The organism is Actinomyces acetigenes (assembly GCF_031296635.1).
Lineage (GTDB): Bacteria > Actinomycetota > Actinomycetes > Actinomycetales > Actinomycetaceae > Actinomyces > Actinomyces acetigenes.
Genome location: NZ_JASPFC010000001.1, coordinates 55,883 through 171,225, shown reverse-complemented (window position 1 = coordinate 171,225; position 115,343 = coordinate 55,883). Strand labels below are relative to the sequence as shown.

General features: G+C 68.1%; 100 protein-coding genes and 4 pseudogenes (2 of these 104 running past the window's edge). 51 read left to right on the top strand and 53 right to left on the bottom strand.

Annotation, left to right across the window (positions count from 1 at the left end; translation table 11 throughout):
- Positions 1-132, top strand: partial view of a Fic family protein gene (locus RIV14_RS00810; RefSeq protein ID WP_075371629.1) — the 3' portion only. 837 nt of this gene lie to the left of the window's left edge; only the last 132 of its 969 coding nucleotides appear in the window; the start codon falls outside the window, past its left edge; it ends in the stop codon at positions 130-132.
- 48 nt (positions 133-180) lie between these two features.
- Here the strand turns inward: RIV14_RS00810 and RIV14_RS00805 are convergent, their stop codons facing one another.
- From RIV14_RS00805 to RIV14_RS00790, 4 genes and pseudogenes are all read right to left on the bottom strand, one after another.
- The gene (locus RIV14_RS00805) at positions 181-633 is read right to left on the bottom strand and encodes a zinc ribbon domain-containing protein (RefSeq protein WP_075371667.1); all 453 of its coding nucleotides are present in this window, start codon (positions 631-633) and stop codon (positions 181-183) included.
- Positions 634-854: 221 nt separating this feature from the next.
- Complete coding sequence (locus tag RIV14_RS00800) at positions 855-2,171, bottom strand: ATP-binding protein (RefSeq protein ID WP_256698947.1); 1,317 nt, start codon at positions 2,169-2,171, stop codon at positions 855-857.
- A 173-nt stretch (positions 2,172-2,344) separates the two neighbouring features.
- Positions 2,345-3,176, bottom strand: a pseudogene (locus tag RIV14_RS00795) (IS5 family transposase).
- Positions 3,177-3,450: 274 nt separating this feature from the next.
- A pseudogene (locus RIV14_RS00790) lies at positions 3,451-3,669 on the bottom strand (response regulator transcription factor); the annotation flags it as partial.
- A gap of 20 nt (positions 3,670-3,689) precedes the next feature.
- Here RIV14_RS00790 and RIV14_RS00785 point away from each other — a divergent pair.
- The 7 genes from RIV14_RS00785 to RIV14_RS00755 all read left to right on the top strand — a co-directional run bounded on the left by RIV14_RS00785 (position 3,690) and on the right by RIV14_RS00755 (position 8,176).
- Positions 3,690-3,965 (top strand): alpha/beta hydrolase family protein, encoded by a 276-nt coding sequence (locus RIV14_RS00785; RefSeq protein ID WP_178387813.1) that lies wholly within the window; start codon positions 3,690-3,692, stop codon positions 3,963-3,965.
- Between the two features lie 183 nt (positions 3,966-4,148).
- Positions 4,149-5,009: an alpha/beta hydrolase gene (locus RIV14_RS00780; RefSeq protein WP_178387812.1), complete on the top strand. Its 861-nt coding sequence runs from the start codon at positions 4,149-4,151 to the stop codon at positions 5,007-5,009.
- Between the two features lie 122 nt (positions 5,010-5,131).
- Positions 5,132-5,827, top strand: a complete 696-nt coding sequence (locus RIV14_RS00775; protein ID WP_256698971.1) for an NAD(P)H-binding protein — start codon at positions 5,132-5,134, stop codon at positions 5,825-5,827.
- Between the two features lie 55 nt (positions 5,828-5,882).
- A complete protein-coding gene (locus RIV14_RS00770; RefSeq protein ID WP_178387811.1) occupies positions 5,883-6,578 on the top strand; it encodes a flavodoxin in 696 nt (231 codons plus the stop codon).
- Positions 6,579-6,808: 230 nt separating this feature from the next.
- Positions 6,809-7,504, top strand: a complete 696-nt coding sequence (locus RIV14_RS00765) for a prolyl oligopeptidase family serine peptidase (RefSeq protein ID WP_218638379.1) — start codon at positions 6,809-6,811, stop codon at positions 7,502-7,504.
- A 175-nt stretch (positions 7,505-7,679) separates the two neighbouring features.
- Positions 7,680-7,940 (top strand): ribbon-helix-helix protein, CopG family, encoded by a 261-nt coding sequence (locus tag RIV14_RS00760; RefSeq protein ID WP_256694872.1) that lies wholly within the window; start codon positions 7,680-7,682, stop codon positions 7,938-7,940.
- Positions 7,937-8,176 carry a hypothetical protein gene (locus tag RIV14_RS00755; protein WP_075371664.1) on the top strand — a complete coding sequence of 80 codons (240 nt, stop codon included), beginning with the start codon at positions 7,937-7,939 and terminating at the stop codon, positions 8,174-8,176. Before RIV14_RS00760 ends, RIV14_RS00755 begins: the two co-directional genes overlap by 4 nt.
- A 123-nt stretch (positions 8,177-8,299) precedes the next feature.
- Here the strand turns inward: RIV14_RS00755 and RIV14_RS00750 are convergent, their stop codons facing one another.
- Positions 8,300-8,980: a response regulator transcription factor gene (locus RIV14_RS00750; protein WP_075371623.1), complete on the bottom strand. Its 681-nt coding sequence runs from the start codon at positions 8,978-8,980 to the stop codon at positions 8,300-8,302.
- Positions 8,977-10,113, bottom strand: coding sequence for a sensor histidine kinase (locus RIV14_RS00745; protein WP_075371622.1), 1,137 nt, complete (start codon positions 10,111-10,113; stop codon positions 8,977-8,979). The genes RIV14_RS00750 and RIV14_RS00745 overlap by 4 nt, the downstream gene beginning before the upstream one ends.
- Before the next feature lie 203 nt (positions 10,114-10,316).
- Between RIV14_RS00745 and RIV14_RS00740 the strand changes: the two genes are divergently transcribed.
- From RIV14_RS00740 to RIV14_RS00730, 3 genes are read left to right on the top strand one after another with little or no spacing between them, the layout of a single operon-like run.
- Positions 10,317-11,300, top strand: coding sequence for an ABC transporter ATP-binding protein (locus RIV14_RS00740; protein WP_075371621.1), 984 nt, complete (start codon positions 10,317-10,319; stop codon positions 11,298-11,300).
- Position 11,301: 1 nt separating this feature from the next.
- Positions 11,302-12,444: an ABC transporter permease gene (locus RIV14_RS00735; RefSeq protein ID WP_075371620.1), complete on the top strand. Its 1,143-nt coding sequence runs from the start codon at positions 11,302-11,304 to the stop codon at positions 12,442-12,444.
- Positions 12,431-13,615, top strand: coding sequence for an ABC transporter permease (locus RIV14_RS00730; RefSeq protein WP_256698940.1), 1,185 nt, complete (start codon positions 12,431-12,433; stop codon positions 13,613-13,615). Before RIV14_RS00735 ends, RIV14_RS00730 begins: the two co-directional genes overlap by 14 nt.
- 93 nt (positions 13,616-13,708) lie before the next feature.
- Here the strand turns inward: RIV14_RS00730 and RIV14_RS00725 are convergent, their stop codons facing one another.
- The 3 genes from RIV14_RS00725 to guaA form a co-directional block, all read right to left on the bottom strand.
- The gene (locus RIV14_RS00725; RefSeq protein ID WP_075371618.1) at positions 13,709-14,575 is read right to left on the bottom strand and encodes a hypothetical protein; all 867 of its coding nucleotides are present in this window, start codon (positions 14,573-14,575) and stop codon (positions 13,709-13,711) included.
- 716 nt (positions 14,576-15,291) lie between these two features.
- Complete coding sequence (locus RIV14_RS00720) at positions 15,292-15,705, bottom strand: SHOCT domain-containing protein (RefSeq protein ID WP_256698974.1); 414 nt, start codon at positions 15,703-15,705, stop codon at positions 15,292-15,294.
- A 1,141-nt stretch (positions 15,706-16,846) separates the two neighbouring features.
- Positions 16,847-18,433, bottom strand: a complete 1,587-nt coding sequence (gene guaA / locus RIV14_RS00715) for a glutamine-hydrolyzing GMP synthase (RefSeq protein WP_075371616.1) — start codon at positions 18,431-18,433, stop codon at positions 16,847-16,849.
- 446 nt (positions 18,434-18,879) lie between these two features.
- Here guaA and RIV14_RS00710 point away from each other — a divergent pair, with 446 nt between their 5' ends.
- The 3 genes from RIV14_RS00710 (at position 18,880) to RIV14_RS00700 (ending at position 21,173) form a co-directional block, all read left to right on the top strand.
- Positions 18,880-19,149: a hypothetical protein gene (locus tag RIV14_RS00710; RefSeq protein ID WP_070661265.1), complete on the top strand. Its 270-nt coding sequence runs from the start codon at positions 18,880-18,882 to the stop codon at positions 19,147-19,149.
- A gap of 364 nt (positions 19,150-19,513) precedes the next feature.
- The gene (locus RIV14_RS00705) at positions 19,514-20,320 is read left to right on the top strand and encodes a protein-ADP-ribose hydrolase (RefSeq protein ID WP_256698936.1); all 807 of its coding nucleotides are present in this window, start codon (positions 19,514-19,516) and stop codon (positions 20,318-20,320) included.
- The gene (locus tag RIV14_RS00700; RefSeq protein WP_081381774.1) at positions 20,262-21,173 is read left to right on the top strand and encodes an SIR2 family NAD-dependent protein deacylase; all 912 of its coding nucleotides are present in this window, start codon (positions 20,262-20,264) and stop codon (positions 21,171-21,173) included. The genes RIV14_RS00705 and RIV14_RS00700 overlap by 59 nt, the downstream gene beginning before the upstream one ends.
- Positions 21,174-21,183: 10 nt before the next feature.
- On the opposite strand, the gene RIV14_RS00695 is transcribed toward RIV14_RS00700, so the two are convergent.
- From RIV14_RS00695 to RIV14_RS00665, 7 genes are all read right to left on the bottom strand, one after another.
- Positions 21,184-21,582, bottom strand: coding sequence for a nuclear transport factor 2 family protein (locus tag RIV14_RS00695; RefSeq protein ID WP_075371614.1), 399 nt, complete (start codon positions 21,580-21,582; stop codon positions 21,184-21,186).
- A gap of 336 nt (positions 21,583-21,918) precedes the next feature.
- Positions 21,919-23,085: a zinc-binding dehydrogenase gene (locus tag RIV14_RS00690; RefSeq protein ID WP_070661268.1), complete on the bottom strand. Its 1,167-nt coding sequence runs from the start codon at positions 23,083-23,085 to the stop codon at positions 21,919-21,921.
- A 156-nt stretch (positions 23,086-23,241) separates the two neighbouring features.
- Positions 23,242-24,519 (bottom strand): MFS transporter, encoded by a 1,278-nt coding sequence (locus tag RIV14_RS00685; protein ID WP_075371613.1) that lies wholly within the window; start codon positions 24,517-24,519, stop codon positions 23,242-23,244.
- 181 nt (positions 24,520-24,700) lie between these two features.
- Positions 24,701-26,317: an MFS transporter gene (locus RIV14_RS00680; protein WP_075371612.1), complete on the bottom strand. Its 1,617-nt coding sequence runs from the start codon at positions 26,315-26,317 to the stop codon at positions 24,701-24,703.
- 159 nt (positions 26,318-26,476) lie between these two features.
- Positions 26,477-27,346: a sugar phosphate isomerase/epimerase family protein gene (locus tag RIV14_RS00675; protein ID WP_075371611.1), complete on the bottom strand. Its 870-nt coding sequence runs from the start codon at positions 27,344-27,346 to the stop codon at positions 26,477-26,479.
- A 296-nt stretch (positions 27,347-27,642) separates the two neighbouring features.
- Positions 27,643-28,653, bottom strand: a complete 1,011-nt coding sequence (locus tag RIV14_RS00670; RefSeq protein WP_075371610.1) for a Gfo/Idh/MocA family protein — start codon at positions 28,651-28,653, stop codon at positions 27,643-27,645.
- A 61-nt stretch (positions 28,654-28,714) separates the two neighbouring features.
- Positions 28,715-29,644: a sugar phosphate isomerase/epimerase family protein gene (locus tag RIV14_RS00665; RefSeq protein WP_075371609.1), complete on the bottom strand. Its 930-nt coding sequence runs from the start codon at positions 29,642-29,644 to the stop codon at positions 28,715-28,717.
- Positions 29,645-30,378: 734 nt separating this feature from the next.
- Between RIV14_RS00665 and RIV14_RS00660 the strand changes: the two genes are divergently transcribed.
- A complete protein-coding gene (locus RIV14_RS00660) occupies positions 30,379-30,972 on the top strand; it encodes a hypothetical protein (protein ID WP_256698931.1) in 594 nt (197 codons plus the stop codon).
- A 121-nt stretch (positions 30,973-31,093) separates the two neighbouring features.
- Here the strand turns inward: RIV14_RS00660 and RIV14_RS00655 are convergent, their stop codons facing one another.
- From RIV14_RS00655 to iolC, 5 genes are all read right to left on the bottom strand, one after another.
- Positions 31,094-32,587: a CoA-acylating methylmalonate-semialdehyde dehydrogenase gene (locus RIV14_RS00655; protein WP_075371607.1), complete on the bottom strand. Its 1,494-nt coding sequence runs from the start codon at positions 32,585-32,587 to the stop codon at positions 31,094-31,096.
- A 359-nt stretch (positions 32,588-32,946) separates the two neighbouring features.
- On the bottom strand, positions 32,947-34,854 hold the full coding sequence (iolD, locus tag RIV14_RS00650) for a 3D-(3,5/4)-trihydroxycyclohexane-1,2-dione acylhydrolase (decyclizing) (protein WP_075371606.1): 1,908 nt from the start codon (positions 34,852-34,854) through the stop codon (positions 32,947-32,949).
- 53 nt (positions 34,855-34,907) lie between these two features.
- Positions 34,908-35,822: a 5-deoxy-glucuronate isomerase gene (gene iolB / locus RIV14_RS00645; RefSeq protein ID WP_075371605.1), complete on the bottom strand. Its 915-nt coding sequence runs from the start codon at positions 35,820-35,822 to the stop codon at positions 34,908-34,910.
- Between the two features lie 125 nt (positions 35,823-35,947).
- Positions 35,948-36,862, bottom strand: a complete 915-nt coding sequence (locus RIV14_RS00640; protein ID WP_075371604.1) for a Cgl0159 family (beta/alpha)8-fold protein — start codon at positions 36,860-36,862, stop codon at positions 35,948-35,950.
- A 10-nt stretch (positions 36,863-36,872) separates the two neighbouring features.
- On the bottom strand, positions 36,873-37,910 hold the full coding sequence (iolC, locus tag RIV14_RS00635) for a 5-dehydro-2-deoxygluconokinase (protein WP_075371603.1): 1,038 nt from the start codon (positions 37,908-37,910) through the stop codon (positions 36,873-36,875).
- Between the two features lie 252 nt (positions 37,911-38,162).
- Here iolC and RIV14_RS00630 point away from each other — a divergent pair, with 252 nt between their 5' ends.
- From RIV14_RS00630 to iolG, 3 genes are all read left to right on the top strand, one after another.
- The gene (locus RIV14_RS00630) at positions 38,163-38,915 is read left to right on the top strand and encodes a GntR family transcriptional regulator (RefSeq protein WP_075371662.1); all 753 of its coding nucleotides are present in this window, start codon (positions 38,163-38,165) and stop codon (positions 38,913-38,915) included.
- 152 nt (positions 38,916-39,067) lie between these two features.
- Complete coding sequence (locus RIV14_RS00625) at positions 39,068-40,144, top strand: transaldolase family protein (protein WP_075371602.1); 1,077 nt, start codon at positions 39,068-39,070, stop codon at positions 40,142-40,144.
- A gap of 189 nt (positions 40,145-40,333) precedes the next feature.
- The gene (iolG, locus tag RIV14_RS00620; RefSeq protein ID WP_075371601.1) at positions 40,334-41,323 is read left to right on the top strand and encodes an inositol 2-dehydrogenase; all 990 of its coding nucleotides are present in this window, start codon (positions 40,334-40,336) and stop codon (positions 41,321-41,323) included.
- A 784-nt stretch (positions 41,324-42,107) separates the two neighbouring features.
- Here iolG and RIV14_RS00615 read toward each other — a convergent pair.
- Together RIV14_RS00615 and RIV14_RS00610 are read right to left on the bottom strand one after the other, a co-directional pair.
- Positions 42,108-43,070 carry an aldose 1-epimerase family protein gene (locus tag RIV14_RS00615; protein ID WP_075371600.1) on the bottom strand — a complete coding sequence of 321 codons (963 nt, stop codon included), beginning with the start codon at positions 43,068-43,070 and terminating at the stop codon, positions 42,108-42,110.
- Positions 43,071-43,150: 80 nt separating this feature from the next.
- Entirely contained in the window at positions 43,151-44,230 is a 1,080-nt protein-coding gene (locus RIV14_RS00610) for a LacI family DNA-binding transcriptional regulator (protein ID WP_075371599.1), read from the bottom strand.
- Positions 44,231-44,507: 277 nt separating this feature from the next.
- Here RIV14_RS00610 and RIV14_RS00605 point away from each other — a divergent pair, with 277 nt between their 5' ends.
- From RIV14_RS00605 to iolE, 3 genes are all read left to right on the top strand, one after another.
- Positions 44,508-45,704 carry a Gfo/Idh/MocA family protein gene (locus tag RIV14_RS00605; RefSeq protein ID WP_075371598.1) on the top strand — a complete coding sequence of 399 codons (1,197 nt, stop codon included), beginning with the start codon at positions 44,508-44,510 and terminating at the stop codon, positions 45,702-45,704.
- A 95-nt stretch (positions 45,705-45,799) separates the two neighbouring features.
- The gene (locus tag RIV14_RS00600) at positions 45,800-47,455 is read left to right on the top strand and encodes an MFS transporter (protein WP_075371597.1); all 1,656 of its coding nucleotides are present in this window, start codon (positions 45,800-45,802) and stop codon (positions 47,453-47,455) included.
- A 243-nt stretch (positions 47,456-47,698) separates the two neighbouring features.
- Positions 47,699-48,625, top strand: a complete 927-nt coding sequence (iolE, locus tag RIV14_RS00595; protein ID WP_075371596.1) for a myo-inosose-2 dehydratase — start codon at positions 47,699-47,701, stop codon at positions 48,623-48,625.
- Between the two features lie 175 nt (positions 48,626-48,800).
- Here iolE and RIV14_RS00590 read toward each other — a convergent pair whose 3' ends face one another.
- On the bottom strand, positions 48,801-49,586 hold the full coding sequence (locus RIV14_RS00590; RefSeq protein WP_143224170.1) for a hypothetical protein: 786 nt from the start codon (positions 49,584-49,586) through the stop codon (positions 48,801-48,803).
- A gap of 269 nt (positions 49,587-49,855) precedes the next feature.
- Here RIV14_RS00590 and RIV14_RS00585 point away from each other — a divergent pair.
- The 12 genes and pseudogenes from RIV14_RS00585 to RIV14_RS00530 form a co-directional block, all read left to right on the top strand.
- Positions 49,856-49,999 (top strand): annotated as a pseudogene (locus RIV14_RS00585) (IS5/IS1182 family transposase); the annotation flags it as partial.
- 92 nt (positions 50,000-50,091) lie between these two features.
- Positions 50,092-50,349, top strand: a pseudogene (locus RIV14_RS00580) (sugar phosphate isomerase/epimerase); the annotation flags it as partial.
- A gap of 133 nt (positions 50,350-50,482) precedes the next feature.
- Positions 50,483-51,256 (top strand): sulfite exporter TauE/SafE family protein, encoded by a 774-nt coding sequence (locus RIV14_RS00575; RefSeq protein WP_075371595.1) that lies wholly within the window; start codon positions 50,483-50,485, stop codon positions 51,254-51,256.
- A gap of 167 nt (positions 51,257-51,423) precedes the next feature.
- A complete protein-coding gene (locus RIV14_RS00570; protein WP_075371594.1) occupies positions 51,424-51,825 on the top strand; it encodes a hypothetical protein in 402 nt (133 codons plus the stop codon).
- 21 nt (positions 51,826-51,846) lie between these two features.
- Positions 51,847-52,890: a PepSY-associated TM helix domain-containing protein gene (locus RIV14_RS00565; protein ID WP_075371593.1), complete on the top strand. Its 1,044-nt coding sequence runs from the start codon at positions 51,847-51,849 to the stop codon at positions 52,888-52,890.
- 164 nt (positions 52,891-53,054) lie between these two features.
- Positions 53,055-55,109 (top strand): phosphate acetyltransferase, encoded by a 2,055-nt coding sequence (gene pta / locus RIV14_RS00560; RefSeq protein ID WP_075371592.1) that lies wholly within the window; start codon positions 53,055-53,057, stop codon positions 55,107-55,109.
- A gap of 117 nt (positions 55,110-55,226) precedes the next feature.
- Positions 55,227-56,411, top strand: a complete 1,185-nt coding sequence (locus tag RIV14_RS00555; protein WP_075371591.1) for an acetate/propionate family kinase — start codon at positions 55,227-55,229, stop codon at positions 56,409-56,411.
- Positions 56,412-56,837: 426 nt separating this feature from the next.
- On the top strand, positions 56,838-57,914 hold the full coding sequence (locus RIV14_RS00550; RefSeq protein WP_256698969.1) for an ABC transporter ATP-binding protein: 1,077 nt from the start codon (positions 56,838-56,840) through the stop codon (positions 57,912-57,914).
- Positions 57,911-58,834 (top strand): ABC transporter permease, encoded by a 924-nt coding sequence (locus tag RIV14_RS00545; protein WP_075371590.1) that lies wholly within the window; start codon positions 57,911-57,913, stop codon positions 58,832-58,834. Before RIV14_RS00550 ends, RIV14_RS00545 begins: the two co-directional genes overlap by 4 nt.
- Positions 58,831-59,721: an ABC transporter permease gene (locus tag RIV14_RS00540; protein WP_075371589.1), complete on the top strand. Its 891-nt coding sequence runs from the start codon at positions 58,831-58,833 to the stop codon at positions 59,719-59,721. The genes RIV14_RS00545 and RIV14_RS00540 overlap by 4 nt, the downstream gene beginning before the upstream one ends.
- The gene (locus RIV14_RS00535) at positions 59,718-61,043 is read left to right on the top strand and encodes a sensor histidine kinase (protein ID WP_075371588.1); all 1,326 of its coding nucleotides are present in this window, start codon (positions 59,718-59,720) and stop codon (positions 61,041-61,043) included. Before RIV14_RS00540 ends, RIV14_RS00535 begins: the two co-directional genes overlap by 4 nt.
- On the top strand, positions 61,040-61,789 hold the full coding sequence (locus tag RIV14_RS00530) for a response regulator transcription factor (RefSeq protein ID WP_178387808.1): 750 nt from the start codon (positions 61,040-61,042) through the stop codon (positions 61,787-61,789). The genes RIV14_RS00535 and RIV14_RS00530 overlap by 4 nt, the downstream gene beginning before the upstream one ends.
- Before the next feature lie 18 nt (positions 61,790-61,807).
- Here the strand turns inward: RIV14_RS00530 and RIV14_RS00525 are convergent, their stop codons facing one another.
- Together RIV14_RS00525 and RIV14_RS00520 are read right to left on the bottom strand one after the other, a co-directional pair.
- Complete coding sequence (locus RIV14_RS00525) at positions 61,808-62,290, bottom strand: GtrA family protein (protein ID WP_075371587.1); 483 nt, start codon at positions 62,288-62,290, stop codon at positions 61,808-61,810.
- A 110-nt stretch (positions 62,291-62,400) separates the two neighbouring features.
- Positions 62,401-62,967, bottom strand: coding sequence for a ribonuclease H family protein (locus RIV14_RS00520; RefSeq protein WP_070661542.1), 567 nt, complete (start codon positions 62,965-62,967; stop codon positions 62,401-62,403).
- Positions 62,968-63,103: 136 nt separating this feature from the next.
- Here RIV14_RS00520 and RIV14_RS00515 point away from each other — a divergent pair, with 136 nt between their 5' ends.
- The 3 genes from RIV14_RS00515 (at position 63,104) to RIV14_RS00505 (ending at position 65,975) form a co-directional block, all read left to right on the top strand.
- Positions 63,104-64,846, top strand: coding sequence for a sodium:solute symporter family protein (locus RIV14_RS00515; RefSeq protein WP_075371586.1), 1,743 nt, complete (start codon positions 63,104-63,106; stop codon positions 64,844-64,846).
- Positions 64,847-64,876: 30 nt separating this feature from the next.
- Positions 64,877-65,107 carry a hypothetical protein gene (locus tag RIV14_RS00510; protein ID WP_070661339.1) on the top strand — a complete coding sequence of 77 codons (231 nt, stop codon included), beginning with the start codon at positions 64,877-64,879 and terminating at the stop codon, positions 65,105-65,107.
- Positions 65,108-65,285: 178 nt separating this feature from the next.
- Entirely contained in the window at positions 65,286-65,975 is a 690-nt protein-coding gene (locus RIV14_RS00505) for a DUF6891 domain-containing protein (RefSeq protein WP_075371585.1), read from the top strand.
- Between the two features lie 159 nt (positions 65,976-66,134).
- On the opposite strand, the gene RIV14_RS00500 is transcribed toward RIV14_RS00505, so the two are convergent.
- A complete protein-coding gene (locus RIV14_RS00500) occupies positions 66,135-66,401 on the bottom strand; it encodes an HPr family phosphocarrier protein (protein ID WP_075371584.1) in 267 nt (88 codons plus the stop codon).
- 165 nt (positions 66,402-66,566) lie between these two features.
- Positions 66,567-67,691: a GuaB3 family IMP dehydrogenase-related protein gene (locus tag RIV14_RS00495; RefSeq protein ID WP_070661344.1), complete on the bottom strand. Its 1,125-nt coding sequence runs from the start codon at positions 67,689-67,691 to the stop codon at positions 66,567-66,569.
- A 378-nt stretch (positions 67,692-68,069) separates the two neighbouring features.
- On the opposite strand from RIV14_RS00495, the gene RIV14_RS00490 reads away from it, so the two are divergent.
- Positions 68,070-68,852: an exonuclease domain-containing protein gene (locus tag RIV14_RS00490; protein WP_075371583.1), complete on the top strand. Its 783-nt coding sequence runs from the start codon at positions 68,070-68,072 to the stop codon at positions 68,850-68,852.
- Positions 68,853-69,047: 195 nt separating this feature from the next.
- On the opposite strand, the gene guaB is transcribed toward RIV14_RS00490, so the two are convergent.
- Entirely contained in the window at positions 69,048-70,610 is a 1,563-nt protein-coding gene (gene guaB, locus RIV14_RS00485; RefSeq protein WP_178387807.1) for an IMP dehydrogenase, read from the bottom strand.
- Between the two features lie 425 nt (positions 70,611-71,035).
- On the opposite strand from guaB, the gene RIV14_RS00480 reads away from it, so the two are divergent.
- Positions 71,036-71,338 (top strand): WhiB family transcriptional regulator, encoded by a 303-nt coding sequence (locus tag RIV14_RS00480; RefSeq protein WP_075371582.1) that lies wholly within the window; start codon positions 71,036-71,038, stop codon positions 71,336-71,338.
- A 185-nt stretch (positions 71,339-71,523) separates the two neighbouring features.
- Here the strand turns inward: RIV14_RS00480 and groES are convergent, their stop codons facing one another.
- On the bottom strand, positions 71,524-71,820 hold the full coding sequence (groES, locus tag RIV14_RS00475; protein ID WP_070661353.1) for a co-chaperone GroES: 297 nt from the start codon (positions 71,818-71,820) through the stop codon (positions 71,524-71,526).
- A gap of 250 nt (positions 71,821-72,070) precedes the next feature.
- The gene (locus RIV14_RS00470) at positions 72,071-72,730 is read right to left on the bottom strand and encodes a SanA/YdcF family protein (RefSeq protein ID WP_141759088.1); all 660 of its coding nucleotides are present in this window, start codon (positions 72,728-72,730) and stop codon (positions 72,071-72,073) included.
- Positions 72,731-73,044: 314 nt separating this feature from the next.
- On the opposite strand from RIV14_RS00470, the gene RIV14_RS00465 reads away from it, so the two are divergent.
- Both RIV14_RS00465 and RIV14_RS00460 read left to right on the top strand, forming a co-directional pair.
- Entirely contained in the window at positions 73,045-74,313 is a 1,269-nt protein-coding gene (locus RIV14_RS00465) for a class I SAM-dependent methyltransferase (protein WP_075371581.1), read from the top strand.
- Positions 74,314-74,393: 80 nt separating this feature from the next.
- Positions 74,394-75,626, top strand: coding sequence for a glutamate--cysteine ligase (locus tag RIV14_RS00460; protein ID WP_178387806.1), 1,233 nt, complete (start codon positions 74,394-74,396; stop codon positions 75,624-75,626).
- Between the two features lie 237 nt (positions 75,627-75,863).
- Here the strand turns inward: RIV14_RS00460 and RIV14_RS00455 are convergent, their stop codons facing one another.
- The 3 genes from RIV14_RS00455 to RIV14_RS00445 all read right to left on the bottom strand — a co-directional run bounded on the left by RIV14_RS00455 (position 75,864) and on the right by RIV14_RS00445 (position 81,425).
- A complete protein-coding gene (locus tag RIV14_RS00455) occupies positions 75,864-76,007 on the bottom strand; it encodes a hypothetical protein (protein ID WP_178387805.1) in 144 nt (47 codons plus the stop codon).
- A 1,128-nt stretch (positions 76,008-77,135) separates the two neighbouring features.
- Positions 77,136-77,450, bottom strand: a complete 315-nt coding sequence (locus RIV14_RS00450) for a hypothetical protein (protein WP_143224168.1) — start codon at positions 77,448-77,450, stop codon at positions 77,136-77,138.
- Between the two features lie 129 nt (positions 77,451-77,579).
- Complete coding sequence (locus RIV14_RS00445; RefSeq protein WP_075371579.1) at positions 77,580-81,425, bottom strand: ABC transporter ATP-binding protein; 3,846 nt, start codon at positions 81,423-81,425, stop codon at positions 77,580-77,582.
- A gap of 120 nt (positions 81,426-81,545) precedes the next feature.
- Between RIV14_RS00445 and RIV14_RS00440 the strand changes: the two genes are divergently transcribed.
- Positions 81,546-82,274: a TetR/AcrR family transcriptional regulator gene (locus RIV14_RS00440; protein WP_075371578.1), complete on the top strand. Its 729-nt coding sequence runs from the start codon at positions 81,546-81,548 to the stop codon at positions 82,272-82,274.
- Between the two features lie 50 nt (positions 82,275-82,324).
- Here the strand turns inward: RIV14_RS00440 and tsaD are convergent, their stop codons facing one another.
- Entirely contained in the window at positions 82,325-83,371 is a 1,047-nt protein-coding gene (gene tsaD, locus RIV14_RS00435; RefSeq protein ID WP_075371577.1) for a tRNA (adenosine(37)-N6)-threonylcarbamoyltransferase complex transferase subunit TsaD, read from the bottom strand.
- Between the two features lie 163 nt (positions 83,372-83,534).
- Here tsaD and RIV14_RS00430 point away from each other — a divergent pair, with 163 nt between their 5' ends.
- The 3 genes from RIV14_RS00430 (at position 83,535) to RIV14_RS00420 (ending at position 86,068) form a co-directional block, all read left to right on the top strand.
- On the top strand, positions 83,535-84,152 hold the full coding sequence (locus RIV14_RS00430) for a DNA-3-methyladenine glycosylase I (protein ID WP_075371576.1): 618 nt from the start codon (positions 83,535-83,537) through the stop codon (positions 84,150-84,152).
- A 90-nt stretch (positions 84,153-84,242) separates the two neighbouring features.
- Positions 84,243-84,929, top strand: a complete 687-nt coding sequence (locus RIV14_RS00425; RefSeq protein ID WP_075371575.1) for an HAD family hydrolase — start codon at positions 84,243-84,245, stop codon at positions 84,927-84,929.
- A 197-nt stretch (positions 84,930-85,126) separates the two neighbouring features.
- Positions 85,127-86,068: a hypothetical protein gene (locus tag RIV14_RS00420; protein WP_075371574.1), complete on the top strand. Its 942-nt coding sequence runs from the start codon at positions 85,127-85,129 to the stop codon at positions 86,066-86,068.
- Between the two features lie 96 nt (positions 86,069-86,164).
- On the opposite strand, the gene RIV14_RS00415 is transcribed toward RIV14_RS00420, so the two are convergent.
- From RIV14_RS00415 to RIV14_RS00375, 9 genes are all read right to left on the bottom strand, one after another.
- Complete coding sequence (locus RIV14_RS00415) at positions 86,165-86,935, bottom strand: succinate dehydrogenase/fumarate reductase iron-sulfur subunit (RefSeq protein ID WP_075371573.1); 771 nt, start codon at positions 86,933-86,935, stop codon at positions 86,165-86,167.
- Positions 86,932-88,932, bottom strand: coding sequence for a fumarate reductase/succinate dehydrogenase flavoprotein subunit (locus tag RIV14_RS00410; protein WP_070661373.1), 2,001 nt, complete (start codon positions 88,930-88,932; stop codon positions 86,932-86,934). Before RIV14_RS00410 ends, RIV14_RS00415 begins: the two co-directional genes overlap by 4 nt.
- Positions 88,933-88,944: 12 nt before the next feature.
- The gene (locus tag RIV14_RS00405; RefSeq protein ID WP_178387817.1) at positions 88,945-89,697 is read right to left on the bottom strand and encodes a succinate dehydrogenase cytochrome b subunit; all 753 of its coding nucleotides are present in this window, start codon (positions 89,695-89,697) and stop codon (positions 88,945-88,947) included.
- 386 nt (positions 89,698-90,083) lie between these two features.
- Positions 90,084-90,674, bottom strand: coding sequence for a GNAT family N-acetyltransferase (locus tag RIV14_RS00400; protein ID WP_075371571.1), 591 nt, complete (start codon positions 90,672-90,674; stop codon positions 90,084-90,086).
- Between the two features lie 25 nt (positions 90,675-90,699).
- Positions 90,700-91,458 carry a tRNA (adenosine(37)-N6)-threonylcarbamoyltransferase complex dimerization subunit type 1 TsaB gene (tsaB, locus tag RIV14_RS00395; protein ID WP_075371570.1) on the bottom strand — a complete coding sequence of 253 codons (759 nt, stop codon included), beginning with the start codon at positions 91,456-91,458 and terminating at the stop codon, positions 90,700-90,702.
- 9 nt (positions 91,459-91,467) lie between these two features.
- On the bottom strand, positions 91,468-92,517 hold the full coding sequence (locus RIV14_RS00390) for a hypothetical protein (protein ID WP_075371569.1): 1,050 nt from the start codon (positions 92,515-92,517) through the stop codon (positions 91,468-91,470).
- Entirely contained in the window at positions 92,514-93,152 is a 639-nt protein-coding gene (tsaE, locus tag RIV14_RS00385; protein ID WP_075371568.1) for a tRNA (adenosine(37)-N6)-threonylcarbamoyltransferase complex ATPase subunit type 1 TsaE, read from the bottom strand. The genes RIV14_RS00390 and tsaE overlap by 4 nt, the downstream gene beginning before the upstream one ends.
- A gap of 80 nt (positions 93,153-93,232) precedes the next feature.
- Positions 93,233-94,573 (bottom strand): alanine racemase, encoded by a 1,341-nt coding sequence (alr, locus tag RIV14_RS00380; RefSeq protein WP_075371657.1) that lies wholly within the window; start codon positions 94,571-94,573, stop codon positions 93,233-93,235.
- Between the two features lie 97 nt (positions 94,574-94,670).
- Positions 94,671-96,581, bottom strand: coding sequence for a bifunctional ADP-dependent NAD(P)H-hydrate dehydratase/NAD(P)H-hydrate epimerase (locus RIV14_RS00375; protein WP_075371567.1), 1,911 nt, complete (start codon positions 96,579-96,581; stop codon positions 94,671-94,673).
- Positions 96,582-96,779: 198 nt separating this feature from the next.
- On the opposite strand from RIV14_RS00375, the gene RIV14_RS00370 reads away from it, so the two are divergent.
- Positions 96,780-97,259, top strand: coding sequence for a holo-ACP synthase (locus tag RIV14_RS00370; RefSeq protein WP_075371566.1), 480 nt, complete (start codon positions 96,780-96,782; stop codon positions 97,257-97,259).
- Between the two features lie 69 nt (positions 97,260-97,328).
- Here the strand turns inward: RIV14_RS00370 and glmS are convergent, their stop codons facing one another.
- Positions 97,329-99,233 (bottom strand): glutamine--fructose-6-phosphate transaminase (isomerizing), encoded by a 1,905-nt coding sequence (gene glmS / locus RIV14_RS00365; protein ID WP_075371565.1) that lies wholly within the window; start codon positions 99,231-99,233, stop codon positions 97,329-97,331.
- Between the two features lie 162 nt (positions 99,234-99,395).
- Here glmS and coaA point away from each other — a divergent pair, with 162 nt between their 5' ends.
- Positions 99,396-100,379: a type I pantothenate kinase gene (coaA, locus tag RIV14_RS00360; RefSeq protein ID WP_075371564.1), complete on the top strand. Its 984-nt coding sequence runs from the start codon at positions 99,396-99,398 to the stop codon at positions 100,377-100,379.
- Positions 100,380-100,909: 530 nt separating this feature from the next.
- On the opposite strand, the gene RIV14_RS00355 is transcribed toward coaA, so the two are convergent.
- Positions 100,910-102,022 carry an alpha/beta fold hydrolase gene (locus RIV14_RS00355; RefSeq protein ID WP_075371656.1) on the bottom strand — a complete coding sequence of 371 codons (1,113 nt, stop codon included), beginning with the start codon at positions 102,020-102,022 and terminating at the stop codon, positions 100,910-100,912.
- Complete coding sequence (locus tag RIV14_RS00350) at positions 102,003-102,443, bottom strand: helix-turn-helix domain-containing protein (protein WP_075371563.1); 441 nt, start codon at positions 102,441-102,443, stop codon at positions 102,003-102,005. Before RIV14_RS00350 ends, RIV14_RS00355 begins: the two co-directional genes overlap by 20 nt.
- A gap of 310 nt (positions 102,444-102,753) precedes the next feature.
- On the opposite strand from RIV14_RS00350, the gene RIV14_RS00345 reads away from it, so the two are divergent.
- From RIV14_RS00345 to RIV14_RS00335, 3 genes are read left to right on the top strand one after another with little or no spacing between them, the layout of a single operon-like run.
- A complete protein-coding gene (locus tag RIV14_RS00345) occupies positions 102,754-103,761 on the top strand; it encodes a ketopantoate reductase family protein (protein WP_075371562.1) in 1,008 nt (335 codons plus the stop codon).
- Between the two features lie 58 nt (positions 103,762-103,819).
- On the top strand, positions 103,820-104,860 hold the full coding sequence (locus RIV14_RS00340; RefSeq protein WP_075371561.1) for an ATP-binding cassette domain-containing protein: 1,041 nt from the start codon (positions 103,820-103,822) through the stop codon (positions 104,858-104,860).
- Positions 104,857-105,690, top strand: a complete 834-nt coding sequence (locus RIV14_RS00335) for an ABC transporter permease (protein WP_075371560.1) — start codon at positions 104,857-104,859, stop codon at positions 105,688-105,690. Before RIV14_RS00340 ends, RIV14_RS00335 begins: the two co-directional genes overlap by 4 nt.
- Positions 105,691-105,706: 16 nt before the next feature.
- Here the strand turns inward: RIV14_RS00335 and RIV14_RS00330 are convergent, their stop codons facing one another.
- The 6 genes from RIV14_RS00330 to truA form a co-directional block, all read right to left on the bottom strand.
- Positions 105,707-108,886, bottom strand: a complete 3,180-nt coding sequence (locus RIV14_RS00330; protein ID WP_428978854.1) for an ATP-binding protein — start codon at positions 108,884-108,886, stop codon at positions 105,707-105,709.
- A 124-nt stretch (positions 108,887-109,010) separates the two neighbouring features.
- A complete protein-coding gene (locus tag RIV14_RS00325) occupies positions 109,011-109,472 on the bottom strand; it encodes a hypothetical protein (protein WP_075371558.1) in 462 nt (153 codons plus the stop codon).
- Between the two features lie 299 nt (positions 109,473-109,771).
- Positions 109,772-111,133, bottom strand: coding sequence for a phosphoglucosamine mutase (glmM, locus tag RIV14_RS00320; RefSeq protein WP_075371557.1), 1,362 nt, complete (start codon positions 111,131-111,133; stop codon positions 109,772-109,774).
- Positions 111,134-111,447: 314 nt separating this feature from the next.
- Entirely contained in the window at positions 111,448-111,942 is a 495-nt protein-coding gene (gene rpsI / locus RIV14_RS00315; protein ID WP_003789348.1) for a 30S ribosomal protein S9, read from the bottom strand.
- 43 nt (positions 111,943-111,985) lie between these two features.
- Entirely contained in the window at positions 111,986-112,429 is a 444-nt protein-coding gene (gene rplM / locus RIV14_RS00310; RefSeq protein ID WP_003789346.1) for a 50S ribosomal protein L13, read from the bottom strand.
- A gap of 258 nt (positions 112,430-112,687) precedes the next feature.
- Positions 112,688-113,575, bottom strand: a complete 888-nt coding sequence (gene truA, locus RIV14_RS00305; protein WP_081379435.1) for a tRNA pseudouridine(38-40) synthase TruA — start codon at positions 113,573-113,575, stop codon at positions 112,688-112,690.
- Positions 113,576-113,624: 49 nt separating this feature from the next.
- On the opposite strand from truA, the gene RIV14_RS00300 reads away from it, so the two are divergent.
- Both RIV14_RS00300 and RIV14_RS00295 read left to right on the top strand, forming a co-directional pair.
- Positions 113,625-114,380 (top strand): ROK family protein, encoded by a 756-nt coding sequence (locus tag RIV14_RS00300; RefSeq protein ID WP_075371555.1) that lies wholly within the window; start codon positions 113,625-113,627, stop codon positions 114,378-114,380.
- Between the two features lie 187 nt (positions 114,381-114,567).
- Positions 114,568-115,343 carry the 5' portion of a Re/Si-specific NAD(P)(+) transhydrogenase subunit alpha gene (locus RIV14_RS00295; RefSeq protein WP_075371554.1) on the top strand. The gene runs 775 nt beyond the window's last position, so the window shows 776 of its 1,551 coding nt (coding positions 1-776); its start codon is at positions 114,568-114,570; its stop codon lies off the right edge, out of view.

Sequence of the window (115,343 nt, the reverse complement as noted above, 5' to 3'; positions counted from 1 at the left end):
GGCCATTTAGAGTGCGCGCGCAGAACAGCGGAACGTATTGTCTCCGACCTGCGCCGCTCGGGGCGTCTGAGAAGAGAGGGGAGCGCTCGAGCAGGAACATGGCGCGTCATAGAAGAAGGTGACTCTGCTTAGCTTCCGGTCGACAGGGTCACCTGGAGCGCCGCAGTCTCGTCCGCCTCGTCACCGGGGAGCCCACCGCTTGAGAGTCGGTAGGACGACAGCCAGGTAAGAGATGGCCTCGTCCCGAGAGACACCGACCCCCTCGGCCATATAGGGGGCGGCGTGCTCGATGAAGGCATCGAGCGATTCCTCTCCAGTGAAGGCCCCGTCCGGATAGCACCAGGTGCAGTACTCCTCCGACTTCGTACCGTCGGACTCGGCACCGTAGTCCGCCTCTTTGCCCAAGGGGAGAGCGCAGCTCTGGCAGCACGGCTCCGGGGGCATCTCCAGAAGCCGTGTGACTGGAACGTCAAGCGCGCCGGCGAGGAGCTTGCACATATCGACACCCGGAGTCGTCACCCCGGTCTCCCACCTCGAGACGGCTTGGCGGGTAACAAGGACCTTGCCCGCCAGGTCACTCTGAGTCATCCCCTGAGCCTCCCGGGCTGCGCTAATGACCTCTCCGATACTCATGCTGGTCCCTTTCTCTTCCGCAGCCCTCTGCATGGCTACGCTCATCAGGTAACCACAGCCCCGCTCCGATGTCGAGAAACAGGTTGTTGCACCGAGAACACCGGCCTTCCGGGCCACACCGACAAAACGGCGGCTAGGAATATCTTCGTCCCTAACGACGCAGCGATCATCAGTAGTCGTAAAACGTGATCGGACACCGATCCCTATTCGAGCTTCAGAACTCAAGGCCGCAAAGCCTTCAAGGGGAAAGTCACGGCGCCGTCGGGAAGCGTCATCGTGGGACCGTCCGCAGTAACAACAGCCCTGAACTGTGGGAGAGGCGTCCGCGCCGTGTCAATATCTCCCACGAACGCCGCCAACGAGGACTGAGCCGCAGGAATCTGCCTCTGTCCTAGCTTGACCTCGAAGGCGGCCCACCGTCCGTCATCGAGCTCGACAACAACGTCCGCCTCTCTGCCCGACTTGTCCCGGAAATGATAGATGCGACCACCCAGTGCCTCAGCGAAGACCCTCAGGTGCTGCACGACCAGCGACTCGAACCAGAACCCGGCAGTCTCCAGGTCCTGCATCAAACGCCCCGGCGAGGTCGCGGTCACTGCCGCAGCCAGCGCGGGATCAGCGAAGTGCAGTTTCGACGACGTCCGCACCGCATAGCGAGACCTCAAATGAGGAGCCCAGGCCGGCTGCTCCTCGACGACGAACAGGCGCTTGAGGGCATTCACGTAAGCGATCGCCGTCTCTGCAGACAACGATTGTCCGGAGACATCCTTCGCGATGGTGGCGAAAGAGGTTTCCGTCGAAATATGCCGGGCGAGAGACCGTATGAGGGCACGCATCCTCAAGGGGTCCCGGCGCGGCTCGCCATCGAGACGGCCGATGTCAATACTGATGATGTCATCGATATAGTCCCGCAGATGACGTTGCGCCTGAGAAGTCGTCAGATCAAGGTCCCCGGGCCACCCTCCGTGGACCAGCTCGTCAAGGACCTCGGCCACGCTCGTTCCCGAGACCAGCACAGGTTCGGGAGCCTGACCATCGAACAGTCCTGCAAGTGAGACACTTCCATCGCCGAGACCGCGCTCGAACAGGGTCATCGGACGCATACGGATTCGCGATACCCGATGTGCGCCCGAGTGGCGGGCAGCATCCTCAACCGGGACGGAGGATCCGGTCAGGAGGAACTGACCCGGACGCTGACGCGAGTCAATCTCTCGACGCACCAGATTCCACAGGGAGGGCTCGATCTGCCACTCATCGATAAGACGCGGAACCTCCCCGGCCAGAATCAGGGACGGGTCGACCTCCAGGGCCGCGCGCAGCTGCGGCAGCCCTGAGTCGAGGGCCACCTCGGAGGAGGCGTGCCGGCGGCCGGTCATGGTCTTGCCACAGGCCCGCACTCCTTCGAGGAGGACACCTCCCGAGTAGCCGAGCGAGTCCTGGACGACGTGGTCGACAACCCGCGGCAGATAGCCGTGCTGACCCACCAGTTCTTCAGCCTCTCTTGCGGGATCCGGTCCCGATCCGGATGTTGGCGCCATTCTAATCCCTCATGTGGCGTCTATCCAGCCCGGCATGTGGCGCCGTTTCGATCCGGCATGTGGCGTTTATTGACCAGGCGAACATATACTGGCACACTCGCCGGAGACACGTCGTCGACGGCGAGGAACTCATCCAGGTCAAGACCGCGCTTCTTAGAGGTCGCGTCAGTAGGTTAGGGCTTGTGGGTGGGGCGTTGGTCCCAGCGGTGGGTGGTCCAGGCGTGGTGGATGAGGTTCCTGATGGTGATGATGGTGTTGGCCAGGGCGATGAACGCCTCGATCACCCGGGTGCGTACCTCGGTGCACACCTGGAGCCTGCGGAAACCTCGGGTATGCCAGGAGTTGGTGCGCTCGATCACCCAGCGCCGGCCGGCCTGCAACGGGGTGCCTCTGGGGGAGATTCGGGCCTGGCAGCCCAGTACCTCGAGCAGCTCACGGGTCTTGCGGCTGTCGTAGCCGGCATCCAGGTGCACGGTGATGTGTTCGGGCAGGTCGAAGCCGAACCTGCCCAGACACTCCAGTGTCGGTGCCAGCAAAGGCGAGTCATGACGGTTGGCCGGGGCTACCTGCACCCCGACGGGGATGCCGTGGCCCTCGACCATGACTGAGCGCTTGGTGCCCTGCTTGCCCCGGTCCACCGGTGAGGGAGGCGGCCTGGCCCCCGCAGGGGGCCTTGACGATGCAGCCGTCGACGCACAGGTCCTCCAGCCCCAGACCGACGATCTTGTCATAGGCGTCCAGCGCTGCCTGCTCCAGGGTGGTGAACACTCCCGCGGCGATCCACTCGTCGCGTCTGCGTCGGATAGTGGCTGCCGAGCAGGTGGAGTCGGCGACCTTCTCGTAGGCCGCCCCCAGCACCAGGACCTGGATGAGCTTGTCGAACACGATCCGGTCAGGGATGCGCGGCCGGTGGCACCCCAGTGGGTGAGTATCGACGCGAACCGGTAGCAACGCGGAGAACTGGACCCACAAGGGCTCCATCACCGATGATGGCACAGCGGGCACAAGGAGACACCCCCAGGAACAGAAGCAAGTACAGACAACTCACTTCTTACCGGGACCTTGTGCCCGCACCCCGCTCCCACACCGCACCTACTGACGCGACCTCTTAGCCCGCTTGAGGTCCGTTTTGCACTTGTTCGAGATGACGATCTGGAGCATCACAGGCCCAGGCCGTTGCACAGGTCAGCCACGCTCCGGCAACGCTTGGCCGTTCCTGCGGTGATCGCCGCATCGGCCTCCTCGTCAGCCCGTTGCGCCTCGGCGGTCATGCCCCGGATCACCCGGCCTGTGAGCAGCGGTAGTACATGACTGCGACCTGGGTGCGGTTGCGCAGGCCGAGCTTGGCCAGGATCGCGCTGATGTGGTTGCGCACCGTGCCCTCGCTCATGAACAGCCGCGCCGCGGCCTCGGCGTTGTCCAGTCCCTCGGCCACGGCCTCGACCACCTCGTACTCGCGGTCGGTCAAGGCCGCGAAGGCCGTACTCCGCAGGTCCTGACGCCCCCGGCGCCGTCGTCATGCAGTACACGGGGCACTCCGATCTCTCCGGGACGGAACCGGCGACCTACGCCTGCGTCGGCAAGGCCGACGGGATCACCTCCTGGCGCACCATGCAGGCACGTACCGATGCCATCGCCGCTGCGGGGACGCCGTCAGAGCTCCACGCCTATGACGGGCTCCCCCACGGCTTCGGGCTCGGTATCGGGACCGTCGCCGAGGGCTGGATCGAGGGTGCCGCCGCCTTCTGGCAGAGGCAGATCGATGCGACCGGCTCATCCACTACCGGGGCATGACCAGCCCAGGACGTAGCAGACGGAGGATCTAAGGAAATGACAACGATGACCAGACGCGTGTTCACGGGTCTCGGCGCTCTCGCCGCCGTACAGGCCGTGGCTAGCTGTTCCGGATCGCGGGCCGGCTCCAGCGGCACTGGAAATAGGAACGCTGCAGCCTCCGAGGTCCGTGACCTGGTGAGGATGAGTCCACCCAGCTTCGACGGTGTCGACCTCGGTCACGTCAGCCCAGACCCGTCCGAGGTCGAAGGAACAGTCGCAACGGCGACGATGGATCCCTCACGCCGCCAGTGCCTGTTCCTGTGGGAGGAGGGCAAAGTGCCCGCGACCACGACGCCCAACGGCAGCGGCTACGCCCCTGTCGGCTTCCGCCCCACGGTCACGAGCGTGCCCACCGCAGCGAGTACCGCTGTCAAAGGAGCCGTACTCCTATGCGCCGGTGGGGCCTTCGCCCTGCGCGGGGACAACTCGGACTGCTACCCGACGGCGCGGCGGCTGTCCGCGCTCGGCTACCACTGCTTCGTCGTCGACTACCGCGTGCGGCCGTACACGCAGGCCGAGGCCTGCTGCGACCTGGCCCGGGCGATCCGGTTCGTGCGCGCGCACACGGCCGGCTACGGGCTACCGAGCGCGGAGCACATCGCGCTGGGCGGCTACTCCGCCGGCGGCATCCTGTGCGGCGAGACGATCCTGAACTGGTCGGGCACCACCTCTCCGGCCCGGCTGGACTCCAGCTACGTACCGGACGATCTTGACACGGTCAGCGCCGATGCCGCCGCGACGGCGATGATCTACTCCTTCTACGGACGCCTGTCCGTGGCGGAGCTCAATCCGGACCGTCTGAGTGGTGTCGTGCCGACCTACTACTGCTACGGCACCAAGGACCCCTTCTACGACCAGTTCGAGAAGCAGGTCGAGGTCCTGGCGGGGCGCGACGGCGCACTGCGTGCCCGCGTCCTCGACGGCTGGCCGCACGGATTCGGCGCCGAGGGCGGCTGGATCGAGAAGTACGACGTCTTCCTCCAGCAGACCTTTTCCGGCTGACTGCCACAGACCTTCATCCCGAGCATCCGATCCCTCGTGCTCAGCACAGCTCACGAAAGGAACATCAGCATGTCTGGCCCTGAACGATCCTCGTCATCGGTGCCACCGGCCAGGTCGGCCGCATCGTCGTCGAGGCGGCCCTCGCTCGTGGTCTGAGTGCCCACGCCCAGTCCCGCAGCGCCGCGAGAGCGGCCGCCTTGCTTCCCGCAGATGCGGAAGTCGTCGAGGCCTCCCCTACCGATGCCGCCTCACTGGCCCGGATCGTCGACGGCGTCGACGGCGTCGTCCTGACCCACGGTGGTGACGACGACCTCGAGAACCACTACTACGCCGTACTGCCCGCACTCCTCGAGGCACTCGAGAGCCGGCCGCAGACCCACATCAGCCTCATGACCTCCATGTACGTCTCGACCCCCAACCGGGAGCAGCCCGAGTGGGACTGGAAGCGCCTCGCCGAGCGCCTCCTGCGCGTCAGCGGCCATCCCTACACGATTGTGCGTCCCGGCTGGTTCGACTATCAGGGTGCCGGCGACACCCAGATCGATCTCAAGCAAGGAGACCGGATCGGAGGACGACCCGGCGTCGATCGCCACCACATCGCCCAGGTGCTTATCGAGGCGGCACTCAGCCCGTCCGGCGAGCATCGCACGGTCGAGGTGTTCTCCAAACCGGGTGAGCCGGTCACCGACTTCGAGGAGCTTTTCGCCGCTACCCGACCCGACACGGAGACCGGGCGTGGCGTCCTCGACCGGATCCTCGTGCCTCTTGAGGAGGAACCCGCCCGAGTGCAGGCCGATATCGCCCGTTTCAGCGCCTGATTGCGCAACGCCACCCAGCTCGAGTATGCCCACCATGAACCAGAGAGAACAGCTCATGAATGCAAGAAACAGGCCGCACGTCAACGAACTCGCCCTTAGCCGCAGGGTTCTTCTGGCCAGGACGGGGCTGCTGACAGCAGCCGGGAGCCTGCTCGCCGCCTGCGGAACAGGGTCATCATCCTCTGGTGGCTCGACGACGGGCGGCTCAGCCGCCTCTACAGCGTCGTCGAACAGGTCACCGGGTCAGTCCTCATCGAACGGTGGCAGCATTCTGATCGCCTACTACTCCGCCCAGGGGCATACGAAGGCCGTTGCTGAGCGGATCGCTTCCGGGCTGGGAGCAACTCTCTTCGAGATGGTCCCCAAATCCCAGTACTCAACCGAGGATCCCAACTGGAACAACACGCAGAGCCGGATCGTCCAGGAGTACGAGGACGAGTCCAAGCGCACCACCGAACTCGCCCAGGCGACGCCCGATAACTTTGCCCAGTATCGGACGATTCTGCTGGGGTACCCGATCTGGTGGCAGGACACCGCGTGGCCGGTCAACGGTTTCGTCACCGGTAACGACTTCACGGGCAAGGACACCTACCCGTTCTGCACCTCGCTCTCCTCCGGGCTGGGTCAGAGCGGCACGAACCTTGAGAAGCTGGCTGGAACAGGCACGTGGCATGAGGGTCACCGCTTCGCCGAGCGACCCGACGACAGTGAGGTCGACCAGTGGGTCTCCTCGCTGGGTCTGTCATCGTGAGTGACGCTCCGTCTCTCCTGCCAAGAGCCCATGCCGCAGGTCTTGGCAGGAGAGGATTCCTCACTCTGGTGGCAGGTGGGGCCGGCTTGTCCGGCTGCGCTCGCACCTCCTCCAGGAGCCGTGGCACCAGCACCGCTGTCGGCGGCAGCTCTGGTGGAGCAGACAGCACGGGGAGCGGCGAGGCGAGCGCCTACCGGCTCGAGGAGGGGAAGACGATCGACCGTGGCTTCGTGGTGGATAACGTCCTGCACGCAACCGAGGGAGGCCTCCATTTCTCCCTCCATGTTCCAGATGCCTACGACGGATCGAAGCCCTATGCGCTCTATGTGGCACTCCCTGGTTGGGAGGGGCTCTGGTTCCAGGGCGTGGGCGCCCATCTTCAGGAGGACTTTCCCTTCGTCGCCAATGGTTACGTCGCCGACATGATCGTCGCCTCCCCACAGCTCGAGGACTGGGGTGAGACCTCAGCCAGACAGACGATCGCGCTCACGCAGTGGTTGCTGTCCACCTACAACGTCGCCGCTGATCGCATGGTTCTGAGCGGTTGCTCAGGCGGCGGTGAGACGGCGTCGCTCGTCATGGGAACCAGGCCGGAGCTTTTCGCGGCCGTCCTTCACTGCATCTCTCAGTGGGATGGGGATATCGAGCCTCTTATCGCTGCCCGGGTTCCCGTTTACATGGCCACAGGTGAGAATGACGACTACTACGGTCCGAGCTCGGTGCGGGAAACCTATGAGAAGTTGCGAAGCGGATACATGGCTCAGGGGCTCGGAGAGGAGGAGGTCTCCCGACTCGTCACGTTGGACGTGAAGCCTGCATCATACTTTGGCGAGACGGGGCGGAAGAACGGTCAGCACATGACAGAAGGGGTCCTCTTCCCGCACGATGAGGAGATCATGGGCTGGTTGTTCAACCATGCACGGTAGGCGCTGGTGTAAGTGACGGTGGTTTTCCCTCAGCACGACAACACCGCTCGATCGCTTCGCTTCACGGAATCGGTCTAGACAGGCGATCAGTTGCGGCGGCCCACGGTACGACCGACCCACGGCATCCCACACGACCCAGGCTCGACCTATTTGTATTACGTTATATACTGTTGTCGTGGGTAAACGGATGATTCAGGGACGCGAGGTCTCGGACGCTCAGGTACAGGCGTGGGCGGATGAGGCTGAAGCAGGCTATGACGTCGAGGAGCTGCAGAAGCGTTGGGGGCGTCCACCGCGGGCGGGAAGCGCATCCCAGGTGGTACCGACACAATTCTCCGACGAGGAGCTGGCCGAGCTGATGGAACGCGCCAACCGTGAGGGCCTGGACCGCTCCGCCGCGATCCGCGCCGCCGTTCGCGAGTGGGCTCGCGCGTGATCGTCGCCGCGTCCGCGCACAAACACGGGATCAACGACGAGGACGCGATCACTGCCGCGCGGTCGGCGCTGGCAGGCGGACCCCTGGATGACGAGAACCCGCAGCGCGAATTGAGGATCGGGCTGGACACGGCAGGCCGACTTCTGGAAATCGTCGTGTTGCTGTGGGATGACGGTGAGGTCGAGATCATTCACGCGATGAAAGCCAGGGCCGCGTATCGACGACTCGTGTCCTGAAGCAACCCGCCGCCGCATCGGCATCCTCGTAGGCTCGCCGCGCCTCGATGATCATGCCACAGGGACGTGAGGTGTCGAAGGGAGGAATCCCTTGAAGTCGTTGAAGGCACGGACGACCTGGGCTCAGCCGGCCTGTGCGCAGCGGTAGTACATGACTGCGACCTGGGTGCGGTTGCGCAGGCCGAGCTTGGCCAGGATCGCGCTGATGTGGTTGCGCACCGTGCCCTCGCTCATGAACAGCCGCGCCGCGGCCTCGGCGTTGTCCAGTCCCTCGGCCACGGCCTCGACCACCTCGTACTCGCGGTCGGTCAAGGCCGCGAAAGCCGTACTCCGCAGGTCCTTGGCGGACGTTCCCGGGCCCGCCTCGGTCTGCTCCCGTCCTCCGGTGCGCCCGCCCAGCCCCATGGTGGTGCTGCGCTCCAACACCTCCCCCTCCAGGACGCATACCCCGGCCATGACGGAGCGCAGCGCCGGGGCGACCTGGGCGACGTCCTGCTTGATGAGGTAGCCGCGCGAGCCCATCTTGAGGGCGCGCACGATGTACTCGTCGTCGGAGAAGGTGGTCAGGAAGACGATGCGCGCCCCGGCGTCCTCGGCCAGGATCTGCTCGGCCGCACTGAGCCCGTCCCCGCCGGGCATCTGGATGTCCATGAGGAGGATGTCGGGGGCCAGCTCCCGGTAGCGCTCGGTGGCCTCGGGGCCCGAGCAGCCCAGGCCGACGACCTCGACGTCGTCCTCAACCGACAGGATCGTGGACAGGGACTGGGCGACGAGTGCGTCGTCGTCGACGATGAGGACCCTCATGATGCTCCTTCTTTCCCTCGTCCGTCCTTGGGGATCGTGGCGAAGACCGTGAACCGTGGCCGCGGGGTGATCCGCACCCGGCCACCCAGGGCCTCGACCCGCTCAGTCATGGAGCGCAGCCCCAGGCCCGAGCCCACGCGGCAGCCCACGGCCGGCTCGCCCTCGGCGGGGACAGTACCGTCATTGTCGACCGTCACCTGCCAGAACGCAGGGTAGTCGGTGACGGCCACGCGGGCCGAGCGGGCCCCGCCGTGGCGGGCGGCGTTGGTCAGGGCCTCGCGCACCACGGCGACGACGCAGCGCGCCACCGCTGCTGGCGGCTCGGCCTCGGTGGGGCAGTCCACACGTACCGACTCGATGCCGCAGCGCGAGCCCAGCAGGTTGAGGGAGGTGGCCAGTTCCTCGCCGTCGTCGGACAGGGCGTGGACGGAGCGGCGCATGGAGTCCAGGGCCTCGTCGAGGCCCCCGTCCAGCGTGTCCAGGTCGGCGACGACGCCCGACTCGTCGCGGTGGACGACCTGGAGGGCCTTGACCTGCAGCAGGAGGCGGGTGAGAAGGTGGCCGACGCCGTCGTGGATCTCGCGGGCGATGCGGGTGCGTTCGGACAGGGCGGCGGCGCGCAGCTCGTAGTCCTGGGCTTGGAGCAGTTGGGCGTTCGTGTCCTGCAGGGTGAGGACCTTCTCGCGCAGGTCGTCGCGCACCGCGTGCAGGCTCCTTCGCGCCGCCTCCTCCTGGACGGTGCGCAGCGCGAGGAGGGCCGCGAGCGCGCAGACCGCCAGGGCCAGGGCCAGCACGGGAGTGTCTTGAACCCGGGCGGCCATGACGGCCACGAAGGGGATGCAGGCGGCCGCAGCCGCCATTCGCGCGCGCCGGGTCCCGAGCGCTCCGAGGCGGGCCAGGGCGTAGACGACCAGCGGCGCCCCGGTCACGGAGTCCGTTGAGAGGGCTCCCACCAGGAGGTAGGCGGCCGGCATGGCGATGCCCCACTGTCGCTGGTCGGTGCTCATGCTCAGGCCGGCGATGGTCACGGCTGCGATCAGCCAGATGACGGCGGCTGTCCTCGCCTGCCCCACAATCAGGGCAAGCAGGAGGCAGCCGCACAGCAGCGCGCCTTTGTCGACCAGAACCTTCACCCCTTGATTATCGGTCGAGGGCCGGCGCTCGTGGGCGCGGAATGCCGTCGAGAGACTCGTTGCGGGTCCTCATGACAGAAGTCATGGGGGGCCGGCCATAGTCATGACACCAGGCACTTCTGGCCACCCCCGCGCCCCGGGACCATGGATGTCATGAGCCGGGGACCACCGGCACAACGAAGGCGGCGAAGGAAGGAGCCGAGATGGACGGCGAGGATGAGAACCACGAGGCGGGCCTGGCAGTGGAGGTCGACTCCCTGGTCAAGCGCTATGGGGAGCTGGTCGCGGTTGATGGCCTGTCTCTGACGATCCCGCGTGGTCAGGTGCTGGGGCTGCTCGGCCCCAACGGCTCGGGCAAGACGACGACGATCAGCTGCATCCTGCAGCTGCTCACCTACGACAAAGGCTCGATCCGCGTCTTCGGTGAGCCGATGACGCCCACCTCCTACGGTCTCAAGCGTCGCATCGGCGTGGTGCCTCAGGATGTCGCCGTCTTCGATGAGCTCACGGTGGCGGAGAACGTCAACGCCTTCTGCGCCCTCTACGTGCGCGACCGCGCCGAGAGGCGCCGCCTGGTGGCCGAGGCGATCGCCTTCGTCGGCCTGGAGAAGTTCGTGAGGTTCAAGCCCAAGAAACTCTCCGGCGGCCTGCTGCGACGCCTCAACATCGCCTGCGGCATCGCCCACGGCCCCGACCTCATCTTCCTCGATGAGCCCACGGTCGCCGTCGACCCGCAGAGCCGGGGCGCCATCCTCGAGGGCATCAAGCGTCTCAACGAGCGTGGTGCCACCATCATCTACACGAGCCACTACATGGAGGAGGTGGAGCAGCTGTGCGACCGGATCGTCATTATGGACCGCGGCCGTCAGGTGGCCTCCGGTACCTCCGACGAGCTCAAGGCCATGATCGGCACCGGTGAGCGCATCCGGGTGGAAGTCGTTGACCCCGCCCCGCTGGGCGAGGATGCCCTGGAGGGCCTGCGCCGCCTGGAGCATGTGCGCACGGCCGCCTACCAGGACGGTGAGGTGCTCATCGAGTGCTCCCCCGGGGCTCACAACCTCACCGATGTCATGAGGGCACTGGACGCGGCGGAGGCAACCTGCGGCCGGGTGACCTCCGAGCCCCCGACCCTCAACGACGTCTTCCTGGAGATCACCGGGCGGGCCCTGCGAGACGAGGCGGCCTGAGATGTTGACCGTCTTCCTGTACCAAGTGCTCAGGCTCCTGCGAGACCGCGTCCTACTCGTATGGACGCTCGGCTTCCCCATCGTCCTGTCCCTCATCTTCATGGCGATGTTCTCCAACCTGGAGAAAGCCTTCGAAGCCACCCCCATGAGCTTCGGCGTCGTCCAGGATGAGGCCTACCGGACCGCTCCGGGGCTGGACGCCGTCGTGGAGCGCATCTCCTCCGACGACGCCGATCCTCACCTCCTCACGAAGGTCACCCACTCCACGGTCGCGCAGGCCGAGACCGCCGCGAAGCGGGGAGAGACCAACGGGTATCTCGCCGTCGAGGGCGACCAGCCTGTGCTGCACGTGACTCAGCAGGGCAACGAGGCCGAGACGACTCGGGTCCTGCGAGTGGTCATGGACTCCTACACCCAGAGGCAGGCCGAGTACGTGGCCCTAGCCAAGGCGGGGGCGGCTCCCGAGAAGCTGGCCGCGCTGGAAACCGATCAGGCCTTCACCCGCTCGATCTCGGTGACGCCCTCCCCCGTCAAGCCGGAGACCCACTACTACTTCGCGCTGCTGGCCTTCGCCTGCGGCATGGGAACGACCGTGGCCATGGTGGCCGTGAAGGGAATCATGGCCGTCTCACCGGTGGGCGCCAGGCAGACCCTGGCGGGCCTGCCCCGGTGGAAGGTCCTGACGGCCACGCTCGCGGCCTCCTGGGTGTGCGTGTTCGCCTGCCTGCTCATCGCCTTCGCCTTCATGGCCTCGGTCGTGGGCGTGGACTTCGGGCCCCATGTGCTGCTGTGCCTCATGGCGATCGGGGTCTGCAGCCTCATGGCGAGCGCAGCGGGAGCCGCCCTGGGGACGCTGGGTCGCCTGGAGACCGGGATAGTCTCCGGCTTCCCGGCCCTGCTGTCCTTGTTCACCGGCATGTACGGGCCCGCGTCCCTGTCCCTGGCCAGCTCCATCGAGCAGCATGCCCCGCTGCTGGCGCAGGCCAATCCCCTGTGGCAGACGGCCCGCTGCTTCTACGGGCTCCTGTACTACGACTCCCTGGCGCCCTTCGCCCGCAGCTGCGCGGTCCTGCTGGGCATGACGTGCCTGTTCCTGACTATCGCCCTGATCCGGGCCAGGAGGATGACCCATGAGCACCTTTAAGACATGTGTGAGAGTTGTGGCCGCTCACCGGCTGTACATCTTCATCTACCTGGTGGTGCTGAGCCTGTTCGGCCTGTTCACCGGGATGGTCAAGTCCGAGGACAACTCCGATGAGGTCGCGGCCGCCACGGCGAGTGTGGCCGTCATCGACCGCGACGGCTCCACGATCTCCCGCGGGGTCAAGGACTACGTCGAGTCCGTCGGCGAGGCGCAGCCGATTGAGGACTCCAGGAGGGCCCTTCAGGACGCCACCGCACAGAACCGCATCAGCTACATCCTCATCATTCCCGCCGGTTACGGGCACAGGCTGCAGCAGGCGGCTCGCGAGGGCACCGAGCCGCCCCGCATGGACACGGTCATCGGGTACGAGTCGGCGTCCGGAGCGCTCATGAACGTGCGCACCGACTCCTACGTGGGGCAGGTCAGCGACTACCTGTCGACTCTCGCGGACGACCCGGCCCGGGCCGTCTCCCTGGCCAAGGAGACGATGAACCACTCCGCCCCCGCGAAACGGATCACCCCGGACGCCACGCCCCTGTCTCACAGCTTCGTCACCTACGCCAGGTTCTCCTTCTACCCGCTCATGGCCTTCGCGGTCGTCACGATCTCCACACTGATGGCGGCGCTGAGGCGCCGGGCGGTGCGCGCACGCCTCGAGGCCACCCCGGTCAGCGGCACTTCCCGCAGCCTCGGCCTGCTGGGGGCGTGCCTCGTCGTGGGCCTCGCCGGGTGGCTGTGGGTCTTCGGGCTGGGAGTGGCGGCCTTCGGCCTGGGCAGTGCGGCGACGTCGGCTCCGCTGCTGGGGGTGGTTGCTGTGGCCGTGGGCAGCTACACGCTCGTGGCGGTCTCGATCGGATTCCTCATGGGGCAGATAGGTCTGGGGCAGCACGCGGCCAACGCGGTCGCCAACATCGGCGGCATGGCCCTGTCCTTCCTGGGCGGTGCATGGGTGCCCATCGAGTGGCTGCCTGACGCGCTCGCCCGGGCGGCTAGGCTCACGCCCGGTTACTGGGCGGACCAGGCGATCTCCGGGGCGTACGAGGCGACCTCCATGTCCGCCGCCGTCATTTGCCCCCTGCTGGTGGACTGCGGGATCTGCGCCTTGTTCGCCGTCGCGGTCTTCTCCGTCGCCGTGGCCGTGGGACGCGCCCGGGCCCGGTCGGCCCTGTAGGACGCTGGCGCACCCGTCCCATACGACGTTGGGGCCGGTCACCAGGTGGTGGCCGGCCCCGCTGTCAGGCTCTGCGGGTTCGCGCCGCCGTCGTCACTTCACGGCGACGAAGACCTTGTCGGCCAGAAGACCGGGGGTCACCGCAAGGACCCCGCCCTGGGCGTTGGCCGACGGCACCGCGCGCACAACGTTGCCTGACACGCTGGCCCCCTTGTACAGCACTGTCGTAGAGTCGATGGCATCCGGGGCGGCGACGAGGGAGTCGGCACCGTCAATGGTGACACCTTCCGCTGTCACGAAGTCGACCAGTACAAAGGCGGGCGTTTCTCCGGCTGGGTCGTTGCCGATGTAGGTAGCGGTGTAGTTGATGAGAACGTATTCCTTCCCTTCAGCGGGAGGCTCGTTGAACTGGTTAGCCGAGGCCACCGCATCGTTAGCGTTGAAGGTGACCGAGTTGATCACCACTTTCCAGTCCTTGCTGGAGATCTCGGTACGGAGCGGGTAGGGGTTCTCCCGAGTCTTTCCCTGTGCGGAGTCCGCAGCACCCGATCCTCCTGAGTTCGACGACGCCCCATCGGGAGCCGGTGCCGCAGAGACGGCGCTCGTGGAGGACATCGCCTCATCGACAGCGTTGCCGACAACCACCAGGAAGACGAAAACACCGACGATGGTTCCGACAACCGAGACGATCACCGCGGTGATTGCAGGCCAAACGGCCTCACCCTTTCGGAAGAGTCCTACCAAACCGACGATGAAGGAGATTGGCAGCAGGATCCAGCCGACGATGAGGGCTCCAGGGATGCAGGCGAAGATGAACCCGATGACAGCCATCACCAGAGCAACGATGCCCACGGTGTTGCGCCCCTTCTTCACCGGCGCAGGTGCTTGCTGCATCGGCACAGGAACCTGATCTTGAGGCGGGTACTGCTGAGGAGGGGTGGACTGAGGAGGGTACGACATTGTGGCTCCTGATATTCGACAGTATGTCGAAACGAGACAAACGAATGCAGCGACACCCGCTGCACCGCTCATCGTAGTCAGAGCAACACCCAGACAGCATGCACAGAAGCACAGAATTCAGAATTAGCACATTCCAAAACGGCCACTAACCTTCCGAATGAAACTTAACATCATCGCGACCATCAGCAGCATCGCACTATCCGCCAGGACAGACATTTACGCACATTCACTACTCGGCCTTGACGGCGCGGTCACAGAACTATTGCGAACCCCAAAAGAAGTCGGCGCCAACATTCATTCACCCCAGACTCAACCTCCATCGAAACACAGGACCTGTAAACCACTATCGATCTGTCGGCGATTTTTCAAAGCTCCAGCCGACACTCAGACAAGCACCCAACATTCCTATAGTCACGCAATCGCCGCCCCGCATCCAGGTCTCACCGGATCGGGGACGTCCTTCCTGTACGAGGACTGACTTCTCCTCCAGACCACTGCGGGGGAATCCCAGTCATCTGGGGGATACGTACGTCCTCGGCGAGAATCGCAGTCCTCGACGGACACGGACAGGCCTGGGCTCAGCGCAAGGAGACCGTTCTGCAAGTTGGTCAACGACGGCGCACAACAACAGCCCTAGAGGCATATTCACAGCATCCGTTGAAGGTACTGTAACCTGCGCAGACGCCAGCGTCGACTAAGCCCCGTGAATAAGCCTCCTAGAGCTTCCCCAGCAACTGACGCTTGGCGATGACGAAGTCGGCATCATCCAGAATGCCTTCCTTGCGCAACTCATCCAACTCACGTAGACGTTTCGCGACATCTTCAGTAGACATGCCAGGAGAACTCATTCCCTGAGAAACCTCGGCCTGACCGGAGGGAAGAGCAGGAGCGTTCGACACCACAGGCCCACGCCCCAGGGCGGTCAGCACCGAGTTGCCCGCACGTTCCAGGGCTTCGCCCACACTTTCACACTCTCTTTTAACGATGGGAGCACCGACTGTTTTTACTTGATTTGTCAAAGTGTGTATTTTTTTGTCGGTCACAATCGTCAGAATAGACTTTCCTGTCATCATTTTGGCGAGTTGACCTGCACCAGTGACAGCAAGACCTAAACCACCAGACATCTTCATAAGCCCCGACCCTCCTTTAGCAACAGTCGAAACCAGCCTCACCGCAGTACCAGCCATCGCAACGGCTTCCGCCCCAGACGCGACACTCGACGACACACCACCCGCGGAACGCTCCATCGAAATTGACATCAGTCTCTCATATGGCGTTGATTCCCTGATGGATCTGACGGTCGTTCCATCACCAGGACCGGCCACGCGAACGTATCCATTCTCGTATATCTCAATCGTCGACGTCCCGAACACTCCCCCAGTGACTCGGCGCCCGACCTTTCTTGCAAGCTCCTCTCGCCGACGACGTTCTTCCTGTATCCGCTCCTCATACCGCCGACGCTGTTCCTCCTCTCGCTCTTCGTGCTCTCGGTGCCTCCGCTGACTTGCCGCCCATTGCTCCTGGGCAGCACCTTTGACCGCTCGCCCCAGCGCATTGAACATCCCTGAACTCTTTACAAGATGCCCAGTCGGAGGAACCTCCTGACCAGTCCCCGAGGGACGAGCCTCCAGCTGGACAGAGGAGACGTCCTGCGCGTAGACGCCCCATGCGCGACCATCCCACCATCGTTGCTGACCCGATCCATCGTCATACCAACCTGCTGGGGCAGACACTTCTATACCTCCATTGACGTGCTTTATGGACGCGATCGTAGCACTGCCATCCCCTTCGGGAGAGATGGAATTCAATAATCATTCAACCCTTCAAATTATCTCTACTTTTGTCTCTTTCCAAAGCACGAAAGTCGCATATTTTATTGACCTAGCAGTGATTTCACAAAGCCTCTTCTGACCCTGAGAGGAGCACCCCCACCCCCGCGGCTCGCTCAGTCACCGCCCACATCCAGGTCTCACCGGATCGGGGACGTACTTTCTCTACGAGGACTGACTTCTCCTCCAGACCACTGCGGGGGAATCCCAGTCATCTGGGGGATACGTACGTCCTCGACGAGAATCGCAGTCCTCGATGGCAGGGCCGACCCCCAGCACCCCATCTGCCCGCAGCCGCCCCGCACATCTGCAGATCCCAGCCAGCCAAGCGGGACCGGTAGACACCCCCCGCTCGCGCTCACCAACGAGCACAGCAAGGCCCCGCCGGCGCATTGCACCGGCGGGGCCCAGCAGGCGACGGTCAGTCGTGCCGACTCGCCCGTCACTCCCACTCGATGGTGCCCGGGGGCTTGCTCGTGCAGTCGAGCACCACCCGGTTGACCTCCGGCACAGAGTTGGTGATCCGGTTGGAGATGCGCGCCAAGACGTCGTAAGGCAGGCGGGTCCAGTCCGCCGTCATGGCGTCCTCGCTGCTGACCGGCCGCAGAACAATGGGGTGACCGTAGGTGCGCCCGTCGCCCTGCACCCCCACGGAGCGCACGTCGGCCAGCAGCACCACCGGGCACTGCCAGATCTCGTCGTCGAGCCCGGCGGCGGTGAGCTCCTCACGGGCGATGGCGTCTGCGGCCCGCAACACACGCAGGTTCTCGGCCGTCACCTCGCCGATGACGCGAATGCCCAGCCCCGGTCCAGGGAAGGGCTGACGAGCGACGATCTTCTCCGGCACGCCCAGCTCGCGGCCGATGGCACGCACCTCATCCTTGAACAGCTCGCGCAGCGGCTCGATGAGCTCGAAGTCGAGGTCCTCGGGCAGGCCACCCACATTGTGGTGGCTCTTGATGTTGGCGGCACCCTCTCCCCCGCCGGACTCGACGACGTCGGGATACAGGGTCCCCTGGACCAGGAAGCGGATCTCGCCGCCCTCGGCCCCGACGGCCTCGATGACCCGGCGCTGGGCGGCCTCGAAAGAGCGGATGAACTCCCGGCCGATGATCTTGCGCTTGGCCTCCGGCTCGGTGACTCCGGCCAGGGCGCTCAGGAAGCGCTCGGTCTCGTCAACCGTGATGACGCGAATGCCCATGCCCTCGGCGTAGTCGTGCTCGACCTGTTCGCGCTCGCCGGCGCGCAGCAGGCCGTGGTCGACGAAGATGCAGGTGAGCTGGTCACCGATGGCACGGTGGACGAGGGCGGCGGCCACAGAGGAATCCACTCCCCCGCTCAGGCCACAGATGACGTGGGCGTCGCCCACCTGCTCGCGGATACGGGCCACCTGCTCGTCAATGATGTTGTCCGGCGTCCAGGTGGCCGGCAGTCCCGCCTCCTTGTGCAGGAAGTTGACCAGGGCCGCCTGCCCGTGCTCGGAGTGGAGGACCTCGGGGTGCCACTGCAACCCGTAGAGGCGGCGGCCAGGGTTCTCGAAAGCGGCCACCGGCGTCTGGGAGGTGGAGGCGGTGACCGTGAAACCCTCGGGAGCGGCCTGGACCGCGTCACCGTGACTCATCCACACCACCTGATCGTCCGGGGTGCCGTCAAACAGGCAGGAACCCTCCTCCACGCGGGCGGGAGTGTGCCCGTACTCGCGGGTGCCAGTGCGTCCGACCGTTCCGCCCAGAGCCTGAGCCATGGCCTGGAATCCGTAGCAGATCCCCAGGACCGGCACTCCGGCGTCGAAGAGGGCCGGGTCAACGGAAGGGGCGCCGTCAGCGTAGACCGAGGAGGGGCCACCGGAGAGGATGATGGCCGACGGCTGCTTGTTCAGCATGGCGGCAGCATCCATGGAGTGGGGCACGATCTCGGAGTAGACACCGGCCTCGCGCACGCGGCGGGCGATGAGCTGGGCGTACTGGGCGCCGAAGTCCACCACGAGGACGGGGCCGACGGCGCTGGAAGAAGTCTGGCTGGTCGTCACCGGAACAGAATAGCCGGGGCGGCATCCCGCCGCCTTCCGCCCTGCTGGCCGGCAACGACGACGCCTCTCGGCGCTACCCGCCACCACAGGATGACTAGACCAGTGGTTGATGCCGCACTTCTGCCGCACAGGTCGCGCTCCCGTATCAAAACCAGCGTGACGTTGATATCCTCAACGCCCTACCAGGACGGGGAATCCCCTCCATGACGCCGCGTTCGGGCACGCCCCTCTAAGAGCGTCCCCTCTCCCCGCGACGCCCTGTGTTCCACGAACCATCGGCGCAACACACGTCACGATCCTTTGTCTAGACAATTAGGTGGCGGTTTCCTAGAGTTCTACGTGACGGAGAAACCTCCGTCCAGCCCACGGGCTGCACACCGTCGTGCAGGGACGCACGACTCACGGTCAGGCGGATCTGCTCGACACGCACCGAGAGGAACACTCACATGACCGCCACCACCACCGAGCGCCCCACCCAGACCGTCGAGACCGCTGCTTCCACCACCGCCACCCAGGCGACCACCGGCACGCAGACCGACGCCAACCGCCTCACCTTCACCGTCGCCATGATCGCCGTCATGGTCGCCGTCATGGTCATGGCCGTTGTCGGCGCCGTCACCGGCATCCCGACCCTCATGTTCGCCTCCTCCGTCCTGGCCGCGATCACCATGGGCGTGGGCATCTACACCGGCATCAACCTCCTCGAGGCCCGCTGAGCGTAGACGACTCCAACGAGCTCACTGGAGCTCCACCGGATCCGGACCACGCACCACAAGCAACGCAGGACTCGGACCCAGCCCAGCAAGGGCGCAGAAATAACGAGGCTGCGCGGCCAAGGAAGCCCGCGCAGCCATGGCAAACCGAGGGGCACCGTACAGGCGGCGCCCCTCTTCTCACACCCCAGAAGCACCCCCGTCGCAGGCACACGTCACTGCCTGTCGACGCAGCGACGGCTGAGCGCTCCATGACGGACGCCACGCGACATCCACCTTCCTGGGTTTCTGTCTAACACCTACTATCCAATAGTAACTAAGTATCTCACCCGTCATCGGTAGAGAGGATCATATGTCTCCAGGTCCATTGACGCAGTCTCAGCGCAGCACCCTCGTTGATACATCGCTGGCCCTCCTGCTTCAGGAACAGCCCAACGGCCAGCAGCTCCTGGACACCGTCTCGGCCGGCGACCCTGGTCGGCGCCGACTGGCACTGCGGGCCCTGCTCGCCATGCGACCCGCCATTCCACTATCCCCTGAGCTGAACTGTTCACTGGAGCGGCTCCTGGCTGCCGAGGCGGCCGAGCGAGAAACCGTTGACGCCCTCAGCCTGCCGGGAACGGAGGTGGACCCGCGCCTGTCTCTGTGGCGCGGCGACATCACAACGATCCGGGCCGATGCGATCGTCAACGCGGCGAACTCCGCTCTCCTCGGATGCTTCCAGCCGCTGCACGCCTGCATCGACAATGCCATCCACTCGGCCGCCGGCCCCGGACTACGCCAGGAATGCGCAGACATCATGGCCGCTCGAGGCCGTCCCGAACCCACCGGCACGGCAACCGTGACCGGCGGCTACCACCTGCCAGCCGCCCACGTCATCCACACCGTCGGGCCGATCGTGCAAGGCAAGCCAACCGCTGAGCACGAGGCGCTCCTGGCCTCCTCCTACCGTTCCTGCCTGCTCGCTGCCGAGGATCTGCGGGCCACCAGCATCGCGCTGTGCTGCATCTCCACCGGTATCTTCGGCTACCCCAAGGCCGAGGCCGCCGCCGTCGCGGTCCGCACCGTCCGCGAGCTGCTCCCCCGTTTCCAGTCACTGACAAAGGTGGTCTTCAATGTCTTCGATCCAATCGACGAATCGATCTACCGCGACCTCCTCGACCCTGACCGCTGAGAGCTCAGAGGCGATCCGGCGTCTAGCCGACGCAGCCTCCCAGGCCGACGCCGTCGTTCTCGGTGCCGGGTCGGGACTGTCGGCCGCAGCAGGTCTGTCCTACTCAGGCCCCCGATTCACACGCCTCTTCCCTGACTTCATCGAGCAGTTCGGCCTGAGAGACATGTACTCCTCCGGGTTCTACCCCTTCCCAACGCCGGAGCACCGGTGGGCGTACTGGTCCCGGCACATCATGGCCAACCGCTACGACGAGCCCATCCTCCCCCTCTACCAGGACCTGAGGGCCATCCTGAATGGTTTGGTGGACACGGACTACTTCGTCATCACCACGAACGTCGACCACGCCTTCGCCCGCAACGGCTTCGACGAGTCGCTCGTCTTCGCCACTCAGGGCGACTATGGACTGTGGCAGTGTTCCGTCCCCTGCTACGCCGGGACGTGGTCCAACGAGTCGGCCGTGCGAGAGATGGTGGAGCGGCAGCGGGACCTGCGCATTCCATCATCGTTGTTGCCCGTATGCCCCAGGTGCAAGGAACCTGCGGCGATGAACCTGCGGGTGGACGGCACCTTCGTGGAGGACGAGCAGTGGCACGACGCTGCTGAGCGATACCGCCGGTTCCTGTCCGAGCACGAGTCGGATCGGGTCCTCTACCTGGAGATCGGGGTGGGGTGGAACACGCCCTCACTCATCAAGTTCCCGTTCTGGCAGCGGACCTACGCCAATTCCTCGGCCGTCTTCGCCACCCTCAACCAGGAGCCGGAAATCCCCCGACAGATTACGCAGCGCTCCATCGCCGTCCCCGGGGACATCGCCGCCAGTATCGAGGCATGGAAAACTCTGGCGCAGAGCTGACGCGCCGGAGTCAGAACATGCCGTTGTCGTTGGCAGAGGTCTCCGGGATCACCTGGAGCACGTCCCAGTGCTCCACGATCCGGCCGCGCTCATCGAGACGGAAGATGTCGATGCCCGCGTAGTCCTCCGACCCCGGCCACCGCTGGTGGCAGTGCAGGATGACGTAGTCCCCCTCGGCGAAAGCACGCACGAACTCCACGCTCTTGCCAGGGTAGTCGCGAGCCATCCGCTCAAAGTACTCGACGAAGGCCTCCTTGCCGTCGGCCACATGAGTGTTGTGCTGCCGGTACTCCTCGCCGGCGTATCGCTCCAGCGCCTCCCTCGGCCGGCACTGATTGAACATCAGGTCGTAGAAGGCCTTGACGTTCTCCTTGTTGCGCTCCAAAGTGCGCTCCAGCTCAGTGGACATACAGGACTCCTCCTTCGCTCCTTGCGATGGTCACACTAGTCAGTCAGCGCCCCTCCGCGGCCTGTGACGCACCGCAGCGACACCCAAGATGTCCAAATCGGATACAAAGGAGGGCCCCAGGCTCGCAGCGCCAATAAGAAACCGCATGATTCCGCGGTTCCGGTGACGGTCTGTTCGGACCATGGGCTCCTTTGTCACCGATTTGGATACGGAGCATGTCCGACCTCGGCTCGGAGTAGCATTGCGCCTCCTGCTCAAGCCGGCAGGGCCCGAGCAGGAGGCGCGAGGATGAGGGGGCGCGGTCAAGCCCCGACAACCGGGGCTGACCGGCTGGGATCACAGCGACATGTCGACGACAGCGCGCCCCTGGATCTCGCGGTTGCGCAGCGCGGTGTAGCCAGCGCCGGCCTCCTCCAGCGGCAGGCGGCGCGAGACGACATCGCGGTAGTTGATGACGCCCTTGTCGGCCAGGTCGACGACGGCCGGCAGGTCCTGGCGGGTGCGCGCCCCATAGGAGCCGAGGATCGACTGCGAGCGGCGCACCGTGCGGTTGATCTCCACCCCGGCGGTCTGCACGCCGGCCCCCAGGCCGATCGGCACCATGCGGCCACCATCGGCCAGCACGTCCAAGGCGGTGGTCCAGGTGGCGGGGATGCCCAGCGCCTCGAAGGAGACGTCGACACCCTTGCCGCCGGTGAGCCGGAAGACCTCCTCGCGGGCGTCCTGGGTGACGGAGTTGACCACGGCCGTGGCCCCGTAGTCGAGCATGGGGGCGAGCTTGTCGTCATCGACGTCGATGGCGATGACCTGGCTGGCGCCGAAGGCCCGGGCGATCTGGACGATGTTGGTGCCCACGCCGCCGGTGGCGACCACGGCGACGGTCTCCCCGTAGCGCAGGTCGGCGCCGCGGCGCACGGCCCCGTAACCGGTCATGGCGGCACAGCCCAGGATGGCCGCCGGCACCATGTCGATGGTGTCGGGCACGGGGGCCACGGCGGTGGAGGGGATGACCGCATACTCGGCCAGACCGCCCATGGAGTACATGGCCACCGGCTCGCCGTCGAGGGTCGCCAGGCGGGTGGTGCCGTCGTAGAGGACGCCCTTGAGGCGGTTGAGGTCGAAGAAGGGGCCGCACAGCTCGTCGCGCCCCGAGGCACAGGCGTCGCACTGGCCGCAGGGCATGAGGAAGCCGCCGGCCACCTTCTGCCCGACCGTCAAGCCGGTGTGCTCGTTGCCGGGGCCGAGCTCCACGATGGTGCCGGAGACCTCGTGGCCGAGCACCGCCGGCAGCGGGAAGGCGATGGCGCCGCCGATGACGTGGAGGTCGGAGTGGCACAGTCCGCAGGCGGCCACCTTGATGAGGACCTCGCCGGCCTTGGGCCGGGGGGTGCGCAGGGTCTCGATCTGCAGGCCGACCTCGTGGTCCCGCAGGACCGCGGCCTTCATGGTCTCAGGGATGGACACGGTTGTCTGTGAGGCCTGGACTGCCTCATTGCTCGTCATGCTCAGGTGCCTCTCTGTCAGGTGTCGACGACGTCGGGCCGCCGAGTGGCCTCCTTATGGCCACGCCCCCACCATACGATATTTGTCCTGACAAATCATAGGCCTGAAGTCGGATGCGCGACGCTGTTCCCAAAACTGCCCCGCGCTCGCACTCCCCTAGACCTTCAGCTCGCGCGGCAGGCGCAGGAGCACGACGGCGACGCTGAGCACCGACAGCGTGAAGACCACCCAGAACAGGGCGCGGGCCCCGAGGTAGCTCACGATGAGCAGTGAGGCCAGGAGGACTCCGGCACGCGCCAGGACCCCTCCGGTCGCCGAGGCGCGCCGCTGCGCCTCCACCAGCCAGGGCGGGATCCGCGGGTCGATCGCCCCCTGACAGGCCGGCAGGACCAGCACCGACTGGCTGGCGACCAGGATCGCCAGGGAGACGATGATCGTCCAGGCGCCGCCCACGCCCCCGAGAGTCATGCCGGTCACCAGGAAGGTGGCCCCCAGGACGGCGACGACCGTTCCCAGCACCACCCGCAGGAATCGCAGCCGCTCGACCCGGGTCACCAGCGCCAGGGCAAGGAGTGCCAGTCCCATCCAGGTCCCGGCGCTTATGGCGATCGCAGCGGGTGCGAGCCCGAGCTCGGTGGCGATCAGTGGGGCGAGGACCAGGGCCGCCGCCCCCAGGGGCGCCTCCTGGGCGATGATGAGGACGGCGCCAGTGAGCACGGCGGCACGCACCTCGGGCACCCGCAGCTCGCCGGGAGACATGGCCTGCTGCTCGGCCATCATCTCCGCATCCAGGCGGGTCCAGTCGATGGCCACGGAGGCCTCCAGGGTCCCGTGCAGGCGGCGCAGCGCCTCGAAGGCCTCGACGTCGCGTCCCTGCCGCACCAGCCAGACCGGGCTCTCGGGCAGGAGCAGGGCACCGACCAGGTACGCCAGCGCGGCGACGGCGACCACCACCCAGGCGATGAGGAGCCGCGAGGGACTCCACCAGGCCGCCAGAACCACGATGCCGGCCCCGGCCGGGCCGAGGGCCATGGCCTGCGGCATGAGTCGCTTGTGTCCCCTCAGGGAGAGCTCGTGGCAGACCAGTGGCGCCACGACGAGTACCCCGCCCACCGCTAGGCCCACCAGGCCCGCCCCGATCAGGCCGACGCCGCCGAGCCCGGCTGCGACCCCGGCGCCCAGCACTGCCAGAGCGCCCATGAGCAGTCCCATTCGCCGTCGCCCCAGGTACCGGGCAAGAGGGCGGCCGGTGACGGTCCCCAGCACCATCGCCGCAGCAACGGCGCCGACCAGGGGCAGAGCGCTGCCGCGCGCGCCGGCGACCCCGATGGCCAGCGCCCCTTCCAGGGCGCCGAGGAACAGGCCTGCCGCCCAGGCGTACAGGCTGAGGCGGAGCGGAGCGGGTGGCGCGCTGCGCGGCGGATGCGGGTTCATGGACCGGTCACCGTGTACGTCATGGGCGGCAGAAATGTGTTGGGCTCAGTTGGGAAGGGGAGTTGCCTGATCAGGGAAAGGCCGGGAGGGGAACTGCAACAGTGCGTCAGAGCCTGACAGTCGATTCAATCCGTCCGGTTCGGCTCCACCAGCCACTGCCGCAGCCTCTCACTCCAAGGCCTCAGCTGTACTCCTTCTCGAAGCGTTCCTCGAGCTCCTCCAGGGAGTGGTACTTCGTCTCGGGCACGTACTTCATGTAGAAGACGAGGGAGAATACGTTGATGAGGCAGAAGATGAGGTAGGTGCCCGCTCCCCCGAGCTTCTCCATCATGATGGGGAAGACCAGGGCGACGATCGCGTTGGCGATCCACAGAGCGCCGACCGCCAGCCCCATGGCCGTGCCGCGAACCTTGGCGGGGAAGATCTCCGCCACGAGGACCCAGGTGACCGTTCCGGACTGCTTGGCGAAGACGAACAGGGAGACGATGAGCAGCACCAGGTAAGGGGCGAAGGCGGGGGCACCCTTGATGTTGCCGTCGGCGTCCTGGTAGGGCTGGATGAGGAAGAAGAAGACCGCGGCCAGGAGGCCCAGGGAGACCACGATGCTGGCCTCCTGGTAGATGCCCACGTGCCGCCGGGCGAACTTGGTGACCAGCCACAGCCCCACGGCCGACCCCACGAAGGAGATGAATCCGGAGACGACATTGAGGGAGATCGCGTCGCTCATGGGCAGGCCGGCCGCGGAGAGCACCTTGGGCGTGTAGTACATGGCCGTGTTGATGCCGGTGAGCTGGTCGGCCAGGCCCAGGATGATGCCGATGATGAGCAGGTGCCGGGTCCACTTGACGCCCATGATCTGCGCCAGGCCCCACTTCTCCTGGCCGGCCTCCTTGCGCTGGACCTCGAGCATCTCGTCGACCTCGTCGGCGATGGAGCCATCCTTGGACTCGTCACGCACCCGTTTGAGGGAGCCGATGGCCTCGGCGATGCGCAGGTTGGCGACGTACCAGCGTGAGGACTCCGGCATGAGGCGGATACCGATCCACAGCGCTATGGCCGGCAGTGAGGCCAGCACAAGCATGTAGCGCCAGGTCGTGCCGTTACCGGACTCGACGACGACGTTGGCCAGGTGCTGGACCGACTCCCAGGAAACGGTCTCGCCAGCCTTGGCGACAACCTCACCGGAGCTGTTGACGACGTCGTTGGCGACCGTGACCTCCGGTCCGCCGTGGATCTGAGTCAGGACCGCGTTCATCGAGAAGGCGAGGAACTGACCGAAGACGATCATCATCTGGTCCACGGCCACGAGCGTTCCACGGATGCGCTTGGGAGCCGTCTCACCGAGGAAGACCGGAACCGTCGCCGAGGCGCCACCGACGGCGAAGCCCAGGACGATGCGGAAGAAATAGAGGACCCAGATGTTCGGGGAGAAGGTGCACCCCAGCGCGCCGAAGAAGAAGACCGCTGCCAGGAGCGTGATGTTGTGACGACGCCCGTACTTGTCGGAGAGCTTGCCGCCGACTGAGGCCCCCAGCGCGGCACCCAGGCACAGGAAGGTCCCTACGAGACCCTCCTCCACTGAGTTGATCTGAAGGCCACTGGCGTCGTGCGGCAGATACATGTACGGCAGCGCGGCCGAGATCACTCCGGTGTCATAGCCGAAGAGCAGCGAGCCGAGGGTGGCAACCAGGGCGATGAGTCCCAGCGAGCGCTTCGGACCCGACGCGGGGGTCTGGTCAACCAGCTCCTGGATCCTCTCCGGCGTGTACTGCGCCGCAGAAGTGGGTGATGTGGACATGAAGGAACTCCTTGGGTCGTCTGCCATCGTTGGCGGAGGCGAAAGAGAGCGCTGCTGGGTGGAGCGGTTGTCCGGTCCGCCGGTCACCGCCCCGCAGCGCAGGGGCGGGAGCCGGCAGCGTGAGCGGCCCTCATCGGGGGTGGCGAGGACCGATGAGGGTCAGCCGAGCTCCTCGCGGAGCCTGGCCAGCACTCGACGGTTGATGTCGTCGGCGTGCTCGTGCCAGCCGAAGACGCACACGGAGAGCACGCCGTCGAAGCCGATGTCGCGCAGCGTGGAGAAGACGGCGTCCCAGTCGACCTCGCCGTTGCCGACCTCGTTGTGCTGGTGGACGGTGACGTCGGCGCCGGGCGGGTTGACGATGTAGCGGTTGCCGTCGTTGGCGCGGTGGTTGAAGCCGTCGGCAATGTGGACCTCACGCAGCTTGCCGGCCTCGTGGGCGGTGCGGATCATGCGCTCGACGTCGCCGGCACCGTCGGAGAGGTGGAAGGCGTGGGGGCAGCAGAACTCGTAGCCGATCCAATCCTTGTTGACCGCGCGCACGAGGTTCAGGGCGGGGTCGTGCAGCTCGACGAAGTCGTAGGGGTGGGCCTCCATGTTGAGGCGGATGCCGTAGCGCTCGAAGTCGGGGATAAGCTCCTCGATGGAGCGGAACCACTGCTCCTCGCTGCGGCGGGCCTGGTTGCGGTCGCCGGAGAACTCGGAGGTGATCTCCCGGACGTCGATCTGGTCGGCGAGCTCGAGCAGACGGCGCCAGTTGGACACCTGGGCGCGCCGCTCCTCCTCGTCGGGCGAGGACCAGTTGAAGACCGGGTTGAGGGTGCGCACCTTGACGCCCGTATCCTTCTGGGCCTTGTTGAGCTCGGCGACGAAGGCGTCGTCTGCGGCGGGGCGGTGGTGCCAGAAGTGGAAGTCCGCGTTGGGTGAGAGCTCGACGTGCTCAAAGCCCAGCTCAGCGGCCTTGTAGAGCGTGCGCACCGTGGACATGGTGCGGTAGTACATGTTCGGGTCAAGGGCGATGTCTACCAAGGAGGTCTCCTCTCGGGCGCCGACATCCCTGTCGGCACCCCCATAATGTCATGACAATTGCGTCTGGGGAAGTGGTTGGGGCGGGTATTTTCAGATCCTTCGACGGCGTGGCGGGAGCACGCCGTTCTGCCGCCGAGGAGTCCTCGTCCCGGGAGGCGGGGCTCAGGCCCCGGGGCGAGTACGGCGGGCAGGACCCGTCACTGTCCCCGGGAGCGACCCCGGAGCACTTGCGAACACGCAGCAATCGCGAGCGCTCCAGCAGGCGGCCGCATCGGCGAGGACGATGACGGGAGACTTCAGGCGTAGAAGGCGGGCTTGTCGATGAGCGTGACGTCGACCATCGGCGAGGACTCGTCCTCCAGCGAGGCGACCGCCGCGTCGACCACGGAGGTGGCCGCGTAGCCGTCCCAGGAGGTCGAGCCGGTGTGCTCGTCGCGGGCCACGGCGTGGATCCACTCCTGCACCTCGCGGTTGAAGGCGTCCTCGAAGCGGTCGATGTGCGACTGACACATGGCGTTGCGGTTGCCGTGGATATCGCGGATGTGGATCCTCTCCTGGTCTCCCAGCCTCACCGCGGCGGTCTCCAGCACGAGCTCGCACTCGATGGAGTAGGCGTACTGCAGGTTGACGTTGACCTCGTCGTCGATGCGCACGCCGGACTCGGTGTACATGACGACAACGACCGGGTCGATGAGGTGGTCGAAGCGGTGGGTGGTAGACCTGGGGCGCTCGACGCGCACCTTGACGATCTCCTCACCCAGGAGCCAGCGCATCGTGTCGATCTCGTGGATCGCTGTGTCGTCGATGGCCATGCGCGAGGTGTAGGACTCCGGCACGGTGGGGTTGCGATGGCGGTTGTGGACCAGGAGAGCTTGGCCGTTGTCGCCGTCGTCGAGAACCTTCTTCATCTCGTTGTAGGCGGCGTCGAAGCGGCGCATGAAGCCCACGGTGACGAGCTTCTTGCCGGCCTTCTGCTCGGCCTCCATGATGGCGATGCAGTCCTCGGCGGTGGTGGCCAGGGGCTTCTCGCACAGGACGTACTTGCCGGCCTCGATGGCCTTGATGACGTCGGGGGCGTGGACCTTGCCGAAGGTGGCGATGAGGACGGCGTCGACGTTCGGGTCGTTGATGAGCTCGTCGGCGCTGTCGTAGGCCTTGGCTCCGTAGGGCTGCGCGGCCGAGACCGCGGCCTCGTGGTTGATGTCGGCCACGGCGACGATCTCGCCGCCGGACAGGACACCCGCGATGCGGGCAAGGTGGGCGCGGCCCATACCGCCGGCGCCGATGAGTCCGATGCGTACAGTCATGTGTGTCTCCTCGTTGAGGTGGTGTCAGTGGTAGGTCGGTTGTGTGACGTGGCAGGAGGCCTCAGGCCAGCCCCAGGCCGCACTCGGCCAGGTACGTGCGCATGTTGATGGCGTTCTGCTTGGGGAAGGTGGGCTCGCAGGGGTAGCAGTCCTGCTCGCAGATCGCGTAGATCGGCTTGTCCAGGGCAGCCAGGGCGTCGACGAACTCGTGCATCTCGGGCAGGCCGGCGGGCGGACAGACCGAGGCACCCTTGGTGACGGCCTCACCGAAAGGCCAGTCCTTCTCGTGGGCCTCGCGAGTGATGTCCTCATCGAAGGCCTTGATATGGACGTAGGTGATGCGCTCGGGGTACTTCCGGCACAGCTCGACCGGGTCGCCGCCGCCGTAGACGACGTGCCCGGAGTCCAGGCACAGGTTGACGTAGGTGGGGTCGGTAGCGTCGAAGATGCGGGCGATCTCCTCGGGGGTCTCGATGTGGGAGTCGCCGTGGGGGTGGAGGACCATCTTGAGGCCGTACTCGTCCAGGAGCATCTGCCCCAGGGCGTTGGCGTGCTCGACGTAGAGCTTCCAGGCGTCGTCGGACAGGACACGGTCGTCGGTCCACTCCCAGGTCTTGTCATCGCGGTAGAGCGGGGGCAGGTGGACGATGTACTCGGCGCCGACGGCGGCGTGAGTCTCGGCGATGGCACGGAAGGTCTTGAGGGTGGTCTCCCAGGCCTCCTGCTTGTGCAGGATGCCCCAGCCGGTGCCGGCCACCACCCTCATGCCGAACTCGTCGCACCACTTCTGGAGCTCCTTGGGGTCGGTTGGGAAGTAGCCGAAGGGGCCGGTCTCGATGACCTCGAAGCCGGCCTCGGCCATCTCCTCCCAGGCCTGACGGGGGGCCATCTGCTTGGGGTCCTCGGGGAACCAGACGCCCCACTGGTCGGGGCAGACGCCGATGGTGAGCTTGGAGTACTTGGGGTCGTTGGTGTTGACGGCTTTGGACATCGTTGTCTCCTTCGCGGGACGGTATCCGAATCGTTTCGGACGTGACATCCACTGTACGCTCCCGCCGACCAACAATCTAGGGATTTGTACGAACAAAGAGGTCTGATCTTTAGTGTTCCTCCACTCGTCCTGGCCACCGAGTCCTCCCCTGCTCCGCGAGGACGCACCCTAGGCCCCGAGACCTGACCCCAGCCCCGCAGTCCGCGCCCCCTACCGTGCGTCCTCGACGACGTCGAGACCGGTGGCCACAAGAGCACCCGTCGCCTACGTTACCCACAGGGCAGAAAGCTCCCCTGGTTACTCACGCGCCCGAACGTCAACCTGGAGGCATGGAGACCTACCCTGCACCTCCCCAACTTCCACTTGTTCTGACCTGCAACGGTCCCCCACCTCTGATGCACCATCCGGTGAGGGTCGCGCACGGCCTCTACGCAGATCTCAGCAGAGGCGGAGTGGAACCGTGGAAGGCGGCTCAACAACTCAGTTTGGCCCGCTGCTCCGCCGCCTGTATGCAGGCCCCTTCAGCCCTTGCTCTGAGCCACGAGTCGGCAGCACTTGTCCATGGTCTGTGGGTTCGCCACCACGAGCCCGATATCAGTCTTGTCATGCCCTTTCACCCCCGCCGAAGTCGCATGCTGCTTCCGCCGGCTCCTGGAGGACGGGGCAGGGTCTTTCTGCGACGACACCGGCTTTGTCTGGAGCGGAAGGACATCACGGCGGTCTCGGGCCTGCCAGTGACGACTGTGCTGCGCACGGCTATGGACTGCGCCTTCGACCTGCCGGCACGAGAGGCGATCTGTGTCGTCGACTCGGCTGTGCGCAGCCTCGCCCGTCCGTCGCGCTTCCACCCCGAGGACTCCGAGCAGCGTATGGACGCGGTTCGACGTCGGCTTGAACAGATGGTGGCCGCGCAGGGCCCACGGCGGGGGGCACGGCGGGCCCGAGCGGTCCTGAGGATCACCTCGGGACTCGCGGAGTCACCGGGAGAGTCGGTCCTGCACTGGTTCGTGCGCGCCCTCGGTCTTCCCGCCCCGCGCCTCCAGGCGCGGATCGCAGACCCGGAGCTCTCTCGCTTCTACTTCCCCGACGAGGTCTGGCCGGAGTTCAAGGTGCTGGCGGAGTTCGACGGTCAGCTGAAGTACACGTCGCCTGAGGAACTGTGGAGGGAGAAGCAGCGCCATGACGCGCTGGTCAGGATGGGCTGGCACACTGAGCGCTTCATCTGGAGCGATTTCGGCGATCTGGACGCGCTGCGCCACCGGGTCCTGACGCTTTTCCCTCCTGCGGCCGCGCGCCTGTGGCGCCCGATGGCGGACCTCTGGAAGTAGGGAGGCGCCCTCCATCCCGACAAAGGCGCGGACGCACCATAAGGCCCGCGGACTCATCCTGCTGGATCAGCCCTTGAGGTCTACGGTGCGTCCGCGGCGATGGGCGGCCGAGCCGCCAGGCCTACTCCTCGCGCTGGAAGGACATGGTCGCGGCGTAGGTCTTCTCCGAGGGCCAGCGGGTGGTCACGGCCTTGGCGCGGGTGTAGAACCGCACGCCCTCGGGGCCGTGGATGTGGGTGTCGCCCAGGAGCGACTCCTTCCATCCACCGAAGGAGTAGTAGGCCACCGGTGTCGGGATCGGCACGTTGACGCCCACCATGCCGGCCTCGACGTCGAGCTCGAAGCGACGGGCCACGCCGCCGTCGTTGGTGAAGATGGCCGCACCGTTGCCGAAGGGCGAGGAGTTGACCTGCTTGATGGCCTCCTCATAGGTGTCGGCGTGGACGATGGCGAGCACCGGCCCGAAGACCTCCTCGGTGTAGAGCGAGGACTCCAGGGGGACGTTGTCGACGATGGTCGGGCCGAGGAAATGGCCCTTCTCGTGTCCGGGGATGACCAGGGGGCGGCCGTCGAGGACGACCTCGGCGCCCTTGGCCTCGGCGTCGTCGATGAGTCCGGTGATGAACTCCTTGGACTTGGCGTCGATGACCGGGCCCATCTCGACACCCTCGTCCATGCCGTAGCCGACCTTGATCTTCTCGGCGTGGGCCTTGACGCGGCGGGCCAGGTCCGGTCCGCAGCCGCCCACGGCCACGACGACGGGCAGGGCCATGCAGCGCTCGCCGGCGGCCCCGAAGGCGGCGGCGGAGATGTGCTGGGCGGCGAAGTCCAGGTCGGAGTCGGGCATGACGATGGCGTGGTTGTTCGCCCCGCCCAGAGCCTGGACGCGCTTGCCGTGGGTGATGCCGGTGTTCTGGACGATGTGGGCCACCGGGGTGGAGCCCACGAAGGAGATCGCGTCGATGCCGGGGTGCTCAAGGACCTTGGAGACCATGGTGCGGTTACCGGAGACGACGTTGAAGACGCCGTCGGGCAGGCCGGCCTCCTTGTAGAGCTCGGCCGTCAGCAGTGCCGCCGAGGGCGTGGCCGAGGCCGGCTTGAGAATGAAGGCGTTGCCGGTGGCGATGGCGATGGGGTGCATCCACATGGGCACCATGGCCGGGAAGTTGAAGGGGCAGATGCCGGCGACGACGCCGACCGGCTGGCGCAGGGTGTGGATGTCCACGCCGGTGGAGATGTCGAAGGAGTGCTCGCCCTTGAGGGCCAGGTTGATGGCTGTGGCGAAGTCGAGGGTCTCGCGCCCGCGCTGGATCTCACCGATGGCGTCGGAGTAGTTCTTGCCGTGCTCGGCCACGATCATCTTGGCCATCTCGTCGGAGTGGTCCAGGACCAGCTGGCGCATGCGGAACATGATGGCGGTGCGCTTGGCCAGCGAGACCTTCGCCCACTCCTTCTGGGCGCGGCGGGCCACCTCGACGACGTGGTCGAGGTCGGCGTCGGAGGCCTGGAGCAGCTCGGCCTCGACCTCACCGGTTCCCGGGTTCTCGACGGCGAAGCGGCCGATCGGGTTTCCCTCGTAGTACTTTCCGTCAACCCAGTGCGCAATGGTTCTCATCGTTATCGACTCCTGATTGTCGGTTTCGCGGACCCGCCCCGCCTATGGGGTGGGTAGGGCCGGACTTAGACCAAGGTCTCAGCGGCGGACCGGCCGGGCGCCCAGCGCCTTGCATGTGCCCCCAGCCTAACGTCCTAGACGGCCAACGGTGCGATTTTGTCAGAACATAATGGGGGCGTTGACCACATCGTGATCCTGGCATCCCGCTGGACCGTGGTCAAGGGGCGCCCGCCCCGGAGGGGAGCACGCACGCGGCGGGGGCCCACGGCGCCGTTCGCCGCGGACCCCCGCCGTCGCGGTCGGCGCAGGAGCGCGCGCCGTTGACCGCGGCCTACCTGCGATCCCTCCAGGTAGTGGCCTTACAGGTAGTGACGCTGAGGCTTGCGGTCACGCAGGTACTCCTCGTAGGCGCGCTGCGTGGACTCCAGCTCGGAGACACCCGAGACCGGCACGTCCCACCAGCTCGACCCGGGCGGGTTGGGGCCGTAGAGGTCGGTCTCGATGTGGATCATCGTGGGACGGTCGGAGGCCTCGGCCTGGCGGTAAGCCTCCTTGAACTCGGCGATGGTGTGGACCTCGAGAACGTCCAGACCCCAGGAGCGGGCGTTGGCGGCGATGTCGACGCTGTCGATGACCTGCTCGTCGGCCAGGTGGCTGCCCTCGCCGCGCCTGCGGTACTTGGTGCCGAAGCGCTGGGAGCCGTGGGACTCCGAGAGGGCACCGATGGAGCAGAAGCCGTAGTTCTGCAGCAGGACGTAGATGACCTTGATATTCTCCTGGACCACGGTGGCCAGCTCCATGGGAAGCATCTGGTAGGTGCCATCACCCACGATGGCGACCACCTCGGCCTCGGGGCGGGCGAGCTTGACACCCATGGCGGCGGGCACCTCGTAGCCCATGCAGGAGAAGGCGTACTCCACGTGGTACTGCAGCGGGCTGCGGGCCTGCCACAGGGCCTGGAGGTCACCGGGCATGGAGCCGGCGGCGTTGATGACCACGTCCTCCTCCCCCATGAGCTCGTTGAGGGCGCCAAAGACCTCGGTCTGGGCGGGCAGGGGCCCGTGGTCCAGGTGGTAGCAGCGCTCGGTGGCCTTGAGCCAGGCCTCCTTCTCCGCGGTAATCTCCTCGGAGTAGGCCGCCTCGACGTGGTAGTCCGCGAGCGCCTCTTTCAGGGCGGCCAGGGCCTCGCGGGCGTCGGCCACCACCATCTCGGCGCTCTCCTTGGCAGCGTCGAAGGGGGTGACGTTGATGTTCACGAACTTCACGTCGGGGTTCTTGAACTGGGTCTTGGAGGCCGTGGTGAAGTCGGAGTAGCGGGTGCCCACGCCGATGATGAGGTCGGCCTTGTCGGCGATGTGGTTGCCGGAGTCGCAGCCGGTGGAGCCCACGCCGCCCACGGCGCTGGGGTGGTCGAAGTTGATGGCGCCCTTGCCGGCCTGGGTGTCGCCCACCGGGATGCCGGTGGCGGTGGCCAGGGCGCGCAGCTCCTCACTGGCGCCGGCGTAGATGGTGCCGCCGCCGGCGATGATGAGGGGCCGCTTGGCGGTCTTGATGAGGGCGACGGCGCGCTGAAGGGCGGCGGGCTCGGGCACCGGGCGGCGCACGTGCCACACGCGCTTGCGGAACAGCTCCACGGGCCAGTCGAAGACCTCGGCCTGGACGTCCTGGGGCATGGCGATGGTGACCGCGCCGGTCTCGGCGGGGTCGGTGAGTACGCGCATGGCGTTCAGCAGCGAGGGGATGAGCTGCTCGGGCCGGTTGATGCGGTCGAAGAAGCGCGAAATGGGGCGGAAGGCGTCGTTGACCGAGACGTCCAGGCTGGTGGGGTCCTCCAGCTGCTGGAGCACGGGGTCGGGGACGCGGGTGGCGAACTGGTCGGAGGGAAAGAGCAGCACCGGCAGGCGGTTGGTGGTGGCCAGGGCGGCCCCGGTGACCATGTTGAGGGAGCCCGGGCCGATGGAGGCCGTGCACATGTAGGTCTGGAGGCGGTTGGTGGTCTTGGCGAAGGCGGCGGCCGCGTGCACCTGCCCCTGCTCGTTGCGGGGCATGATGTAAGGCATCTCCTGCTCGCCGTCGGCGCGGGCGATCTCGTTCTGCAGGAGGGCCTGGCCGATGCCGGCCACGTTGCCGTGGCCGAAGATCCCGAAGGCCCCGGCGATGAGGCGCTGCTCGACGCCGTCGCGCTCGGAGTACTGGTTGGACAGGAAACGGATGGTGGCCTGGGCGACCGTCAGGCGGATCGTGCCGGCGTAGGCTTCGTTGCTCATCGTGGTTCTTCTCTGCTCTTCTCAGGTGGTGGGGCGGTCGAAAGGCGGATCGGCTAGTCGTTCATGGGGGTCATGGGCAGGCGCGGGTCGACCTCCTGGCCCTCCCAGGTCTGGCGTACCCAGGTGTGGTGGGGGTCGTCGGTCATGAGCCACACGGAGTCCTCGGCAGGGCCGGCCATGACGTTGAGGTAGTACAGGTCGTAGCCGGGGGCGGCCACGGAGGGCCCGTGGTAGCCGTAGGGCATGACGACGACGTCGCCGCCGCGCACCTCGGTGCACACGTCGATGTCGTGGCCGGGTGAGGGGTAGATGCGCTGGAGCGCGAAGCCCTCGGCGTCGCCCTCGCCGGCACGGACCTGGTAGTAGTAGATCTCCTCCAGGACCCGCTCGACCTCGGTGTGCTCGTCGTGCTTGTGGGGCGGGTAGGAGGACCAGTTGCCTCCGGGGGTCAGGACCTCGCAGGCCAGCAGGTGGGAGGTCTCGACGTCGTTGCCCAGGGCGTAGTTGTTGACCTGGCGCGAGGAGGGGCCGGCCCCCCGCAGACCGGTTCCGACCTCGGAGCGCGGGCAGTAGCGCAGCGGCTTGTCGGTGGTGGCCTTGGCCCCGGGCAGGGCGATGCGGGCGCCGTCGGCGCTGGTGAGGGTCACCTCGGTGCGGCGGGGGACGTAGACGTAGTCGGTGATGTCAGTGAAGACCGACTCGCGTCCGGCCACCTCGAAGCGCTCACCGCCGGCCTGGACGGTGCAGCCCCCCGACAGGGGCAGGACGAGGTACTCGTGCTCGCCGGCGGGCACGGTCAGGGGCTTCCCGGGGGCGAGCGCCACCACTCGCAGGGAGGACCACTCCCAGCCGGCCCGCTCCGGGGTGAGGTCCAGCTCGTAGCTGTCGTGGGTGAGCTCGCCGGCGCGGATGACGTAGCGGGACTGGCCCGACGTCTCGGACGGGGCGGTGCGGTCGGTGTGGCCCATGGTGATGCTCCTTCAGCTCCTGGTGGTACTCGTGCGGATTGTCTCGTATGGGGTGGCTCGGCCAGGGCCGATTGACGGCGGTTGCGGGCCGGGGCGGTCGGTTCGCTTGCGGGCGTATCAGGTGCTCACAGCAGAGCGACGGCGGCGTCGACGGCGGCCTCAACGTCGTCATTGCCCGGGTAGAGCAGGGAGCGGCCCACGACCAGGCCCCTGACATTGGGCAGCTCCAGGGCCGCCGCCCAGGAGGCGCGGGTGGCTTCGGGGTCGGTGGAGACCTCGCCGCCCAGGATGAGGCTGGGCAGGGAGGTGGAGGCCATGACGCGTCGCATCGAGGCAGGATCGCTGACGCAGGGCAGCTTGAGCCAGGTGTGCGCCGAGCTGCGCCCCAGCGCCTGGGCGATGCAGATCGAGCGGATGACGGCCTCCTCGCTGAGGTCGTTGACGATCCGGCCATCCTCCCACCGTGAGATGAAGGGCTCGATCATCGCGTTCAGGCCACGCTGGGACAGGGAGTCGATGGCCTTGGCGCTGGCCTCGAGGGTGGTGGCGCTGGCGGGGTCGGCGTAGTTGATGCGGGTGAGCATCTTACCGCCGTCGAGGTGGGAGGCCTCGATGCCCTGGGCGTCGTAGGCGCCGAAGCGGTCGTCCATCTCGAAGGAGGCCCCCTGGAGGCCGACCCGGTTCATGGAGCCCCACACGAGCTTGCCGTCCAGGGCGCCCAGGAGGGTCAGGTCCTCGATGATCTCGGCGGTTCCCAGGAACCCGTTGACGCCGGGGCGGGACAGGGCCGTCATGCAGCGCTGGAGGAGGTCCTCGCGGTCGGCCATCGCCAGTGGCCTCGCCCCCGCTCCCAGGGCTCCGCGGGCCGGGTGGTCGCAGGCGATGACCATGAGGCGCCCGGCCCCGGCCAGGTCGGCGCGGGGACGCTGGGCCAGGGCCCGACCGATACGGCCGGGGTCGGTGACCCGGATCTCGGTGACGGCGTCGGTCAGCGGCCGCGGCCCTGAGGTGGAGGCAGCAGAGGTGGGTGTTGCGCTCATCGGGGACTCCTCACAGGTCCGTCAGCCCCGGGGCGACCTCGTCGCGGCGGGAACGCATGAGCTCGAGCAGCTCGGGCTCGGTGGGCATGGCGGTGGAGCACTCCAGTCGCGAGGAGACGATCGCTCCTGCGGTGGAGGCGGCGAAGATGGTCTTCTCCAACGACCAGCCCGACAACAGGCCGTGGCAGATGGCCCCGCCGAAAGCGTCCCCGGCTCCCAGGCCGTTCTTCGTCTCCACCGAGGTCACGGGCATCTCCACCCGTTCGGTGCGGGTCTTGGCCAGCGTCCCCTCCAGGCCCTGCTTGACGATGGCCAGCTCGACGCCGGTCTCCAGGAGGGCGTCGGCGGCCCGCTCGGGGTCGCGCTCGCCGACGGCGACCTCGCACTCCTCCCGGTTGCCGATGGCCACGGTGACCTTGGGCAGGATCTTGGCGACCTCCCGGTGGGCCGTCTCCTTGTCCTTCCAGAACATGGGGCGATAGTCGAGGTCGGCGATCGTGAAGCGCCGCCGGTCGCGGGTGCCCAGGGCGGCGTGGTGGGCCGAGCGCGAGGGCTCCTTGCTCAGTCCGGTCACCGAGATCCAGAAGATGGAGGCGTCGCGAATGGCCTCCAGCGGCAGGTCCTCCCAGGCCAGCTCCAGGTCGGGGGCCGAGGGCTCGCGGTAGAAGTAGAGGGGGAAGTTGTCCGGCGGGAAGATCTCGCAGAAGGTGACTGGGGTGTTGTAGGCGGCCTTGGTCACGACGTGGCGGTCGTCGACCCCCAGGCGGCGCATCTCGGTGTGCACGAAGCGCCCGAAGGGGTCGTTGCCCACGCCGGTGACGACGGCGGAGCGGTGCCCGTAGCGGGCGGCGGCGACGGCCACGTTGGTGGGGCTGCCGCCCAGGAACTTGCCGAAGCTCTCCACGTCCTCCAGCCCGACGCCGACCTGGAGGGGGTAGATGTCGATGCCGCAGCGCCCGATGGTGAGCACGTCGAGCCGATTAGTGTCTCCGGCGTCTGCGGGCAGGCCCTCGGGCGCAACCGCCTCAGACGTCTTAGTCGTTGCCATCGTTGCTGTCGTTGCTGTCGTCACGGTGATCGCGTCTCCACATCCTTGGGGCCTGCAGGCCTGCGGGAGTGCGGTCTGCGTCGGGCGTCACTGCGAAGCCTGCCTCACAGGACCGCTCCAGGTCAAGCATTTGTCAGAACATTTGAGGGCCCACCCCTCCGCAGATCGGCGCCAGGATGACGACAGCACGTGACATCGGCACACAGCATCCGTATGCTCAAGGCATTATCACGTCTGACACAGGCTCACCTCATGCCCGATTCACCAGCCCCTTTCGCCCTCGACATCACGATCGACCGCGATTCCAAGACGCCGCTGCACACGCAAATTTCCGAGCCGCTGGCCGCACTCATCCTTGACGGGACACTGCCTGCCGGCAGCCGCCTGGAGGACGAGCTCTCGATGGCCAAGCGACTGAAGGTCTCCCGCCCCACGGCACGCCAGGCCCTTCAGTACCTGGTGGACCGCGGCCTGGTCAAGCGCCGTCGGGGTGTGGGCACGATCGTCTCGCCCATGCACGTCCACCGACCGATGCAGCTGACCAGCCTGCTGTCGGACCTGTCCGCGGCCGGCCACACGACCTCCACGAGCGTGCTGGACTACGTCGAGCACGAGGCCGACGCCGACGACGCCGAGCACCTCGAGGTCGAGGAGGGCGCCGCTGTCGTGACCTGCACCCGCATTCGCTGTGCCGACGGCGAGCCGATCGCGGTGCTGTCCAACCTCATGCCGGCGACCATTGCCCCCACCCGCGAGGAGCTGGAGTCCGGGGGCCTCTACGACCTGCTGCGCGCCCAGGACGCCGTCCCCACCACGGCCAAGCAGACCATCGGGGCCCGCAACGCCACCGCCCGCGAGGCCGAGCTCCTCCACGAGCGACGCCGCGCCGCCCTCATGACCGCCACCCGTATCACCTACGACCAGTCGGGCCGCGTCATCGAGTACGGGCAGCACATCTACCGCGCCTCGCGCTACACCTTCGAGACCTCGCTGTTCTCCAGCTAGCCCTCGCCCCGGCACGGGGTCACCACCGTTCCCAGGAATCTTTGTCCTGACATTTTATTGACAGATGCCGTCGAGCGCACTTCAATAGGGGCTACCGGACCGCGGCTGCAAGGACGCCTGCGCGGATGAACCCGAAAGAGAGCACAGAACCGATGAGCATCGACTACACCCCCGGCCCCCTCCTCGACGCCGCCCGTAACACGCCCACCGCACTGTGGAACGACTCGGCCGACCCCGACGAGCTGCGTCAGTCCATCTCCTTCGGCGGTGTGGGCGCCACCTGCAACCCCACCATCGCCTACACCTGCATCAACCAGCGCAAGGACGTGTGGCTCCCCCGCATCGCCGAGCTGGCTGAGGAGATGCCCGAGGCCACCGAGTCCGAGATTGGCTGGCAGGTCGTGCGAGAGATGAGCGTCGAGGCCGCCAAGCTGCTCGAGCCCATCTTCGAGGAGCACAAGGGGCGCAACGGCCGCCTGTCGATGCAGACCGACCCGCGCCTGGCCCGCAGCGCCAAGGCCCTGGCCGACCAGGCCGAGGAGTTCTCCAACCTGGCCAAGAACATCATCGTCAAGATCCCCGCCACCTCCGTGGGCGTCAAGGCCATTGAGGACGCCACCTACCGGGGCGTGTCGGTCAACGTCACCGTCTCCTTCTCCGTGCCCCAGGCCGTGGCCACCGGTGAGGCCATCGAGCGCGGTCTCAAGCGCCGCGAGGCCGAGGGCAAGGACGTCTCCACCATGGGCCCGGTCGTCACCCTCATGGGCGGCCGCCTGGACGACTGGCTCAAGATCGTGGCCAAGCGGGACAAGCTCTTCATCGACCCCGGCCACCTGGAGTGGGGTGGCGTGGCCGCCCTCAAGCGCGCCTACCAGGAGTTCCAGGCCCGCGGCCTGCGCGCCCGCGTGCTGTCGGCCGCCTTCCGCAACGTGCTGCAGTGGTCCGAGCTGGTCGGCGGCGACCTGGTCGTCTCCCCGCCCTTCGCCTGGCAGAAGCTCATCAACGACTCCGGCTACAAGGTCGTCGAGCGCATCAACGAGCCCGTGGCTCCTGAGATCATGGAGACGCTCTTGTCGATCCCGGAGTTCGTGCGCGCCTACGAGCCCGATGGCATGACGCCCGAGGAGTTCGACACCTTCGGCGCGACCCGCCGCACCCTGCGCGGCTTCCTCCAGGCCGACGCCGACCTGGACGCCCTGGTGCGCGACGTCATCATGCCCCAGCCCTGATCGGCTCCGCTCAGGCCCGTCCGGGTCCCGGTGGGGGCCCGGACGCCCGCAGCGGCACCCGCCGCCCCGGGCGGGTCCACGGCATGTTCGGACACGTCTACACGTTCCGCGCCGTCGAACCGTCCACCCCACCACTTTCCGCAGTTCAGACACCGATCCACACCCCACTCACACGCAGAAGGAGCAAGGATGCTCTCCATCGCCGTCATCGGCGCCGGCCGCATCGGCCACGTCCACGCCAAGACCATCGCCGCCCACCCCCAGGCCGAGCTCGCCCTGGTCTGCGACCCCTTCGAGGACGCAGCCGAGAAGCTCGCCGCCACCTACGGCGCCCGGTCCTGCAAGGACGCCGAGGAGGTCTTCGCCGACCCCGAGATCGACGCCGTCATCGTCGGCTCCCCCACGCCGCTGCACATCCCCCACCTGCTGGCCGCCGCCAAGGCGGGCAAGGCGGTGCTGTGCGAGAAGCCGATCGCCCTGGACATGAAGGACGTCGAGGCCGCCCAGGCCGAGCTCGACGCCGTCAAGGTCCCCGTCATGTTCGGCTTCAACCGCCGCTTCGACCCCAGCTTCGCTGCCGCCCGCGCCGCGGTCGAGGCCGGCAAGATCGGTGACATCGAGCAGCTGACCATCATCAGCCGCGACCCGGCCGCCCCGCCGGCGGAGTACATCAAGGTCTCTGGCGGCATCTTCCGCGACATGACCATTCACGACTTTGACACCGCCCGTTTCTTCCTGGGTGAGATCGAGGAGGTCTACGCCGCCGGGCAGAACCTCGACCCGGCCCTGAAGGACACCGGCGACTTCGACGCCGCCGTCGTCACCCTCAAGGCCGCCTCGGGCGCCGTGGCCACGATCATCAACAACCGCCACTGCTCCTCCGGCTACGACCAGCGCCTCGAGGCCTCGGGCCGCGAGGGCGCCCTGTTCGCCGAGAACATCCGCGCCACCACGGTGCGCCTGTCCAACGGCGAGGTCACCGACGCCCAGGAGCCCTACCTCGACTTCTTCCTGGAGCGCTACGCCGACGCCTACCGCATCGAGCTGAGCGCCTTCATCGAGGCCGTCGAGGCCGGCACCACGCCCCCCACCGGTATCGGGGACGCCATCGCGGCTCTGCGCCTGGCCGAGGCCGCCACGGAGTCGGCTCACTCCGGGCAGCCGGTGCGCCTGAGCTGAGCGCCGGTTCACCACTCTGACGTGCGGTGGGCGTCGTCGAGCATTCCCTCTCGACGACGCCCTCCCGCGCTCTCAGCGCCTGCAGGGCCGTTGCGGGCTCGGCAGGCCGCTGTGTTGTCTCACGGTCTCCAAGAGCCTCGGGGCCATGCCACCTCACGACACCGGCGCGGCGGGCCCGATGACCGTTGCTCACCGTGCTGGCCGGGCTGGTTCGGCTGCTCGCCGTCGCTGGACTGGCGCCCGGCCTGTACTGCACGAGGGTCGGGATCCACTGGAGGAGGGTCGGGGGCACTCCAGGTAGGTGGGGCCTTCGTACAGTACGCACAACCCCCGACCAGTAGATCCCGACCCTCGTGGAGTAGACCGGCTCAGGGCGGGTGCAGGCCGGAGCCGGTGTTGCACAAGCGCCACCGGCCCCCGGGCGGGAGTCGGAAGAGGTCTGGCTGGGGAAGGTGAAGCCAGCATCGGGGTGAGAGCGTTCGGCACGACCGCCAACGCCCCGCGGAGTCGATCCCGCCGGCAGCCCAGTGTCCACAGCGCTGACATCAACGAGCCCGACGTCGAAGCGCCCGGCGAGGATCGTTGGAATGCTGCGATTTCTCATTGGTGTACGGCGGCGGCGCGGAGCTGATGTCAGCACCATGGACACCCGCGATTCGTCAGGCCTCGCCCCTCAGCGCACCGTCAGCTCCAGAGCAACCGTCCCGGCCCCGCGCTCCCACCTGAGCGAGCGCCTCAGACGTGAGGAGAGACAAGGCGTCCTCGGCCCAGAACGCTTGCGCGCTCAGTCCTGCTCGTAGAGGCGGTAGGTGAAGGAGTGGGACTGCCCCACTGCCAGGGCGATGAGGTCCTCCCCGCTGTTGAAGGCGTTGGGCGGGCAGGTCATGGGCTCAATGGCCACGCCGGGCCGGGAGAGCTCATCGGCGGTGTAGGCCTGCACCCAGGGGACGTCCGAGCTCATGACGACGGCGCGGTTGCCCTGCCCGCCGCGCAGGCTCACCTCCCAGGTGCCCCCGGGCAGGGCGGTGTAGGCGTTGTCCGTCTGGATGGCCCCGACGAGCCGGCCACCCCGCCAGTCCCAGTCGGTGCCCTCCACGCTGCGCCGGCGCGTGGGCGCCATGTGCTCGTCGACGTCGAGGACCTCGGCAGCCGGGATCGTCAGGACGCAGTCGTCCAGGGGCACCGAGCGCGTCAGGTAGGGGTGGCAGGAGACGCCGTAGGGAGCGGGGGCGGGCTCGCCCTCGGCCTCCGGCGCACCGAGCACCGGCGGGGCGGGCCGGGCCGCACCGACATTGGTGGCAGTCACCGTGACGCTCAGCCCGCGCTCGGCGTCGAGCTCGAAGCAGGCGCTGGCCTCCAGGCTCCAGGGGTAGCCGTAGGAGGCCAGCAGGCTCAGCTCCAGGACGACCCGGCTGCGGGGGGCGCCGTCGTCGGGGCCGGAGGGGTCGTCATCAGCGACCTGCCAGTCCATCCAACCGGCCAGGCCGTGGAGGGCCGAGCCGCTGGCCGGCTCGTTGCAGCCCACGAGGAACTCGGTGCCCGCGTAGTCGTAGCGGGACCCGGCGATGCGGTTGGCCCACGGCATCAGGGTCTTGCCCTGCCAGCCGGCGGGCAGCGTCGCCTCAGCGTCGAAGGGCATGATGAGGTCACGCCCCTGGCGGCGCAGGTGGACGAGCATGGCGCCCGACGAGGCGATACGCGCCTCGTAGTCGCCGGCGACCAGGTCGATGAGTTCTCCGTTAATCATGGTTCCTCTCCCAGTGTGCGGGGCGTGCGCCCCTCGGTTGTGGCTTCCTCGGTGAGGTTCACCGTAGACCGCGCGCCGTATCAGGCCCGGGCCGTGTCCCGGCGCTCGCCCGGCGGGGCCGTTGTGTCGCGGACGACAAGCTCGGGGACCACCCGGTAGAGACGGCCTCCCAGAGGCCGGTCCTCACCGGCGACCTCCGCCGGGATATGGCCCTCCTGGTCCGGGTGCATCCGGGCCAGCAGCGCCCGTACCGCGACCTCGGCGATGAGGCCGGCGTCCTGGCGCACCGTGGTCAGGGAGAAGGCCGAGGCCGCCGTGACCGGGATGTCGTCGTAACCGGTGACGGCCAGGTCCTGCGGCACCCTCAGCCCCTGACGGCGCAGCTCCATGAGGGCTCCGACGGCGCAGTGGTCGTTGAAGCACAGGAGCGCCTCGGGCAGTTCGTCGGCCTCGATGAGGCGGTGGACCGCCCTGGCCCCGCTGTCCTCGTCGCCTCCCCCGGGCACCACCCGGGCGCTGTCCGTCAGCCCGCGCCGCTCCATGGCCTGGCCGAAGCGCTCGATCCGTCGCCCTGCGGCGGTCTCTCCTCCGCCATCCACATGGGTGATGCGGCGGCGCCCGGTGTTGACCAGGTGATCGACGAGCAGCTGGAAGCCGACGTCGTCACGGGAGTGGACCTCATCAACGTCCCCCAGATCGGTACTGGTGCCGATGAGGACCGCCGGGGGACGGTCCGCGATTCCGGCCAGGGCGCCCACGGAGAGGTCGGGGTCGACCAGGATGAGGCCCTCGCAGCGCTGGAGCAGCAGCGAGCGCAGCCCGTCGGCCACATCGCGGTGCGGGGTGGAGGTGGCCAGCACCAGCGCGTGATCCATGGCGGAGGCCGCCTGGAAGAGCCCGTCCACGATGAGCCCCTGGTAGGCCTGCCCGATGGCGAAGCTGGCACCGATGAGCCCGGTGTGGCTGCGGCGCAGGAACTGGGCGCGCGGATCCGCCTGGTAGCCGAGCTCGGTGGCGATGCTCAGGATCTCGCCACGGGTCTTCTCGGCGACGCCGTCGGAGCCGTTGAGAGCCGCCGAGACGGTGGAGATGGAGCGGCCGGCGCGCTCGGCGACAGTCCTGATCGTGACCCGCCCGCCTCGTCCTCGAGGTCCTTTCACGGCAGACGTCTCCCTTTCCACACCGTTGTGCCTCACGGACCGGCATGATCCGCGGGAGCCGGAGTCCATCCTTGGACACCGGTTGAGCGCATCCTATCCGACCACACCGGTGAGCATGTAGACCCGGCCACTGCGGTCATCTGACCTCACCCCCTCTTGTCAGGACAAAGTTGCTCTGCTATCTTCCTGTGACGTCATTGACGACGAGTGTTTCCCGGGGCTTCCGGACACACCTCCACACACGCAGCAGCCGACAGTGTCGTCGGAAAGGACCGTAATGACCGACAAGAAAGTACTGGGTATCGGGGTCATCTCCCTGGGGTGGATGGGACGGCTTCATGCCCGCAGCTACCGTGCCATCGCTGAGCGCTTCCCCGAGCTGGGCGTGGCTCCGCGCCTGGTCGCGGCCGCGGACCCCGTGGACGAGGTGCGCCAGGAGGCAGTGGACAACCTGGGCTTCGAGCGCGCCTACGCCGACTACCGCGACCTGCTGGCCGACCCCGAGGTGGAGGCCGTCTCCATCTGCGCCCCCAACTTCCTCCACCACGAGATGGCCCTGGCGGCCGTCGAGGCTGGCAAACCCTTCTGGATCGAGAAGCCCATGGGGGTCAGCGCCGAGCAGTCCCGGCAGATCGCCCAGGCCGCCGAGAAGGCGGACCTCGTCACCGCCGTCGGCTTCAACTACCGCCACACCCCGGCCATCGAGTACCTGCGCTCCCTGGTGCGCGGCGGCGAGCTGGGCCGGATCACGAACGTGCGCGTGTGGTTCATCGCCGACTACAACTCCTCCCCCATGGGGCCCCTGACCTGGCGGGCCTCGAAGGAGAAGGCCGGGGCCGGCGTCGTGCCCGACCTCATGAGCCACGGGGCGGACCTGGCCCAGTACATTGTGGGGCGCATCGCCTCGGTCACCGCGATCACCGACACCTTCATCACCGAGCGCCCCATCCCCACCAAGATGGGCATCGGTCACTCGGGCTTCGAGATCGGAGACGAGGTCGGCCCGGTGGAGAACGAGGACTACGTCTCCATGCTCGTGCGCTTCGAGAACGGCACCGTGGGCACCATGGAGTCCTCCCGCGTCAGTGTGGGACCGCGCGCCGAGTACGTCGTCGAGGTCTACGGCACGAAGGGCTCGGCCCGCTGGAACTTCGAGCGCCTCAACGAGCTGGAGATCTGCCCCGTGCTCGACGGCGGTGCCTCCCACGGCTACACCCGCGCCATGGCCGGTCCCCAGTGGGGTCAGTGGCAGCGCTTCCAGCCCGCCATCGGCACCTCCATGGGCTTTGACGACATGAAGGCCATCGAGGCCGCGCAGTTCATCGAGTCGATCCTCACCGGCAAGCAGGTGGCCCCCTCGGCCGCCGACGCCTGGTGCGCCGCGGAGGTCGACGAGGCCGTCGTCGCCTCAGCGGCCGACGGCCAGTGGCACGAGGTCCCCCGCGTCGAGGGACGCACCACCTTCGACGCCTGAGCCGCCTCACACCTCACTTTTCTCTTCACTCCACCACCCACCCACCATAACGATCCCTGCGGCATCGTCGCCGCAGGACTGAGAGGAGACCCCCTATGTCTCAGGGAGTCACGACGTCCCTGCGTGGACTCACCAGGGAAGAGCTCACCAAGGCGGTGGCCGAGACGCCGCCTTCGGGCAAGCACCGCGGCGTCGTCGCCATCGCCGCCGTGGCCACGCTCGGCTCACTGCTCTTCGGCTACGATACCGGCGTCATCTCCGGCGCCCTGCCGTACATGTACATGCCCTTCGACGCCAGGGGCCTCCAGCTGACCTCCTTCCAGGAGGGCGCCATCGGCGGCACCCTGCTGGCCGGCGCGGCGCTGGGCGCGCTGCTGGGTGGTCTCATGTCGGACCGCTGGGGCCGCCGTCACAACATCACCGTCCTGGCCTTCCTGTTCTTCGCCGGCGCGATCGGCACCACCATCGCCCCCAACGTCTGGGTCATGTACCCCTTCCGTGTCGTCCTGGGCTTCGCCGTCGGAGCCGCCTCCGCAACGGTCCCCGTCTACCTGGCGGAGACGGCCCCCAAACGCATCCGCGGCTCCATCGTGGCCATCGACCAGCTCATGATCGTCACCGGCCAGCTGCTCGCCTTCTCGATGAACGCCATCATCAACTCCCTCCAGGGCGGCCCAAGGATCACCATCGCCGAGGACCCCAGCGGGCACTTCACCCCGGGCCAGTACGTCTTCGACGAGATCGCCAAGCTCCAGGCCTCCAAGGGCGGCCCGATGAACGCGGAGCAGTACCACGCCTTCCTCGACCAGCTCAGCATCAGCGCCGGTAACGGCGAGGCCTGGCGCTACATGCTGGTCCTGTGCTCCATCCCGGCGGTGGCCCTGTGGATCGGCATCCGCCTCATGCCCGAGTCCTCGCGCTGGTACCTGGCCAAGGAGCGCCTCTACGACGCCATCGGCGCCCTTAAGCGCGTACGCGTCCCGGAGAAGGACGGCGCCATCGAGGACGAGATCATGGAGATGGTTGAGGCCCGCCAGCACGAGAAGGACGAGGAGTCCCAGCGCAAGGGCTTCAGCCACGTCATGGCCACGCCCTGGCTGCGCAAGCTGCTGCTGGTCGGCATCTTCCTGGCCGTGGTCAACCAGACCACAGGTGTCAACACCGTCATGTACTACGCCCCCAAGGTGCTGGAGTACGCCGGCATGTCCACCTCGGCCTCCATCACCGCACAGGTGGCCAACGGCGTCATGTCGGTCATCGGCTCTGCCATCGGCATCTGGCTCATCCTGAAGTTCCGGCGCCGCCAGGTCCTCATCGGCGACGTCATCGGCGTGGGCGTCACCCTGCTGGGCATCGCGGCGACCTTCCAGTTCTTCATCGCCCCGCACATGGCCAACCACACCACTCCGCCCGCCTGGGCCGCCTACCTCATCCTGGGGCTCATGTCGGTCTTCATGCTCATCGTGCAGTCCTCCAACGGCACGATCGTGTGGACGATGATGGGTGAGATCTTCCCGGCCAACGTCCGCGGCATCATGAACGGCACGGCGATCTTCTGCATGTGGACCGCCAACGCCATCATCACCTGGACCTTCCCACCCATGATGGAGACCCTGGGCGGCGGCATCACCTACACCATCTACGGCGTGCTCAACCTGGTCGTCGCCGTCGTCCTGTTCAAGATCATGCCGGAGACCAAGGACAAGTCCCTGGAGGAGATCGAGGTCGAGATGGAGAAGCTCTACTCCTGACCCCTCCCCAGCACATGCGCTCCCGGGAGGACCCGAGAAGGGCTTGTCAGGACAAAGTCCTGTTGCTAGGTTCGAGGCACGGGCCCACCGCCCGGCACCGACGCCGGCACCCTCCTCCCGGGAGCGCACCACTGGCGGACCCGAGCCGACGGCGCACCAGCCGCCAGCACTTCACCGCCGTCTCACCGCACTCATTCCACTGACCACCGCCCACCACCACCCGAGCGAGAACACGGAGCAACGATGTCCTTCACCCTCGACCCTGCAACCGCCATCTCCGACCCCCACGGCATCTCCTGGGGCATGCACCCGATCACCTGGCGCAACGACGACATCCCCGAGGTCGGCGCCTTCAACACCCTGGAGGACATGCTCCTGGACCTGGCCGACACCGGCTACGCGGGCACCGAGTGCGCCGGCTTCTTCCCGCCCAAGGAGGAGGTCAAGGCCTCCGCCGAGGCCCGCGGCATCAAGATCGTCGCCCAGTGGTTCTCCTCCTTCATCCTGCGCGACGGCGTCGAGGCCGTCATCCCCGACTTCGAGGCCACCTGCGCCTACCTGGAGTACCTGGGTGCCACTCGCGTCGTCGTCTCCGAGCAGACCGGCTCGGTCCAGGGCATCCGCGACGTCTGCATCTTCACCAACAAGCCGGTGCTCACCGAGGAGCAGTGGCCGGTGCTGGCCGAGGGCCTGGGCCGCCTGGGCGACGTCGCCCACGCCCACGGCCTGGAGCTCGTCTACCACCACCACCTGGGCACGGTCATCCAGACCAAGGAGGAGACCATCCGCCTCATGGAGCTGACCGACCCGGCCAAGGTCTCCCTCCTGTTCGACACCGGCCACGCCTACGTGGGCGACGGCGACGTCATGGGCCTGCTGGAGGCCACCATCGACCGCGTCAAGCACGTCCACTTCAAGGACGTGCGCCCCGAGAAGATGGCGGAGTCCAAGGCCGCCGAGCGCTCCTTCCTCGACTCCTTCCTGGCCGGCATGTTCACCGTCCCCGGTGACGGCACGATCGACTTCACCGTCCCCTACAAGTTCCTCGTGGACCACGGCTACTCCGACTGGATCCTGGTGGAGGCCGAGCAGGACCCGGCCATCGCCAACCCGCTGGAGTACGCCCGCAAGGCGCGCGCCTACCTTGAGGGAACCCTCTTCAAGGCCTGAGACGTCGCGGGGCTCGCGCGGACTCCTCCTCCGGGTCGGCCCCACCGGCTGACGCCTCACCTCGACGCTCCCGACCAGTGATGGTCGGGAGCGTCGTCGTTCCTGATGAATCTTCAAACATCAGACAAGAACACTCCATCAGTGTCACTTCGAATCACAAAACGTAAGACAACCCCTAATCCGAAAAAGAGTCAGCAGAAAATTGAGGAATAACATGCAGAATGTCATCAATTTCAGCATCACTCATGGCCATTACTTCAACAAGTTCAGGATTGCCAACTAGGCTCCTACCATTAAGTGCACCCCACGCAGAAAGCGGCGTATCAGTCGCACTCGGTCCAATTATATCTTTACACATCGCAACCAAAACATCGACACGAAGTCGCAGAAACGCCAAGTCTTCCCGTTCGGTCCTCTTCATTTCTTCGCCCTTCACCCGCTTATGCAACCCAAGACTCCATATCGAAACCTGCATTCTCGCAAAACGCTGAGCAACCTCTCCGGAAGCCACAGAAAATATATCCTTAGGTAAAGTAGACTCAACTTTATCAACATTATCACCAACTACTTTACTTACTTCCGGAAATTCTTGAACATACTCGGAGAACACCTCAATCCAACGACCGTATCGTTTGCGTTTTTCCTCGGCATTCCTCGTTGCATAAGAGAGAAGCTCTTCGCTGTTGGACTGCATCCTTGCTACCCTAGCTTGAGCATCGGAAGCAATATTAGCAGACTTTTCAGCCGCCTCTGCCGCTTCTTTTGAATTAGAAACCGCAGTGTCGTTTTGCCTTCTAGAAACATAGAAAGTTGCAAAAGCGCCGATCGCGGCGACCAGAAGAGCCGCAGCAGCACTAACAAGGACTTCCGAATACCCAGAACTCCCAGCGGACGAACTTACAACAACATGAATAGGGTCCACTGTAGGTGACGGCTGCGGGCTAGTGAGTGCATCGAACATAAATTAAACTATATCACACACTTCTACGTCTCGAGAACCAAACCTGACGCAGAACCCGGAATGACACACAAAAGTAGAGACGAACTGACACATATGTCACATTGAGGTTTTCTCACCGGGGGTGGTGGTGCTGGCGGCCTGAGCGGTGGGATGGTGGGGATGTGCTGATAGAGCCGGGGCGGGGTATGTCGGAGCGAGGTGCACGCGGAGCCGTGCGTCAAAGTTGTTTTCGACCAAGAAAACCTGCTCGCAAGAAAGGCCCCGCGCGGGTGTCCTATCGTGCCACTCTCGACGTACCCATCACTACTGTGCGTTCCGTCAGCGGCTGGCTGACCGCCCACCGCCGCACCCACGACACCCGCCCGCATCAGCGGGCCGCCACCACCTGGGTCCAGGCCGTCCTGGTGCTGCGGTGACTCAAGGACGGCACCGATGTGCGGGCTCTGGCCCGCGACAACGACGTCCAGGTCTGTCTGGAGCTGCAACCGCGCAACCCGGTCTTCGCGTTCCCGCCGAGGCCGAGGGCAAGGTCCCAGTGGCCTACGGCTACTGGTGCAACTCCTGGCCCCAGGATCCGGCCTGGAGGTTCGTCGCCCTCGGACTGGGGCACGACACCGACTACTGGGCCCGATTCCTGGCCACCATCACCGAGATCGACCCGGCGATGAACGTCAACATCGAGCACGAGGACGCCGAGTACGGCAACGTTGAAGGGCTCCAGATCTCCGCACGCAACCTCCTGGAGGCCGCCGCCCGGCTCTGAGCCGGCGTCGACAGCACTCACACAGGCCACCATCGACGGCGAGGACCCCACCGGCCCTCGCCGTCGACGACCATGCATTAGTCTGGACAAAGTTCAGACCACACCCTGACTCTTCTCATCGCTGAGAGGTTCCGTGCTCCCCACCTTGACCCCCACCGCCTGGATCCTGCTCGTGGTCGTGGCGGCCCTGTGCGGCATCGCCAAGACCGCCCTTCCCGGGGCGGCCACCATCGCCGTGGCCCTGTGCACGGCGGCGCTGCCGGCCAAGGAGTCCACCGGTGCCATCCTGCTCATGCTCATGACCGGCGACCTGCTGGCCGTGTGGAGCTATCGCGGCGACGCGGACTTCCGCATGCTGCGCAGGCTCGTCCCCGCGGTGCTGGCCGGCGTCGGCGCCGGCGCCCTGTTCCTGCACCTGGCCTCCAACGACTCCACTCGCCGCCTCATCGGCGCCATCTTGCTGATCCTGGTCGCCATCACGCTGTACCAGCGCCGCTCGGCCGCCAGGAACAGGTCCGCCGGCGCGCCCGAGGCGGCCCTCCCGACCCCGGCCGGCAGCCGCCTGGCTCGCCTGGTCTACGGCAGCCTGGCCGGCTTCACCACGATGGTTGCCAACGCAGGCGGCCCGGTGACCTCCATGTACTTCCTGGCCTGCCGCTACCCGGTCAAGGCCTTCCTGGGGACGACGGCCTGGTTCTTCTTCCTGGTCAACCTGGTCAAGCTGCCCTTCTCCGTCTCAACCGGCCTGGTCAACCCCACGACTCTGTCACTGGCGGCGGCCGCCGCCCCGGTCGTCATCGCCTCGGCCCTGGCCGGTCGACGCCTCGCCGAGCACATGGATCAGCGGGTCTTCGAGCCGATCATCGTCGCCCTGACCATCATCTCCGCACTGCCCCTGCTGCGCTAGCGCCGGCCATCTCCGAGACACAGCCGGAACACCCCATATTTCTCCGGTTTACAGTACAGGGCCCTCCCAGCAGTTATTTCCTTCAAAGGCGCCTGTCTGACATCACATCACCCGCCTACGACGGAGCGTTGACGCGATTTATCCTGACCGTTACCGTATTGGTCAGTATGAAGAGTACTGCGAGTATTGATTATGTTGACGTTTCGCCCGGTGGGGAGACCGGAGACGACGTCGACACTGCCGCACCCCCGACGCCCGCCCCTCTCGTTCAGGACGACGCAGCCTCTCCCCTCCTGGTCAGCGCCGATATCCACGCCGTCATGCTGGGACTGTGGGCCTCGGGCCTCAGGTGCGTCATCGTCTACGCCCTGGCTCCCGCCATAGGCGCCGCCGGCCCCCTCGCCGTCGGCACCGCCCTGGTCATCCAGGTCGCCGGCGCCGCCATCAGCGTCAGCGGCGCCCACTCCCTGTGGCGGCGGCGCGAGCGTGGATACTGCGTCTACGCCCTCATCGCGGTCCTCGCCTGCTTGTGCGCCGTGGCCGCCCTGCTGGCCCCCGCGGGGTCCTAACCCTCCCCGATGAAGACTGCCATGGATCCCACGGCCGAGCCCCTCCCCTCCCCACCCTCCCGCGCCTGCCGGGCGATGGCGCTCGTGCGCCGTTGGCTGTCAGCGGCAACCGGCTTGGGGATGCTGGTCATTACTCTCAGCGGCATGCTCCTGCCGCACCAGGCGGAGATCCTGCGCTCGTTGAACCCAACCGCCTCCACCCCCAACGCCAGCCCCGGCCAGGTCTCGTTGCCCCAGGCGGTCGAGACGATCAAGAACGGCCATCCCGACGAGCCCGTCCTGTCGGCGACGCGGAACACCGACGTCGTCGAGGTGCGGACCGAGCAGGCCATCTACGCGGTCGATTCCTCCACCGGGCACGAGATCAGCAGGGCGTCGGCGACCCCGACCTGGGTCTCCGTCCTGGACAATCTGCACCACTGCCTGCTGTCCTGCCAGGGGCCCGGCCACGTGCACTGGATGTCCCAGGAGATCCCCCACACCGGCTGGTGGGCCGGCCGCCGGGGTCTGACCGTCGGGGGGCTGGTCGTGGCCACCTCTGGCGTGGTCCTCGCGGTCCTGACCGTCAGCGGGCTGCGCACGTGGTGGCCGTTGCAGCGATATCGGCGCACCGCCCTGTCCGCCCGTTGGCGCGCCCGGCGCCTGTCCCGGGACACCGATCTGCTCAAGGCGGCTGGGCTGGTCCTCCTTCCCCTGCTGTTCCTATGGGGTTACTACGCCAGCGTGTTCAGCATCCGCCCCACCCAACCGGCTGCCTCCGTGCCCATGAGCGGATACCAGTTCCCGGCGGAGCCGACCAGCACGGGCCGGGCTCAGGACATCGGGCCGCAGCGCGCCGTCGCCGCCGCTCAGGAGGCCGGTGGTGGGCAGGCCGTCGCCCTGTTCCTTCCCCAGCCGGGAGACCCGTCGTCGACCTACACGATCTGGGTCTCGCAGGAAGAGGGGCTCACCCCCCGGCAGTCCCACAGCAACGTCACGGTAACCGTCGACCCCGGCACCGGGCGGGCGACGGTCCCCTCCACGCCCGGTCGCGGGCCGACCGCTCGGACGGGCAAGTACCTATGACACCCGTACCAGCCCCTGAGTATGTGCCCGTTCCCACATCACAAGACGGACGGAGATCGGGCCTTTGGTCGCAGATGACCCGCAGGTGGGGGCACAATCGGACCCGTACGGCACCGGAATGAGCCGGCGCCCCTGACTCCAAGACAACGCGAGAAGGACCTAACGTGGCGCGCAGTATCTACATCGCCTCACCCAACGCCGGAACCGGGAAGTCAACGGTGGCCCTCGGGCTGGTCTCCTGCCTGACCAAGGTGGTCGCCAAGGTCGGCATCTTCCGCCCCTTCGTGGAGAGCCGTGAGGGCGATGCCTTCCTCAGCCTCCTGCTGAACCGTGCCGGCTCCGCCACGCCCGCCGAGCAGTGCGTCGGCGCGACCTGGGACGAGTTCCACGCCGACCCCGAGGAGGCCCTGGCACACATCGTCGACGCCTACCGGGCCCTGGCGCGCGAGCACGACGTCGTCATCATCGACGGCTCGGACTTCACCGACGTCGCCGGTAACCCCGAGCTGGCCCTCAACGCCCGGGTGGCGGCCAACATCGGCGTCCCGGTGCTGCTGGTGGTCTCCGGTCAGCACGACGTGGAGGACGTCGTCGCCTCCGTGGAGGTCTCCATGGCCGAGATCGCCGACAACCACGCCCGCACCGTCGCGGTCGTGGCCAACAAGTGCCTGCCCGAGACCCGCCAGGCCGTCGGCGAGGCACTGAGCGCCATCGAGGGCATCACCTCCACCACGCTGCCCGAGGTGCCGCTGCTGGCGGCCCCGGTGGTGCGCGAGGTGCTCGACGCCGTCGAGGGCACTCTCATCGCCGGTGACGAGACGCTGCTCGACCGCGAGGCCGAGTCCGTCCTCGTGTGCGCCATGGACGTCTCCCACGTCCTGGAGCGCCTGACCGCGGGCCAGCTCGCCATCGTCCCGGCCGACCGCTCCGCCATGCTCATCTCCCTCATGGCGGCCCAGGCCTCCTCGAGCTTCCCGATCCTATCGGGTCTCATCCTCAACGGCGGCTTCGAGGTGGCGCCCCACGCGCTGCGCCTCCTAGAGGGGCTGGACGTCAACATCCCGGTCATCACCTCCCCGCTGGACACCTTCACCGCCGCCTCCGCGGCCGGCTCCCTGCAGGGCCTGCTCGCCCACGGCTCCGAGCGCAAGATCGACGTCGCCGTGACCACCTTCGAGCAGGAGGCCGACGTCGAGGCCCTCCTGTCGGCCCTGGAGGTCGAGCCCTCCGAGGTCGTCACCCCCATCATGTTCCAGGCCGAGCTGGTGGAGCGCTCGCGCGCCAACCGCAAGACGATCGTCCTGCCCGAGCCCGACGACGACCGGGTCCTGCGGGCCGCCGACGCCATCCTGCGCCGCGGCATCGCCGACCTGGTGCTGCTGGGCGACGAGACCACGGTGCGGGCCCGCGCCACCGAGCTGGGCCTGGACATCGCCGCCGCCCGGGTTGTCGCCACCGACGACCCCGAGCTGCTGGAGAAGTACGCCGAGGAGTTCGCCCGCCTGCGCTCCAAGAAGGGCGTCACCCTGGAGCAGGCCCGTGAGAAGGTCCAGGACGTGTCCTACTTCGGCACGATGATGGTCCACATGGGAGACGCCGACGGCATGGTCTCGGGCGCCGCCCACACCACCGCCCACACGATCGTCCCCTCCTTCCAGATCATCAAGACCAAGCCGGGAACCTCCATCGTCTCCTCGGTCTTCCTCATGCTCCTGCAGGACCGGGTGCTCGTCTACGGCGACTGCGCCGTCAACCCCGAGCCCAACGCCGCCGAACTGGCCGACATCGCCATCTCCTCGGCCGCCACGGCCCGCCAGTTCGGCGTCGAGCCGCGCGTGGCGATGCTGTCCTTCTCCACCGGGACCTCCGGCAAGGGCGCGGACGTGGACAAGGTCCGTGAGGCCACCGAGCTGGTGCGGGCAAAGGAGCCCGACCTCGCCGTCGAGGGCCCCATCCAGTACGACGCCGCCATCGACCCGACCGTGGCCGCCAAGAAGGCCCCGGACTCGCTCGTGGCCGGGCGGGCCAACGTCTTCATCTTCCCGGACCTGTCCAGCGGCAACATCGGCTACAAGGCGGTCCAGCGCTCCTCGGGCGCCATCGCCATCGGCCCGGTCCTCCAGGGTCTCAACAAGCCGGTCAACGACCTCTCGCGCGGCGCCCTGGTGGAGGACATCATCAACACCGTCGCCATCACCGCCGTCCAGGCCCAGGGCTGAGCCCTCCGGCGGCGTGGGACCGGGACCCGGCCCCACGCCGCCGAGGCTCACCCGGGACCGGCATCAGTCATCCAGTCGTCCCCGCGTTCATCCCCGACCGTTCTTGAAAGGCACCCCGTGACTCAACGCACCGTCCTCGTTATCAACTCCGGCTCCTCCTCCATCAAGTACCAGCTGGTTGACCCCGACTCGGGCGCCTCGCTCGCCTCCGGCCTGGTGGAGCGCATCGGTGAGGAGACCGGCACCATCACCCACAAGCACGGCGAGGAGCGCACCGAGATCACCGAGCCGGTCCCCGACCACGGCTTCGGCCTGTCCGAGGTGCTGCGCCTGTTCGAGGAGCAGGGCCCCTCGCTGGCCGACGCCCACATCGTGGCCGTGGGCCACCGGGTCGTCCAGGGCGGGCGCTACTTCTCCGGCCCGGCCCTCATCGACGACGAGGTCGTGGCCCGGATCGAGCAGCTCGTGCCGCTGGGCCCGCTGCACAACCCCGCCCACCTCAAGGGCATCGAGGTGGGGCGCCGCCTCCTGTCCGACGTGCCGCACGTGGCCGTCTTCGACACCGCCTTCTTCCAGGACCTGCCCGAGGAGGCCGCCCGCTACGCCCTGGACCGCGAGGTCGCCGACACCTACTCCATCCGCCGCTACGGGGCTCACGGCACCAGCCACCAGTTCGTCTCCGGGGCGGTCTCGCAGCTCCTGGGGCGCGATGACCTCAAGCAGGTCGTCCTGCACCTGGGCAACGGGGCCTCGGCCTCGGCAGTCGTGGCCGGGCACGCCGTGGACACCTCCATGGGCCTGACCCCGCTGGAGGGCCTGGTCATGGGTGGGCGCACCGGCGACATCGACCCGGCCGCCGTCTTCCACCTGGCGCGGGTGGCCGGCATGTCCATCGACGAGATCGACCACCTGTTCAACCGCGGCTCGGGCATGAAGGGCCTGGCCGGGGACAACGACATGCGCGAGGTGTGGAAGCGCATCGGTGCGGGTGAGCAGGAGGCCCGCGAGGCCATGGACATCTACCTGCACCGCCTCGTGAAGTACGTGGGCGCCTACACCGCCGTCATGGGCGGCCTGGACGCCCTGACCTTCACCGCAGGTATCGGTGAGAACGACGCCGACCTGCGCCGTGAGCTCGGCGAGCGCCTGAGCTTCATGGGTGTCAAGATCGACCAGGGGGTCAACGAGACCCGCTCCGGCGAGCCACGCGTCATCTCCACCCCGGACTCGAAGGTCACGGTGCTCGTGGTGCCCACCAACGAGGAGCTCGCCATCGCGCGCCAGGCACTCACCCTCATCTGAGCCGCTCCCGGTAGTGCGCACAAGAGTCTGACGCCCAGCACTGCCGGACCCAGGCATCACCGCGGTGCCGCAGCCGCCACCACCCAGGGGAGGCTGCGGCACCGTCGCGTTCGTACCTTATGCCTCGCGTTCGGGGGTTCAGAGTACGAACGCGAGGACTACCCTACGAACGCGAGGCGCTCACCCAAGGGCGAGCCCGGAGGCCATCGTTCAACGCCGGCCCCAGCTCCGGCCCCCTCGGCACTTCCGAAGCGGGCAGACACGGGAGACCGTCCCCCAGGGGGGACAAACGGGCCGACGGCGGTGCGCGCGCCTCCTGCCGGGGGCTTCCATGGAGTCATGAGCAACGCACCTGTCACCGCACCGATCAACCGCACACCAAGGCCTCCCGCTCCATCAACAACACCCCTGCCCCAGACCGCAGCCATGAACGGGGGCGTGCCGGTCCCCGTACCGGCTCAGCAGCCGGCCGCGCCCTTCATTCCGGCCCCAGCAGCCCCCAGCGCCGTGCCCGCCCCAGCTGCGTTCGGCGCCGTGCCCGCCCCAGCCGTCCCCTCTCCCGCCGAGGGGCTCGTCGTGGTCACTGAGGGGCTGACCCGCACCTACAACGGCGTCAACGCCGTCGACGGCTTGAACCTGTCCGTGCCCGCCGGCGGTATCTACGGCTTTCTGGGCCCCAACGGCGCCGGCAAGTCCACCACGATGAAGCTCCTGCTGGGACTGACCCGCCCGACGTCGGGCAGCATGAGTGTCCTGGGACGCCCGGTCAGCCAGCGCCACCCCCTGCCGCCGGGCACGATCGGCTCCCTCATCGAGGGCCCCTCCTACTACCCGAGCCTGACCGGCAAGGAGAACCTGGCCATGGTGGCCTCCTACCTGGGGCTGGCCTCCAACCGCGTCCAGCACGCCCTGGCCACCGTTAACCTCATCGGGCAGGAGAACAAGCAGGTCAAGCACTACTCCATGGGCATGAAGCAGCGCCTGGGACTGGCCATGGCGCTGTTGTCGAACCCGGCCCTCATGCTCCTGGACGAGCCAACCAACGGGCTCGACCCCGCCGGGGTGGCCGAGATCCGCCAGCTCATCGTCACCCTGGCCCGCCAGGAGGGCGTGACGATCATCGTCTCCTCCCACATCCTGTCCGAGATCGAGCAGATGGCCGACACCGTCGGCATCATCTGCGCCGGACGCCTGCGCTATCAGGGCACCCTGGCCGGGCTGCGCGACGAGGGGGTCATCGAGCTGCTCGTCTCCTCGCCCACGGCCGTCGCCGCGCTCCTGACCTCCCTCGGGGTGGCCCACGAGGTGCGGGACGGCGCCGTGCGCACCCCCATGATGCCCGACGACGTCGTCGGCGAGCTCATCACCCGCATCGTCTCCTCCGGGACAACCGTCTACCGGGTCCAGACCGTGCGCAAGACCCTCGAGCAGGCCTTCCTGGAGCTGACCGAGCCGGTCCTGGCCACCCAGCCGCCCCTCGCCTCTCAGGAGATGAACCGATGAGCACCCCAGTGAGCACAGCGGGCCCGGCGGCCACCATGGTCGCGCAGCCAGCACTACCGACACAGCACCTGACGCAGCACCCGACACAGTCTCCGACGACGTCGGCACAGCCGCGCACACTCCCCCTCTCCCCGCTCCGCCGGGCGTGGACCACTCTGACCCTCGAGCTGGGCAAGCTGCGCCGCAAGCGCTACTGGCTCATCGCCGCCAGCGCCACCGCCGTGTGCCTGGCATGGTCCAGCATGCTCATCACCCAGCGGGCGAGCGGCCCGGTTGGCGCACGCCACGCCACGCTTGCCCTGGACGAGTTCATCCAGATCATCGCCTTCCTCATGCCCCTCATCACCGCGATCCTGGCCTCACGCATCGTCACCGTGGACACCGAGGAGCGCATGGGCCAGCTGATGACGGCGCTGGGGCAAAGCCCCCTGACCCGCTACCGAGGCAAGCTGGTGGTCGTGATCCTCACGGTCCTGTGCATGGAGATGACCCTCTTCGCACTTGTCACCGTGCTGGCCGGCCCGATCGGGCTGACCGTCACCGGCTCCTACTGGAGCACACTGCCTCCCGCCCTCGCGGTGGCGGCGTGCTCAACGCTGGCCATCTCCGCGGTCCAGCTGACGCTGTCCACCTGCTTCGACAAGCAGAGCGTCAGCCTGGGTGCGGCAGCCATCGGCGGCCTCATCGCCGAGAGCCTGCCCTACGCCTACCTCGGGAAGTTCTCATGGCTGCTGCCCTGGGGCATCGTTCCCGCAGCCACCCCCATTGACACGGTCGCCTCCCGCACGTCCATGCGGGAGAACGGCGACATGACGCTCGTGTCCCACCCGTGGACCCTGGCGGCGCTCGCCGCGCTGGTCGCGGTCGGGTGGACCGTCGCCGCCCGCCTCGTTATCGTCCACCAGGAGAATCACCGATGAGCACCACCGCCCCCGCACGCCCCGCTGCAGGCCGGCCCCTCCGGCCCGCTCAGCACCCGTCAGCGCTCCCCGGCCCCTCCGGCCCGTCCACGACGCCGCAGCCGGCCGGCCTGAGCCGGTCTGCTCCGCCCGCTCCCCGGTCCCGCCCGTCGGTGCGAGCCGCCTGGTACTGGGAGAACCGCAAGTCCCCCAACCGGTGGTACTGGGTCGCCGTCACCATCCTGTGCTCCCTGGGCTCTCTGTCCGGCTACCTGCAGTACCGCACCTACCGCAGCCAGTTCGAGGCCCAGGGCGTCACCTGGGAGATCACGTGGTCCCAGTCCACGCTCCTGCTCTCGATGGTGTTCATGCCGCTGGCGCTGGGTGCCTTCGCCGCACAGATCGCCAGCAGTGAGCACCAGGGAAAGAACTGGCAGCGGATGAGCGCCACCGGCCTGGAGACCACCATGGTCGCGGGCAAGCTGCTGCACGGCCTTCAGGTCGCGGTCCTCACCACCGCGGTCCTGGTTCTGACCATCGCGGTGGCGGGCCTCGCCTCGGGCTTCAGCCTGGTGGGCCTGGTCGCCTACCTGCCGCGCTTCGCCGTCGTCGCGCTGGGAATGTGGGTCATCCTCACCTTCGTCACCTGGCTGGGTGCGATCATGAGGTCCTTCGCCACCACGATGACCACGGTGCTGCTGAGCACCATCGCGGGGATGGCGATGCTTCTCGTGGCACGGCCGCTGAGCGTCCTCAACCCCGCAGCCTCACTGACCCGAGCCACGTCGGCCCTGAGCCCGGGCTACGTGACCTCACCGGGCGCCATAGCATTCGAGGGCGTCATCTGCCTGGTGTGGGTGGTCCTGCTGGTCCTGGCTCTGCGCCGAGCAGTGAGGCGCCAGTCATGAGCCACGTTCCCGCAGCGCCCGACCCGGCACACGTCTCCCGGGTCCCACGCACCCTCCTGGACCGGGTGGCTCAGTGGTGGCGCACCAGCACCCTGACCCTGTGGGCGGTGGCCGGGGCCGCGGGCCTCTTCCAGCTGATGGTGCTCAACGTGGCCTCGTACACCTACCCGCACCTGCCCCTGCGGGGTTGGGTCATCGTCGCCCTGCTGCTCGCCGGATCGCTGCTGGCCCGACGCCGCTGGCCCCTGGCCGTCGTCACCGCCACGAGCCTGGCCTCGGCCGCCGTCGACCTGTGGGGGCCGCGCGGTGGACTCAACCTGCTGTCCATGCTGGCTCTCTACGCCCTGCTCGTGATCGCCCCCACCCGTGACCGACTCATCGGCTTCAGCACCTGCGCACTGTGCACCCTCGTCCCCACGGCACTGGCCAAGTGGCCGCAGGTGAGCGCATTGACCCCTGATTTCCTCGCCCTGGTCCTCGTGCTCGCGATGGCCTCGATCTCCCGCTCACGCCGGGAGGCCCTGGAGCACGGGGACGCCCAGCTCGCGGCGCAGTCCGCCGAGCAGCGGCTGGTCGCTCAACGTGACGCCGCCCGCCACCAGGCCCGGGTGGCGGCCGAGCTCCACGACTCCGTAGGCCACGCCCTGACCGCGATCATCGCCCTGTCCGAGGGGATGCAGGGGGCCAGCGGCAGCCCGCAGACCGATGAGGCCATCGACATGATGAACACCCTGGCCCGCGAGGGCCTGGCGGACACCCGACGCGCCGTCGCCTCGCTCCAGACGACACCAGGCCCCTCCCCCGACGACGCCGCTGACGCCACCGAGCCCCCGACCAGCCAGGTCGCAGCACACCCGCAGCCCCCCGGGGGCGCACCCGGATGGGACCGACTCACCGACCTGCTGACCACGGTGAGAGCCACCGGCATCAGCGCGGCCCTCACCGAGACCGGCAGGCGCCCCCTCGACGCAGCAAGCAGTCGGGTCCTCGGGGAGGTCGTCTATGTCGTCGTCCGGGAGGCCCTGACCAACGTCATGCGCCACGCCGAGGGCGCCACGCGCGTCGTCGTCTCCCTGGACCACGACCAGGCCGCCACCCGGATCACCGTGTCCGACGACGGTCGCGGCGCTCAGCCAGGCCGTAAAGACAGCTCCCCGGGCTCAACTCAGGCGCCGCCGGCGGCCGGCCACGGACTGGCCAACCTGGCTGCCGCGGTCGGTGAGCACGGCGGCACACTGTCCGCCGGCCCCACAGCCGATGAGGGCGCATCCGGCTGGGTGCTGCACGCTCTCGTCCCCTTCCCGGAAGGCACGCCGCGATGAGCCCGTCCACCTCCGGCCCCGCGTCCTCCCCCACCGCCTCCAGGCCGGACGCCGGAAGCTCATCGAGCGGCCTCAGGCCGATCACGGTGATGATCGTCGATGACCAGCGAGCCACCCGCATGGGCCTGTCCCTCATCATCAACCGGGCCGACGACCTGCAGGTCACAGCTGAGGCCGTCCACGGCCAGGACGCCCTCGACCAGCTCGCCGCCCTGCTTGAGGAGCGCCGGCCGCTTCCCGACGTCGTCCTCATGGACGTGCGCATGCCGGTGCTCAACGGGATCGATACCACCGCCCGCATCTCCCAGCTCTACCCCTCGATCCGGGTCCTGGTGCTGACCACCTACGACCAGGACGAGTTTGCCTTCGGGGCGCTGTCGGCCGGTGCCTCAGGATTCCTGCTCAAGGACACCCGCACGGCCGAGCTCCACCAGGCGCTGCGGGCGGTCAGCTCCGGGGACGCGATCCTCACTCCGCGCATCACCCGCGAGCTGCTCAACCGGCACATGCTCAGCCCCGTGGCCTCACCCCGTCAGCGCGCGGCACGCCAGCGCCTCGACGATCTCAGCCCCCGCGAGCGCGAGGTGGCCGACCTGGTGGCCCAGGGACTGACGAACGCGGAGATCGCTCAGCGCCTCGTCCTGGCCCCGGACTCGGTCAAGAAGAACGTCACCCGGATCCTGACCAAGCTGGACCTGCGTGACCGGGTCCAGCTCGTCATCCTCATGCGCGACGCCCAGTCCTGAGCCTGCGCGCCCGCCTCCTCAGGCCGCGGTGGCCAGGGCCGGGGCCAGAACCGGCTGCGGCGCCGGGGCCCGGTAGACGAGGCGGGACTGGGCCAGGTAGTTGACGACGAAGAGCGTGGAGTCGACGAGCACCTTGGCCAGCCACAGGGGCGCGCCGGCGCCGGTGAGAACTGAGATGCCGGCGTAGGAGGTCGCCGCGACCCCGCCCTGGACCGCCGCGTAGCCGCCGGCCGAGCGCCAGAAGGTCTCCGGGACGGCCCCGAACAGACGCCGGTTGAGCAGGAAGCCCAGGGTGCAGGAGACGATCCGGGCTCCGACGACGGCGTAGAGGACCGAGCCGGTCAACGAGTTGAGGATGAGGACCAGCGCGTAGTCGACGCTCCAGCCGGTGAAGGACACGGCGGCGAAGAGGACGACCGTGGGAACCCGGCGGCGCAGGCCGGCCAGGCGGCCCAGGATCGTCGGGCGGGCAGCAGGGAGGGTGGGGCTCGTCGTCGTCATGGCAGCAAGCCTCGCCGGAGGTCTTATGCCACGTGTTTGACGGACCTGTGCCGTTTCTGTGAGAGACGCTCACCGAGGCCCTGTGGACTGTGCGCCCCGATCCTCAGCCTTCAGAACAGGGCGTCGGTCTGAGGCTCGGCGGGTGCGCTCGACGACGCCGCACTCGGCGCCTGCTGCGCCTCCCGGTTCCCCGGTGCCAGGCCGCCGCGGGTCCAGCCCGGTCCTGCGGGCACCGGGCGGCCCTGCTGGAAGGCGGTGGCGGCGCCGCGGGCCCGGGAGTCGGCGGCCTCGTTCATGGGGTGGCCGACGTGCCCGCGCACCCACTCGAAGCGCACGGTGCGACCCGCGAGCGCGGCGTCGAGGTCCTTGACGAGATCAGCGTTGAGGACGGGTTTGCCGTCGGCCTTGCGCCAGCCGCGCTTCTTCCAGCCGTGACGCCACTTGGTCAGGGAGTTGATGACGTACTGGGAGTCGCACTGGATGAGGAGCTCCTCGCCGGCGAGCCCGGCGGCCTCGGTGGCCCGCAGGAGCTCCAGGACGGCGGTGAGCTCGCCGCGGTTGTTGGTCGAGCTCTCCCAGCCTCCGGCGGCCCAGCAGTCGTCATCCACGTACCAGGCCCAGCCGGCCGGTCCCGGGTTGCCCAGGGAGGAGCCGTCGGCAGCAGCAGTCAGCGTCATGGAGAGCACTCTACCCAGCCTCCCCGGTGCACCCCGGACAGGTTCAACCTCCCGTGCCGTGATCGGCGCCATGCTAACCTGCCGCACAGCAAGAATGATCTTGCCACCTGGAACATATCCCCTGAGAGGTACACCGATGTCCTCCACGCTGAACGCTCTGTCAGCCTCGTCAGCGTCATCCGGCACACTCATCGCCGCACGCTGGTACGACTACATCCCCATCGCGATCTACTTCGCCTTCGTCATCGGCGTCGGGCTCATCGCCCGCGCCAAGGCGGCCACGTCCGACGGCTTCCTCACCTCGGGTCGGTCCCTGCCTGCCTGGGTGACGGGTATCGCTTTCGTCTCGGCGAACCTCGGCGCCATCGAGATCATGGGAATGTCGGCCAACGGAGCCCAGTACGGCATGCCGACCTTCCACTACTTCTGGATCGGCGCGGTCCCAGCCATGATCTTCCTGGGTCTGGTCATGATGCCCTTCTACTACGGCTCCAAGGTGCGCTCGGTGCCCGAGTTCATGCTCAAGCGCTACGGCACCGCCGCGCACCTGGTCAACGCGCTCAGCTTCGCCCTGGCCCAGCTGCTCATCGCCGGCATCAACCTGTACCTGCTGGGCAAGATCATGAACTGGCTGCTGGGCTGGCCCCTGTGGGTGGGGCTCATCGTGGCCGCCGTCATCGTCTTCTCCTACATCACCATGGGCGGGCTCTCCGCAGCGATCTACAACGAGGTCCTCCAGTTCTTCGTCATCGTGGCGGCTCTGCTGCCCCTGACCCTCATCGGCCTGCACCGCGTGGGCGGCTGGCACGGCCTGACCGGCAAGATCACCGAAGCCGCCACGGCCGCTCACCCCAACGACGCCACCGAGGCCGCCAAGGTCGCGGCTCAGCAGCTGCACTCCTGGCCCGGCAACTCGATCTCCGGCTTCGACTCCAATGTGATGTCGGTGATCGGCCTGGTCTTCGGTCTGGGCTTCGTGCTGTCCTTCGGCTACTGGACGACGAACTTCGTCGAGGTGCAGCGGGCCATGGCCTCGGACTCGATCTCCTCGGCCCAGTCGACTCCGATCATCGGCACCTTCGTCAAGATGTTCGTGCCCTTCCTCGTCATCGTCCCGGGCATGGTCGCCGGTGTCATGGTCTCGGAGATCCAACAGCTCAAGGCAGATTCCGGGGCTGGGTACCAGTTCAACGACGCGGTCCTCTACCTCATGCGCGACCTGCTGCCCAACGGTCTGCTGGGGCTGGCGATCACGGGTCTGCTGGCCTCCTTCATGGCGGGCATGGCGGCGAACATCTCCGCCTTCAACACCGTGTGGGGCGTGGACATCTACCAGCACTACCTCAAGAAGGACGCCGACGACGCCCACTACCTCATGGTCGGCAAGCTCTCGACCCTGACGGCCTCCGTGGTCGCGATCCTCACCGCGATCATCGCGTCAAGCTACTCCAACCTCATGGACTACCTCCAGACGCTGTTCTCGATGTTCAACGCGCCGCTGTTCGCGACCTTCATCATCGGGATGTTCTGGAAGCGGGCCACCCCGCACGCCGGTTGGATCGGCCTCATCAGCGGAACCCTGGGCGCCCTGGGGGTCAACATCCTCATCTGGACCAAGCACCTGGTCATGCCAGGACAGGGCGGTGCCTTCCTGGCGGCGGGCGTGGCCTTCACCATCGACGTCGTCATCACGGTGCTGGTCTCCCTGGCCACGAAGCCGAAGCCCGACTCCGAGCTCAAGGGCTTCGTCTACGCCCTGACCCCCAAGAGCGAGCGCACCGACCCGCATCTGCACGAGCTGCCCTGGTTCCGCCGTCCGATCCCGCTGGGGATCATCGCCGGGGCCCTGGTCATCGCCCTCAACAGCATTTTCCACTAGTTCCGCCCGGACACACGAAGGAGAACACTCATGAGCAATCGTTCACTCACGGACATCCGGGCGGTCATCACCGGTGCTCTGGGGCTCATCGGCCTCTACCTGGTGGTGTGCTCGGTCCTGTTCAACAGTGCCGAGGAGATGGACAAGACCGGTGGCATCAACGCCAACCTGTGGTCGGGCCTGGGCCTGCTGGCCATCGCCGCGGGCATGGGCCTGTGGTGGTGGATCAAGCCGAACCCCTCCGGGGGCGAGCAGGACTGAGACTGGCGTGGCCGCACTGGGCCCGCACCAGTGAGGGCATCCCGCCCATCACATCCCATCCGATCGACGGCGTCGCCGCGGCCTCCTCCTGCGACGGCGCCGTCGTCACGCCCGCATCCAGGGCCGGGCAGTGCCGCCAGGCCCCTTGTCGTCGGTGGTGGTTGCTAGGGTCTCGACCATGCTCGATCTGAACGCCCAGCCCGACGGGCTGAGAATCCCCGATGAGATGCTCGGGGGTGTGGTTGGCCCCGAGCTCGAGGAGTACATCCGCGACCTCATCTGGATGCAGCTCGTGCGCGGGAACGACTGTCTCAACGACCACGCCTTCGAGATCGCCTGCGCGGTGGAGGACGAGGGTGACGGCACCCTGTCCGACGAGCAGTGCCGCGCCATCGCCCAGTACCTCATCGATGCGCGCCGCGCCCAGCAGGCGGGATTCGGGGACGTGCCCGCCACCAGGCTGGACCGCGCCTTCGAGGCGCTGCGGAGGGCCCACGTCGTCGCGGAGCAGGATTTCGCCTGCTGCAACAACTGCGGACACGCGGAGATCAAGGGCGGCCAGGACGACCTGGGGTACGTGTTTTTCCACCAGCAGGACACCGAGCGCCTCGTGGAGAGCGGCAGCACCTACCTCAGCTACGGCATCTTCTGGCCCGCTCACTTCAGCGGGAAGGCGTACAAGGCCCTGGACGACTCCCGGCGCGAGGAGCTCTACGACGCCACGACCGCCACGCTGATGAGGACCGTCGTCATCCCGATCCTCCAGGAACACGGCATCGGCGTCAGCTGGGAGGGAGACGTGGACACCCGTATCCTCCTGACCGGCGTCGAGTGGTACGTCCCGCTGCCCCCGGCGGGACAGGGCTGAGGACGAGGCCGCTCAGCCCGGGAAGGGGCCCCACGGGCTCGGGGCGAAGCTTCTGCGGCAGAGCCGACGGCCGGGTAGTGCACCGGTGACGTCGTTGTCCGCGAAGGAACAACGGGGCGCGCCCCGCAGTGGAGCGCGCCCCGTCGGCTGGACTTGTTCTCAGGCGTCCAGGTCGGTCTCCAGGAGGGCCTTGAGGTCCTTGAGGGCCGCCTCGGCACCGTCGGCGTCGGAGGCCAGGGTGACGACGTCTCCGAAGCCGGCACCCAGGGTCATCACACCGAGGATGGAGGAGGCGTCGACCGCAGCGCCGCCCTCCTTCGCGATGGTGACCGGGACGCCCTTCTCGGCGACGGCCTTGACGAAGGTAGCGGCCGGACGGGCGTGCAGACCGACCTTGGAAGCGATAGTGGCGGTGACCTGGGCCATGTGAAGCTCCTTGTGACATGTGGGGTCTAACGGTGCGGGAACCGGATCGTGCCCCCGCACCGGTCTGAGCAGCGCGATGGCTGCCGTCCCGGCTGAGACTACCCGAGATCACGGCCCAGTTGCACTGTTCCACCCCTCAAAACCACGGTTTGTCGTGGAGGCACTTCAAGAACCGGTGTAGGGCGCCAGGACGACCTCGACCCGCTGGAGCTCCTTGACGTCCGCATAACCGGTGGTGGCCAGGGTGCGACGCAGGGCGCCCATGAGGTTGAGCGTGCCGTCGGCGCGGTCGGAGGGGCCGTTGAGGATCTCGGCCATGGTGCCGACCGTGCCCACGTGGCTGCGGAAGCCCCGCGGCAGGCGCTCATGGCGGGCCTCAGCGCCCCAGTGGTAGCCGCCGCCGGGAGCCTCCTCGGCCCGGGCCAGGGCGGCCCCCAGCATGACGGCGTCCGCGCCGCAGGCGATGGCCTTGACAACGTCGCCGGAGTTGCCCACCGAGCCGTCGGCGATGACGTGGACGTAGCGGCCCCCGGACTCGTCGAGGTAGTCGCGCCGGGCCCCGGCGACGTCGGCCACGGCGGTGGCCATGGGCATGTGCAGCCCCAGGACCTGGCGCACCGAGGAGGAGGCGCCGCCGCCCTGCCCCACGAGGACCCCGGCCGCGCCGGTGCGCATGAGGTGGAGGGCGGCGGTGTAGGTGGTCACCCCGCCGACAACCACGGGCACGTCGAGCTCGTAGATGAAGCGCTTGAGGTTGAGGGGCTCGACGGATCCCGAGACGTGCTCGGCCGACACGAAGGAGCCGCGGATGACCATGAGGTCCACGCCCGCCTCGACCACGGTGCGCCAGTGGCGCTGCGTCTGGGCGGGGCTGAGCCGCCCGGCGACGACGACGCCGGAGGCACGGATCTGGGTGAGCCGCTCAGTGATGAGCTCGGGCCTGACCGGAGCACGGTAGACCTCCTGCAGGACGCTGGTGGCCCGGGACGGATCGGCCTGGCGGATGCGCTCGAGGGCCTCGGTGGGGTCCTCGTAGCGGGTCCACAGCCCCTCCAGGTCCAGCACGCCGATTCCGCCCAGACGTCCCACCATGATGGCGGTCTCGGGGCTCATCACCGAGTCCATGGGGGAGGCCATGACCGGCAGGTCCACGTGGTAGGCGTCAATCTGCCAGCCCACGCGCACCTCGGAGGTGTCCCGAGTGCGACGCGCCGGCACCAGGGCGATGTCGTCGAAGGAGTAGGCGCGCAGGGCACGCTTGGAGCGTCCGATCTCGACCTCTGTGCTCATGGCCCGATCCTAGTGGGGCCGGCCCGGTATCCACCGGAGCGACCGGCGGGGCAGCCAGACGCATGCGGGTGCCGGCTGCTGGAGGAAGGGCGGGGACACTCCAGGTAGGTGGGACCCTCTGTGTCGTCTCATGACTTCTGAACCAGCTCAGCCCCGCCCTCGCGTTCGTAGGGTAGGTCGCGAGTTCGTACCCTGAACCCCCGAACGCGAGGCATAAGGTACGAACGCGACGCCGGCCTACGCGGCCGACTGCGCCGCCAAGGCACCACGAAGTCGGTCCCACCCTCCGCCCAGTCGACGACTCAGAAGCGGGGAGACAAGACCGAGGCGCACCGCCACTGGCGCATTAGTGTCGTACCCCGGTGGCATGCTGGCCCCATGAGCACCCCGCACTCCTCCTCCGTATCCGACGCCGCCGCCCCCGTTGCCTCCGCCTGGCCACGGGGCCCCCTGCTCGGCTTCGACACTGAGACCACCGGAGTGGACCCCTCCGGCGACCGCCTGGTCACGGCGGCGCTCGTCTGGCGGGCAGCACCTCAGGCCGACGGCGTCCGGCCGCAGTCGGTGACTACGTGGCTCGCCGATCCCGGCGTGGAGATCCCCGAGGCCGCCTCCGCAGTCCATGGCGTGACCACCGAGCGGGCCCGCGCCGAGGGACGGCCGGTGACCGAGGTGCTGGCAGAGGTCAGTGAGCACCTGGTGGCGGCAATGACGGCCGGCACCCCGGTCGTCGTCTTCAACGCCTCCTACGACCTGACTCTCATGGAGGCCGAGCTCGCTCGCCACGGGCTGCCCACGATGCGCTCGCGCCTTGGCCGCGAGCTGGGGCCCATCGCTGACCCGCTGGTCCTGGACCGGGCCGTGGATCGCTACCGCCGCGGCAAGCGCCGCCTGGGCGACCTCTGCGAGGTCTACGGTGTGCGCGTCGATGAGGCCCTGCACACCGCGGAGGTGGACGTGGCCGCCACACTCGATGTGCTCGAGGCCCTGGCCTCGGTCTACCCGCAGATCTCCGAGCTCGGCCCCGATGAGCTCGTGGCCTTCCAGGCCCGAGCCCACCGCGCCTGGGCGGAGTCCTTCAACGAGTGGCTGGCGCGCCAAGCCCCCTCGCGGACGCCGGCCCAGACCGCCTGGCCCCTGCCGGACTCCCCCATGCGCTGAGTCCCTCCGAGCTCGCCTGCCGCACAACCAGCGAGGGCACCCAGGCACGTAGGGAGCCGGCGGGGGAAATCTGTCACAACTATGGGTACACCGGGAGGGCCCCAGGCGCGTAGGGAGCCGGCCGGATCACTCCGGACGGCTCCCTGCGCGGCAGTGCTGTGCTGAGTCTGTCTGGTTGGCGGGGCTGGCGACGTCTCAGACCCCGTCTCGCCCGGTGTAGTTGGGGGCCTCGACGGTCATCTTGACGTCGTGGGGGTGGGACTCCTTGAGGCCGGCGCTCGTGATCCGCACGAACTGCCCACGCTCCTTGAGCTCGGGGATCGTGCGCGCACCCACGTAGAACATTGACTGGTGCAGCCCGCCCATGAGCTGGTAGACGACGTCGCCCAGCGCCCCCGAGTAGGGGACCTGACCCTCGATGCCCTCGGGGACGATCTTGGAATCGGAGGAGACGTCGGCCTGGAAGTAGCGGTCCTTGGAGTAGGAGGTGCGTCCACGCGAGCTCATGGCGCCCAGCGACCCCATGCCGCGGTAGCGCTTCCACTGCTTGCCGTTGACGAAGACGAGGTCACCGGGAGACTCCGTACAGCCCGCCAGCAAGGAGCCAAGCATGACCGTCTCCGCGCCGGCCACGAGGGCCTTGGCGATGTCACCGGAGTACTGCAGGCCGCCGTCGGCGATGAGGGGGACCCCGGCGGGCTTGCAGGCCCGGGCGGCCTCGTAGATGGCCGTCACCTGGGGCACCCCCACGCCGGCGACGACACGCGTGGTGCAGATGGAGCCCGGCCCCACCCCGACCTTGACGGCGTCGACCCCGGCATCGATGAGCGCCTGGGCGCCCTCACGGGTGGCAACGTTGCCGCCGATGACCTCGATGCCGCTGAAGGCGGAATCGGACTTGAGACGGGAGATCATCTCCAGCGCCAGCTTGGCACCGCCGTTGGCGGTGTCGACGATGAGGACGTCCACGCCGGCCTCGGCCAGAGCCCCGGCGCGCTCCCACGTGTCTCCCCAGTAGCCGACGGCGGCCCCCACCACGAGGCGCCCCTCGGCATCCTTGGTGGCGTGGGGGTACTGCTCGGTCTTGACGAAGTCCTTGACGGTGATGAGACCGGTAAGGCGTCCCTCGGCGTCGACCAGGGGCAGCTTCTCGATGCGGTGCTCGGCCAGGAGCGCCTTGGCGTCCTCCCGGGAGATGCCGGTCGCGCCGGTGATGAGGCGATCACGAGGCGTCATGCACTCGCGCACGGTCAGGCTCGCCCAGCGCTCCGGGGGGACGAAGCGCAGGTCGCGGTTGGTGATGATCCCCTGAAGGTTGCCTCCCGCGTCGACGACCGGCAGGCCGGAGACCTTGTAGTGGCCGCAGAGCTCGTCGAGCTGGGCGATGGTGGCGTCCGGTCCGACAGTCACCGGGTCAGTGACCATACCGGACTCCGAGCGCTTGACACGTCGCACCTGCTGAGCCTGGTCCTCGATGGACAGGTTGCGGTGGAGGATGCCGATACCCCCCTGACGAGCCATGGCAATAGCCATGTCCGACTCGGTGACCGTGTCCATCGCGGCCGAGAGCAGCGGTGTGGCCAGTCTGATCCTCGGGGTCAGCCTGGAGGTCGTATCGACCTCGGAGGGGATGACGTCGGTCAGCCTGGGGAGCAGGAGCACGTCGTCGTAAGTGAGACCGGTAGGGGCAAAGACGTCAGGGCTGGTGATCGAGTCGCTCACGGGGCCATCGTAGGACGACCTGACCACCCTGTGCATATCCGTCGGCACCAGCCTGTCCGCCCCACTGACCACCGGCACCGTCCCGCCTGCACCGAGCCGCCCGGAGGGGCTGGGCCGGGCCCTCGCCCCGACGCCCGGCACGGCAGCCGGCCCGACGGCAAGACCACCACGCCGAGGCGACCAGCACCCCAGAAATAAAGCAACAACTAATGCGGAACGTTTCAGAAAAAAGATGCCCTTCAGACATACATCGTTCACAAAACGTTTCTGTCATTCGAACGCCATATTCTGGCGCACGTTTTCACACAGCCAGAACGCAGACACCCAGCAAATCTGGAGAAAATTTCATTGTGAGATAGAATGTTTCTTCTTGATTAACGCACCGCGCGATCTTATCGTTAGATATAGCGCATCAAGTTCGGTGCGCCCGACCGCCATATCCAAAGGAGGGGAGGGAGGTAATGCACGACTCATCGCGCCTGCCCGGCCCGATCTCCACCCTCTGGGAGTGGCAGTACCGGGGGGCCTGCCTCGGCATGGACTCCTCGGTTTTCTTCCATCCCGAGGGAGAGAGAGGCGGTTCCCGTCGACGGCGGGACGAACGAGCAAAGGCCGTTTGTCAGGACTGCCCCGTCCTGGAGGAGTGCCGGGACCATGCCCTGAGCACTCGCGAGCCCTATGGCGTCTGGGGAGGCATGAGTGAGGAGGAGCGGCGCGCTTACTACGAGCGGCAGGCACGCCGTTTCGCCGACGAGCCGGCCTAACGCTCCGCCCTGTTTCAGGGAATCGACAGCACGGACGTTCCCAACTCAAGACAATCGTCCAGACATGGTGCCATGGTGCCTCCATGCAGCAGGCACTGTGCGCACACGTTGAAGGGGGAGACACCCCAAGGTGCCTCCCCCTTCAACGTGCCGTGGCGCCGGACGGCGCACACGACCTCAACGGGTCACTTGGTGACGACCGCCAGGACGTCGCGCGCCGACAGGATGAGGTAGTCCTCACCGGCGTAGCTGACCTCGGTGCCCCCGTACTTGGAGTAGATGACGACGTCACCCTCGGCGACGTCGACGGGCACGCGGTTGCCAGAGTCATCGACGCGACCCGGCCCCACGGCCACGACCTTGCCCTCCTGGGGCTTCTCCTTGGCGGTGTCGGGGATGACCAGGCCCGACGCGGTGGTCTGCTCGGCCTCAGCGGTCTGGACGACGATACGGTCCTCGAGCGGCTTGATGGAGATCGACATTGGAGACCTCCTCCTTCTCTTCAACGTGCAGTAGAACGGCTTGTTCGCCCTCCCCAGACGTTCCAGATCGCCGTCGCGGGGGTCGATCCGGCACGATGTAGGAGTGCGAGTCGCAGAAGGTGCCCGCCCTGCGTCCCAGGACCGGGCGAGCACTCCGCTGCGCCTGACGGAGAATCTACGACGGCGTTAGCACTCAGTCAACGCGAGTGCCAAAGCGTGGCGGCGGTTTCGCCGTGGGCGTCAGCCCTCGTCAGCGCCGGTGCTCCCGAGTCCAGGCGATGGCCTCGTTGACACTCGTCTCCTGGCGGCCCAGGGTCGGGTCTCGTCGGGAGACGACGTCGACGACCGCCTTGATCGCCGCCGCTCGCTCGCGCATCCAGCTGACCGTCCACCCGATGCGGTCGTTGCGGGCCCGTGAGTCGCCGACGCCGTCGGCGTCGACGCCGACCGAGCGGCAGATGGCGACCGCGCGCGGCTCGTGGAAGTCCTGGGTCACGAGCAGGGCCCGCTCGATCCCGAAGATCCTGCGTGCCCGCACACAGGTGTCGTAGGTGTCGAAGCCCGCGTAGTCCACAGCGATCGCCTGCTCGGGGATCCCCCGGGAGGCGAGATAGCGGCGCATGACAGTGGGCTCGTCGTAGCCGGCGCGCCGGTTGTCCCCGGAGACCAGGATCGCCTCGACGCGGCCGCTGGTGTAGAGGTCAGCGGCGGCGTCGAGCCGGTGGGCCAGCCAGGGCGAGGGTTGTCCGTCGGCGTGAACGGCCGCCCCCAGGACGATCGCCACCGGAGCCCTGGCCGCCTCGCCGTCGCCGGGACCTTCACCGGCGGTCTCGATATGCCCGGCACTGACGGTCCACGCCCAGATGCTGGCCCCGGCCGCCAGGAGGGCCACGGTCCCCATGACTGTCAGAGAGATCCGCGCCAGTGGCCCAAGGAGCGCCCGGAGGCGTCCCGCAGTGTCAGACCCCTGGGCTGTGCTCACGCCGTCGTCCTCGCGCCCCACGGCGGCGTCGGCACCCAGACCGGCACCGAGCCGGGGCTCTTCCTCAGTCATCAGTCGCCTACCCGCCTTCCCCTCCTGCGCCTTTCGGCCCCGCCGGTGTGCGGCGCCTCGGTCCACAACCCTACTCAGCGCCTGCCGGCCCTTCCGCGTCGACACCCTTCCCGCTCCACCCAGTGAACATCACGCCCACGAGCAGGTCCTGCATGGAATGATCGGGGGTGATGGCTGAGAACCACGTCGCGCTCCTGCTGACCCCCGAGGGCTGGGAGCTTCTGTCCTCCCTGCCCCCCTACGACCCCTCCGAGGCCCTGTCCCTGGGACGCTCCCTGCGCGAGGAGGGCCACTCCCCCGACCTGGTGGCGGCCGCGCTGACGCAGCAGCGCCTGCGCGAGCGGGCCGCAGCGAAGTTCGGCCCCTTCGCCCAGCAGATGCTCTTCACCGCCGACGGCCTGGAGCAGGCCACTCGGCTGACGGTCTCGGCTCACCATGCGGCCCGTTACGCGGCCGCGGGCGTGACGAAGGTCGCGGACCTGGGCTGTGGGATCGGGGGCGACGCCGTCGCCCTGGCCGGGCTCGATCTGCCGGTGCTCGCCGTCGACCGAGATGAGGCCGCAGCCGCCCTGGCCACTATCAACCTCATGCCCTTCCCCCACGCGAGCGTCGAGTGCGCCGACGCCCTGGACATCGACCTGGTCGAGCGGGGTGTGGACGCCGTCTTCGCCGACCCCGCCCGCCGCGCCGCGGGACGTCGCATCACCGACCCGGAGCAGTGGTCTCCGGCTCTGTCGCAGGTGCTCGCGCTGCGCGAGGCCGTGCCCGCCCTCGGCGTCAAGGTCGCCCCCGGCATCGATCATGCCGCGCTGCCGTCGGACGCCCACACCCAGTGGGTGAGCGTGGACGGCGACGTCGTCGAGGCGGCCATCTGGTGCGGGCCCTTGGCACCGGAGGGGCCCGGGCGCTCCGCGATGCTCCTGCGCTCAGGGACCGATGGTGCGAGCGCCTGCACGCTGGTCGACCCCAGCACCACCGACCCCTCGCAGCCACCGGTCCAGGTCAACCCGATCGGCTCGCCCGACGACCTGGGCAGCCTCATCCACGTTCCCGACGGCGCCGCCGTGCGCGCCGGGCTCGTTGCCCACCTGTGCGAGACCCTGGACGCCAGGCCGGTGGGGCCCCGGATCGGCTACCTCACGGGAGAGCGCCTCCCCGACGAGGCGACCGCCCCCTTCGTGCGCTCCTTCCGACTCACCGAGGTCCTACCGCTACGGCTCAAGGCCCTGCGCTCCCGTAGCCGCGAGCTCGGTATCGGGCGCCTGGAGATCCTCAAGCGCGGAGTCGACGTCTCCCCCGACGCCCTGCGCGCCTCGCTGAGGCTGAGCGGTCAGGAGTCGGAGACCTGGATCCTGACCCGGGTGGGAGACAAGGCGAAGGGCGCCGTTCTCGTCGTCGAACCGATCACCGGCGCCTCATCGGCTCACTCACCGACGTAATACCCCCTATACCCCCTTCCCGCGACGAGAGGCCCTGTCGGCACCCGCGAGGGCCCCGAGGAACCCGAGGAGACCAGGACATGCAGGACACGACTGACACGACGAGCCCGAGCGCCGTGCCCGCCGGCACTCAGCTGCCGCCGGCTCACCGTCCCCAGTCCCTTGACTTCGCCAGCTCGGCCCGCTCCACGTTGGGGGTGGAGTGGGAGCTGGCCCTCATCGACCGCGACAGCCTCGACCTGCGCCAGTGTGCCGAGGAGATCCTCCAGAAGGTGGGCCCGGACCGGCACGTGCACGGCGAGATGATGCTCAACACCATCGAGCTGGTCTCCGGGGCGCGCAAGACCGTGGCCGAGTGCATGGAGGACATCGCATTCGCCTTCGACCGCGTTCTTCCCGTCACCGACCCGCTGCGCGTGGGCCTGGCCTCGGCCGGGACCCACCCCTTCGCCGACCCTCTGGTGCAGAAGGTGACCAATGCCGAGCGCTACGCACGCCTGGTGGACCGCACCCGACTGTGGGGCCACCAGATGCTCATCTTCGGCACCCACGTCCATGTCGGCGTCGAGGACCGGGCCAAGGTTCTGCCGATCCTCAAGGCCCTGCTCACCCGCACCGCCCACCTGCAGTGCTTAAGCGCCTCCTCGCCCTTCTGGGCGGGGGCGGACACGGGCTACGCGGACAACCGCGCCATGATGTTCCAGCAGCTGCCCACCGCCGGCGCCCCCGAGCAGTTCAGCACCTGGGAGCAGCTGGAGAGCTACACCGGTGACCTGGTCCACACCGGCGTCATCGAGGACTTCACCGAGATCCGTTGGGACGTGCGCCCCTCGCCGCGCCTGGGGACCATCGAGGTGCGGGCCTGCGATGCCGCAACGAACCTGACCGAGCTGGCCGGCATGGCGGCGCTGACCCAGTGCCTCGTGGAGTCCTTCTCCCGCACCCTGGACCGGGGTGAGGAGCTCGATGCGCTACCGGACTGGTACGTCGCCGAGAACAAGTGGCGCTCAGCCCGCTACGGCATGGACGCGATCCTCATCGTCAACTCAGCCGGTGAGGAGGAGCTGGTGGGAGACACGGTCGAGCGGATGCTCACCGAGCTCGCTCCCGTCGCCGAGGATCTCGGTTGCGCCGCTGAGCTGGACTCCGTGCGCACCACACTGGAAACGGGGGCCTCCTACCAGCGTCAGATCGCCGCCGTCGGGGCCTACGGAGGGCAGCGGGAGGCGGCCGTCAGGCTGCTGCTGGCCGAGGCCCGGGCAGGCAGGCCCCTGCGCCCCACCGAGGTGCTCTCGCTGGCGGCCAAGTCCTGAACGATATACCGCCGGCCCGTCTACGATCACCAGCGTCGAGACCCCCAGTTCCGGCTCAGGAACGCCCTGTCCGCAGCCTCATCTCCTCACGTAGGAGGCGGGTCATGCCGGTGACGGGAATCCCCCAGCAGGGCGGGAATCGGGATCGTCGTGTGACTGTGGGAGAAGCGCCTCTCCAGCCTGCGCCCCACCCGCGGAGTCGATCACCAGGATCGGCTTGGGGACGGAGAGGTATCCCTACAGGTCAGCCAGGCTCAGCAGCAGTCCGACGGCGCAGTCGACCATGCCCATGATAGCGATCACGGGCAGCCTGCGGTGCTGCGACATGAGGTCCACCGGATACCCCGCCCACAGGCACACGCCCACCATCCCGACGACCACTGTGTTGTCTCATGACTTCTGGGAGTTTCGGATGTCATGACTTCTCAAGACGCCGGTGGGGTGGGTCTGTCAGAGGGGAGAGCTGTTGCTTGGGCCTGTCGGAGAGGGGTTGCCCCGGTGACTGTGGTGGCGGCCGGCGTCGTCTGGATGCACTGCACGAGGGTGGGGTGCTACTGGAGGAGGGTTGGGGGTACTTCGGGTAGGTGGGGCCTTCGTGCAGTACGCACAACCCGTGGCCAGTAGATCCCGACCCTCGTGGAGTAGACCGACTCGAGGCGAGACTCAAGGCAGAGCCGGCGTCGAACCATGACCACCGGGCCCCAGCGCAGACGGCGGTCAGGGGGCGGGGCCATATCCGTGATCTCGAAGGGCCTACCTTCGACCGGGCCCCGTGCAGGCAGCGGGCAGGGGGGCGGACCTGCGGCGGAGATGCCGGGCTCTGCCGTAAGAAGCCCGGACTCGTTCCTGCGCGGCCCGGTGTCCACAGCGCTGACATGAACCAGTCTGCCGCCAATGTTCCCAGCGGGGATTGTTGGAATCCTGCGGTTCCTCCCCAACGCGCAGCGCCGATTCGCCTGTGATGTCAGCACCATGGACAACCACACCCCGTCATGCCTCGCCTTGAGGCCACCCTCGCCTCCAGGACCACCAGCCTGCCCCGGACTCCCGTCCGAGCGAGCGTCTCAGAAGTCATGACACTCACATGTCTCAGAACTGAGGAGACAACACACATCCCGACGACCACGAACATGACCAGTGCTCCGAGCTGTGCTCGGAGCACAGCCGAGGAGACGGTGAGGACCCGGGCGGAGGGATCGACGTGCGCTGCAGCGGAAGAGGTGAGCACGAACTCTCCTTATCCTCCCGTGGAATGAACAATGGAGAATGCAAGAGAGAACAACATGCGCTGACGTCATAACAGAACACGGAATTAACTATTCGGGTCACATGAGAGCATTTTCCTTCCCCGCGCGTAGCACACACCTTCCAAGCCATCATTTCATTGCCACCACAATTCTCCGAAACATTGTGCTTCAATAGAGCGCACCCCACATTCGTACCCATAACCTCATTTCCCTCTCGACCCTCTTCTGACAGCCTCAATGCCAGCGGAAGGAGCACTCCACCTCAGTCGATCACCAGGGTCAGTAATCCCCTGACCGTGCGCCCGGGGTAGTTCATGATGACGTGCAGCGTCCTCGTGGGCCTGATCGGCACCGCCCGATCGGCTTCGCCGCATTCCTGGTGACAGTGGCGATCCAGAGAGGAACCCTCGCACAGATCGGTGCGGTCAGCACTGCTGTTGCTGTCATCGGGCTGCTTCTTCTTGGAATAGAGGCCGGCAACGCGCGCACCCACACCATCGTCAGCCCTGCAGGAGGGGATCCTTCGCAAACGGACCGAGGCCGGCGCGATGCGGATCGTCGAACGGATCGACTCCATGGTTCCCCTGAGCCGCCGAATCCGCCGATAACTGATAAGTCGGTCTGACATCCGGACCCGTTCCCCACTTCTATTGCGAGCCGGCACGGTCCCGAGTCTCGCCCGGCGATCGGTGATTCCCGGGGGCGATCAGTCCTGCCTCGACACGAGTGACCATCCGCGGGCCCGGGTGCGCTGCTCCCAGAAGCTGCGGTATGGCCCTTCGACGGACACGAGCTCATGGTGATGTCCCCGCTGGGCAATGCGCCCGGCGTCGTCGAGGACGATGACCTGGTCGGCCGCTGCGATCGTCTCGAGCTTGTGGGCAATGACGATGAGTGTCGAGGTGCGCCGCAGCTCCTGCATCGCGGCAACGATATTGGCCTCGTTCTCCGCATCCAGGGCACTGGTGGCCTCATCGAGCAGCACGATCGGTGCTCGCTTGAGCAGGGCGCGGGCGATGGAGACGCGCTGGCGCTCCCCACCGGACAGGGCCCGCCCACCCTCTCCCACGCGGGTGCTCCAGCCGTGGGGCAGACGGTTGACGATCTCGGTGACGCCGGCGAGCCCCGCGGCCCAGCGTACCTGGGCGTCGTCGGCCGCGGGGTTGCCGATGCGGATGTTGGCGGCCAGGGTGTCGTCGAAGAGGTAGACGTCCTGGAAGACCATGGAGAGCTGTTCCATGAGCTGGGAGGTCGGCATGTCGCGCACGTCAGCACCGCCAACTCGCACGACCCCCGAGCCCACGTCCCAGAAGCGGGCGATGAGGCGGGCGATGGTCGTCTTGCCGCTGCCGGAGGGGCCCACGATGGCACACATGGTGCGTGCGGGCACGCTCATCGACACCCCGGTCAGGACGGGAGCGTCGGGGCGGTAGCCGAAGACGACGTCGTCGAGCTCGACGGTCCCCGGCTCGGGCAGTGCGCTGGGCTCCTGCGGCTCGGCCATGAGCTCAGCGTCCATGACGGCGTCGAGGTGGTTCATCATCTGGCGCCGCTCCTCCACGCCCATGACGGCTGCTCCGATGTCGTCGAGCATGGTGGTGAAGCGCAGGCACATGCCGATGACGGCGATGGCCGCCAGTGGCTCCATGGAGCCGGAGGCGGCCAGTGAGGAGGTCAGGACGATCATGGCGACGACAAGGATCTGGCTCAGCGCGCCGTTGACGAGGTTGCCAGCTGATTCCCACCACAGGGCGCGCCTGGAGGCGCGGGCCCCGTCGTCGAAGGCGGCGGTGAGGCGGCTGTAGCCGGAGGCGGCCCGGCAGGATCGCAGGGCCCCCTGGCAGCGGGCGATCTCGACGATGCGGGCGGCGAGCTCACGCTCAGCGGGCTCGGAGATGGACTTGCCCCGGTCCAGCAGACGGCGCGAGAGGCGCACGAGTCCGGCGAACAGGGGCGCGGCCAGCGTCAGCAGGAGCCCCAGGCGCCAGTCCCAGGCCCAGGAGCCGACCCCAACGACCAGGCATGCAGCGGTCGTGGAGGTGAGCAGGTACACGAAGTGGGCGGCGGACTCCCCCAGGGCAACCATCTCCTGGCTCACGGCCCGGGACAGGGTGCCGGCGGAGTCGGCGGTGAACCAGCGCAGGGGCAGGCGCGCGATCCGGTTGCCCACTGCGTGGTGGACGTCGTGCATGAAGCCCAGCGCCCCCGACATGCCCATGCGCCGCCCCTGGAAGTCGCAGACGGCCGCACCGACCCCGAGAACGACCAGCACGATGAGCCAGCCGCTAAAGGCCAGCCCCCATCGGGGGGCACTGGTCGCCAGAGCCACTGAGGCGGGCAGCAACACTAGCAGCGCCAGTCCCACCAGGACGCCGTTGACTCCCGCCAGGGCGATGCACCCTCGGGTCTGTTTCCAGGAGGAGTCGGTCATGAGCCTGCAGAAGCGGGACAGCAGGGAGTCCGCCGGCCGGGAGGACCCGCCGGAAGTGGAGGGCACCGGAAGCGCGGTCCCGGTCCTCCCGCCCCGGTCATCGGTGCGGGGGGATGCCGGTACAAGAACGCTGCTCTCGGCCGCATTGTCAGCCACACCGTCATCCGGCCTGCCAGCCGCGCCGTCGGCGAATACGGGGCCGTCCGTCCTGGTGGCGGTCTCGTGGACGTTTGACCCTGCGGCGCCCTTGAGCTCGCCGGCCTGGCGCAGCAGGGCCCGGTAGTGGGGCTCATCGGCCAGGTCGTCGTGGGAGCCGGCGGCGACGATGCGTCCGCCGTCCATGACGGCGATGCGGTCGGCGCCGCGCACGGCGGCAGGCCGGTGGGCGATGACCAGGACGGTGCGATCCTTGACCAGGGCACTGAGTGCCTGCTGGATCTCGGCCTCGGACTCGGGGTCGGCCATGGCGGTGGCCTCGTCGAGCACAATGACGGGGGTGTCCAGCAGGATGGCACGGGCGATGGCAATGCGCTGCTCCTGCCCACCGGACAGTGCCGTGTCCTGCCCCAGGACGGTGTCGTAGCCCTGCGGCAGCGCCATGATCTCCTCGTGGATGCGGGCCACGCGGGCGGCGGCGCGCACCTGCGCCAGGTCGGCCTCGGGGCGCCCGAGGGCGATATTCTCCCGCACAGTGGTGGCGAGCAGCTGAGCGTCCTGGAGAACGAAGGAAACGGTGGAGTACAGGGTGGACTCGTCCATGTCCCGCAGGTCCACCCCGCCGATGCGTACGGCGCCGGCGTCGGGGTCGGCGAAGCGTGCGATGAGGGTGGCCAGTGTCGACTTGCCCGAGCCGGAGGGACCCAGCAGCGCGGTCACGGTTCCCGGCTCCAAGGTCAGGCAGGCGTCGTCGACGGCGAGGACCTCCCCATAGGAGAAGGAGACGTGGTCGATCTCGACGAGCGCCGTGCGAAGCCGCTCGGGGCGGTCGGTGGCGGGCAGAACGGGGGTGTCGAGGACCTCGCACAGCCGCAGGGCCGCCGCCCCGGCCAGCTGGTAGGACCAGGAGATCGAGGCAATGGTGATGAGTGCGGCAGGAAGGACCAGAGCGACGAGGGTTGTGGCCAGGACCTGGGGCAGGGTGACGGCACCGGTATGGATGAGCAGCGCCCCTCCCCCGAGGTTGACCAGGAGCAGTACGGGGATCGAGACCCAGGTGAAGGACAGACAGGTGACGGTCACCAGGGGCATCGCCCAGGCGCGGTAGAAGGCGGAGAACTCGTCGGCGGCGGCGAGGTAGGCCGAGTGGGCGCGCCCCACGCGCCCGAAGGCCTTGACCACGCCGATACCGGAGACGAACTCGACCATGGCCGAGGAGATGGCGGCCAGCTTGCGGTCCATCTCCACGGTCTTCTCGTTCATGCCGCGCATGGACACCGAGTAGGTGAGCGCGTAGAGGATGAGTGTGGAGACGGCCAGCAGGGCAAGGCGCCAGTCGATCCAGAAGGCGCACCCCAGCAGGGCCAGCGGAGTGACGATGGCGTTGAGGCGCTCGACGGGGCCGTGGGCGATGACGGTGTGGACCAGAGTCGTGTCGTCCTGAACGGCCTTGCGCAGGCGCCCGGAGGTGGAAGCGGTGAACCAGGACAGCGGGGCGTGGGAGATGCGCGCAACGATGTCGCGGCGCAGGCGGTCGCGCAGGGACAGGTCGGCCAGGTGGGTGATGAGCAGCGCCAGGAAGTACAGCAACAGGCGGGTGGAGTAGGCGCTCACGAGCACCATGACCGCACCTGACACCTGCCGGGGATCCGGGCTCAGGCCCGCCCGGTGGGCGCGCAGCAGGATGTCGCCGAGCTGGACCAGAGCGATGTAGGGGGCCACCGCCAGGACCGCGGAGAGCAGGACGAGGATCTGACCGATCCGCAGGCGGGTGCGCACGGGGGCGCCGAGGCGGGCGATGGCAGCCTGCCCCTCACGCGAGCGCTGAGCGTTGCTCCTCCTCACCTGCTCGCCCGATTCCCCGGCTCTTCCGGGGCCCGGCGAAGGCGGCGACAGCTGCGAAGACGACTGCGGTGCCGTCTGCGGCGACGTCCCTGGCGCCAGCCGCTGTGCCTGCGTGCTCATCAGGTGCCTCGTTCTTCCGTCGACTCTAACTCTGAAGGTGTTTCAGAACTTAATAAGGCACACCTTACTCTGGTCGCTGAACCGGGAGCAACCGTCGCTGAGTCGCACTACGGTGCTGTCATGGCATCACAGGCACGACTGGGCCGACCGACCGGACCGAGACCCAGTTTCTCGCGCGACGACGTCGTCGACGCTGCCCTCGAGATCGGCATCGCCGAATTCACCCTGACCGCCGCGGCCAAGCAGCTGGGCGTGGCGGTCTCCGGCCTGTACCGCACGATCTCCTCACGTGAGGACCTGCTGGCCGCCTGCCTGGAGAGGATCGCCGCCCAGATCGAAGTTCCCCGCCCCGGGAAGCGCTGGCCCGACACGGTTCGGGCGCATGCCGAGGCCGGCTGGGAGATGCTGGAGCGCTATCCCGGCCTGGCCGGCGTCATCATGGGGGTTCCCTGGGCGCACCAGGTCTTCGCCAGGCCCGCATCCCAGGCGTGTCAGGCTCTGATCGAGGGAGGACTCGAGGCCGACGAGGCCGGGGTGGTTCTGGACTTCGTCGGCGACACCGTCATCTCCACGCACGCGCAGATCGAGGTCATGCGCTCCCCCGCCGGTCGCCCCGAGCCGCCTGCACCGTTCCCGGAACACGAATCGGGAGAGAGCGCCTCAGGCGCCGGGAGGGGCGGCGCCACGGGGCTGGAGGAGGCGAGCCGGTTCGCGACGATCAGCAGGGCACCGGCCCTGCCCGAGGCACTGACTCCGAACGAGAGCTGGCTAGACCGAGGCGGACTGGACCGCAAGATCGAGATCATCATCCGGGGAGTGGCCGCAGACATCGGACAGTCATCAGACTGAACGCACCGGAGCCTGCGTCGAGAAGCGTCAGCGGACGTCAGCGGGCGACTTCAGTGGGCGACGCTGACGTCCAGCGGCATCCCTGAGTCCGGGGCGAAGTCCATGGGGCTGGGGGCAACGCCGGCCCGCACGGCCGCTGACCCCAGGGCCGCGATCTGGGCGCCGTTGTCGGTGCAGAAGCGCAGTGGCGGCAGGCGCAGGGTGATGCCGGCCTCCTCACAGCGCTCGGCGGCCAAGGACCGCAGCCGGGAGTTGGCCGAGTATCCGCCCCCGACGACGAGCGTGTCGCAGCCGGTGTCCAGGCAGGCCCGGACCGCCTTGGCCGTTAGGGAGTCGTTGACGGCCTCGGAGAAGGCGGCGCAGACGTCGGCACTGGGCACCTTCTGCCCGGAGTCCTCCAGGGACTCCACATAGCGGGCCACGGCGGTCTTGAGGCCGGAGAAGGAGAAGTCGTAGCGGTGACGCTCCTTGTCCTTGCCCGCGGCCAGGCCCCGGGGGAAGCGGATGGCGCCGCGGTCACCCTCCTGGGAGAGCCGGTCCACGTGCGGGCCACCGGGGTAGGGCAGGCCCAGGAGCCGGCCGACCTTGTCGAAGGCCTCACCGGCGGCATCGTCGAGAGTGCCACCGAGCTCGACGACGTCGGTGGCGACGTTGCGGATGCTCAGCAGGTTCGAGTGACCGCCGGAGACGATGAGTCCGACGAAGCGCTCCGGCAGGGGGCCGTCGACCAGCTCATCGACCGCCAGGTGCCCGATGACGTGGTTGACGCCGTAGATCGGCCGGTTCAGGCTCGCGGCCAGGGCCTTGGCGGCGGAGATGCCGACGGTCAGGGAGCCGACGAGTCCGGGGCCGGCGCACACGGCGATAGCGTCGACCTCGCTCAGGTCGACGCCGGCCTTCTCCAGTGCGGCGTCGAGGGTCGGCAGGAAGGACTCCAGGTGGGCGCGTGAGGCGATCTCGGGGATGATGCCGCCGAAGCGCGCGTACTGGTCCATGGAGGTGGCGGTGACGTCGGCGAGGAGCTCGCGGCCGCGTACGAGGGCCACGCCGGTCTCGTCGCAGGTGGACTCGATACCGAGAATGAGGGGGGCGCTCACAGGCCCAGACTATCGCCTAGCGACACGGACACCGAACAGGCGCCTGCCGTCCCGTCCACAGACGGCAGGCCATCCGGCCACTACCCCGACTACCGTTGGGACGTGCCGACCGAGGACGACATCGACCAGGCACCCCTGACACGTCACCGACGAGGAGGTACTCGTGACTGAGCCCGACAACCCGGACCTCGTGGTGGGCGACGACGGTCTAGCCAGGCCGGTCTGGGCGGCCACCGACCCTTTGCTTCGCGAGTACTACGACACCGAGTGGGGCATGCCGGTGCGCGACGAGCGGGGAGTCTTCGAGCGGCTGAGCCTGGAGGCCTTCCAGTCGGGCCTGTCCTGGGCCACGATCCTGCGCAAGCGGCCGGCCTTCCGTGACGCCTTCTGCGGTTTCGATCCGGAGGCAGTGGCGGGCTTCCGGGAGGCGGACGTGGCCCGGTTGCTGGCCGATGCCCGGATCGTGCGCAACCGAGCCAAGATCCTGGCGACTATTGGCAATGCCCGCGCGACGCTGCACCTCAGGGAGAGTGACGACGTCGCCGGCGGCCTGGCGGGCCTCGTGTGGTCCTTCCAGCCGGAGGCAACTCCTCAACCGCATCGGCTCTCAGACATTCCCACTCAGTCGCCGCAGTCGGCAGCCCTGTCCCGCGAGCTCAAGCGCCGTGGTTTCCGCTTCGTCGGCCCGACGACGATGCACGCCCTCATGGAGGCGATCGGGATCATCGATACGCACCTGGTCGGCTCCCACCGCCGTGGCTCCTCCGGAGTGTGGGCATAGCCCAACCGCACCCCTCCTTCGTTGATGCCCTGAATCACACTCGTGTCCGTGTATCCTCACTCTTCCATCGGCTTCGTCTCAGGAGGCACCGTGTCCGTTCAGCTGTTGTCGTCATCGGGCAGCTCCACTGAGGAGCCGGTGTCTCTGGCCCGGGCCGAGGCAGTCCTGTGCGACATGGACGGCACGCTCGTGGACTCCTCGGCAGTCGTGGAGTCGATGTGGAGCTCCTTCGCCCACGACCACGGCATGAGTGAGCGCTTCGACGAGATCATGGCCTACTCCCCCGGCCGCACCGGCCTCGACACGATCCGCCGGTTCCTGCCGGAGCTGACCGCTGAGGAGCAGGACGCCATCTACAAGCGCTTCGCTCGTGAGGAGATCGTGCGAACCGCAGGACGCATGGCGGAGATTCCCGGCGCTGCATCCTTCATGACAGCCTTGATCGACGCCGGCGTTCCGCTTGCCCTGGTGACCTCCGCGCCGATCGAGCTCATGCAGGTGCGCATGGAGGAGGCCGGCGTCCCCATTCCCCCTGCGGTCGTCTCCGCCGGCGACGTCGAACGCGGCAAACCCGACCCCGCGCCCTATCTCAAGGCCGCCGAGATCCTGGGGGTACCGATCTCCTCCTGCCTGGTGCTGGAGGATGCCGCCTCGGGTTACATCGCCGCCCGGCGCGCCGGCGCACAGGCCCTCCTCGTGGGCGAGAGCGTCCCCGAGGCCGACTCGCACGTCCCCCGCGTCGCGGACTTCACCGGGATCACCTTCACCACCCACTAGCGTCGAGCCGGGCATTCTTCGCGTAGCCCTACGGAATTTCTGTTGGGGTACGCGAGAAATGTCCTCTTCGCGGTTGGGCACCGGGCGGCGTGATTCTGGTACGCGTCGGTTTCCACAGCCGGGTTTTGACACCGCCAGTCCACAGAGCATCTGATGCCAGTTCTCACGTCTTGAGCTCAACCCTCACGCTGGTAGGCATGACCACCGGCATTGCCTCCAAAAGTCCATCTCACAGCGCCCCGTCATTCCTCCTGTCCTCCGACGCCGTCGCGGCGGGGGCTTCTCACTTGTGCACCGCGCCGGGTCTGTTCCGGATCGGTCCTGGTGTCTATACCCCGCAGCAGGAGTGGACGGCGGCCAGGCCGGACCTGCGGCATCTGACTCTCATCCGGGCCGCACTGGCCAAGGCCCGCAGGGACCTGGTCCTGCTTGGCGCGTCGGCGGCCGTGTGGCTCGGACTCCCACTGGTGGGCCGCATCCCGGGGCGGGTCCAGTGCCTCGGGCGTCGCACGGATCGATCGAGCACCGCTCTTCTGCAACGTCGGGAGAGAACCGGGCTCGGCGCGTTGGAAACGGTCAGAGGAGTCTTGGTGTCCAACGTCTCTGACACGGTCGTTGATCTGGCCCGTTGGGGCGGGCTCACCCAGGGAGTGTGCGCCATGGACGCCGCCCTGGCCGCCCGCCTGTGCACCCGCGCCGAGCTGACCGACGCCGTCAACCACCTGGCCACCGGCGCCCGCGGCATCCGCAGCGCCCGCACCGCCACCCACCTGACCGACGCCCGCTCCGAGTCCCCCGGCGAGTCCCTCTCCCGCGTACGCATGTGGCAGGCCACCCTGCCCCGCCCCGACCTCCAGCACGAAGCCCACATCAACGACCACACCTACCGCCTCGACTTCCTATGGCCCCACGCCAGGGTGGTCGGTGAGTTCGACGGCCGTATCAAGTACCGCAAGAACAGCTACGGAAAGAACGCCGAGGACACCGTCCTCAACGAGCGCCGCCGCGAGCTCGCCCTGACCCGCGCCGGCTACGACGTCGCCCGCTGGACCTGGGAGGACGCCTGGCCAACCGACGCCCCAGCCATGCTGCGCGAGCTCGCCCACCACAACATCCACCCCACTGGTGTGCGTTGGTAAGACACCGCCGAGCCGGGCATTTCTCGCGTAGCCCTACAGAAATTCCGTTGGGGTACGCGAGAAATGCCCGGCTCGGTACTGAGTGAGGCAGGTGGATCAGTGGGCGTGCTGGCCCTTCCACAGGGCGTGGCCGAGATCCCGGTTGAGGCGCGAGATGACCTCGAGCGGCACCGACTTGGGGCACACGGCCGCGCACTCACCGATGTTCGTGCAGCCGCCGAAGCCCTCGGCGTCGTGCTGGCCCAGCATGCTCACCACGCGAGCGAGACGCTCGGGCTGGCCCTGCGGAAGCAGACCCAGGTGCGAGATCTTCGCGCCGGTGAACAGCATGGCCGAGGCGTTGGGGCAGGCCGCCACGCAGGCGCCGCAGCCGATGCAGGCGGCCGCCTCGAAGGCGGCATCGGCCTTCTCCTTCTGCACGGGCACCGAGTGGGCCTCCGGGGCCCCACCGGTGTTGACCGAGATGTAGCCGCCGGCCTGGACGATGCGGTCCAGGGCGGAGCGGTCCACGATGAGGTCGCGCAGCACCGGGAAGCCGGTGGAGCGCCACGGTTCGATCGTGATGGTGGAACCGTCCTTGAAGGAGGGGTCCTCCGCCAGGTGGCGCATGTGCAGCTGGCAGGTGGTGGAGCGGATGGGCCCGTGGGCCTGCCCGTTGATGACCACACCGCACTGACCGCAGATGCCCTCGCGGCAGTCGGAGTCGAAGGCCACCGGCTCCTTGCCCTCGGCGAAGAGCTGCTCGTTGAGCAGGTCGAGGACCTCGAGGAAGCTCATGTGCTCCTCGATCCCGCTCATGGCGTACTCCTCGAAGTGGCCCTTCGAGTCCTGGTTCTTCTGGCGCCAGATCTTGAGCTTGATGTTCACTTGTAACTCCGCTGCTTGAGCTCGATGTCCTTGTAGACGAGGTCCTCCTTGTGGAGGATCGGCGGCTGGTTCTCCCCGCCCCACTCCCAGGCGGCGACGTAGAGGAACTCATCATCGTGCCGCATGGCCTCACCCTCGGGAGTCTGGGACTCCGCCCGGAAGTGGCCACCGCAGGACTCACGCCGGTGCAGGGCGTCGATGCACATGAGCTCGGCCAGCTCGAAGAAGTCCAGCAGTCGGCCGGCCTTCTCCAGGGCCTGGTTGAGCTCGTCGGCTTGGCCCGTGATGCGGGCGTCGCGCCAGAACTCCTCCTTGAGGGCCCGGATCTGCTCGATGGCGTCGCGCAGTCCGGCATCGCGCCGCTCCATGCCGCAGTACTCCCACATGATGCGGCCCAGGGCCATGTGGAAGTCGTCCACGCTGCGGGTGCCGCGCAGGGCCATGAGGCGGGCGACACGCTCCTCGACGGAGCGCTTGGCCTCGGCGATCTCCGGGGCGTTGGGGTCGACCTTGCCCAGGCGCAGCATGTCCGCCAGGTAGTCGTTCATGGTGTCAGGCAGGACGAAGTAGCCGTCGGCCAGGCCCTGCATGAGGGCGGAGGCGCCCAGGCGGTTGGCGCCGTGGTCGGAGAAGTTGGCCTCTCCGGCGATGTAGAGGCCCGGGACGTTGGACTCCAGGTCGTAGTCCACCCACAGGCCACCCATCGTGTAGTGCACGGCGGGGTAGATGCGCATGGGGACCTCGTAGGGGTCGTCCCCGGTGATGCGCTGGTACATCTCGAACAGGTTGCCGTAGCGGGCCGAGACGGCGTCCTTGCCCAGGCGGCTGATGGCCTCGGAGAAGTCCAGGTAGACACCGCGACGCATCATCCGCTCGTTGCCGTCGGCGTCGCGCTCCTTGATGGCCGGTCCCACGCCGCGACCCTCGTCGCACATGTTCTTGGCCTGGCGGGAGGCGATGTCACGCGGCACGAGGTTGCCGAAGGCCGGGTAGATGCGCTCGAGGTAGTAGTCGCGCGCCTCCTCGGGGATGTCACGCGGGTCCTTGTCGCAGTCCTCAGCCTTCTTGGGCACCCAGATGCGTCCGTCGTTGCGCAGGGACTCACTCATGAGGGTGAGCTTGGACTGGAAGTCCCCGGACTGCGGGATGCAGGTGGGGTGGATCTGCGTGTAGCAGGGGTTGGCGAAGTAGGCGCCCTTGCGGTGCGCGCGCCAGATGGCGGTGGCGTTGCAGCCCATGGCGTTGGTGGATAGGAAGAACACGTTGCCGTAGCCGCCGCTGGCCAGGACGACGGCGTCGGCCAGGTGGGTCTCGATCTTCCCGGTGACCATGTCGCGGGTGACGATGCCGCGGGCGCGGCCGTCGACGATGATGAGCTCGACCATCTCGTGGCGACGGAACTCCTTGACCGTGCCGGCGTGCACCTGGCGCTCGAGGGCCTGGTAGGCGCCGATGAGGAGCTGCTGGCCGGTCTGGCCGCGGGCGTAGAAGGTACGGGAGACCTGCACGCCACCGAAGGAGCGGTTGTCCAGCAGGCCGCCGTACTCGCGGGCGAAGGGGACGCCCTGGGCCACGCACTGGTCGATGATGTTGGCGCTGACCTCCGCCAGGCGGTAGACGTTGTCCTCGCGGGCGCGGTAGTCACCGCCCTTGACCGTGTCGTAGAAGAGCCGGTAGACGGAGTCCCCGTCGTTGCGGTAGTTCTTCGCGGCGTTGATACCGCCCTGGGCGGCGATGGAGTGAGCCCGGCGAGCCGAGTCCTGGTAGAAGAAGACCTTGACGTTGTAGCCCTGCTCGCCCAGGGAGGCGGCCGCGGCGCCGCCGGCCAGGCCGGAGCCGACGACGATGATGTCCAGCTTGCGGCGGTTGGCGGGGTTGACCAGCTTGGCCTCGAACTTGCGCTGCTCCCAGCGCCGGTCGATCGGGACGGAGTGGGGGGCCTTGGTGTCGGCGATCTTCTCGCCCTCGTAGTACAGGCCGTCGATGAGTTCAGTCATAGTCGTTCACTCTCAGTGGGTCGCTGTAGCACACTCGGCGAAGTGCTCGGCGGAGGAGCCGATCGCGTCACAGAACTGCGGGTAATAATCGGCAGCGGCCATGGGGGCATCGACATAGCCGAAGAGGATCGCCGTCGGAACCGCCATGAAGGCGACGAACAGCGCGAAGGCCAGCACGAAGGCGATCAGCCGGATGAAGGGGATGGTGTTTCCTCGCACCGCCCCCAGCGTCTGCAGGGCGGACCACACGCCGTGCCACACGTGCAGGCACAGGGCGGCCAGCGCGACCGCGTAGATGAGCCACACCCACCACAGCTGGAAGCCGTAGTACATGTTGAGGTAGGCCCGCCCGTGCACGTACTTCCCTCCCGGCGTCAGTGACAGGGTGGTGTACTGCAGGAGGTGCCAGATGATGAACAGCAGGAGGATGACGCCGCCCCACCGCATGGTGCGCATGGCGTAGCGGGAGGCGAAGTACTCGGCGCCGGGCTTCTTGACGGCGTACTTGTCGTTGCCGCGGGCCCGCTTGTTGCGCGCCCACAGGCTGAAGGCGCTGCCGGCGTGAGCCAGGAGGCAGGCGACGAGAGCCAGGCGGAGGATCCACAGGACACCGCCGTAGGGCATGATCGGCACCAGCAGCGCTCGCAGGAACACGGCGTAGTGATCGTAGGCGACCTCACCCTCGAAGTAGTGCAGGTTGCCGTAGGCGTGGAAGAGGACGAAGAACAGGAACACCAGTCCCGAGATCGCCATCATGCGCTTCATGAAGACGGTCGTGGAGAAGGCGGTCCGCCTCTTCAGGGAAGGAGCAGATGATTTGGCCACGGCAGAAGGCTAGCCGGGCACCAGGTCCCGTTGGTCCCGCCTGGGCCCCTACCAGCGACGTTAGTGTGACGATCCGCAGAATCGCGGGGATCTCATCGAATCTCGATTCGTCATTCAACGCCGCGGAATATGCTGACACCGGCATCTGGGGCCGCCTTTTCGTCACGGGGGTGTCAGACAAATCTGTGAAGTGGCCGACACCTACCGCTTCTCTCCCCGCGGTCCGTGTTTATCTCCGGTCGCCGCGGACCCATCTGCTTCTTCGGTCCCGGCGCAATCCGTCCAGTCGGACACCGGGGCTTGCCCCCGGAATGGGCTGCTCGGGCTCAGGGCGGACTCGGATCACCGGCCTCGGCCCCCACCGGTCCCGGGCGCGGGCGCAGAGTCAGTCGCATGACCACGGCGTCCTCCGGCGGTGCCTGGTAGTAGCGGCGGCGCCGGCCGATGGGAACGAACCCGTGCCTGGCGTAGAGCCGCTGGGCGGCCTCGTTGGACTGACGCGTCTCCAGCAGGACATCGGGGCAGCTCACCTCTCGGGCGGTGGAGACGAGCTCGGTGAGCATGAGGGAGGCGATCCCTCGCCCGCGCGCGGCCGGGACGGTGGCGATGGTCAGCAGATCCGCGCTGGTCAGCCCGCCTGCGTGATAGAGCCCGGCATAGCCCAGGAGCCGTGGCCCGTGCGGCCCGGCCCCGGTGGCGCGACCCGCGGCGTCATCATCGGTCTCTTCGGACTCGACGACGACGTAGCGGCGGTCCGCCCCAGGCCCCTGAGAGGCCACCAGCTCGGCGGCCAGCAGATCTCTGCTCCAGGCCTCGGCTCCGAAGAGCTCGCCCTCGAGACGGGCGATGGTCTCCAGGTCCCCCGCCGCCATCTCCCGCAGTCTGGGGGCCCGGCCCGCTCCCGTCACCTCGGGCATCTCAGTGTCCTTCGTGGCCCCGGGGTCAGCGCACGCGCTTGCGGGCGGTGGGCATCTGCACGTCGGCGTGGCGCAGGTAGAGCGGCTGCGTGCTCAGCTCCTCACCGCGCTCGAGGCGGGCCAGGGCGATGCGCACCTGGGTGAGGGCGTCACCGGAGACGGGGGCCAGGGCCTCGTGGCAAGAGACCGTCTCCGCCAGCTCGGGGTAGAGGGCGGCGCCGGAACCGGCCACGATGTCGACGCCTCCGCCTTCTCCGTCCTGCCCCGGCGTCTGCTCGGCGAGGCGCTGGGCGACCTGGGCCGGGGGGCAGACGCTGATCTCGGTCAGGCGGGTGACGTCGTCGGGACCGTTGGCGCGGAAGAGTGCCGCGTAGACCTCGCGCCTGCGGGCGTCGGTGGCGACCAGGACGACCGGATCCTCGCGTCCCTCGTGGGCTCCGAGCTCGTCCAGGGCACGGCGGGCGACGACGTCGAGGCTGGAGACCCCGTGGACGGGCACGCCCCGGGTGCGCCCGACGACCCCGGCCGTCACCAGTCCGGCCCGCAGTCCGGTGAAGGGGGCCGGTCCGGTGGCGGCGACCACGGCGTCCAGCGGACGCTCGGCCACCTCGGGAACCGACAGAGCCTCAGAGAGCATCTGCCCGAGGGACTCGGCGTGACGGCGGGTATCGGCCTGTTCGTCCTGGCTCAGCACCTGCAGGGCGCGCGCGCCGGCGGCCGAGGGGGCGGCATCGACGACCGCGAGCTGAGTCCCCAGGGAGGAGTCGATGGAGAGGATTCGCACCGGACCAGCCTATGCCTTCGGGTCTCGTGGCAGGTTGACGCGGCTCTCGGGGATCGTGTCCCCCAGGGTCTCACCGACGGTCGCGTCGGCGTCATCCTCAGCCCCGTCCCCCAGAAGGGACAGGTCGATGGCGGCGCGGGGGATGCCCCGCCGCACTGCGGCGCCCTGGGTGTCGGACTCGTCCCGGCTGAGCCGGTCAGCGCGCTCGGCCATGTCGGCGCGGTTGCGGGCCTGGCGCAGCGGGGCGGTCACCTTGCGCTCGTGACGGACCGTGATGATGACGGTGAGGATCCCGACGACGACGACCGCCAGGACCGGCCCCCAGATCGTCCAGCCCCCCGTGGTGGAGCGCTCCTCGCCCTGAGCGGCGGAGGTCTTGGGCTTGGACCCGGCGCGCTCACGCAGGATCTCTCCGTAGTCGCGCAGATCGATGGGACCGGCCAGGCGCCGGGTGGCGGCCTCCCCCATCGCCGTCACCGTGGTGCCGCTCAGCGAGTACCAGGCGTTGGCGTTGCGGTCGTGGACGAGGTGGGCCTCACCCATCTGGTCGACGTCGGTGGCCAGGTCGTCGTCGAACACGGGGGTGCAGGTGGCGTGCCCCTTGTCATGGACCACCTCGAGAAGACCGACCGGCTTGCCGCCCGAGGAGACGGTCGCGGCCCAGTCGCCGGTGTCGACGGGTTGCGCGGTGGGCTGGGAGCCGTCAAGGAAGCCGGAGGCCCAGGTGTAGACGCTGCGCGGATCGCCCACCGTGATCTCGCCCTGCTCACCGGTGCTCTGGCGTACCTGAGCGACGCACTCGCTCTCCATGAGCGCCTTGGCCTCGTCACGCGAGTCGGCGTCGGTCGAGACACCCGCCACGCCGCCGGCCGACGTGATCGCCGTGAGGTGGGGGCCGGTGTCGGCAGCGGCCCGGACCGGCGCCGGGGTCAGGAGGTAGACGCCCAGGAGCGCCGCCGCCGCAGCGGACAGGAGCAGGTGCCGGGGACGCCGGGAGCACTGGGCGGGCCGGATCGGGGTGGCGTTGCGGAGCGGTGCCACGGTGGTGGGAGTGTTCACAGCGGCGCTCCAGGCTGGCAGGAGGCCTCTGCGGCCAGGGGGTTCAGGTCGACGTCGGCCCAGCGCGGACCGACGGCGTGCACGATGATCGTCCGGTTGCCGTCGTCGACCTCGCCGAGGTCCACGACCGGTTCCCCCGTTACCGAGCCGGCGGGAGACTCTGACCCGGCGGGGGCGTCGTCGGGCTGCGGGCGCTCGGCGCGCACGGCTCCGTGGGGGCGCAGCACCTGGATCTCCAGGCGGTCGGGGCTCAGGGCCTCCACCTTCTCCTCGCCCCACTCGACCAGGGTGACGGCGCGGTCCAGGGAGGAGTCCAGGTCGAGGGCGTCAATCTCCTCCAGGGAGGTGATCCGGTAGGCGTCAACGTGGATGAGGTCGGGGCCGTCGGAGACGGAGGGGTGCACGCGGGCGATGATGAAGGTGGGTGAGGAGACCCGGCCGCGCACCCCCAGGGCCGCACCGACGCCCTGGGCGAGCGTGGTCTTGCCGGCCCCCAGTCCGCCGGAGAGCATGACGAGGTCGCCGGCGCGCAGCAGGCGGGCCAGGCGGGCACCCAGTGCCCGGGTCTCGTCGGCGTTGCCGGTGGCAATGGTGATCCCGGGGGCGGTCTGCGGTGTGTGCGGCGCTGTGCTCATATTCCCTCCTCATCCGTGCATGGGTCCGATGGTGGAACCGGCCGGCCTGATGGGGGCCGGCGATATCCGACGTCTGCCGTCTAGGGTCGAGAGTAGTCGCCAGTGCCGGGCTCCCCGACGTAGCAGCGCGGGACACGAGCTCCCAACCGGGTCACGATCTCGTAGTTGATGGTGCCGCAGGCCTGCGCCCAGTCATCCGCGGTGGGGACGGCCTCCTGATCTGAGTCCTGGGGGTCTCCCCAGAGCACGGCGGTCTCCCCGACCTGGGCCGGTGCCGGCAGGGGCGCTCCGGTCTCGTCCACGGCCGGGCCGAGGTCGACGACCACCTGGTCCATGCACACCCGCCCCACGACGGTTGTCATGATGCTGCCGACTCCCACGGGGCCGGTGGAGCTGGCGGCGCGGGGGACGCCATCGGAGTACCCCAGGGGCACGAGCCCCACCCAGCGGTCGGTGGGGGCGCTCCAGGTCCCCCCGTAGGAGACGGCCTGCCCGGCCTCGATGCGCTTGACCTGCACCAGAGGGGACTCCAGGCGCATGGCGGGCCGCAGCCCGAGCTCGGCGCCGGTGGCCACGGAGGGGTCGGGACTCAACCCGTACAGGCCGATGCCTGCGCGCACCAGGTCCATACGGGCCTGCGGGTGCCACAGGAGTCCTCCGGTGGCGGCCAGGTGGTGGATGGGCGGGTTGAGGCCGGCGGCCCGGACGACCTGCTCGGCCTGCCGGTACCGCTCCAGGTGCTCCTCGGTGGAGCCGCTGGCAGGCTCGTCGGCGCGCGACAGGTGGGACCACAGGCCGACGACGGCGACCGTCCCCTCGTCCTCGGCCCGCCTCAGCGCGGCGGCCAGGGCCGGCAGCTCCTCGGGGGTAGCGCCGCCGCGCGACATGCCGGTGTCGACCTTGAGGTGGAGACGCGCCGTCCTCCCCTGCGCCCGGGCCGCCGCCGACAGGGCCTCAAGCTGAGGCAGGGTGGACACCGACAGGTCCAGGTCAGCGGCCAGGGCGGCGCGCAGGGGCGAGTCCTCGGCGGCCGCCCGGGTAGGATCCATGACGGGCAGGAGCCAGGTGAGGACCCGGGGGGCCTGCGCCGAGGGCTCCCCCACCGGGCGGCTCACACCGGCCTCATCCAGCAGGCAGCGCAGCGTCAGGGCCTCGACGAGCTGGGCCACTCCCAGCCAGGAGGCTCCCGCTGACAGGGCGGTCAGGCCGACCGGTCCCAGCCCGTGACCGTAGGCGTCGGCCTTGACCACGGCCATCCACGGCACACCCGCCACCTGCGCCAGGCGCCGCCCGTTGTGGGCCACGGCCTCCAGGTCGATGACGGCCCGCGAGGTAGCCGCCGCCGGTGGCGCGCACTGGGCGAGCGCGGATCGCGGAGCGGTGGAGGAGGTCGTTGCGGCAGAGTCCAGGGAGGTGGTCACGGCGCGATTGTCGCACTGGGTGGCCGAGGGCGCCGCTGTATCCTGGCCCACGCCTCGAGCCGGAAGGCCTGCTGGACACCGCTTCAGGTGCCGCACCTCAAGGGTGGGGCACCGCCTGGAGCCAGTTGAGCTCGAGGCGGGCCGGGCCGAGGGCAGCGGCAATGTCCAGGGCGGCGATCGGGTGCCCGCCGACCCCCGTGCCCCCGGCGCCCTGCGGGCTTGCTGCGGCGTAGGCCCCCGCGAGCGCGTGCAGCCTGACGCCGGCGGCCACCGATTCAACCAGGACGTCTACTGAGGTCGGGTCCGAGGCGGCGGGCGCCGTCTCCTGCTCCCAGCGGGCTGCGGCGCCGGCCAGGACCGCTCCGAGGATCCCGGCCAGCACGTCCCCGCTTCCGGCACTCGCCATCCAGCCGGGGCCGCTGTCTACACTGACCACGGGGCGCTGTGGTGCGGCGATGAGGGTGGTGGCTCCCTTGAGCAGGACGGTGGCGCCGGTGAGGCGGCAGATCTCGCGGGCGGCGAGCCCCGGGTGGGCCTCGACGCGCTCGCGGCTCCACCCATGGGTCTCCTGCGCCGCTGCCCCCTTGTCCTCCAGTGCGATCAGCAGCGCGGCGGCCTCTCCGGCGTGCGGGGTCAGCACGTGCAGCGGCGTGCAGCCTAGCTCCTCAGTGAGGAGCTCGGGCAGGATGCTCAGGGCGCCGGCGTCGACGACGGTGGGGATCCGGGTGTGGCCCTGCCTGCCTCCGCCGGAGGGTGCCAGGGTGGAGGCGAGCACGGCTCGCACCTCATCGGCCCTGGTGGTGTCGGCGGGGTCGATGCCCGGCCCCAGGATGAGTGCCTGAGCGCGTCCGGCGGCGGGGACGACCTCGGGTCGGGCAGCCAGGACGAGGTCCTCCACACGCCTGGGCGCGGTCAGGCGCACCATGCCGGCGCCGGCGCGCACGGCGCCGCTGGCGGCCAGGACGGCGGCACCGGGATAGGTCTCGCTGCCGGCCCACAGGCCGACCACGCCACGGGTGTACTTGTGGTCATCGGGGCCCGGCTCGCGAAGGGCTCGTCTCAGGTAGTCGCCCAGGGCGCCGTCGGCGGGGTGGCGGGCCAGGGGCCGGCTCGTGGGCGCGGGCAGCCCGAGGGGGACGACCTCGACGACGCCGCACAGGTGCCGGGCCGGGGGCAGGCACTGGCATCCCTTGAGGCAGGTGAAGGTGACGGTGAGGTCGGCGGCCAGGACCGGGCCGCTCACCGTGCCGTCGTCGACGCCGGTTCCGCTGGGCAGGTCGACAGCGATGACGCGCAGCGGGCGGTGCCCCGGTTCTCCGGCGGCGATGAGCGGGGCGATGAGAGCGGCGGCGTCGGGTCGCAGCGCCCCGGTGGCGCCGATGCCGGTGAGCCCGTCCAGGACGAGTCCGCCGCGGACGAGGAAGGCCTCGATAGCGGCCACGGCCTCGGCTAAGGCCTGATCGGTTCCGTCATCGCTGCGGTAGCCGGCTCCGTGGATGGTGACGCCGTGGCTGCGGGCCTCCTCCAGGGCGACGGGATGGGGGTGCTCGGTGGCGAGCACGGCGCTGACCGCGCAGCCGCTGTGGGCGAGCAGGCCACCGGCCAGGAGGGTGTCGGCCCCGTTGTGGCCGCCGCCGACTAAGAGGAGTACCGGGGCCCCGGAGATCCATCCGGGGCTCGCGCACGCGCCTGCCCCACCACCTGTTCCTCCCAGCGGCGTCGTCGGGGAGAGCGGTGAGGAGGGGGTCGGCGCCGTCCCCACGGGACTCGCCGAGGACACTGGCGCCAGAACCGACCGGGCGGGGACCGCCACGGTGCCCGCAGTGCCGCCTCCTTGGCGCAGCTCGCGCAGTGCCGCCCGGGCCACCGCGTGGGCGGCGGCTCTCATGTAGCGGTCGGTTCCCGCGGTGACGGGGGCCTCCGCAGAGGCTATCTCCCGGGCGGGCCAGGCACAGGTGGTGGGGTCGGTGACGTCGTGGGAACGCGGGAGGTCGTTGAGGTCACTCATCCGTCCCATTGTCCTCCGCTCTGCTCTCCTCGCCCCTCCAACGCGGCTTTGAGACAGGCAGTTTCACACAACGGGACTCACCCGGTGGCTGCCGGTCCAGGTCGGCCGCCGTCGGGCAGGCAGCAAGAAGTTGTCCTTTCTAGAACTAGGTGGCGCGTTCACCCCTCGCCGTCCCCGTTCACCCGGCACAATGGCCGAGTGATTCGCGCTGTAGGGACCGATCTGGTTGATATCCCCCGCCTCGAAGGCTACATGGACCGGGTACCCGGCCTGCGCGAGCGGCTCTTCACCCCCGCCGAGCTGGCCGCCTGCCAGAAGCGGGCAGCCTCCCTCGGGGCGCGCCTGGCGGCCAAGGAGGCGGTTCTCAAAGCCCTGGGGTCGGCTCACGCCGAACTCGGGCTGGACGCGCCCCAGGGGTGGGAGTACCAGGACATCGAGGTGACCTCGATGCCCGGCACGCCGCCGCGCCTGCGCCTGACCGGGGCGGCCGCGATGGCCGCGCGCCAGGCCGGCATCGGCCACTGGCACCTCTCCCTGGCCCACGACGGCGGTATGGCCCAGGCCTTCGTCGTCGCCCAGGCCGACCACGTCGACAATGACGACGACCTGGCCCTGTCCTCCCAGCGCTCACAGGCCCGCACGAAGCAGCAGATCAGGTCCCTTCGCCCCGCCCTGTAGACGACGGCGCCGAGCCCGGGATACGGGCTCGGCGCCGTTGAGGGTCGAGTCGACGTCTCGGCGTCGGCCCTACTCGACGGTGACGGACTTGGCCAGGTTGCGCGGCTGGTCGATGTCCAGCCCCTTGGCACCGGCCAGCGCCGCGGCGAAGATCTGCAGCGGCACCACGGTCAGCAGCGGCCACAGGATCGTGGGGGTGACGGGCACCCGGATGATGTGGTCGGCGAAGGGCTCGACGTCGGTATCCCCCTCCTCCGCGATGACGATGGTGCGCGCGCCGCGGGCCCGGATCTCCTGGATGTTGGAGATGACCTTGTCGTGCAGGACGGGGCGGCGCGGGGTGGGCACGATGACGAAGACCGGCAGCCCCTCCTCGATGAGCGCGATCGGGCCGTGCTTGAGCTCGCCGGCGGCGAAGCCCTCCGCGTGGACGTAGGCGAGCTCCTTGAGCTTGAGCGCCCCTTCCAGCGCCACCGGGAAGCCGACGTGGCGGCCCAGGAACAGGAAAGAGGACTTGTCCGCCAGCGCGGTGCCCAGCTCACGCACCCTGGCCTCCTGGTGGTCCAGGACGTGCTGGATGCGGTCCGGCATGGCGGCGAGGTTGTCCAGGTACTCGGCGACCTCGTCGGGCCACTTGTTGCCGCGCAGCTGGGCCAGGTAGAGCCCCAGCAGGTAGCAGGCGGTGATCTGGGCGAGGAAGGCCTTGGTGGAGGCCACGGCGACCTCCGGGCCGGCGTGGGTGTAGAGGACGGCGTCTGCCTCGCGGGCGATGGTCGAGCCGTAGGTGTTGACGATGGCCAGGACCTTGCTGCCCTGCTCACGGGCGTGGCGCACGGCCTGGATGGTGTCCATGGTCTCGCCGGACTGGGAGATCGCCACGGTCAGGGTCTTCTCGCTGACGACCGGGTCGCGGTAGCGGAACTCGTGGGCGAGCTCGACCTCCACGGGGATGCGGCACCAGTGCTCGATGGCGTACTTGGCGACGTGCCCGGCGTAGGCGGCGGTGCCGCAGGCGATGACGATGATCTTGTCGACGCTGCGCAGGACGGCGGGGTCGATGCGCATCTCGTCGAGCTGGAGCTCACCGCGCTCGTCGACGCGGCCGCGCAGGGTGTCGGCCACGGCGGTGGGCTGCTCGTGAATCTCCTTGTCCATGAAGGTGTCGTAGCCGCCCTTGACGGCGGCGGAGGCATCCCAGGAGACCTCCCAGGTCTTGGGCTCGACGGCCTTGCCGTCCTGGTCCCAGACGTGGACGGCGTCGGCGGTCAGCAGGAGGACCTGGTCGTCGTCGACCTCGGCGGCCTTCTTGGTGAAGGCGACGAAGGCGGCCACGTCGCTGCCCAGGAAGTTCTCCCCCTCACCCAGGCCGATGACCAGGGGGCTGGAGCGGCGGGCGGCGACGATCGCCGCGGGGGCCAGGGCGGTGACGGCCAACAGCGCGAAGGTGCCCTCGAGGCGGGCGGTGACGGCCTGCATCGAGGCGACCAGGAGGTCAGCGACCCGGGCCGGGTCGGAGGCGGCAGCCGGGTCCTGGCGCAGACGGGAGGTGAAGTCGATGTCCAGGACGTGGGCGACGACCTCGGTGTCGGTGTCCGAGAGGAGCTCGCGCCCGGCGGCCTCGACCTCCTCGCGCAGCGGGCGGAAGTTCTCGATAATTCCGTTGTGAACCACGGCGAGATGGCCGGCGCGGTGGGGGTGGGCGTTGGCCGTCGTCGGGCCGCCGTGGGTGGCCCAGCGGGTGTGGCCGATGCCCGCGGTGGCAGGAGCCGGCGGGGTGGCCTCCAGGATGGCGCGCAGGCCCGAGAGCTTGCCCGCCTCCTTGACGACATCCAGGCCGGAGGGACCCACCAACGCGACGCCCGCAGAGTCGTAGCCGCGGTACTCCAGACGGCCGAGGCCATCCATCAGAACGGTCAGGGAACGGGAGGAACCAGTTTCACTCGGAGGGCCGACGTGGCCGACAATTCCACACATGCTCCGATCGAATCATGCCGGCGCGGCGTTGACAACGAGCGCAGGGACACGTCGATGTGATCTCGATGTGATCTCCGTGCGACCTCGATTCCCCGCCAACACCCCGACGAGCCCCATTCGTTCCCCGGGGATCGTCCGCCGCGCCTTGTCATTTGCGACACTGTGTCAGTGACATCCGAGCTGAGCGACCCGAGTGACCTGGGCTTCCCGTGCGCCTCGCCCTACATCGAGCTGGACCGGGACCAGTGGTCCGCCCTGGCGTCCTCGGCGCCACTGCCGCTGACCCAGGCCGATGTCGAGAAGCTGCGAGGACTGGGCGATCCCATCGACCTGGCTGAGGTCGACGCCGTCTACCGGCCCCTGACCGCGCTGCTGGAGGACTACATCACCACCTCGCGGGAGCGGGCGCACCGCACTGGCGCCTTTCTGGGGGTGAGGGAGCCGCCCACGCCTTTCGTCGTCGCGGTGGCCGGGTCGGTCGCCGTGGGCAAGTCGACGACGGCGCGCCTCATCGCCCACCTGCTCGCCCGCTTCCCGGACACGCCCCGGGTGGACCTGGTGACCACCGACGGCTTTCTGCTGCCCAACCGGGTCCTTGAGGAGCGCGGACTCATGGCCCGCAAGGGATTCCCCGAGTCCTACGACCGTCGCGCGCTGCTGGAGTTCGTGGCGGCGGTGAAGTCCGGCAGCGAGTGTGTCCGGGCGCCCGTCTACTCGCACACGGTCTACGACATCGTCCCGGACCGGCACGTGACGGTGGAGCGTCCCGACATCCTCGTGCTGGAGGGGCTCAACGTGCTCCAGCCCGCCCCGCGGGGGTCGCGGCCGGGGGCCTCGGCGCTGGCGGTGAGCGACTTCATCGACTTCTCGATCTACGTCGACGCCGACCCCGGCGACATCCGCCGCTGGTACCTGGACCGGTTCCTCACCCTCAAGCACACGGCCTTCACCCAGCCGGGCTCGTACTTCCGGCGCTTCGCCGAGATCCCCGACGACGTGGCCCTGGCCGGGGCCAGCGAGATCTGGGAGAGCGTCAACCTGGTCAACCTGCGCGAGAACATCGCCCCCACCCGGGGGCGGGCCACCCTGGTCCTGACCAAGGACGCCGAGCACCGCATGAGCCGGGTCCTGCTGCGCAAGTCCTGATTCCTCCTCGCGCTGAGACTCCAGTGGGGTGAGCTGCCTGGGGTGAAGTCATCCGCCGGTTCACCGGACATAGCGGGCCTGGTCGCCCGCAGCCGCCTTGCCGGCCTTGGGCGTGCACTGCACGAGGGTCGGGTGCTACTGCGGGAGGGTTGGGTGTACTCCAGGTAGGTAGGACCTTCGTGCAGTGCGCACAACCCCTGGCCAGTAGATCCCCACCCTCGTGGAGTAGACCGCACCAGAAGAGGGGCATGCCCGAACCGGCATCAAGCATGCGCCGTCAGCAACCCGAAGAGGGGCCAAGGACGTCCTTCGGCGACAAAGCCCCAGACCGTTCTCGTGGTAACGAAGCAAAACCGCATGATCCAAGTCTCGTTCACGCGATCTGGGGTTCGAACGTCCCTTTGTCACCGATGTGGACACCAACAGGCCGATTCCCCGAAGAGTCCAGTGCAGCACCCAGCGTTAACACCGTGGCGTCGGCACCGATTTTGATTTTCAGAAAACACTCCCACCCCACTCCTGCAACAAGGTTAACGAAGATCATCGACAGCCTTGATAAAAACCTCAGGTTGTTCAGAATGAATATCATGACCGCTTTTAACGTTGTCAACTAGAGTGCCACGAGAGAGAAGCGAGTGGACACGCGACGCATCACGATCATCCATAGCACCGAGCAGCACCCCACGACCATCATAGTAGCCCTGCATATTTGATGGATGAGCAGCATGTAAAATAATTGACGGACAGCGAACAGACTTCAGTGTTTCCGCCTGATTAAAACCAGCAAACCACGAGAAATTATAGAAGGTCTCACCAAATCGTAAGTCATAGGCGCCCGTACCATCCTGCAAGTTAGCCGTCAAGTCGAAGAACTCATTGACATGCAGCTCAGGAGGATAATACCAAAGGCGCGGTATTTCGCCAGGGTGGCGCCTCATGTAATCGAGGGCAGGACGCTTAACAAACACATCAAAGTTCTTTTGCCCAAGAACTTGCGCAAGATAGGTGTGCTCAAGCGAGTAGCGGGTGAAATTTCGTTCACCGCTTCGCAAAAAACGATGCATATCGCGAAACCCGAGCCAAGCAAATGTCTTCTCAGCCCTTCCAGGTTCAGTCGCAAAGAATGGCGCATCCTCAATCAACAAACCAGTGACAAGCTGCGGAGCCCTGGCGGCAACGATAGTCGCCAACAGACCTCCCGAAGAGTGACCGGAGATCAAGACTGGAGACTTGACAACATGCTGGATAAACCACACGAAATCAATCGCATTCTTGATCGCCGTATAATCTGCCGGATTTTTACTCGATCCACCATGGCCATAACAGTCGACCGCAAACACGTGATAGCGTTGAGATAGCTCCCCGAGCACCGCACTATAGTCCCTCCACGTTGTTTGCTGGCCGTGGACCAACATGAGCGGCGAACCATTGGCAGGCCCTTCACCATAGTGAATGACTGAACCGCTCGGCAGCGTTACCTGCCTTTCGACAAAACCAGCACGACGAACAACCGTTTCAGCAGCCCGATCATAGGTCATATTTCGATGAGCATAATAAGTCACGCCTCCCCCGAGCAAGCCAAGCACGGCGCAAATGATTATCAGCACGCGCACCCTCTTTCGCTTAGTTTTCAGTATTGTCATGTGCCGCACGATGATCTCCCTCCACGTGACGAGCAGCCTGCACAAAGAACTGCGCATCCATCAAAGCGAGCCCCTGATCGATGTCGCCGATAAGTAGGAGCTCGTCGCCAGGCTTAATGTTGAATACTTTTCTGGCGCGCACTGGAAGCGTGAGTCTCCCATCCTGATCGATCACAACGGTGCCAAATATGTATTTGCCGGGGCGATCAAGCATGGAAACAAATGAAGTGTCGCCGTTGACAAGATCGTCGATCGCAACATCGAACGCCTGCGCTAGCCGAATACATGAGGAAATGTCGGGATTACCACCCGGAGCCTCCCACTTGGCAATGGTCTGCCGAGAGACGCCAACCTTGTTTGCCAATGCTTCCTGAGTCCAGCGATGCTTTTTACGCAAGGCGGCGATGTTACTACTAATCATAAATGAATGATAAAACGACACACCATGGGCGTCAATCAAACAAAACAGACACGACGAGGTTTACATGTTAAAAATAGTGGCATCCACGCCTGTTTGAATCACACCAGAACCCGCCCTTCACCGGTCCTGATCTGATGACCTTCCCGGGGCGGGCAGCCCTGGTCCTGGCCAAGGACGCCGAGCACCGCGTGAGCCGGGTCCTGCGGCGCAGGTCCTGAGCGGACCTTGAGCACCAGACACTGAAACCGGTCTGAAACCGGAGGGCCACAGGCTCACGGTCATGACAACGCAGGCAACACCTACAGCTCCCATGAATGTCCTTGTCGTCGGTCTGGGGGTGATCGGGACGACGTACGGATACCTCTTTCAGAAGGCTGGTCACCACGTCGAGCACCTGGTGCGACAAAGCAGCACGAGGGCCTCAGTCAGCTCACTCGAGGTCGAGATCCTCGATGGCAGGACTGACCCGAAAGGCTCGCTGACCCGTGACCAGTACACCGTTCACCACCAGAGACGCACCAGCTACGACCTCATCGTGGTCTCAGTGCCGCAGGGCAGGATCGCCGAGGTGATGGCCGACCTCCGCACAAACGGGATCGAGGGACCCGTGCTTCTGTTCTGCGGGTTCTGGGGAGAGCGCGAGGAGCTCGACCGTTTGATGGCCGGCCGCGACGTCCTCCTGGGGTACCCGGTGGCGGGCGGGAGCATCACGGGGGAACAGCTCACCTGCTGCGTCTTCGCCCACATCATGCTGGAGCGGCAAGACAGAGCCCGTTTCCCGGGCTACGAGAGGGTGGAGGCGCTGTTCGGCTCCTGCGGTGTCGGCTTCGAGCGCCCCCATGACATGCTCGAGTGGATCTGGCTGCATATGGCGATCAACGCCGGCGTCGGTGCCGTGGCAGCAATGTACGGCGACGTCGAGGACACGACGCGCGCCGCCGAGCAGCTCATGGGCTCTACCAGGATGCTCGCCCGGGTGGTCAAGGCGATCCGGGAAACATCGAGGATCGTGGCCTCGCGCGGCGTCGATCTGAGGCGCTACCGCGGCGAGATGCTCGCCTACCGGCTGCCGACCGCCGTGTCCGCGCCCCTCATGAAGCGGATGTTCGCCAGGAATCTTCTCACCCGACGGATCATGACGCTGCATGGCAACACCGCTGACCTGTTGTTCGTGTGCCGGACCGTCTACGAGCAGGGCCGGACCAACGGGATCTCTGCGCCCATCTTCTACAAGAGCTACGAAGCGGCCCGTGACAAGGCCGCCCACCGTGATCAGCACCTACCTGACATGGTCCGTGAGCGGAACGAAACGGCGTGAAACCGGACGGTGTCGCGCTGAAGCCGCTGTGAAACCGACGGGGTCCAGCCTTGGCGGCATGGCAACACGAACAGTAAGCGAATCACCCTCACCGGGCGAGACACCGGCCATCAGGACCGATGGCCTGACCCGCACTTTCGGCTCCTTCACCGCCGTTGACGGCCTCGACCTGGAGATCCCCACCGGCATCGTCTACGGCCTGCTCGGCCCCAACGGTGCCGGCAAGTCGACGGCGCTGCGCATGATCACCACCCTGCTGGCGCCCACTCGCGGTCAGGCAATGGTCCTGGGGCACGACGTCGTCCGCGAGCGCCATGCGGTGCGCAGTCTCATCGGGGTGACGGGCCAGTACGCCAGCGTCGACGAGACGCTCACCGGGGTGGAGAACCTGCGACTCTTCGGGTGCCTTCTGGGTCTTGGCCGGCGCCGGGCGCGTGAGCGGGCCGACGAGCTGCTGGCCGCCTTCAGTCTCACTGAGGCCGGTGGCAAGCGGGTCAGCGGATACTCCGGTGGGATGCGGCGCCGACTGGACCTGGCGGTCTCGCTCATCTCCCGTCCCCCGCTCGTCTTCCTCGACGAGCCCACCACAGGCCTGGACCCGCGCACGCGCGAGCAGATGTGGGACGTCATCCGCTCCCTGGTGGAAGGCGGCTCCACGATCCTGCTGACCACCCAGTACCTGGAGGAGGCCGACCGCCTGGCTCACCGGGTCGGCATCATCGATGCCGGACGGCTCATCGCCGAGGGCACACCCGATGAGCTCAAGGACCGGGTGGGCAGCAGCTCCCTCGTGCTAACGCCAGCGACCCCCGAGGACCAGGCAGCCACCGCCGCCATCATCGAGCGGGTGACCGGTCACGCCCCGGCGACCGTCGATCAGGGCACCCACTTGCAGGCGCCGCTGAACAATGCGTCGGTGGCCACCGAGGTACTCGTGGCCCTGCGCGACGCCGGCCTGTCCCCCAGAACCGTCTCGGTGGACCGCCCCAGCATGGACTCGGTCTTCATGGCCCTGACCGGGCAGCCAGGGCGACACGACGACGCGGCCTCGCCCGCTTCCCCATCCGCCCGTCCTTCAGAAGTCAAGGAGCAGTCATGACCGTCCCAGCAGCCACAACCACATCGACCAGCACCTCCCTGTCCTCCGGCGTCTCGCGTTTCAGCGAGGCCAGACTCGTCCCGGACACCCTGGCCATGGCCTGGCGCTCACTCATCACCATGGTGCGCAACTTTGGGGAGTCCTTCGATGTTCTTCTCCAACCGATCATGTTCACCGTCATGTTCGGCGAGCTCTTCGGCGGCGCCATTGCCGGGGACGTCAAGGCCTACCTACCCACGATTGTCCCCGGGCTCGTCATCATGAACGCGCTGACCACGAGCCAGAGCGTGGGCGTGGACCTGCGCGAGGACATGGACAAGGGGGTCTTCGACCGCTTCCGCGCCATGCCGATGTCGCGGGTCGCTCCCGTCCTGGGCCCCATGGTCTCCGACGTGCTGCGCTACCTCATCTGCACCTCGCTGACCGCGCTCACCGGCTACGTCCTGGGCTACCGACCTGAGAACGGCTGGTCAGGCACGCTCGGCGCCATCGCTCTGGCGACGGGCTGCGCCTGGGCCATCGCCTGGATCTTCCTGCTGCTGGGAACGGTCTTCTCCTCGGCCCAGGCGGTCACCTCCTTCTCGGTGATCATCATGTTCCCGCTGACCTTCCTGTCCAACGCCATGGTGCCCACCTCGACGCTGCCGGGATGGCTCAAGGTCTTCGTGCGCAACAACCCGGTCTCACACATCGTGGACGGGTGCCGCTATCTGCTGGACGGAACGGCGGGCTCGGCCGGGGACGTGCGTGCCGCGATCATCGGCTCGCTGCTGGTCCTGGCCATCATGGCTCCCCTGACGGTCTTCCGCTACCAGCGGCGCAACGCCTGAGCAGTACGTCGAGGACTCAGCCGACCTCGCCCGCCAGACGGCCGGCGAGGTCGGCCGCGTGAGCCACGAGCTCGCTGCGGTCCAGACCCCGGATCCTCTCCTCGACCTGACCCAGCGCCGGTGCGTCGAGCTGCTCGGTGCGGGTGCGCAGGTAGTCGTGGGAGAGCAGACGGTAAGTCTGATTAGTACCCACGGCCAGGGCAGTGGCGACCAGCTCGGCCCCCACTGCCCGTCGTTGGGAGCCGGGCTCCGCGGCTGCTGCTGCGGACAGACCGACAGCTGCGGCGAAGCCCATGATCGTGGGGATGTCACGCTGCCGCGGAGCGGGGTCGGACAGGATGTCACGCAGCAGCGAGGTGGCTCGGGCGCGGATGGCTCCAGCATCGAGCTCGACGGCGTCGTCGGGGCTGAGCTCGACGTCAGTGACCAGGCACATACCCAAGTTGTAGAGCTCCCACTGGGAGCCGGCCCCCAGGATGGATCGCCAGTGCCTGGCGTAGTGCAGGCTCACGCGCTGGATGAGGGCGGCGGTGCGCACGTTCCCGCGGGTGAGCTCCAGCTCGCCGCGCACGGAGCGGAGGATGAAGCGTATAGTTTCCGGCAGGTCGACGGACTCGAGCCTCTCCAGCAGCTCGGTTGCAGTCTCAGGGCGCGGATCGAGGTAGACCGTGCAGTAGGCGTCCCCCCACTGCAGCGTCGTGCGGAAGAACTCGCCCCAGCTGGGCAGGACCCGCTCCAGGAGCACCTGGGCGCGCGAGCAGGCGTCAATGACCTGGTTGTAACGCCCCAGGGACATGAGCACCTGCAGGCGGTGGAGGTGGAGCTCAAGCAGGTGAATGCCGGCCAGGTCGTGACTGTGGAGTCGCCCCAGCAGGGCCTCGATGGTCTCCAGGGAGGTCTGAGGGTCACCATCGTCCTCCTGCTGGGCGGCCAGACAGCGGGTCGCCGCCCAGGCGACCCAGGGGTCGGCGTCGTCTGCCAGCTCGGGCCACTGCTCGTCGCCCGCACGCAGGAAGCGCCGCACCCGGGCGAAGGTGCCCTCGCCGTCGAAGGACGCAGGCAGACGTGAGCGGACCTGTGCGGGCACGTGGCTCAGGAGCCCGAAGAGGGTGACGCACAGGGCTAAGACGCTTAGGCCTGCCTCGTTGCCGCGCGGGTCCTGGGCCGGTTGGACGGCGGGACCGATGAGGCGCGCACCGTAGTCGGCGATGCGCTCATAGCTCCAGGTAACACTCCACAGGCGCATGAGTGCGGCGCCGATGAGGCAGATCGCGTCGCGCAGCTCCGCCGGCAGGCGATCCGAGCCGTGGCCGTCGGCCTGCGCCAGGAGCCGGTCGAGCTGCTGAAGGATGACGGCCTCATTGTCGGCGACCTGCTGGAAGAGACGGTCGTGGTGGCGCGCCTCAGGGTGACTGGCATCGCCGAAGTCTCCGGAGTCCACGGGAAAGCGGATCTGGGAGCACAGGTCCACCGCCCACTGGTGCAGGGCTGCGCGAGCCTCGGCCTCGTCGCCGGAGGCGGACAGCTGCGCCAGGGCGAAGTCGCGGACGGTGACAAGCATGTGGAAACGGGGCAGGCCGTGGTCGCGCACCACGAGCAGGGAGTGGGAGACCAGGGCGTCGAGGAGGTCGGCGGCCTGCTCACCGATGAGCGCCTCCGCGGGCAGGAGGGTGAAGCCGTCGGCGAGCAGGGCCAGCCGGGCCAGGGCGCGACGCTCGGCGGCGTCGAGCAGGTTCCAGGACCACTCGATGACCGCCCTCAGAGTGCGTTGACGGGCCGGGGCGTCGCGGGCGGCGGTGAGCAGATCGGGTCTGCCGGGCAGCCGCTCGGCGATCTGGCCGACCGACAGGCTGCGGGTGCGTGCGGCGGCCAGCTCGATGGCCAGGGGGATGCCCTCCAACCGGCTCAGGAGCTCACCCAGGTCATCATCGTCAATGACCTGGCCGGGGCGAGCGGCCAGAGCGCGAGCGCGGAAGAGCTCGGCGGACGAGGCCGCATCGAGAGCCTCAAGACGGTGGACGTGCTCCGCGGCCAGGTCGAGGGGGCGGCGCGAGGTCGCCAGGACACGCAGGTCGGGGCAGGCGCCCAGGAGCGGCCCGACGAGGTCGGCGACCTGGTCAGCCAGGTGCTCGCAGTTGTCCAGCACCAGGACGGTTCCGGGCTGGGAGAGGGCGGCGGCCAGATCGCGGCGTGGGTCGCCGTTGACGACCGCGGAACCTCCGACGGCGTCGAGCAGGACTTTGGTCAGATCGGCCCCGGGCAGCACCTCGGCGAGGGCGACGACGTAGACGGCGGGGCGGCGGCTGCGGGCCGCCACCACCTGAGCCAGGGTCGTCTTGCCGACTCCGCCGGGGCCGGTGATCGTCACCAGATGGTGGGTGCTCAAGGTCTTGAGAACACCGGTCACATCCGCCTCGCGCCCCAGGAAGTGCTCGGGCTCGGGCTCCAGGCCGTGGCGCACGGGGTTTTCGGCGGCCAGGACGGCCTCGTGGGCGGCGCGCATGGCGGGGCCGGGCACGGCTCCCAGCTCGCGCAGCCGACGGCGGTACTGCTCGTAGATCCTCAGGGCCGCAGCGGGTGAGCGCGCCCAGGACTCGGCGCGCACGAGGGCGGCCAGGACGGTCTCGTCGCCGCCATCGCGCTGGGCGGCCTCGCGCAGCAGGTCCGCGGCCTGCTCGTGCTCACCGGTGGCCTCCAGGGCGAGTCCCCGGTCGCGGCGGGCCCCCTCGGTCAGGGCTGCGGCCCGCTCCCGCAGGAGGACCACAGGGGCGTCTCCCGCTCCACCGTTGTCATCGGCTTCGTCGGGAACAGGCACTGGTGGCAGGGAGTCGGTGAGATCGAGGACCTGCTCCCACTGGCCGGCGGCGGCGCAGGCCCGGGCCCGGTGCGCCCTGCCCGACAGGTCCCGGACATCGACCTCCGCCTCCGCCAGCTCCAGCCGGTACCCGTCGCCGCTGCGCTCGACGACGCCCTCCCCCACGACGGCGCGCAGCCGGGAGACGACGACGTGCAGCGCCCGCAGGGGTCGGGCTGGGACGTCCTCGGGCCACAGGGCCTCGATGAGGGCGTTGTCGCTCACCCTGGCGTCCTGGCTGCCGGCGAGCACGGCGAGCAGGTCAAGGCTCCTCCCGCTCAGGGCCCTGCCATGCCAGGTTGGCGGCTCCGTCAGGAGAGTCAGGCGGTACGGGGAGGTCACGGGTCCATTGTCCCCCATCGCCCTGAGGCGGTGTTCCACATGCAGGGGCTGGTCGCGAGGCCGGCCACCGTACTGGTGGCGCCAGCCGCGACCGGCCCCGAGGTCCGCAGGTGAGACTCAGGTGCTAGGAAGCAGCAAAGGCTTGAGACGACATGTGCCTGAGCAGGGCAGACACATCCGGGACATCATCGTGAGGACCATCGTCAGAAAGAGTAAAACGTTGAGCCTTCATCGTATCCATGACAGCGCCGATGGACGATGTGTGGCCCTGAGGTCCGGCCCCGAGCGTCACCCCTTCGGCAGCACACCAACCTTCGGGGGCCTGCTTTGAAGGCATCTCCCACCTGAAAAAGCCGAAGCGCTTGCTGCCCTGACGATCGGGGAAGAACACGGCGACTATCGTGTCGGCACCGTGGTCGAGGTGATCGGCGATCACGGAGCCGATGGGCTCGGACTCAGGGACCGCAAGGATCCTGGTGTCATTGAGGTAGTGGTTGCGCCTGAACAGCTCCCGCCCCTGAGTCGTACCGAGGAAGAGCCCCACAGCGCGCGCCGCATCACGCCGCGTCGTCTTGGTGTCACTCATCTCTGCCAGCTCCTGAAGTGCTGTTCCATCCAGTCGATTACCTGCCTGTATGACTCGTCGTAAGACGCTCCCAGTATGGCATGGTCGTTTTGTTAGACGCTGTATCCCAACGGTTATATCAAAAGTAGATCGGCAATAACATTGAGGCTGAGGCATATACGTTGACCACTACACGGCCACGCCATGCACCTGCAGTCCCAGAACCTTCAGTGCCCTGTGCCCCGCCCATAGGTTCTGGGCGGGGCACATAGATCGGGCATGATGCCTTCTGAAGGCAGGGGAAGGAAACCGCCGTCAGCTCACAGGCTGAGGTTGTTCTTGACGGTGTCGGCCAGGGAGCGGGCCACGCGGTCGGCCTCCTCCTGGGTGGCGGCCTCGACCATGACGCGCACGAGCGGCTCGGTGCCCGAGGGGCGCAGCAGGACCCTACCGGTCTCGCCCAGGTCCTTCTCCGCGGAGGCCACGGCGTCCTGCACGGCCTTGTTGGTGCTGGCGGCGCCCTTGTCGACGTTCTTGACGTTGATGAGGGTCTGGGGCAGGCGGGTGACGATGCTGGCCAGCTCGGCCAGCGTCTTGCCGGTGCGCTTGACGCGCGCGGCCACGTGCAGGGAGGTGAGCACGCCGTCACCGGTGGTGGCGTGGACGGTGTCGATGACGTGCCCGGACTGCTCGCCGCCCAGGGTGTAGCCGCCCTGGAGCATCCGCTCGAGCACGTAGCGGTCGCCCACGCCGGTCTGGACGGTGCGGATGCCGTGCTCGCGCATGGCCAGGATGAGGCCGAGGTTGCTCATGACGGTGACGACGAGCGTGTCGGAGCCGAGGGTGCCGTCGGCCTTCATGCCGATGGCGAGCATGCCCATGATCTGGTCACCGTCGACGAGCTGGCCGTCGGCGTCCACGGCCAGGCAGCGGTCGGCGTCACCGTCGTAGGCCACACCCATGTCCGCTCCCACCGCCTTGACGTAGTTCTGCAGCTGCTCGGGGTGGGTGGAGCCGCAGTTGTCGTTGATGTTGAGGCCGTCCGGGGAGGCGTTGATGACGATGACCTCGGCGCCGGCGGCCCGCAGCGCGGCAGGACCCACGACGGAGGCGGCACCGTTGGAGGCGTCGACGACGATGCGCAGCCCGGACAGGTCGGTGGCAGCGGAGTCGACGAGGTGGTTGATGTAGTTCTGGTCGGCGACGGTCTCACCCTTGATGACGCGACCGACGTCGGCGCCGGTGGGGCGGTCGCTGATCTTGCCCAGGAGGGCCTCGATCTCGTCCTCGACGGCGTCGGCGAGCTTGTAGCCGCCGCGGGCGATGAACTTGATGCCGTTGTCCGGGAAGGGGTTGTGGGAGGCGGAGATCATGACGCCCAGCTCGATGTCCTGGGTGGCCGTCAGGTGGGCGATCGCCGGGGTGGGCAGGACGCCCACGCGGGTGACGTCGATGCCGGAGGAGGCCAGGCCCGCGCTGATGGCGTGGTCGAGGAACTCTCCGGAGGCGCGGGTGTCGCGGCCCACGATGGCCCGGGGGCGGCCTCTGCGTGAGCTGCGTGCGGCGGAAGTGTCCTTGGTCAGGACGCGGGCCGCGGCCTCACCGAGCTGCACGGCCAGGGTCGGCGTGAGCAGGTCGTTGGCCAGGCCGCGTACGCCGTCGGTTCCGAAGAGACGAGCCATGGAAATCCTCCTGAGGGGTGACGAAACAGCACCATCCTGCCACGGAGCGCCGAACATCGGGGCCCAACCTTCGGCCAGCGCACAAGGTCTGATGTCCTGCGGTGGCGCGCAGCCGGCGACGCGCGCCCGAGATGACGCCCTTCACCTGAGAGCATCGGCTTCATGCCGGCTGCGTATCGACTTTGGCGCCGCCGCCCGGGAGGCTCTCCGCCGCCCCTGACACATGACGACGGCGGCCGCCCCGGGAAGGGGACGGCCGCCGTCGTAGGCAAGCGGAGCGGAGGCCCGGCCGGTTCGGCCAGAACCTGGCCCGATCAGCGCTTGGAGTACTGGGGGGCGCGACGGGCCTTGTGCAGACCGGCCTTCTTGCGCTCCACGATGCGCGAGTCGCGAGTGAGGAAACCGGCCTTCTTCAGGGTGGCGCGGTTGGCCTCACGGTCGATCTCGTTGAGCGCGCGGGCGATGCCCAGGCGCAGGGCGCCGGCCTGGCCGGAGACGCCACCGCCGTTGATGCGGGCGACGACGTCGAAACGGCCCTCGAGGTCCAGGATGGTGAAGGGGGCGCGCACGAGCTGCTGGTGCAGCTTGTTGGGGAAGTAGTCCTCCAGGGAGCGGCCGTTGAGCGTCCACTGGCCGGTGCCGGGAACGAGGCGCACGCGAGCGACGGCCTCCTTGCGGCGACCCAGGCCGGAGCCGGGGGCGGTGATGGACTGGCCGCGACCAGGAGCGGACTCCTCGGTCTCGGTGGTGTAGCTGGAGGGGGCGTTCTCCTCGTCCAGCGCGTCAATGTCGACAGTGGTCTCAGCCACGATATGTCCTTTGCTTGTCGCGGGGTGCCGAGCGCTGGAGCGCTTACTGGGCGACCTGGGTGATCTCGAACGTCTTCGGGCTCTGGGAGGCGTGCGGGTGCTCGGCACCTGCGTAGACCTTGAGCTTCTTGAGCTGGGCGCGACCGAGCTTGGTGTGGGGAACCATGCCCTTGATGGCCTTCTCGACGGCGCGCTCGGGGCGGGTGGCCAGCAGCTCGCGGTAGGAGACGGCGGTCAGACCACCCGGGTGGCCGGAGTGGCGGTAGGCGAACTTCTTATCAGCCTTGCCATTGGTAAGAGCCACCTTGTCGGCATTGATGATGACGACGTAGTCGCCACAGTCCTCGTTGGGGGCGAACTGGGGCTTGTGCTTCCCACGGAGCAGGGTGGCGGCCTGGGCCGCGAGTCGACCCAGGACGACGTCGGTGGCGTCAATGACGTACCAGTTCTTCTCGACGTCGCCGGGCTTCGGTGTATACGTGCGCACGGGCGTTGCCTTCGTTTCTCTTGGCGAGTGGGCACGCCGAAGCGCGGTGAAGCGTTCGCGGTTCGGCGAGACCACCATGGTCAGGTGAGTGGTCGGAGCACAGGCGACCCGGGGCGAGTGGGACGGCACCGCGGACACGCACACGTGTGCTGCACGACGATTGCCAACAGTACCGGGCGCCCCACGGGAGGGTCAAAAGGTGCGGCTGCCCAGTTCCGTGAATCGCACCACGCGACCAGGTGGGCTCCTGGCCGCGGGTCAGCAGCTCAGATGCCGGGTGGTGCGGGCGCGCTCGGCCTGGGCGGCGAGCTCGTCGTCGGCCGGGTAGGTGATCTCCTCCAGGGTCAGCCCGTGCGGCGGGGCGACGGGGGCGGCACTCTGGCGCGTGCGGGCGTCCAGGAGCTGGCGCGGCCAGGTGACCGGTTTGCGTCCCTGCCCGACGGCCAGGCCCGCCCCTACCAGGGACCGGACCATGGAGTGGCAGAAGGCGTCGGCGACGACGCTCAGGGTCACGAGCCCGGCGTCCGGCCCGGCCTGGGCCCGTCGCCACTGCAGGGTGCGCAGGGTGCGGATGGTCGTGGCACCCTGGCGGGGCTTGCAGTAGGACAGGAAGTCGTGCTCGCCGAGCAGAGGCCGGGCGCAGGCGTCCATGGCCTCGACGTCGAGCGCATCGGGCAGCCACAGGACGGTGGCGCGCCGGACGGGGTCGCGCGGGGCGGCGGCGTCGGCGATCCGGTAGGTGTAGCGGCGGCTCAGGGCGCCGAAGCGGGCGTCAAATTCCTCCGGCACGGTGCGCGCCCCGGTGACGACGACGTCGCCGGCCCCGCGCGGCGTGCGCGTCAGGCTCTCCTGGGCCTCGCGGGCCAGGACGCCCGCCACCCGGGTGAGCAGGGCGGCCTCGGGGAGGCGCCCGGAGCGTCCGGGCAGTGCGGTCCAGGCCTCGGGGCTCGTATCGAGGTGGGCCACTTGGGCGGCGGCGTGAACGCCGGCGTCGGTGCGTCCGGCCACGGTGAGGCGGACGGGCTCACGCAGCACGGTGGCCAGGGCGGAGGTGAGGACCCCCTCGACAGTGCGCAGCCCGGGCTGGGCGGCCCACCCGGAGAAGAAGGTCCCGTCGTAGGCCAGGTCGAGGCGGATGCGTGGCATGCCCCCCATTGAACCGCAACGGACTCGTGCTTCCACTAGGCTCGCGGCCGTGAGCACAACGACTCTGTCCGTGGACTGCGGAGGCGGCGGCATCAAGGCCTCGGTGCTGGACTGCGAGGGCAACATCATCTCCCGCGCCGTGCGCACCCCGACCCCCTACCCGCTTCCACCGACGAAGCTGGTGGAGACCATCGCCTCACTGGCCTCCCAGCTGCCGGGCGCGAACCGGGTGACGGTGGGGATGCCGGGCATGATCCGCCACGGGGTCGTCATCGCCACCCCGCACTACATCACCAAGGACGGCCCCCGTTCCAAGGTGCTGCCCGACCTGGTGGAGGCCTGGGCCCGCTTCGACATGGGCACCGCCATCTCCCGGGCCCTGGGCATCCCCTCCCTGGTCCTCAACGACGCCGAGGTCGCCGGGGCCGGCGTCGTCACGGGCCACGGCCTGGAGATGATCGTGACCCTGGGCACGGGCCTGGGCAACGCCGTCTTCGACAACGGGGTCCTGGCCCCGCACGTGGAGGTCTCCCAGGGGCCGGTGCGCTGGGGACTGACCTATGACGACTACATCGGCGAGCACGAGCGCCTGCGCCTGGGCGACGCGCACTGGTCGCGTCGGGTGCGCCGCGTCGTCGACGCCCTGCGCCCCATGTACCTGTGGGACCGCCTCTACCTGGGTGGCGGCAACTCGCGGCGGATCACGGCGACCCAGCTGGCCAGGATCGGCGACGACGTCGTCGTGGTCCCCAACGAGGCCGGCATGACCGGAGGCGCCCGCTGCTGGGACATGGCCCGTCCCTGAACTCCGTTATTCCGTCCACCGCCGGGGCCTCCCCCACGGGAGGCCGGGCGCCTCTGCGGCGCGCACCGCCGCCCATTTCTCCGGTTCAGCGCCAACAGTCCCTTGCCCAGGGGCGCATCACCTTCTATCTTGCCGATAAGTTTTGCGACGTGCCCATGGTGGCACCCTCATCGTGCAAGGAGGCACTATGCGTATCGGAGTCCCCTGTGAGCCGGCCGATCAGCCGCGTGCCGCTGCGAGCCCGCAGACGGTGGAGCGGATGATCCGCCTGGGCTACGAGGTCCTGGTCGAGCACGGCGCCGGGGCGCGGGCGCAGTTCCCCGACGAGGCCTATGAGGCCGCCGGGGCCCGCCTGGCCGGCGGGGCCCAGGTCTGGGGCTGCGACGTCGTGGTAAGCTCCTCGACCCCCGCCGAGGAGCACCTGGCGCTCATGAGCCGGGGCGCGGTCCTCATCTGCCGCATGGACCCGGCGCGCCGCCCCGAGCTCCTCGAGTCGCTGCGCGAGCGCGGCGTCACCGCCCTGGCCCTGGACGTGGTCCCCAGGATCTCGCGGGCGCAGTCCCTGGACGTGCTCTCCTCGCAGGCGAACCTGGCCGGCTACCGCGCCGTCATCGAGGCGGCCGCGCACCTGGGCAGGCTGTTCAGCGGGCAGGTGACCGCCGCCGGCAAGTTCCCGCCCGCCACCGTCTACGTCATCGGCGCGGGCGTGGCTGGCCTGTCCGCCATCGGGACCGCCTGCTCCCTGGGCGCGCAGGTGCGCGGCTCCGACGTGCGTCCGGAGGTCGCCGACCAGGTGCGTTCCATGGGGGCGCAGTTCGTGCCGCTGCCCAGTGCCCAGGAGGTGTCCTCCGACGGCTACGCCAAGGAGATGAGCGCCGACCAGGCGAGCGCGGCCAACGCGCTCTACGCCCAGCAGGCCGCCGAGTCCGACGTCGTCATCACCACGGCGAGCATCCCGGGCCG

Excerpts from the sequence above, each read along its gene's own strand:
- RIV14_RS00805 (WP_075371667.1), bottom strand. The coding sequence starts at position 633 with ATGAGTATCGGAGAGGTCATTAGCGCAGCCCGGGAGGCTCAGGGGATG.
- RIV14_RS00800 (WP_256698947.1), bottom strand. The coding sequence starts at position 2,171 with ATGGCGCCAACATCCGGATCGGGACCGGATCCCGCAAGAGAGGCTGAA.
- RIV14_RS00785 (WP_178387813.1), top strand. The coding sequence starts at position 3,690 with ATGCAGTACACGGGGCACTCCGATCTCTCCGGGACGGAACCGGCGACC.
- RIV14_RS00780 (WP_178387812.1), top strand. The coding sequence starts at position 4,149 with ATGAGTCCACCCAGCTTCGACGGTGTCGACCTCGGTCACGTCAGCCCA.
- RIV14_RS00770 (WP_178387811.1), top strand. The coding sequence starts at position 5,883 with ATGAATGCAAGAAACAGGCCGCACGTCAACGAACTCGCCCTTAGCCGC.
- RIV14_RS00750 (WP_075371623.1), bottom strand. The coding sequence starts at position 8,980 with ATGAGGGTCCTCATCGTCGACGACGACGCACTCGTCGCCCAGTCCCTG.
- RIV14_RS00740 (WP_075371621.1), top strand. The coding sequence starts at position 10,317 with ATGGACGGCGAGGATGAGAACCACGAGGCGGGCCTGGCAGTGGAGGTC.
- RIV14_RS00735 (WP_075371620.1), top strand. The coding sequence starts at position 11,302 with ATGTTGACCGTCTTCCTGTACCAAGTGCTCAGGCTCCTGCGAGACCGC.
- RIV14_RS00730 (WP_256698940.1), top strand. The coding sequence starts at position 12,431 with ATGAGCACCTTTAAGACATGTGTGAGAGTTGTGGCCGCTCACCGGCTG.
- RIV14_RS00725 (WP_075371618.1), bottom strand. The coding sequence starts at position 14,575 with ATGTCGTACCCTCCTCAGTCCACCCCTCCTCAGCAGTACCCGCCTCAA.
- RIV14_RS00720 (WP_256698974.1), bottom strand. The coding sequence starts at position 15,705 with ATGAAGATGTCTGGTGGTTTAGGTCTTGCTGTCACTGGTGCAGGTCAA.
- RIV14_RS00710 (WP_070661265.1), top strand. The coding sequence starts at position 18,880 with ATGACCGCCACCACCACCGAGCGCCCCACCCAGACCGTCGAGACCGCT.
- RIV14_RS00700 (WP_081381774.1), top strand. The coding sequence starts at position 20,262 with ATGTCTTCGATCCAATCGACGAATCGATCTACCGCGACCTCCTCGACC.
- RIV14_RS00695 (WP_075371614.1), bottom strand. The coding sequence starts at position 21,582 with ATGTCCACTGAGCTGGAGCGCACTTTGGAGCGCAACAAGGAGAACGTC.
- RIV14_RS00690 (WP_070661268.1), bottom strand. The coding sequence starts at position 23,085 with ATGACGAGCAATGAGGCAGTCCAGGCCTCACAGACAACCGTGTCCATC.
- RIV14_RS00685 (WP_075371613.1), bottom strand. The coding sequence starts at position 24,519 with ATGAACCCGCATCCGCCGCGCAGCGCGCCACCCGCTCCGCTCCGCCTC.
- RIV14_RS00680 (WP_075371612.1), bottom strand. The coding sequence starts at position 26,317 with ATGTCCACATCACCCACTTCTGCGGCGCAGTACACGCCGGAGAGGATC.
- RIV14_RS00670 (WP_075371610.1), bottom strand. The coding sequence starts at position 28,653 with ATGACTGTACGCATCGGACTCATCGGCGCCGGCGGTATGGGCCGCGCC.
- RIV14_RS00665 (WP_075371609.1), bottom strand. The coding sequence starts at position 29,644 with ATGTCCAAAGCCGTCAACACCAACGACCCCAAGTACTCCAAGCTCACC.
- RIV14_RS00655 (WP_075371607.1), bottom strand. The coding sequence starts at position 32,587 with ATGAGAACCATTGCGCACTGGGTTGACGGAAAGTACTACGAGGGAAAC.
- iolD (WP_075371606.1), bottom strand. The coding sequence starts at position 34,854 with ATGAGCAACGAAGCCTACGCCGGCACGATCCGCCTGACGGTCGCCCAG.
- iolB (WP_075371605.1), bottom strand. The coding sequence starts at position 35,822 with ATGGGCCACACCGACCGCACCGCCCCGTCCGAGACGTCGGGCCAGTCC.
- RIV14_RS00640 (WP_075371604.1), bottom strand. The coding sequence starts at position 36,862 with ATGAGCGCAACACCCACCTCTGCTGCCTCCACCTCAGGGCCGCGGCCG.
- iolC (WP_075371603.1), bottom strand. The coding sequence starts at position 37,910 with ATGGCAACGACTAAGACGTCTGAGGCGGTTGCGCCCGAGGGCCTGCCC.
- RIV14_RS00630 (WP_075371662.1), top strand. The coding sequence starts at position 38,163 with ATGCCCGATTCACCAGCCCCTTTCGCCCTCGACATCACGATCGACCGC.
- RIV14_RS00625 (WP_075371602.1), top strand. The coding sequence starts at position 39,068 with ATGAGCATCGACTACACCCCCGGCCCCCTCCTCGACGCCGCCCGTAAC.
- iolG (WP_075371601.1), top strand. The coding sequence starts at position 40,334 with ATGCTCTCCATCGCCGTCATCGGCGCCGGCCGCATCGGCCACGTCCAC.
- RIV14_RS00615 (WP_075371600.1), bottom strand. The coding sequence starts at position 43,070 with ATGATTAACGGAGAACTCATCGACCTGGTCGCCGGCGACTACGAGGCG.
- RIV14_RS00605 (WP_075371598.1), top strand. The coding sequence starts at position 44,508 with ATGACCGACAAGAAAGTACTGGGTATCGGGGTCATCTCCCTGGGGTGG.
- RIV14_RS00600 (WP_075371597.1), top strand. The coding sequence starts at position 45,800 with ATGTCTCAGGGAGTCACGACGTCCCTGCGTGGACTCACCAGGGAAGAG.
- iolE (WP_075371596.1), top strand. The coding sequence starts at position 47,699 with ATGTCCTTCACCCTCGACCCTGCAACCGCCATCTCCGACCCCCACGGC.
- RIV14_RS00590 (WP_143224170.1), bottom strand. The coding sequence starts at position 49,586 with ATGTTCGATGCACTCACTAGCCCGCAGCCGTCACCTACAGTGGACCCT.
- RIV14_RS00570 (WP_075371594.1), top strand. The coding sequence starts at position 51,424 with ATGAAGAGTACTGCGAGTATTGATTATGTTGACGTTTCGCCCGGTGGG.
- RIV14_RS00565 (WP_075371593.1), top strand. The coding sequence starts at position 51,847 with ATGGATCCCACGGCCGAGCCCCTCCCCTCCCCACCCTCCCGCGCCTGC.
- RIV14_RS00550 (WP_256698969.1), top strand. The coding sequence starts at position 56,838 with ATGAACGGGGGCGTGCCGGTCCCCGTACCGGCTCAGCAGCCGGCCGCG.
- RIV14_RS00545 (WP_075371590.1), top strand. The coding sequence starts at position 57,911 with ATGAGCACCCCAGTGAGCACAGCGGGCCCGGCGGCCACCATGGTCGCG.
- RIV14_RS00540 (WP_075371589.1), top strand. The coding sequence starts at position 58,831 with ATGAGCACCACCGCCCCCGCACGCCCCGCTGCAGGCCGGCCCCTCCGG.
- RIV14_RS00535 (WP_075371588.1), top strand. The coding sequence starts at position 59,718 with ATGAGCCACGTTCCCGCAGCGCCCGACCCGGCACACGTCTCCCGGGTC.
- RIV14_RS00530 (WP_178387808.1), top strand. The coding sequence starts at position 61,040 with ATGAGCCCGTCCACCTCCGGCCCCGCGTCCTCCCCCACCGCCTCCAGG.
- RIV14_RS00525 (WP_075371587.1), bottom strand. The coding sequence starts at position 62,290 with ATGACGACGACGAGCCCCACCCTCCCTGCTGCCCGCCCGACGATCCTG.
- RIV14_RS00520 (WP_070661542.1), bottom strand. The coding sequence starts at position 62,967 with ATGACGCTGACTGCTGCTGCCGACGGCTCCTCCCTGGGCAACCCGGGA.
- RIV14_RS00515 (WP_075371586.1), top strand. The coding sequence starts at position 63,104 with ATGTCCTCCACGCTGAACGCTCTGTCAGCCTCGTCAGCGTCATCCGGC.
- RIV14_RS00510 (WP_070661339.1), top strand. The coding sequence starts at position 64,877 with ATGAGCAATCGTTCACTCACGGACATCCGGGCGGTCATCACCGGTGCT.
- RIV14_RS00505 (WP_075371585.1), top strand. The coding sequence starts at position 65,286 with ATGCTCGATCTGAACGCCCAGCCCGACGGGCTGAGAATCCCCGATGAG.
- RIV14_RS00500 (WP_075371584.1), bottom strand. The coding sequence starts at position 66,401 with ATGGCCCAGGTCACCGCCACTATCGCTTCCAAGGTCGGTCTGCACGCC.
- RIV14_RS00495 (WP_070661344.1), bottom strand. The coding sequence starts at position 67,691 with ATGAGCACAGAGGTCGAGATCGGACGCTCCAAGCGTGCCCTGCGCGCC.
- RIV14_RS00490 (WP_075371583.1), top strand. The coding sequence starts at position 68,070 with ATGAGCACCCCGCACTCCTCCTCCGTATCCGACGCCGCCGCCCCCGTT.
- guaB (WP_178387807.1), bottom strand. The coding sequence starts at position 70,610 with ATGCACAGGGTGGTCAGGTCGTCCTACGATGGCCCCGTGAGCGACTCG.
- RIV14_RS00480 (WP_075371582.1), top strand. The coding sequence starts at position 71,036 with ATGCACGACTCATCGCGCCTGCCCGGCCCGATCTCCACCCTCTGGGAG.
- groES (WP_070661353.1), bottom strand. The coding sequence starts at position 71,820 with ATGTCGATCTCCATCAAGCCGCTCGAGGACCGTATCGTCGTCCAGACC.
- RIV14_RS00465 (WP_075371581.1), top strand. The coding sequence starts at position 73,045 with ATGGCTGAGAACCACGTCGCGCTCCTGCTGACCCCCGAGGGCTGGGAG.
- RIV14_RS00460 (WP_178387806.1), top strand. The coding sequence starts at position 74,394 with ATGCAGGACACGACTGACACGACGAGCCCGAGCGCCGTGCCCGCCGGC.
- RIV14_RS00450 (WP_143224168.1), bottom strand. The coding sequence starts at position 77,450 with ATGGAGTCGATCCGTTCGACGATCCGCATCGCGCCGGCCTCGGTCCGT.
- RIV14_RS00445 (WP_075371579.1), bottom strand. The coding sequence starts at position 81,425 with ATGAGCACGCAGGCACAGCGGCTGGCGCCAGGGACGTCGCCGCAGACG.
- RIV14_RS00440 (WP_075371578.1), top strand. The coding sequence starts at position 81,546 with ATGGCATCACAGGCACGACTGGGCCGACCGACCGGACCGAGACCCAGT.
- RIV14_RS00420 (WP_075371574.1), top strand. The coding sequence starts at position 85,127 with ATGACCACCGGCATTGCCTCCAAAAGTCCATCTCACAGCGCCCCGTCA.
- RIV14_RS00410 (WP_070661373.1), bottom strand. The coding sequence starts at position 88,932 with ATGACTGAACTCATCGACGGCCTGTACTACGAGGGCGAGAAGATCGCC.
- RIV14_RS00405 (WP_178387817.1), bottom strand. The coding sequence starts at position 89,697 with ATGAAGCGCATGATGGCGATCTCGGGACTGGTGTTCCTGTTCTTCGTC.
- RIV14_RS00400 (WP_075371571.1), bottom strand. The coding sequence starts at position 90,674 with ATGCCCGAGGTGACGGGAGCGGGCCGGGCCCCCAGACTGCGGGAGATG.
- tsaE (WP_075371568.1), bottom strand. The coding sequence starts at position 93,152 with ATGAGCACAGCGCCGCACACACCGCAGACCGCCCCCGGGATCACCATT.
- RIV14_RS00375 (WP_075371567.1), bottom strand. The coding sequence starts at position 96,581 with ATGAGTGACCTCAACGACCTCCCGCGTTCCCACGACGTCACCGACCCC.
- glmS (WP_075371565.1), bottom strand. The coding sequence starts at position 99,233 with ATGTGTGGAATTGTCGGCCACGTCGGCCCTCCGAGTGAAACTGGTTCC.
- RIV14_RS00355 (WP_075371656.1), bottom strand. The coding sequence starts at position 102,022 with ATGACAATACTGAAAACTAAGCGAAAGAGGGTGCGCGTGCTGATAATC.
- RIV14_RS00350 (WP_075371563.1), bottom strand. The coding sequence starts at position 102,443 with ATGATTAGTAGTAACATCGCCGCCTTGCGTAAAAAGCATCGCTGGACT.
- RIV14_RS00345 (WP_075371562.1), top strand. The coding sequence starts at position 102,754 with ATGAATGTCCTTGTCGTCGGTCTGGGGGTGATCGGGACGACGTACGGA.
- RIV14_RS00340 (WP_075371561.1), top strand. The coding sequence starts at position 103,820 with ATGGCAACACGAACAGTAAGCGAATCACCCTCACCGGGCGAGACACCG.
- RIV14_RS00335 (WP_075371560.1), top strand. The coding sequence starts at position 104,857 with ATGACCGTCCCAGCAGCCACAACCACATCGACCAGCACCTCCCTGTCC.
- RIV14_RS00325 (WP_075371558.1), bottom strand. The coding sequence starts at position 109,472 with ATGAGTGACACCAAGACGACGCGGCGTGATGCGGCGCGCGCTGTGGGG.
- glmM (WP_075371557.1), bottom strand. The coding sequence starts at position 111,133 with ATGGCTCGTCTCTTCGGAACCGACGGCGTACGCGGCCTGGCCAACGAC.
- truA (WP_081379435.1), bottom strand. The coding sequence starts at position 113,575 with ATGCCACGCATCCGCCTCGACCTGGCCTACGACGGGACCTTCTTCTCC.